The sequence below is a fragment of the Variovorax sp. 22077 genome, assembly GCF_052044195.1.
Lineage (GTDB): Bacteria > Pseudomonadota > Gammaproteobacteria > Burkholderiales > Burkholderiaceae_C > Variovorax > Variovorax atrisoli.
The window spans coordinates 1-111,485 of record NZ_JBQEQC010000016.1; the positions used below are offsets into that span (position 1 = coordinate 1).

Below are 111,485 nucleotides of genomic sequence, written 5' to 3' on the forward strand. Positions count from 1 at the left end.
CCCCCCCCCCCCCCCCCCCCCCCCCCCCCCCCCCCCCCCCCCCCCCCCCCCCCCCACGCCGGCATAGAGCATGCCGCGTCGGGTGGGCGAAGAAGTCATTCACTTGTCCTTTTCTCGTTCAATCAGTCGACGCAATGCAGGCAGATCGCCGCGCGGCACACGCCCCTGGGCATCGGGCTTGAGGGCGCCGCGCAGGTCGTCGAGGTCATACACCAGCAGGTGCACGCCGATCTCCTCTCCGAGCAGGCGGCTGGGTGCATGCACGCTCAGGGCCTCGACCTGCTCGCCGTGGAAGCCGGTCACCATGCGCGGCTCGTAGTCCACGTGATGATCGATCAGCGCTATCTCCGCCGATTTGGAATCATCGCAGAACAACTGGATGTAAATATCCGACAGCCGCGTCGCCGTTCCGTGCCACACCGCACCGCCCACATGGGGCCGGAAGACGGCCATCCGCTCCATCCATTCGAGCGCGAGCATGCGCAATGCATGCAATTCCTGCGGCTGGGTGTCGGCGCAGAAGAGTTCGATGTACTCGCGGACCTCGGCCTCGACCTCGTCGTTGTTCGGCAGCGCAGTGCGCGTCGAGAGGCCCAGGTCGCGCAATGCCCGGCGCTTGGCCGGGCCGTACTCGAGCCCCTCCTCCACGACGAGGCGGGCTGCTGCGGCGGCGATTTCGCGCTTGGACGTGTCCATCGGGGCATTTTGCCCGCAGTGGGCGCCCCTCACATGAACATCAGTACGGCGTGCGGGACAAACGCGCAGCCCGGCCGGGGGCCGCCTGCACCGCTTACCTAGAATCGACCGATGCACATTCATATCCTGGGTATCTGCGGCACTTTCATGGGCGGAGTGGCCGCCCTCGCGCGCGAAGCCGGCCATCGGGTTACGGGCTGCGACGCCGGCGTGTATCCCCCGATGAGCGACCAGTTGCGCGCCCTCGGCATCGACCTGATCGAAGGCTTCGGCGCCGACCAGCTCTCTCTCGCCCCCGACATGTTCGTGGTCGGCAACGTGGTGTCCCGCGCGCGGCTGGCTGACGGGAGCCCCAAGTTTCCGCTGATGGAGGCCATCCTCGACGCCGGCAAGCCCTACACCAGCGGCCCGCAGTGGCTGGCCGAGCATGTTCTGCTGGGCCGCCATGTGCTGGCGGTGGCCGGCACCCATGGCAAGACGACGACCACCTCGATGCTCGCCTGGATCCTTGAAAAAGGCGGCAAGGCCCCCGGCTTCCTGGTCGGCGGTGTGCCGCTGGACTTCGGCGTCTCGGCCCGGCTGGGCGACGGCCCCGCCTTCGTGATCGAGGCCGACGAGTACGACACGGCCTTCTTCGACAAGCGCAGCAAGTTCGTGCACTACCGGCCGCGCACCGCTGTGCTGAACAACCTGGAGTTCGATCACGCGGACATCTTCGACGACCTCGCCGCCATCGAACGCCAGTTTCACCACCTCGTGCGCACAGTGCCCGGCACGGGCCGGCTGGTGGTGAACGCCACCGAGGAAAGCCTGCAGCGCGTGCTGGCCCGGGGCTGCTGGAGCGAACTTGCGCGCTTCGGCTCCGGCGGCAAATGGCAGGCCCGCGGCACGCACGACGCCTTCGACGTGCTGCTGCGCGGCGAGACGGTCGGCCGAGTCGAATGGGAACTCTCCGGCCTGCACAACCAGATGAATGCGCTGGCAGCCATCGCCGCGGCCGAACATGTGGGCGTGGCGCCGGCCGATGCGGCGCGGGCGCTCGGCAGTTTCCGCAATGTGCGCCGGCGCATGGAACTGCGCGGCACGGTCGAACGCGACGGCGGCGCGATCACGGTCTACGACGACTTCGCCCACCACCCCACCGCGATCCGCACCACGCTCGACGGCCTGCGCAAGAAGCTGGACGACGCTGGCCGGCAAAGTGAGCGCATCCTCGCCGCCTTCGAGCCGCGCAGCAACACGATGAAGCTGGGCGTCATGGCGGCGCAGCTGCCGTGGAGCCTGGAATCGGCCGACCTGTCGTTCTGCCACACGGCCGGACTCGACTGGGACGTGGCCGCCGCGCTCGCGCCGATGGGTGAGCGCGCGCAGGTCGCCGGGGCCATCGAGCCGCTGGTGAAGCAGGTCGTCGCCGCGGTCCGGCCGGGCGATCACATCGTCTGCATGAGCAACGGCGGCTTCGGCGGCGTGCACGACAAACTGCTTGCCGCCCTGCGCGCGACGGCGGCATCATGACCGCCATGTCCGCCGCCCGTGCCCGCGAACTGATCGAGACGCTGAAGCTGCAGCCGCACCCCGAAGGCGGCTGGTACGGCGAGGTGTTCCGCTCCGCGTCGAGCGTCACCCCGGCCGACGGGCGTCCGCCGCGCAGCGCGCTGACCAGCATCTACTACCTGCTCGAGGCGGGCCAGCATTCGCGCTGGCACCGGGTGCTGTCCGACGAAGTCTGGGTGCACCTTGAAGGTGTGCCGCTCGCGCTGTGGACCTGCGACGCCGCGATGCGGACCGCGCCGGCCCACACGCGACTGGGCCCGGTCGACATCCACGGCACTCGCCCGCAGCACGTGGTGCCCGCCGGCCAGTGGCAGGCGGCGCAGCCGATCCAGAGCCACAGTTCGGGCGACTACACGCTGGTCGCCTGCATGGTCGGTCCGGGCTTCGATTTCGCCGATTTTTCCCTGGTGCCGCCCGACAGCGACGAGGCTGCGTCGATGCGGCACCACTGGCCCGACCTGGCCGGATTGCTCTAGCGCCTGCTCAGCCCCGGCGGCGCTTGACCGCTTGCGAGAGCGTGTCCAGCACCTGCACCGAGTCTTCCCAGCCCAGGCAGGCGTCGGTGATGCTCTTGCCGTATTCGAGGCCCGCGAGCTGGTCCTTGCCGGGCGTGAACTTCTGGGCGCCCGACTGCAGGTGGCTCTCGACCATCACGCCGAAGACGCGCTTGGAGCCGTCCGCGATCTGCGCGGCGATGTCCTTCGCCACGTCGATCTGCTTCTGGTGCTGCTTGGAGCTGTTGGCGTGGCTGCAGTCGACCATCAGCGTAGGCGGCAGCTTGGCGGCCTCCAGGTCCTTGCAGGCGGCCTCGACGCTGGCTGCGTCGTAGTTGGGCGCCTTGCCGCCGCGCAGGATCACGTGGCAGTCGCGGTTGCCGTTGGTCTGCACGATCGCGACCTGGCCGTTCTTGTGCACCGAGAGGAAGTGATGGCCGCGCGCAGCCGCCTGGATGGCGTCGGTGGCGATGCGGATGTTGCCGTCCGTGCCGTTCTTGAAGCCGATGGGCGCCGACAGGCCCGAGGCCAGTTCGCGGTGCACCTGGCTTTCGGTGGTGCGCGCGCCGATGGCGCCCCAGGAGATCAGGTCGCCAATGTACTGCGGCGAGATCACGTCGAGGAACTCGCTGCCCGCCGGCAGGCCCATGCGGTTGATGTCGATCAGCAGCTGGCGCGCGATGCGAAGACCCTCGTCGATGCGGAAGCTCTCGTCCAGATACGGGTCGTTGATGAGGCCCTTCCAGCCGACCGTGGTGCGCGGCTTCTCGAAATACACGCGCATCACGATCTCCAGCGTGCCGGCGTACTTCTCGCGCTCGGCCTTGAGGCGGCGGGCGTATTCGAGCGCTGCGGCCGGGTCGTGGATCGAGCACGGGCCCATGATCACCAGCAGCCGGTCGTCCTTGCCGGCCATGATGTTGTGGATGCGCTGGCGGGTGTCCTCGATCAGCGTCTCGACCGCGGTGCCGCGGATGGGGAAGAAGCGGATGAGGTGTTCGGGAGGCGGGAGCACGTTGATGTCCTTGATGCGTTCGTCGTCGGTCTTGCTGGTTTTTTCGACGCGCGCATACCAGCTCTCGCTGGCGGTGGGGATGTTCGTGCTCATGGTGCTTCTTCCTTTTGTGCTGGAGTGGGAATCGATAGGCCAAGAAAAAACCGCCGGGGCTTGGGGCCACCGGCGGTTCTGGGAGGGTATTCGTGTGTGCTTTTTACGCGCTCGCCTCTCGTCCGCCGGAAACCGGGAACCAAAAGTAGGCAAAAAAGTAGGCGCGGACAGCGGACATGGGTTGGCAATGTAGCACGGAAAAGCAAAACCCGGTCAAGCGACCGGGCCTGCTGTTGTTTACCGGTAGCCCGATTCGTTGGGGTTGTGGATGATCCAGATCAGGTTGCCGGAAGAGAAATCTCCCATGCCGCCGCCCGCGAAGATCAGGCGTCCCTGGCCCTTGTAGGTCATCTCGAAGCGATGGCGGTCGCTGCCGAAATAGAAGGGAATGAAGGCCTTGCCGGTTACATATGCGCCCTGGTCCGTCGGCGGTCCGGCGAGGTCGGTGACCTGTTTGGCGCTCATGCCGATCTGCAGCCGCGCGAACTTGCTGTTGCGGGCCGGGTTGCCGGTGATCTCGCCTTCGTAGCCGTTCAGGCCCTTCACGGTGCGGCCGCTGCCGGCCTCGACCTTGGACGAGTCGACCACGTTGCCCTGGGCGTCCATGCCCGGCTTGGCGCCGCCGCGCGCCGCGGGTGCCGGAGCAGCTGCGGCAGGTGCGGGCGCCGCCGCGGGCTGGCTACCCGACGATCCGCCGCGGGATGCGCAACCGGCAGTGGCCAGCGCCACCACGGCGGTCACGGCCCACAGAACGGCGGGCGAGTTGATCCTGTTCCCCATCGAGATGCTCCTTGATTCGTTGTCGGCAAAAGGAGCGCAGCTTAGCAACCGGAGGAAACAGCCGACAAGTGCCGAAAGTCCTAAGCCGTTCCACCTACAGTCAGGCCGTCGATGCGCAGGGTGGGCTGGCCCACGCCCACGGGCACGCTCTGGCCTTCCTTGCCGCAGGTGCCCACGCCCGAGTCGAGCGCCATGTCGTTGCCGATCATGGTCACGCGGGTGAGTGCGTCGGGGCCGTTGCCCACGATGGTCGCGCCCTTCACCGGGTACTGGATCTTGCCGTTCTCGACCCAGTAGGCCTCGCTGGCAGAGAACACGAACTTGCCGCTGGTGATGTCGACCTGGCCGCCGCCGAAGTTGGTGGCGTACAGGCCCTTCTTGATGCTGGCGACGATCTCGTCGGGTTCCTTGTCGCCGCCGAGCATGTAGGTGTTGGTCATGCGCGGCATCGGCACGTGGGCGTAGCTCTCGCGGCGGCCGTTGCCGGTAGGCTTGACCTTCATGAGGCGCGCGTTGAGCGCGTCCTGGATGTAGCCCTTGAGGATGCCGTCCTCGATCAGCACGTTGCGCTGGCTGGCGTTGCCCTCGTCGTCGACGTTGAGCGAGCCGCGGCGGTCGGCAATGGTGCCGTCGTCGAGCACCGTCACGCCCTTGGCCGCCACGCGCTGGCCGATACGGCCTGAGAACGCGCTCGAGCCCTTGCGGTTGAAGTCGCCCTCCAGCCCGTGGCCGATGGCTTCGTGCAGCAGGATGCCGGGCCAGCCGGAGCCGAGCACCACGGTCATTTCGCCGGCCGGGGCCGGGCGCGCCTCGAGGTTGGTCAGCGCCGCCTTCACGGCATGGTCGACATACTCGGCGATCTGCTCGTCGGAGAAGTACGCCAGGCCGAAGCGCCCGCCGCCGCCGCCGGAGCCGATCTCGCGGCGGCCGTTCTGCTCGGCGATCACCGTGACCGACAGGCGCACCAGCGGCCGCACGTCGGCGGCCAGCGTGCCGTCGGCGCGGGCCACGAGCACCACGTCGTATTCGCTGGCCAGCCCCGCCATCACCTGCGCCACGCGCGGATCGCGCGAGCGCGCGAGCTTCTCGACCTTCTCGAGCAGCTTCACCTTGGCGGTGCTGTCGAGCGTGGCGATGGGGTCGATGCCCTCGTAGAGCGAGCGGCTGGAGGCGATCTTGCGGGGCGCCGTCTTCACCTTGCCGGCGCGGCCTGCGGAAGAGATGGAGCGCACGGTGCGCGCCGCGTCGAGCAGCGAGGCCTCGGAAATGTCGTCGGAATAGGCGAAGGCGGTCTTCTCGCCGCTGACCGCGCGCACGCCGACGCCCTGGTCGATGCTGAAGCTGCCGGTCTTGACGATGCCCTCCTCGAGGCTCCAGCCTTCGCTGCGGGTGTACTGGAAGTACAGGTCGGCGTCGTCCACCCGGTGCGCGGTGATCTCGGCCAGGGCCTTGCCCAGGTGCGATTCGTCGAGGCCGAACGGCGCGAGAAGGAGCTGTTGCGCCGTGGCGAGGCGCTCGATGGTGGGTTCGCGGGAGATCATTTCGGGATTCTATGGCCCGCCCCCAGGCTGCGCGCACTTCGTGTCGCTTCGCCACGCCCCTGCCGGGGCCAACGCCAGGGGCCCGGCAAGGCCGGTTCCTGGGTGTTCCCGGCCTGGCTCAGTTCTGGGCCAGCTTCCTCGCCCTGGCGATCGACATCAGGATCCCCAGACCCAGCCCCAGCGTCACCATGGCCGTGCCGCCGTAGCTGATGAAGGGCAGCGGCACGCCCACCACCGGCAGGATGCCGCTGACCATGCCCATGTTCACGAACGCGTAGGTGAAGAAGATCATCGTCATGGCGCCCGCCAGCAGGCGCGAGAACAGCGTGCCCGCGTTGGCCGCGATCACCAGCCCCCGGAAGATCAGCAGGATGAAGGCCGAGATCAGCGCCAGGTTGCCCATGAGCCCGAATTCCTCGGAATAGGCAGCGAAGATGAAGTCGGTGGTGCGCTCGGGGATGAATTCGAGGTGCGTCTGCGTGCCCTGCATGAAGCCCTTGCCGCCCACGCCGCCCGAGCCGATGGCGATCATTCCCTGGATGATGTGGAAGCCCTTGCCCAGCGGGTCCTTGGTGGGGTCGAGCAGCGTGCACACGCGCTGCTTCTGGTAGTCGTGCAGCACGCGCCAGTCGACGCCGTCGGCGCACAGCCGCGACTCGAAGCTCACGATCAGCGTGATGGCCACTGCGCCGATCACCACGGGCGGCACGATCAGCTTCCAGGGCAGCCCGGCGAAGAAGATCACCGACAGCCCCGCCGCCAGCACCAGCAGCGAAGTGCCCAGGTCGGGCTGCTTCATGATGAGCCCCACCGGCACCGCCAGCAGCACCGTCGCCACCACGAAGTCGAGCGGCCGCAGCTGGCCCTCGCGCCGCTGGAACCACCAGGCCAGCATCAGCGGCATGGCGATCTTCAGGATCTCGCTGGGCTGGATCACCACGCCCACGTTGATCCAGCGCTGGGCGCCCTTCTTTGTGATGCCGAAGAGCGCCACCGCCACCAGCAGCGCCACGCCCATGGTGTAGAGCGGCACCGCCGCCAGCATCAGCCGCTGCGGCGGCACCTGCGCCACCACGAACATGATGAAGCCGGCCAGCAGCATGTTGCGGCCGTGGTCGACGAAGCGGGTTCCGTGGTCGTAGCCCGATGAATACATCGTGAGCAGCCCGGCGAAGGCGAGCAGCAGCACGGCAAAGGCCAGGAAGCCGTCGAAGCCCTGGAAGATGGGCGCAATTCGACGCGCCAGGGAGGGCTGATTGAACACGGCGGACATGAGGGCGGATTATCCCAGCCCCGCCCGGCCCCTCAATCGAATTCGAGCTGAACGACCGTGCGCCCCGGTCGGCTTTCGACCGTCAGGCGCGCGCCGATGGCACCGGAGCGCTCCGCCAGCGAGCGCGGCATGTGCTTGGCGGCGTCGAAACCCTTGCCGTTGTCGATCACCCGCAATTGCACCGTCTTGCCCTTCATGCCGGCCTCGAAGCGCAGCACGGTGGCCTCGGCGTGCCGCAGCACGTTGGAGATCGATTCGAACAGCAGGAACTGCAGCTGCCGCATGCCGTGCGCGTCCAGCCCGGCCACCGGCTCCACCTCGTCCACCGCCCATTCGAACTCGATGCCCGAGGACGCCAGCCTGGGCTCCAGCCGGTAGCGCGCCGCCGCGAGCAGCGCGCCCACGTCGCCCGGCGGCAGGTGGATGGAATCGATCTGCAGCTTGAGCTGGTCGAGCGAATCGCGCAGGGTGCGCAGCAGGTCGCCCGAGCTGCTCTGGCCCGACTGCAGCTGGCGGATGGCCGAGCTGATGTGCGAGCCCACGCCGTCGTGCATCTCGCGCAGGATGCGCTCGCGCTCGTGGGTGCGCGCCTGGACCTGCGCCGCGGCCTCCAGCTCGGCATAGGTGGCCGCCAGTTCGCGCTCGCGCTGCGCCACCCGCTCGGCCAGGGCGGCAACCGAGCCCCGCGCCTGCAGGGCCGCCGCGCGGAAGCGCCGCAGCACGATCAGGAGCAGCACCGCGCCGAAGAACACCGACGAATAGCTCACCCAAGTGGTCTCCCCATAGGCGTCGCTCAGGCGGACCACCAGCCAGTCGCGCGCGGCGAAGGCCAGCGTGAGCAGCGCAGCGCCGGCCATCAGCAGGCGGTCGTCGTTCGGGTGGCGCAGCGTGGCCAAGGCGAAGGCGCCGACGAAAGCGGCGACGAGCACCAGCTCCACCGCGAGCCAGGCGGTCAACCACGCAGGCTCGTCCCGCTGCAGAGACAGCGTGCTGAACAGCACCGTTCCCACCACCACGCCGGCCACCGGCCAGCGCACCCAGCGGTGGCGCTGCTCGTTCGCCCAGCCGGCGAGGTGGTAGACGAACATCATGGAGGCGGCCGCCCAGCCGGCATAGGAGGCGGCCATCAGCACGCCCCACGGCCCCCAGGACAGCGGCGGCTCGGCGACCAGCCCGTCGGCCATCCGCACGGCCCAGGAGAACTCGGCCAGCGCGGCCCAGAGATAGATGCCCACGCGCCGCGGCACGCCGCCCGCGTCGACGTCGACGTCGAGCTGCGTGAGCCACAGCGCCAGCGCGATGCCGCCCACGATCAGGCTGAAGGCCATCAGCAGCACCGAGCCGATGAAGCGCCACGCGTTGGCGCCCTCGAAGAGCTCGCTGCGCACCGTCGCGGCCGGCCCGATCACCACCTGCGACAGCCCCGCGAGGCGGGCGGTGTCGGCGTGCAGGCGGATCTGCAGAAGGTTGTCGCCCTTGCGCAGTAGCTTGCCGGGCACGGGGACGTAGATCGGCGCCTTGGCATAGTCGGCGTCGTTGCTGCGCTTCATGTCGCCGTAGGTCTGCAGCAGCGTGTCGTTGAGCTGCACCTCGAAGACGTTGCCCACGCGCGGGATGAAGATGCCCCACGGCACCTCGGGCTCGGCCTCGAGCGTGAATGGCAGGTCGAAGCTGGCGGTGCCGGGGCGGCCGTTGTGCTGCCGGTCCCAGTGGTAGGACAGCTCGACGGGCTCGGTGCGCGTGACGCCATCGATCGTGGTCGTCACCGTGCCCTGGCGCAGTTCGATCGGCACCTCGGCGGCGAACGCACCGGAAACGCCGAACAGGCCACAAACGCCTGCGATGCCCATCAGGAGCATCGCCAGCCACGACATCACCAGCGACACCCGGTTCGGCCGCATCTGCGCTCAGCCCGGATGAGACAGCAGGCCGAGACGCGTTGCCTCGAAGACCGCCTCGCTCTTGGAATGCACCGCGAGCTTTCCGTAGAGATTCTTGATGTGGGTCTGGACCGTGTGAACGCTCAGGCCCTTGAGACGGGCGATCTCGGCATAGGAGAAACCGCGCGCGATCAGCGTCAGAACCTCGTGCTCGCGCACCGAGAGCAGGCCGCGGTCGGCCTCCTCGGCCGCGGCCTCGGGCGCGGCGCCCGGCGCTGCGCTGGCGGGTGCGGCCGTCTGCAGGCTGCGGTACTTGGCAAGCACGCGCCGCGCGATCATGGGCGAGATCGGCGAGGCGCCGGCCTTCATCTCGACGATGGTCTGCGCGATGTCCTCGGGCGCGGCGTCCTTGTGGATGTAGCCCACGGCGCCGGCCTCGATGCTGGCGAGAACGTTTTCCTCGTCGCCGAAGACCGACACCACCAGCGGCTCGCAGCCCGGAAAGCGCGCGACGGCCTCGCGGATCACGTCGAGGCCGGTGCCGTCGGGCATGCCGAGGTCGACCAGCAACACATCGGGAATGGTGGTCGTGCGCGAGAGCCAGCCCAGCGCTTCCTGCACGGTACCCGCGCTGCCGAGCCAGAAAAGCCGCGGGCTGCGCTGCACGCTCGCCTCGAAAAAGGCGCGCGCGCGACTGTCGTCCTCGACCACGAGCACGCCCCAGCGGCGTAGCGACGTGTCGTCCTGAGCCTCAATGTTCATTCCTCCAAGCATAAGCCTCGGCGGGCACGGGGTATCCGCGCGTACCTCCCCCGTTCATGGGATATCTGCGAGAACAGGCTTTGTTCGACACTCGGGCCGCTTTTTTCCGGGCCTGCGGCCGGTGTACCGGACGGGCAAGTAAGCGGAACGTAGGCGATTTGCAGCAAAGCGAACTCGACCTGAGTACTTTCGAATTGCAGATGCGCAGCAAGTCCCAGGCGCAGGGAATTGCGGAACGCCGGTGCGCCCCGGGGGCACGGCAGGCTGCGGCCTGCCGAAGAACCCGACCAGCCGGTTTTTGTGTGCCGGAAGCGGCCTCGCGAGAACAGACCTCATGCAGAATTACCCGTTCCCGACAAGCGAGGCTCCACCGCCGCACTGCCCTCCCTTACCTCGCATGGATCCGCAAACAACCCACCTGCTCTATCTGCACGGCTTCCGCTCTTCGCCTCGTTCGACCAAGGCCCGGATCGTTGCGGACCGCGTCGCGCGGCGACATCCGAACCTGCAATGGTGGTGTCCGCAGCTGCCGCCGTCGCCGCACGACGCCATCGACATGGTGATGAAGGGCATCGCCCACTGGCCGCGCAAGTCGATGGCGGTGATCGGCTCGTCGCTGGGCGGCTACTACGCCACCTACGTCGCTGGCATGACGCGCTGCCGTGCGGTGCTGCTCAATCCGGCCGTGCACCCCGCCCGCGACCTGATGCGCTACATCGGCGACCAGACCGCCTGGCACGATCCGGCGGAGCATTTCTACTTCCGCCCGGAGTACATCCACGAGCTGCGCGCCATGGAAGTCGGCCCGCTGACGCGGCCCGAGCGCGTGTTCGCCATCATCGCCAAGGGCGACGAGGCGCTCGACTGGCACGAGATGTCCGCGCGCTACCCCGACAGCAACATCAAGCTGCTCGAGGGCGGCGACCACGCCCTGTCGGACTTCGAGAAGGCCCACCTCGACGACGTGATGGCCTTCATCAACCCGGTCTGAGCATTCCCCCAGGCTTCGCGCACTTCGTGTCGCTGCGCCAGCCCCCCTCTCCGGGGGGCGATGCCTGCGGCCCGGCAAAGCCGGTTCCGCGAGGCCTTGGTCTCCCCCCAGGCTCCGCGCACTTCGTGTCGCTACGCCAGCCCCCCCTCTCGGGGGGCGATGCCTGCGGCCCGGCAAGGCCGGTTCCGCGGCATCCCCGGAATGGGGGCGCCGGGTTCAGCGTGGGACAATCGAGGGATGTTTGTATTGTTTGAAGAAGCCGGCAAGTACCTCGGCGGCCGCGTGCTGTCGGAGGCCGAAGCATCGGCGCAGGTCGAGCTCGACACCGGCAAGCGCGTCAAGGTCAAGGGCGCCAACATCGTCCTGCGTTTCGAGAAGCCCTCGCCCGCCGACCTGATCGCCGAGGCTCGCGACCTCGCCGCCGGCATGGATCTCGACCTCGCCTGGGAATTCGCGCCCGAGGGCGAATTCGGCTTCGCCGAGCTGGCCGCCGAGTATTTCAGCGAGAAGCCCTCGCTGGCCCAGCAGGCGGCCGCCCTGTTCGCCCTCTTCGAGGCGCCGCACTACTTCCGCCGCGCCGGCAAGGGTCGCTTCAAGAAGGCGCCGGCCGAGATCGTCCAGCAGGCGCTGGCCGCCATCGAGAAGAAGAAGGCCATCCAGGCGCAGATCGCCGAGTGGGCGGCGCAGCTGGCCGAGGGCGTGTGCCCGGCCCCCGTGCGCGAGCAGCTCTACAAGATTCTTTTCCGTCCCGACAAGAACGCCCCCGAATACAAGGCCGTGGTCGAGGCCGCGCGCGCCACGCAGCGCCCGCCGCTCGACCTGCTGGAGCGTGCCGGCGCCATCGATTCGCCCTACCAGTTCCACTGGCGGCGCTTCCTGTTCGAGAACTTCCCCAAGGGCACCGGCTTCCCGGCCCTCGCGGCGCCGGCCATCGCCGACGACCTGCCGCGGGCCGAGGGCGTGCAGGCCTTCTCCATCGACGATTCGCAGACCACCGAGATCGACGACGCGCTCTCGGTGCAGGGCCTGGGCACCGGCGCCGTGACGGTCGGCATCCACATCGCCGCGCCGGCGCTGGCGCTGACGCCGGGCAGCCCGATCGACAACGTGGCGCGTGCGCGCATGTCCACGGTCTACATGCCGGGCTACAAGATCACGATGCTGCCCGACGAGGTGGTCGACACCTACACGCTGCTCGAAGGCGGCGACCGCCCGGCCGTGTCGCTCTATGCGCGCTTCGACGAGGCCACGCTGGAGCTGCAGGGGACCGAGACGAAGCTGGAGCGGGTGCCCATCGTGGCGAACCTGCGCCACGACCAGCTCGACACCGTCGTGACGCAGCAGTGGCTCGAAGACGCCACCTTCGACGCCGACGGCACGCCCGAGGCCGCGGCCCGCATGCGCGCGCCCCTGTCGTTCCTGTTCCGCCTCGCGAAGCAGCTGAAGGCGCAGCGCGAGGTGGTGCGCGGCAAGCCCGAGAGCTTCAACCGGCCCGACTACAACTTCCGCCTCGTCGGCAACGACGGCGCCGAGCCCACCGGCAGCGAGCAGGTTCAGATCAGCACCCGCCAGCGCGGCGCGCCGCTCGACCTGATCGTGTCCGAGGCGATGATCCTGGCCAACAGCAGCTGGGGCGGCTGGCTCGGCGAGCTCGGCGTGCCCGCGCTCTACCGCAGCCAGGCCAGCCTCGCGCCCGGCATCAAGGTGCGCATGGGCACGCGCGCGCTGCCGCACGCGGGCCTGGGTGTGAAGAGCTACGCCTGGAGCACCTCGCCGCTGCGCCGCTACACCGACCTGGTGAACCAGTGGCAGATCATCGCGGCCGCGCGCCACGGCAAGACGGCTGCGCTGGCCGCGCCGTTCAAGCCGAAGGACGCCGACCTGTTCTCCATCCTCTCGGGCTTCGACGCGGCCTACACCGCCTACAACGCCTACCAGGGCGGCATGGAGCGTTTCTGGACGCTGAAGTACCTGCAGCAGCAGGGCATCACCGAGTTGGAGGCCACCGTGATCAAGGACATGCCCAACGGCGCGCTGGTGCGTGCCGACACGCTGCCGCTGGTGTTCCCCGTGGCCGGGCAGCAGGAGCGCGGCGCGCGCCTGCGCGTGAAGCTCGGCGAGATCGACGAGATCGCCCTCGACGTGAGCGGTACCGTGCTGGAACGCCTCGACGCACCGAAGTCCGGCGAGGCTGCCGCCGAGGAGGAAGGCGACGACGGGGAAGAAGAAGTGGTTGCGGGCCCGATCGCCATCGCCGTCGACCTGAACGACAGCGAGGCCGCCCCCGAAGAAAAAACGCCAGCATGAACCCCGGCGGATCGTCCGGAGAAGTGCGGCCCCTGGAGGAGTCTAGAGAATGAACTTCAAGGACCTCAGCACGCTGCAGATCGCACTGGGCGTGTCGGTCGTTGTGCACGCCGCGCTGCTCACGGTGCGTTTCGTCGATCCCGAATCCTTCAACAAGGTCTTCAGCGACACGCCGCTGGAGGTCATCCTGGTCAACACCAAGACCAACGACAGGCCTGACCCCGCCGCCCGGCTGCGCGCGCAGACCTCGCTCGCGGGCGGCGGCGACCTCGACAAGGGCCGCGCCACCAGCCCGCTTCCGCCGTCGAGCTTCACCACCGTGGGCGACTCGTTCGAGGACGCGCAGCGCAAGGTCGACGCGATGCAGGCCGAGCAGATGCAGATGCTCACCCAGCTCAAGCGCGACCTGGCCGCGATGCCCGCGCCCGATCCGCGCAACGCCGGCGATCCGGCAGAGGCCAAGGCGCAGGAGGAAAAGCGCCGCCAGATGATCAACCTGCTGGCCGAGATCGAGCGCCGCGTGAACGAAGAGAACGCGCGCCCCAAGAAGCGCTACCTCAGCCCCTTCACGCGCGAGGCCGCCTTCGCCACCTACGTCGACTCGCTGCGCCGCCGCGTGGAGGCGCAGGGCACGGCCAACTTCCCGACGCTCGCCGGCAAGAAGCTCTACGGCGAACTCACGATGACCATCACCGTCAACTTCGACGGCCGCCTGCTCTCGACGGTGATCGACGAGAGCTCCGGCCAGCCCGTGCTGGACAAGCGCGCGCAAGCGATCGTCGCGAGCGTGGGCAGTTTCGGCAGCTTCACCGATGCGATGCGCAAGGAGCACGCGGACCAGATCGTGATCCGCCCGCACTTCCGCTTCGCGCACGACGGGTCGGTCGAACTCTCCTCGCAGCAGTAAGAACGGCGCAGCGACAGAACACCGGAACAGCCGCGCAAGACAGCAGGCGCAATCAAGGAAGACAGACACCATGGACCTGTACTGCGTCATGGGCAACCCCGTCGAGCACAGCCGCTCGCCTCGCATCCACGCGCGCTTCGCGCAGCTGTGCGGCCAGCAGATGGAATACGGCCGGCGGCTCGTTCCGCTCGGCGCATTCGCCGAAGGCATCGCGGCCTTCCGCAGCGAGGCCGCCGAGCGCGGCGACATCGCGCGCGGCTGCAACATCACCGTGCCGTTCAAGCTCGAGGCCGCGGCGCTCGCGCAGCACGCCAGCGAGCGCGCCCTGCTCGCGCAGGCGGTGAACACGCTGCGCTTCGAGGCCGACGGCAGCGTCCATGCGGACAACACCGACGGCATCGGCCTGGTCAACGACATCGTGCGCAATGCGGGCGTGCCGCTTCAGGGCAAGGCGCTGCTGCTGATCGGCGCGGGCGGGGCCGCGGCCGGCGTGCTGGGGCCGCTGCTCGATGCGGGCGCCACGCGCGTCGTGGTGGCGAACCGCACCGTCGAGAAGGCCGCGGAGCTGGTGCGCCGCCATGCGGCCATCGCGCTGCGGCACGGCGCCTCGCTGGAGGCCTGGGCGCTCGACGAGATACCGGGGGCCTTCGACGTGGTGGTCAACGCCACCGCTTCAAGCCTCGCGGGCGACGCGGTGCCGGTGAAGGCCAGCGTGCTGCGCGAAGGCGGGCTCGCGGTCGACATGATGTACGGCCCCGCCGCCGCCGGCTTCATGGCCTGGGCCGAGGCGCACGGCGCGGTGGCGCGCGACGGGCTCGGCATGCTGGTCGAGCAGGCGGCGGAGTCCTTCGAGATCTGGCGCGGCGTGCGGCCGCCGTCGGCGCAGGTGCTGGACGAGATCCGGGCCGAGCTGATCAGCAAATGAAGGCCGTACTGCGCCTCATCGCCTGCCTCGCGGTGGCCGGCGTTGCACTGCAGTTGTTCTTCCTGGTGCGCATCGCGGCGATGGCGGTGATCGATCCGCAGAGCACCGCCTTCCAGCGTTCCGAGGCTTTCCAGATCGCCGTTCATCAAGGCCGCGGCGGGGGCTGGCGCCAGGAGTGGGTGCCCTACGCGCAGATCAACGACACGCTCAAGCGCGCGGTGATCGCGAGCGAGGACTCGGGCTTCGTCGACCATAACGGCGTGGAATGGGAGGCCATCGAGCGGGCCCGCCAGCGCAACGCCAAGGCCGAGGAACTCGCCGCCAGGCGTGCCGCGCGTGCCGCCGCACGCGGCAAGCCGGTGCGGCCCGTGCAGCTGCGCGGCGGCTCCACCATCACGCAGCAGCTCGCGAAGAACCTGCTGCTGTCGGGCGAGCGCACCATGCTGCGCAAGGGGCAGGAGCTGGTGCTCGCCACGCTGCTCGAAGTGCTGCTCGACAAGCGGCGCATCCTCGAGATCTACCTCAACAGCGTGGAGTGGGGCGAAGGCGTGTTCGGCGCCGAGGCGGCATCGCAGTACTACTTCCGCAAGCCGGCCTCGCGCCTGAGCGCCAACGAGGCCGCACGGCTCGCGGTGATGCTGCCCAGCCCCAAGTTCTTCGAGCGGCGCCCCGGCTCACCCTACCTGAGCGGGCGCGCCGCCACCGTCATGGCGCGGATGCCCGCGGCCGAGCTGCCCTGACGGCTCCGCTGCGCAGGCCCTCGATGGCCAGCACGGCGGCGAAGCCGATGGCGTAGGCCAGCACGTCCCACCAGTCGGCCGTGCTGCCGAGCACGATGCGCAGTGCGCGGTTCGGAATGTGCAGGTGCCACGCCGCAGCGAGGTACTGCCCGAGCTCGACCGCGAGGCCCACGCCCAGCGCGGCCAGCGCCAGCGGCAGCACGCGCGCGCCGATCGCGGTCTTGAACACGAAGTACACCCACACCACTGCCAGCACGTCGCCGAAGAAGCTGCGCAGCCAGCCCCAGCGCGCGCCGACGGTGGCCAGCAGCAGCAGGACGAGAAACAGGGCCACCGCCCACGCCAGTGAAAGAGGATCGAAACGCCATCGCATGACCCGTATCATCGCGCCCATATGCTGGCAAAGCTCACGGGTTGGCTGCTGTTGGGAATCGTCCGACTGCTCACGGGCGCACAGGCGCGCTGGTACGGCTGTCCGCCCAAGGCCGAGCAGCGCATCTACTTCGCGAACCACCAGAGCCACGCCGACCTGGTGATGATCTGGGCGGCGCTGCCGGAGGAACTGCGCAGCATCACGCGGCCCATCGCGGCACGCGACTACTGGGCCAACACGCCGGTCAAGCGCTGGATCACCACCGAGGTGTTCAATGCGGTGTACGTGGAGCGGCAGGCCGCGACGGCACCCGCCGCGGCGCCCGCCGTGCCTCCGGCAGCGACAGCATCCGTCGTTGCCGAGCCCCCGCAACCGGCGCCTGCCACGCCATCCGTCGCACAACCGCCAGCCGAGCGCATCGAGCCCTCGATGGAGCCGCTGCTGCCCCTCGAGCCGCCAGCCGCTCCCGCCGAAACGGCACCCGGTGCGCAGGGCCAGCTCGACCTGCCCGAGCCCCCCGCACCGCCGCCGCCTCCGCCGCCGCCTCCGCCGCTGCCTCCCCCAACACCCGAACCCGCACCTGCTCCTGCAACGGCAGCAACCGCCTCCGATCCACTCGCTCCGCTGGTCGAAGCCCTGCGCAGCGGCGACTCGATCATCATCTTTCCCGAAGGCACGCGCGGCCACACCGGCGAGCCGCAGAAGTTCAAGTCGGGCCTCTACACGCTGGCCAGCATGTTCCCCGAGGTGGTGCTGGTGCCCGCATGGATCGACAACGTGCAGCGCGTCATGCCCAAGGGCGAGATCGTGCCGGTACCCATTCTTTGCTCCGTCACCTTCGGCGCGCCGATCCGCGTGGAGCCGGGCGAGGAGCGTCGCCCTTTTCTCGACCGGGCGCGCGCCGCCGTGATCGCCCTGCGCGACGTCTGACGACGACATGAACCAGTTCCTGCGCAGCCTCAGCCCGACCCAGCAGGTCGCGGCGCTCTTTCTCATCGTCTTCGGCGTGCTCGCGATCGTGAGCGCCACCGCGTTCTTCCTGAGCTTCAGGGAGAAGCGCAACCCCGTGCACGACGCGGCCTGGCAGGCCGAGCTGGCGCACTTCCGCAAGCTGCTCGGCACGAGCTGGTTCATGGCGCTGGTCTTCTGGATCGGCTGGGCGCTCGGCGAGACGGTGGCCACGGTGCTTTTCGCGCTCATCTCCTTCTTCGCGCTGCGCGAGTTCATCACGCTCTCGCCCACGCGGCGCGGCGACCACCGCAGCCTGATCCTGGCCTTCTTCGTGGTGCTGCCGATCCAGTTCTGGCTGGTGGCCACCGCGCGCTTCGACCTCTTCACCGTGTTCATCCCGGTGTACGTGTTCCTTGCGATCCCGGTGGCCAGCGCGCTGGCCAACGACCCGAGCCAGTTCCTGGAGCGCAACGCCAAGCTGCAGTGGGGCATCATGGTCTGCGTCTACGGCATGAGCCACGTGCCGGCGCTGCTGCTGCTGAGCTTTCCGGGCTACGAGGGCAAGAGCGCGTTCCTCGTGTTCTTCCTGGTGTTCGTGGTGCAGACCTCGGTGCTGGTGCAGCACCTGATCTCGCGGCGCATGCAGCGCGAACCCTTCGCGCCCAACGTGAGCCGCAGCTTCAACTGGACCAGCTGGGCCATCGGCATCGCGGTGGCGAGCCTGGTGGGCGCGCTGTTCTCGTTCATCACCCCTTTCAGGTTCGGCCAGGCGCTGGCGGTGTCGGTCATCGCATGCATCTCGGGCTCGATGGGGCACCTGGTGATGAAGGCGCTCAAGCGCGACCGGGGGATTCCGAACTGGGGCCGCAAGGATGCCGGCGTGACAGGGGCGAACGGGCTGCTGGATCGGGTCGATGCGCTGTGCTTCGCGGCGCCGATCTTCTTTCATTCCATCCGCTGGTACTTCAACGCATGAACTGGGCAAACCCCCAGGCTGCGCGCACTTCGTGTCGCTTCGCCAACCCCCTCGCAGGGGGCAATACCGGTGGCCCGGCAAAGCCGGCTCCACGGGGGACTGGCAAACCCCCAGGCTGCGCGCACTTCGTGTCGCTTCGCCAACCCCCTTGCAGGGGGCAATACCGGTGGCCCGGCAAAGCCGGCTCCACGGTATTCCTGGAAGACCCCCTGAGGCTGGTCGGGTCGGGGGAGGTTCAGGCCCTGCGCCGCACCACGCGGTCGAAGGCTTCCTTGGCCTTGCGGCCGAGGGCCCTGGCCTTCAGGGCCTGCAGTTCGCGCGCGAGGCGGGTGCGCTGATCGGTTGAGAGCGCGGTGCCGAAGCGGCCCAGTGCGGCTTCGAGGGCGGCGCGCTGCGCTTCAACGCGCCCCTGGCGGCCTTCGGCTTCCGCGAGCCACTCGCAGGCGTTGACGACGCGCTCGCGCAGCGCTGCATCGCCCGAATCGCCGAAGCGGGCGATGAGGGTGCGATAGGCCTTGATCTGCCCCGCCGCATCGCCGAGCTTGTCGAGCGCCCTGGCCTTGTTGATCATCGACTTGGCGGCCCAGAGCTGCAGCGTGCCTTCCCTTGCGCCGCTGGTGCGCGCGATGGCCTCGTCGTAGCAGGCCACGGCGGCTTCGAGCCGGCGCGCCTGGCGCAGCGTGGCGCCCTTGCGGAACAGCGCGCCCACCACGCGGCCACGCAGGTCGGGCAGTTCGGAGTTGCCCCAGCGAGCGACGATCTCGTCGTGCACGCGCATCTCTTCGTCGTGCCGGCCGAGGCGGTCGAGCGCGGTGCTCTTGTATTGCAGGCACAGCGCGACGGTCTCCTGCATCTCGGTGGACGGGTCGGCACCGTAGCGCGCGTCCATGGCGTCGGCGGCGGCGATCACCTCCTCGAAGCGCTCCAGAGCAACCAGGCAGAAGGCCTTGTGGACGAGCGCCCGCGCGCACTGGCGGCGCAGCTCCGGATGCGGCGAGGCCGCGTGCGCGGCCAGCACCTCGTCGAACAGCGCGATGGCCTCGTGCGACTCGCCGGCATCGCCATGCCTGCGGCCCTGCCTGACCTTGTCGCGCACCTCGTCGCGCACCTCTGTCGGAAGCTCCGGCAGGTTGCCTTCGGCATCGGCCTTGCGCAGCCGCTTCAGGCAGGCCTGGCGGCCGGCGGTGGCCTTGGCGAGCGTGTCCTGCAGCTCGGGCTCGGAGGCGCCCTGCAGCTGCCTCGCGAGCTGCTGGTAGACCTGCAGCGCCTCCTCCGCGCGGCCGAGCCGCTCGAGCAGCACGAAGCCCTTGTTGAGCAGCGCGCTCGCCACGGTGCGATGCACCACTGCGTCGGTGTCCGCGCCGAAGGTGGCGAGCAGCCGATCGCACGCGGCCAGCGCGGCCTCGCCGTCCTCTGATTCGCGCAGGCCCACCGACCAGTCGTAGGCGCGCCGCACAGCCATGCGCCGCACCTGCGGCGAGGCGTCGTGGCCATAGCGGTCGAGCAGCCAGCCGACCAGCTCGGCGCGGTTCGCATGCTCGTCGATGCCGAAGCCGTCGAAGAACAGCGTCAGCGCGCGCACGCCCTCGATGCGCAGCTCGGGCGCCGCGTGCGCCAGGCCGGCCTCGATCTGGTCGGCCACCGCCAGGCACATGACCTGTGCCTGCGCATGCTGCGCCAGCTCGCGCAGGTTGAGCACCGAAGCCAGGCGCGCACGCGCGACGCGCAGCACCACGCCAGGATCGGTGCTGCCGTCGAAGCGCTCGATGACGGCCTCCAGCGTGGCCAGCGCGTCCTGCGGCAGGCCGCGGTGATGCTCGATCTCGGCCTTGAGCAGCCGGGCTTCCACGCGCCAGGTGTCCAGCGCCGCATCGGGCTGGCTGTCGAGCAGCTCGCTCATGGCGTCGCAAGCCTCGCAGCGCGCGGCGGGATCGTCGATCCACCATGTGCGCTGGTAGAGCGCGTGGGCGATGTGCTCGCGGATCTCGGGCTCGGGGCGCTGGCCGTGCGCCGCGATCAGCCGCTCGAGCGTGGCGAGCGCATCGGCGGGGCGGTGCAGCTGCCGCAGCATGTGGGCCAGCAGGCGCAAGGTCTGGCAGCAGGGCACGACCACGCCGGCCTCGGGCTTCGCGGCGAACTCGTCGAGCAGCCTCACGCTCGCGGCCACCGCTTCCTTGCGGCGGCCCAGCTCGTCCAGCAGCTCGATGCGGCGGAAGCTGGCGGTCGCGCGTTCGGCAGGATGCATCTGCAGGCGTGCGATCAAGGCTTGCACCTCGTCCAGTTGCTGCTGCGCGGAGGACTCGACTACATTCACATTCGCTTCCTTGAATGGCGCGCCCCGCGCGGGGCGGGGCGGACGGTACGGACCGGGGCGCATTCTGCCCACGATCAGCCGGCTTTCAGCCCCCTCCTCGCAACTCTTTTGACAATCTTTTCCCAGGCTTAGGCCTTTACGTTTCCTTTCATGCGCATTCTCGGCATCGACCCCGGCTTGCAGACCACCGGCTTTGGCGTGGTCGATGCGGACGGCCATGCGCTGCGCTATGTGGCCAGCGGCACCATCAGCACCCGGCACCTCGGCACCGGCAACAACCTGCCGGCCCGGCTGAAGGTGCTGTTCGACGGCATCGCGGAGATCACCTCGCGCTACCAGCCCGATGCGTCGGCGGTGGAAATCATCTTCGTCAACGTGAACCCGCAGTCCACGCTGCTGCTCGGACAGGCGCGCGGCGCGTGCGTCACGGCGCTGGTCAGCAACAACCTCTCGGTGGCCGAGTACACGGCACTGCAGATGAAGAAGGCAGTGGCCGGCCACGGCCAGGCGGCCAAGGCGCAGGTGCAGGAGATGGTGCGGCGCCTGCTGGACCTGCCGGGCCTGCCCGGCGCCGACGCGGCGGACGCGCTGGGCATCGCCATCACTCACGCGCAGGTGGGACGCTCGATGGCGCGTCTGGCCGAAGCGGCCGAGGCGTCGAAGAGTTCTGCAGCGCTGCCCGCCGGCACCTACCGGCAGGGGCGCTCGCGCTGAGCCGAAGCGGCTGCCTGCGTCAGCGCACGATGTAGCGCAGTTCGCCGAGGTGCCTGCGGCGCTCCCGCACTTCAGCGGCCACCGAAGCCGTGTCGCCGTCGAGGGCGCGTGCGATCCAAGCCGCGAGCTGCGGCATGTCACCGGGCGTGAAACCCAGCCGCACGATCTCCGGAACGCCCAGGCGCAGGCCGTTGATGTCGCCTTCCACGGGCGCTATCGGCAGGCCGATGCCGCAGGCCAGCAGGCCGCCCTGCGCGAGCTTCTTCGCTGCGTGCTGGCCGCCGCCCCATCGCGCGGCCTCGAGCGCGAACTGGTGCGACTGAGTGAAGCCGCGCGCCTTCGCGAACACGGGCAGCCCGCGCGCATCGAGTTCGCTCGCCAGCGCCTGAGCGGTCTCGCGCATCGCAGCCGCGTAGGCGATGCCGTGCACCTTCCAGTCGAGCAGCCCGCGGGCCAGTGCGGCCGTGCGGCCCGCGTCGGAGTTGGCAGTGAGGCCGGGGTAGGCGATGGCGTCGATGCGCTCCATCAGCGCCGCGTCGTTCGACACGATCAGCCCGCCCGCCGGCCCGCCCAGGCTTTTGTAGGTGCTCATGGTGATCGCATGCGCGCCCTGCTCGAGCGGCTGCGGCCACGCCTTGCCGGCCACCATGCCCGAGAGATGCGCCGCGTCGAACAGCAGCTTCGCACCCACGCCGTCGGCGATCTCGCGGATCTCGGGCACCGGATGCGGGAACAGGTTCAGGCTGCCGCCGATGGTGATGAGCTTCGGCTTCGCCTCGCGCACCAGCTTCGCGAGCGCGTTCACGTCGACCGTGTAGCCGTCGGCATCCACCGGCGCGGAGACCGGCTTCAGGCCATAGAGGCCCGCGGCGCCGGCCGCATGGTGCGTGACGTGGCCGCCGATGCTGGGCGGCGGCACGACGATGGTGTCGCCGGGCTGGCAGGTCGCCATGAACACGTAGAGATTCGACAGCGCGCCCGAGCTCACGCGCACCTCGGCGAACTTCGAACCGAACACCTCGGCCGCCAGCTCGGCCGCGACCACCTCGATGCGCTCGATGGCCTCCAGCCCCATCTCGTACTTGTCGCCTGGATAGCCCAGCGAAGGACGCGAGCCCAGTCCGCGAGACAGCAGCGCCTCGGCCGCCGGGTTCATCACGTTGGTGGCGGGGTTGAGGTTCAGGCCGTCGACGTCGTGGATGCGATGGCTGTCGGCCACCAGCCTTTCGATCTCGGCGGCGACGCCTGCGGCATCGCGCGCGGCGGCATCGGAGGCGATGGAGAGCACGTGGTCCTCGCTGGCGGCGGGAACCCAGGGGCGGCGTTGCAGGGCGGCGGCAGGCATGCGTCGGATCTCGCTGTAAGTGGTGGATGGCCTCATCGTCGCCTGCCCCCGCCGATGGGGCAAACCGGATAATCTGGCCCCGAGCCATAGAAAAACTTGGCCTGAAGGACCTGTCCCATGCCGCTCGCACCGCCGCGTCCCCGCCTGCCGCCGCACACCGCCGTGCGCGCCTTCGAGGCGGCCGCGCGCCATGGCAGCTTCGCGCGCGCGGCCGAGGAGCTGTTCGTCACGCCGGCCGCCATCGCGCAGCAGATCAAGGCTCTGGAGACGTGGGCCGGCGGCGCGCTCTTCGAGCGCCACAGCCAGGGCATCCGCCTCAGCGCGCACGGGCGTCGCGCCTTGCCCGCCCTCAGCGCGGCCGTCGACCAGCTCGGCCTCGCTGTGCAGGCACTGCGGCACGAGACCCAGACCGCCGCGCGCCGCAGCACGCTCCAGGTGGCCGCGCTGCCGGCCGTGGCACAGCTGTGGCTGTCACCCCGCCTCTCGCGGCTGAAGGCCGAACTGCCGGGCGTGCAGGTGTCGGTGACCGCGCTGGAGCAGCCGCCGAACTTCCGCCGCGAGCCCTTCGACCTGGGCCTGTTCTATGCGCGCGCGGGCGAACACATCGAAAGCGCGGCGGGCGCACAGGCGATACCGCTGGTGCGCGACCGGCTGCTGCCGGTCTGCAGCCCGCGCCTTCGAGAGCCATTGCCCAGCGGCCGCCCACGCACGCTCGAAGACCTGGCCGACCTGCTGCAGCGCAGCGGCGGACTGCACGACACCGTCTGGCTCGACGACTGGCAGCGCTGGCTGCAGGCCGTGCGGCCCGCCACCACGGCGGCCGAGGCCGAGGCGCTCGCCGCAGGGCCCGACTTCTCGCTCTACAGCCTGGCACTCCAGGCCGCAGTGGATGGCGAAGGCGTGCTGATGGGCCGCGAGCATCTCGTCGCGCCGCTGCTGGCGCAAGGCAAGCTGCACGCGCCGTGGGGAAGGCCCAAAGCGCTGGGAGACACAGTTGTGCTGCTGGTGCCCGCGCACCGCAAGGGACCGCTGCTCACGCGCCAGGTGCAGGCCCTGCAAACCCTGTCGGTCTGAAAGCAAATTCGCGGAATACCGCGGAACTGGCTTCGCCGGGCCGCTGGTGTTGCCCCCGGAAGGGGGTTGGCGAAGCGACACGAAGTGCGCGCAGCCTGGGGGCGAACTTGGTCAGGCCACCCGCTCGGCGATCAGCACCGCGAAGAAGCCGAAGGCCGCCAGCAGCGTCCACTTCAGCACGATCCAGCCGATGCGGCGGTACTTGGCCTGTCCCGTGCCCGCATAGAACGCGAAGCACACGCCGGCCACCAGCAGGAGCAGCAGGATGGCCCAGCGGAACAGGAGCATGTGAGGAAGTGCGGAAGGCCTACCAGGCGCGCGCAACTTCGCCGAAGCCGCGCGGGGCGCGCTTCTCGTCCTCGAAGGTCACGACCTCGTAGGCGTCGCTGTGCGAGAGCAGTTCGCGCAGCAGCTTGTTGTTGAGCGCGTGGCCCGAGCGGAACGCCTTGTACGCGGCCAGCAATGGCTTGCCGATGATGTAGAGGTCGCCCATCGCGTCGAGGATCTTGTGCTTGACGAACTCGTCGTCGTAGCGAAGGCCGCCTTCGTTCAGCACCTTGGTGTCGTCCATCACGATGGCGTTGTCGAGGCCGCCGCCGAGCGCGAGGCCCTTGCTGCGCATGTACTCGACCTCCTTCGTGAAGCCGAAGGTGCGCGCGCGCGCGATGTCGCGGCTGTAGGAGCCAGTGCCGAGGTCGAACTCCACGCGCTGTCCGGTGGAGTTGACGACGCGGTGGTCGAAGTCGATCTCGAAGCTCAGCTTGTAGCCGTGGTAGGGCTCCAGGCTCGCCCACTTCTCATTGGCGCCCTCGCCTTCGCGCACCTCGACCTTGCGGGTCACGCGGATGAAGCGGCGCGGCGCCTTCTGCAGCGCGATGCCCGCACTTTGCAGCAGGAACACGAACGAGGAAGCCGATCCGTCGAGGATCGGCACTTCGTCGGCCGTGATGTCGATGTAGAGGTTGTCGATGCCCAGGCCCGCGCAGGCGGACATGATGTGCTCGACGGTCTGAACCTTGGCGCCGCCGGTGGAGACCGTGGAGGCCAGGCGCGTGTCCGTGACCGACTCGGCCGTCATGCGGATCTCGGCCGGCTCGGGCAGGTCGACGCGGCGGAACACGATCCCTGTGTCGGCCGGTGCCGGCCGCAGCGTCAGCTCCACGCGCTGGCCGCTGTGGAGCCCCACGCCCACGGCGCGGCTGATGGACTTGAGGGTTCGTTGTTGCAGCACGGCCGGGATTTTAGGCGCGCGGCGGGCATGGCGGCCTATGCCCCTCGCTATGGCACCGATAGACATGGGTTCTATGCAATTCCTGGGAATCGGCCCGAAATGGACGCAAAGGGCACGAGGCGAGCGCCGCGCGTAGAGCCAGCGGACGTCCCTTTCGGGTCGCCCCTGTGCCCCTTGCGCCCCCTCGTGCCCTCTGCGTCTCGTTGGGTCGTTTCGCGAAACACCGAGGAACCGGCTTTGCCGGGCCTCAGGTGTTGCCCCCCGGCAGGGGGTTGGCGAAGCGACACGAAGTGCGCGCAGCCTGGGGGGCGAGCGAGGTTCAATCAGCTTGACGGCGCAGGAACGCGGGGATCTCGAAGTCGTCCATGCCGCCCGAGGACAGCGCGTCGACCTTCGCGGCGGCCATCGTGCGGTTGGTGCGCCACACGCTGGGAACCGCCATGCCGTCGTAGTTGGGCTGGCTGCCGCCCGCACCCACGCCGCCGGCATGACCCACGCCACCGAGCGTCGGCACGGTGAACGGGATGTTGTCGGTGCCGGTGCGGATGACTTCCAGCGTCGGCTGCTGGCGGCGAGCGTCGGGACGCGAGAGGCCGGTGGCCACCACGGTCACGCGCATCTCGTCGCCCAGGCTGTCGTCGTAGGCGGCGCCGTAGATCACGTGCGCGTCCGGCGATGCGTAGGCGCGGATGGTGTTCATCGCGAGCTTCGACTCATTCAGCTTCAGCGAACCCTTCGAAGCCGTCACCAGCACCAGCACGCCCTTGGCGCCGGAGAGGTCGATGCCTTCGAGCAGCGGGCAGGCAACGGCCTGTTCGGCGGCGATGCGCGCGCGGTCGGGGCCCGCGGCCGCGGCCGTGCCCATCATGGCCTTGCCGGGCTCGCCCATCACGGTGCGCACGTCCTCGAAGTCGACGTTCACGCCGCCGTACTCGTTGATGATTTCCGAGATGCCGCCCACGGCGTTCTTGAGCACGTCGTTGGCCTGTGCGAAGGCTTCGTCCTGCGTGACGTCCTCGCCCAGCACGTCGAGCAGCTTCTCGTTGAGCACGACGATCAGCGAGTCGACGTTGGCTTCGAGCTCGGCCAGGCCGGAGTCGGCGTTGGTCATGCGGCGGCCGCCTTCCCAGTCGAAGGGCTTGGTCACCACGCCCACGGTGAGGATGCCCATCTCCTTCGCCACGCGCGCGATCACGGGAGCGGCGCCGGTGCCGGTGCCGCCGCCCATGCCGGCGGTGATGAACAGCATGTGCGCGCCGTCGATGGCCGCGCGGATGTCGTCCACCGCAGCCTCGGCCGCGTCACGGCCCTTCTCGGGCTTGCTGCCGGCGCCCAGGCCGCTGGTGCCCAGCTGGATGATCTTGTGTGCGTTGCTGCGCTGCAGGGCCTGCGCGTCGGTGTTCGCGCAGACGAACTGGACGCCCTGCACGCCGCGCTCGATCATGTGGGCGACCGCATTGCCGCCGCCACCGCCGACACCGATCACCTTGATCTGGGTGCCCTGGTTGAACTCTTCGACTTCGATCATTTCGATGGTCATTTTCTAGCTCCTTGAATCTTGCAGTTGCCGTTATGTGTCTGTGAATATTTCTTGTGTGTTGAGAGGCTCAACGATGAGCGCGCCGCGATGGTGGACCTGTGCGTCGCCATCGCTCGCTGAAATGCATCGGAGGGCTGCCGCGCGCGAGCCAGAGTGGGGACTTGATCATGGCTAGAAATTCCCCACGATGAAGTCCTTGAAACGTCCGAATGCAGTCTTTACCGACCCATTCTTCTGTGCGACCTTGAAGCCGCGCATGCGCGCGAAACGTGCTTCCTCGAGAAGGCCCATGACTGTAGCGGCGCGAGGCTGCGCAACCATGTCGGACAACGCGCTGGAGTACTTCGGAATGCCGCGTCGCACCGGCTTGAGGAAGATGTCCTCGCCGAGCTCGACCATGCCGGGCATCACGGCGCTGCCGCCCGTGAGCACCACGCCAGACGACAGCACTTCTTCATAGCCCGACTCGCGCACCACCTGCTGCACCAGCGAGAAGATCTCCTCGATGCGCGGCTCGATCACGCCGGCCAGCGCCTGCTTGCTCAGCATGCGCGGGCCGCGGTCCCCGAGGCCCGGCACTTCGACCTGCGTCTCGGGGTCGGCCAGCAATTGCTTGGCGAAGCCGTTCTCGACCTTGATGTCTTCCGCGTCCTTCGTGGGCGTGCGCAGCGCCATCGCGATGTCGCTGGTGATGAGGTCGCCCGCGATCGGGATCACCGCGGTGTGGCGGATCGCGCCGTTGGTGAAGATCGCCACGTCGGTCGTGCCCGCACCGATGTCCACCAGCACCACGCCCAGCTCGCGCTCGTCCTCGGTCAGCACCGCCTGGCTGGAGGCCAGCGGGTTCAGCATCAGCTGGTCGACCTCCAGGCCACAGCGGCGCACGCACTTGATGATGTTCTCGGCCGCGCTCTGCGCGCCGGTCACGATGTGCACCTTGGCCTCCAGCCGCATGCCGCTCATGCCGATCGGCTCCTTCACGTCCTGGCCGTCGATCACGAACTCCTGCGGCTCCACCAGCAAGAGGCGCTGGTCGCTGGAGATGTTGATGGCGCGCGCCGTCTCCACCACGCGGGCCACGTCGGCGGGCGTCACTTCCTTGTCCTTCACCGCCACCATGCCGCTCGAATTGATGCCGCGGATGTGGCTGCCGGTGATGCCGGTGTAGACGCGGCTGATCTTGCAGTCGGCCATCAGCTCGGCCTCCTTGAGCGCCTGCTGGATGCTCTGCACGGTGGCGTCGATGTTCACCACCACGCCGCGCTTGAGGCCATTGCTCGGCGCGATGCCCAGGCCGGCCAGCTTGAGCTCGCCGCCAGGCAGCACCTCGGCCACGACCACCATCACCTTGGAGGTGCCGATGTCGAGTCCTACGACCAGGTCTTTGTATTCTTTGGGCATTGGGATATGTCCTCGATTCCTCGGTATTCGCTACTTGATTTTTCTTGGGGCCTCGGGCGAGACCGTGGTGACGCCGCGCAGGCGCAGGGCATACGCGTCGTTGTGGCGCAGGTCCGCGCCTTCGACGTCGGCCATGCTGCGGCGGTACTGGCCCGCGACCTGGGTCACGGTCTTCAGGAAGCGCTGCAGGCGGGCCGTCACCTCTTCGCTCTGGCCGCGGCCGAGCTCGATCTCGGCGCCGCTGTCGAGCACCACCTTCCAGCTGCCGCGGCTCGACAGCGTGAGCTCGTCGATGCTCAGGTCGTAGGGCTGGAACTGCGGCTGCAGCACGCGGTACATGCCCAGCACCTGGCCGGCCTGCTCGATCGGGCCATCCAGGCGCGGCAGGCTGTCGTCCACCTCGGCCACGTTGGCCTCGAACACGTCGCCGAAGCCGTTGATCAGCTTCGAGCCGGCCTCGTCGCCCCAGGTGGCCACGGGAACCTGCTCGGTCAGCGTCACGCGCAGCTTGTTCGGGAACTCGCGGCGCACCACCGCGCTGCGCACCCACGGCACCGACTCGAAGGCCGCGCGTGCGCGCGCCAGGTCGATGGTGAAGAAGTTGCCCGACAGCTGCGGCGCCACGTTGGCGCGCAGCGTGACCGCGTTGTTGTGCGTGACCTCGCCGTCCACCTTGATGCCGGCGATCGGGAAGAAAGGCTGGCGCAGCACCCACCACGCGCCCGCGGCAAGCAGCATGAGCGCCACCGCCGCGAACGCAAGGTTGGCGACGATGTTCATGAGCTTGACGTCGAAAGGCGCTGGGATGCTGTCGGCCATGGCTATAGCGAGCCTCCCGTTGCGTCCAGGGTGGCGGAAGCCAGCACGCGCACGCACAGTTCCTCGTACGGAATGCCCGCGGCGCGCGCGGACATCGGCACCAGCGAGTGGCTGGTCATGCCGGGCGAGGTGTTCATCTCCAGCAGGAAGGGCTTGCGGTCGCTGGCGCGGATCATCACGTCGGCGCGGCCCCAGCCGCGGCAGCCGAGCGTGCGGTAGGCGGCCAGCGTGATGCGCTGGATCTCGTGCTCCTCGGCTTGCGGCAGGCCGCTCGGGCACTGGTACTTCACGTCGTCGGTGAAGTACTTGTTCTGATAGTCGTAGGCGCCCTCGGGCGCGGCGATGCGCACCACCGGAAGCGCGCGCGCATCGAGCCCGTGGCCGAGCACGGCGCAGGTCACTTCCTCGCCCTCGATGAATTCCTCGCACAGCACGTCGGCGTCGTACTTGGCCGACAGCGCCACCGCGTCCTGCATCTGCGAATAGCCCTGCACCTTGGTCACGCCGATCGACGAGCCTTCGCGCGGCGGCTTCACGATCAGCGGCAGGCCCAGCACGTCGGGCACCGCCATGACCTGCTCGCGGCTCTGCTGGTCGAAGGCCAGGCGCACGTACTTGGGCGTGGGCAGGCCGTCGGCCTGCCAGATGCGCTTGGTCATGACCTTGTCCATCGCCACGCTGGAGGCCATCACGCCCGAGCCGGTGTAGGGAATGCCGAGCAGCTCCAGCGCGCCCTGCACGGTGCCGTCCTCGCCGTGGCGGCCGTGCAGCGCGACGAAGCAGCGCGCGAAGCCGTCGCGCTTGAGTTCGGACAGGTCGCGCTGCGACGGGTCGAAGGCATGCGCATCCACGCCGCGCGAGCGCAGCGCCTCGAGCACGCCGGTGCCCGACATCAGCGAGATTTCGCGTTCGGCCGAACTGCCGCCGAACAGCACGGCGACCTTGCCGAAGAGCTTGGGGTCCTGGAGGCTCATGAGGCCCTCCCTTTGCGCGAGGCGCGCTCCGATGTTGAAGGGGCGGTGGCCGCACCGGCCGCCGCGCCGAGCTCGACCACCTTGGCCGGCACCGCGCCGATGGAGCCCGCGCCCATCGAGAGCACCACGTCGCCCGGACGGGCGTTGTCGAGGATGGCGCGCGGCATCGCGGCGATGTCGTCGACGAAGACCGGCTCGACCTTGCCCGCCACGCGCAGCGCGCGCGCCAGCGTGCGGCCGTCGGCTGCGACGATGGGCGCCTCGCCGGCGGCATAGACCTCGCCGAGCAGCACCGCGTCTGCCGTGCCGATGACCTTCACGAAGTCCTCGAAGCAGTCGCGCGTGCGGGTGTAGCGGTGCGGCTGGAAGGCCAGCACCAGGCGGCGGCCCGGGAACGCGCCGCGAGCGGCGGCGATGGTGGCGGCCATCTCCACGGGGTGATGGCCGTAGTCGTCGATCACGGTGAAGGTGCCCGAAGCGCCCTCACCCTGCACCGCGACCTCGCCATAGCTCTGGAAGCGGCGGCCCACGCCCTTGAAGCCGGCCAGCCCGCGCTGCACCGCTTCGTCGGAAATGCCGAGCTCGACCGCCACCGCGATCACCGACAGCGCATTGAGCACGTTGTGCTCGCCCGGCAGGTTCAGCACGATGGGCAGGTCGGGCAGCGTCACGCCGTTGCGGCGCTGCGCGGTGAAGTGCATCTGGCCGCCGACGGCGCGTACGTCGATGGCGCGCACCTGGGCGTCCTCGCCGAAGCCGTAGCTGGTGACCGGGCAGGTCACGTCGGCCACGATCTCGCGCACCGCCGGATCGTCGGTGCAGAGAATGGCGACGCCGTAGAACGGCATGCGGTGCAGGAAGTCGACAAAAGCCTTCTTGAGCTTCGCGAAATCGTGCCCGTAGGTCTCCATGTGGTCGGCGTCGATGTTCGTGACCACCGCCATCACCGGCAGCAGGTTCAGGAACGAGGCGTCCGACTCGTCGGCTTCCACCACGATGTAGTCGCCGGAGCCGAGCTGCGCGTTGGCGCCGGCGCTGTTGAGGCGCCCGCCGATCACGAAGGTCGGATCGAGCCCGGCGGCCGCGAGCACGCTCGCCACCAGGCTGGTGGTCGTAGTCTTGCCGTGCGTGCCGGCGATGGCGATGCCCTGCTTCAGGCGCATCAGCTCGGCCAGCATGAGTGCTCGCGGCACGACCGGAATGCGCTTCTCGCGCGCGGCCAGCACCTCGGGGTTGTTGGACTGCACAGCCGTCGAAGTGACGACCGCGTCCGCACCCTCGATGTGCGCGGCGGCATGGCCCACGAAGGTGCCGATGCCCAGGCCCGCGAGCCGGCGCAGCGTCGCGCTGTCGGCCAGGTCGGAACCGGAAATCCTGTAGCCCAGGTTCAGCAGCACCTCGGCGATGCCGCTCATGCCCGAGCCGCCGATGCCCACGAAGTGGATATGACGAATCGCGTGCTTCATCTTGCAAGCTCCTCGCAGGCTCTAACGACGGCTTCCACCGCCTCGGTCTTCTGCATGGTCTTGGCCTTCGCGGCCTTCTCTATCAGCGCATCGCGCCCGGTTTTCTGTAGCAAGTCAGCCAGCAATTCAGGAGTGAGGTCGGCCTGCTGCACCAGCCAGCCGCCGCCCGCGTCCACGAGGAAGCGCGCGTTGGTGGTCTGGTGGTCGTCGACCGCCGAGGGGAAAGGCACGAACAGCGCTGCTGCGCCGACGGCCGCGATTTCTGTGACGGTGCTGGCGCCCGCGCGCGCGACGATCATGTCGGCGTCGGCGTACGCCTGCGCGGTGTCCTCGATGAAGGGCGTGAGCTCGCCTTCGACGCCAGCGGCCTCGTAGTTGGCGCGCAGTTCGTCGATCTGCTTGGCGCCGCTCTGGTGCAGCACCTGCGGGCGCGAGGCTGGCTCGATGCGGGCCAGCGCCTGCGGCACCACGGTGTTGAGGCCGCGCGCGCCGAGGCTGCCGCCCACCACCAGCAATTTCAGCGGACCGGTGCGGCCCGCAAAGCGCTCGGCCGGTCCGGGCTTGGAGGTGAAGGCCGCGCGCAGCGGGTTGCCCACCCATTGCGCCTTCTTCAGCACGTTGGGGAAGGCGGTGAACACGCGGTCGGCCACGCCCGCCAGCACCTTGTTGGCGAGGCCTGCGACCGAGTTCTGCTCATGCAGCACCAGCGGCTTGCCGACCAGCACGCCCATCATTCCGCCGGGGAAGGTGATGTAGCCGCCCAGTCCCACCAGCACGTCGGGCTTCACGCGGCGCACCACGCCCAGGCTCTGCCAGAAGGCGCGCAGCAGCTTCAGCGGCAGCAGGAACAGCGTGAGCGGACCCTTGCCGCGCACGCCACCGAACTGCACGGGCTCGAAGGCGAAGCCGCGCGGCGGCACCAGCTTTTCTTCCATGCTGCCGGGCGCGCCGAGCCAGTGCACCTTCCAGCCGCGCTCGCGCAGGGCCTCGGCCACCGCGAGTCCGGGAAAGATGTGGCCGCCGGTGCCGCCGGCCATGACGAGTGCGGTGCGGCCGGTCATACGCGGCCTCCGCGCATGAGGACACGGTTTTCGTAGTCGATGCGCAGCACGATCGCCAGCGCCACCATGTTCATCAAAATGGCCGAGCCGCCGAAGCTCATCAGCGGCAGCGTCAGGCCCTTGGTCGGCAGTGCGCCGAGGTTCACGCCCATGTTGATGAAGGTCTGGAAGCCCAGCCACACGCCCACGCCCTGGGCCACGAGGCCCGAGAACACGCGGTCGAGCGCGATGGCCTGGCGGCCGATGTGCATGATGCGGCGCGTGAGCCAGAGGAACAGGCCGATGATCAGCAGCACGCCGACGAGGCCGAATTCCTCGCCGATCACGGCCAGCAGGAAGTCGGTGTGCGCCTCGGGCAGCCAGTGCAGCTTCTCGACGCTGCCGCCCAGGCCCACGCCGAAGATCTCGCCGCGGCCGATGGCGATCAGAGAGTGCGACAGCTGGTAGCCCTTGCCCAGCGCGTGCTCCTCGCTCCACGGATCGAGGTACGCGAAGATGCGCTCGCGGCGCCACGGGCTGCTCGCGACGATGGTGCCGAAGGCCACCACCACCAGCGCGGCGATCAGGAAGAACATGCGCGCGTTCACGCCGCCCAGGAACAGGATGCCCATGGCGATCACGGCGATCACCATGAAGGCGCCCATGTCGGGCTCGGCCATCACCAGCATGCCCACCACCACCACCGCCACGCCCATCGGCAGCACCGCGCGGAAGAAGCGCTCCTTGATCTCCATCTTGCGCACCATGTAGCTGGCGGCGTAGAGCACCATCGCGAGCTTGGCCAGCTCCGAGGGCTGAAAGCGCATGAAGCCCATCGGCAGCCAGCGGCGCGCGCCGTTCACGTTGATGCCGATGTGCGGAATGAGCACCGCCACCAGCAGCAGCAGCGAGGCCACGAAGAGCCAGGGCGCGGCGCGCTCCCAGGTCTTCATGGGGATCTGGAAGGTCAGCAGCGCGGCGACGAAGGCGAACACGATCGACGCCGCATGCCGCGTGAGGAAGTAGGAGGCACTGTAGCCGGCGCGCGCGAAGCGCGGGTTGTCGGGCAGCGCGATCGAGGCCGAATACACCATGATCAGGCCCCAGGTCAGCAGCGCCACCGTGACCCAGACCAGCGCCTGGTCGAAGCCCAGCACGCGCATCGGCGTGGCCTTGGTCTGCGCGATGCCTGCGCCGCCCAGCCGCACGGGCAGGTGCACGGGCAGCGAGTCGATCCCGCTGCGCGCGCGCCTGAACCAGCCCCCGAAACGGCTGGTGCGTGCGTTGGGCGTGGCGCCCGATGCGGCAGAGTTCAAAGCTGCTCCTCCGTCGTCGAATCGCCCAGTCCGCGCGGGCTGTCGGCGTAGGCCTGCACGGCCTCGCGGAACACCTCGGCGCGGTGCGCGTAGTCCTTGAACATGTCGAAGCTCGCACAGGCCGGTGACAGCAGCACGGCATCGCCCGGGTTGGCGCGCGCGGAGGCGAGCTTCACCGCCTCGTCCATCGAGGCGGCGTGCAGCAGCGAGACGCCGGTCGATGCCAGCGCGGCCTCGATGACCGGCGCGTCGCGGCCGATGAGCACCACGGCCCGCGCGTACTGGCGCACGGGCGCGGCGAGCGGCTCGAAGTCCTGACCCTTGCCTTCGCCGCCGAGGATGACGACCACGCGGCGCTCCTCGCCCAGCCCCGTCAGGGCCGCAGCGGTGGCGCCGACGTTGGTGCCCTTGCTGTCGTCGAAGTACTCGACCTCGTCGATGATCGAAACCGGCTCCACGCGGTGCGGCTCGCCCTGGTACTCGCGCAGGCCGTAGAGCATGGCGTTAAGCGGGCAGCCGGCGGCGCTGGCCACCACCAGGGCCGCGAGCGCATTCATGGCGTTGTGGCGGCCGCGGATGCGCAGCGCGTCGGCGGGCATCAGGCGCTGCAGGAAGATCTCTTCCTCGACCACGGCGCCGCGCTTGCGCTTCTGCGTTTCGTCGGCTTCCAGCGCGCGCACCAGCCACGACATGCCGTTGACGCGCTCGATGCCGTAGTCGCCCGGGCGCTGCGGCATCGCGGAGCCGAAGGTGATGTGCGCGCGCACCTGCGGACGCTGCAGCTTGACCTTGACGGGCGCGGGCAGCATGGCCATCACGCCTGCGTCGTCGCGGTTGAGGATCATCAGCCCGCGCGCGCCGAAGATGCGCGCCTTGGCTGCACCGTACGCGGCCATGTCGCCGTGCCAGTCGAGGTGGTCCTGCGTGAGGTTGAGCACCGTGGCGGCCGTGGGCTCGAAGCCCTGCACGCCGTCGAGCTGGAAGCTGGACAGCTCCAGCACCCACACGTCGGGCAGCGTGTCGGCATCCATGTGCGCCGCGAGCGTGTCGAGCAGCGTCGGTCCGATGTTGCCGGCCACGGCCACGGTCTTGCCCGCGCGCTCGACCAGCTGGCCGGTGAGCGAGGTGACGGTCGTCTTGCCGTTGGTGCCGGTGATGGCCAGCACGGCGGGCGTGTAGCCCTTGGGCGCCTCGGGCTCGACGGGCGGGGCCAGTTCGAGCTGCGGCGAGGGTTCTTCCTCCACGGCGGCGGAGGCCGGGTTGGTGGCGGCGAGCTCTGCGAGGCGTGCGACGAACTCCGCGGCTTCCCTGGCTGCGGTCGGGACGTAGGGCTTGCCGGTGGTGGGCAGGCGCGACACGGTGGCGGGCGCGGGAGCGGGGGCAGCTGCCGGAGCTTCGGGCGCTTCGGAGGCAGCGGATTCGGGGGCCAGTGGCGCTTCGGCCGTGGCGGCTGCGTCGGCAGCTTCCGGTGCAGGTTCTGTCGCCGGCTGCGCGACAGCTTCCGTGGCTTCCGTGGCTTCGGCAGGCGCGGGCGATTCTTCGGCCTGCGGCTGCGGCACGGCGACGCTCATCGACGGATCGCGCGGCATGGCTTCGGCCTGCGCGGGCACGGTCGGCTCGGGAGCGGGTTCGGCGACTGCCTCTGCGGCAGGCGCTTCGGTTTCGGCAGGAGCGGCAGGCGGCTGCACCGGCTCGGCTTCGACGGCTGCCTGCTCGACAGCTGCAGGTTCGTCCAGCGGCAGTTGCGCCTGAGGCTCGGGTTCTGAAACTTCGACAGGGGCTTCGGCCACGGGCTCGGCCGGCGTCTGCGTCCCGGGTGCGACCTCGGGTTCCGCCTCGGCTTCCACCACCTGCACTTCGACCGTGCGCAGATCCAGCAGCGCACGCGCGAAAAGATCCAGCTCGCCGCCGACCGGCAGGCCCACGGCACGCGCGGCATCGGCCACCGGCGCGATGGTCGCGGGCGACAGGCCCGGCGAGCGATACACGGCGCGGATCGGCGTGCCTTCGACCAGCGCGGCCGAGAACGGTCCGCCGACGAAGGTCACTTCGGGCAGTTCCTCGCGCAGCGTGGCCAGCAGCGCCGGCGCCTCGCGCGTGTCCGCCACGGTCACCACCGCGCCGTGGCGCGCGCACCAGCGCGCCATCGCCAGCCCGGACGCGCCGAGGCCGAGGATGAGGACGGGGAGGTCTTTCAGGTGCCGCATGCTTTTCTTCTTCTTTTCTCTTTCACCGCAGCTTCAGCGTCGAAAGGCCCACGAGGCACAGCAGCATCGTGATGATCCAGAAGCGAACCACGACCTGCGTCTCGCGCCAGCCGCTCTTCTCGAAGTGATGGTGCAGCGGCGCCATCTTCAGCACGCGACGGCCCTCGCCGAAGCGCTTCTTCGTGTACTTGAAGTAGGTGACCTGCGCCATCACCGAGATCGCCTCGACCACGAAGATGCCGCCCATGATGAAGAACACGATCTCCTGGCGCACGATGACCGCGATGGTGCCCAGCGCGCCGCCCAGCGCCAGCGCGCCCACGTCGCCCATGAACACCTGCGCCGGATGCGTGTTGAACCACAGGAACGCCAGGCCCGCGCCGGCCATGGCCGAGCAGAACACCAGCAGCTCGCCCGAGCCGGGGATGTTGGGGAACAGCAGGTACTTGGAATACACCGCGCTGCCCGTGACGTAGGCGAACACGCCCAGCGCCGAGCCCACCATCACCACCGGCATGATCGCCAGCCCGTCCAGGCCGTCGGTCAGGTTCACGGCGTTGCTCGCACCCACGATCACCAGGTAGGTGAGGATCACGAAGCCGATGCCGCCCAGCGGATAGCTCACTTCCTTGAAGAAGGGCACCAGCAGGTTGATCTTGGGCGGGAAGTCGAGGTCGAAGCCCGACTGCACCCACGCGAAGAACAGCTGCACCACGCGCCAGTTGGAGCTCTCCGAGATGCTGAAGAGCAGGTAGAAGGCCGCGATCAGCCCCACCACCGACTGCCAGAAATACTTCTCGCGCGAGCGCATGCCCTCCGGGTCCTTGCGCACCACCTTGCGCCAGTCGTCCACCCAGCCGATGGCGCCGAAGCCCATGGTGACCCACAGCACGATCCACACGAACCTGTTGGAGATGTCGAACCACAGCAGCGTGGCGAAGGCGATCGAGAACAGCACCAGCACGCCGCCCATGGTGGGCGTGCCGCTCTTGGTGAGGTGCGTCTCCATGCCGTAGCCGCGCACCGGCTGGCCGATCTTGAGCGCGGCGAGGCGGCGGATCACGTAGGGGCCGGCCACCAGGCCGACCACGAGCGCCGTCAGCGCGGCCATCAGCGCGCGGAAGGTGAGGTACTGGAAGATGCGCAGGAACCCGAACTCGGGCGACAGCGTCTGCAGCCATTGGGCCAGTGTCAGCAGCATGTGGTTTCGCGCGGCTCATGCGTCATGGCCGCCCTCCTCTTGTTGTTGTGGTTGTTGTTGCCGTGCCTGCTCGACGACCTGCACCACGCGCTCCATCTTCATGAAGCGCGATCCCTTGACGAGCACGCTGCCGGCCTGCGGCAGGCGTGCGAGCACGGCCGCGGCGAGCGCGTCGAACTCTTCGAAATGGCGCCCGTCGGCACCGCTGAAGGCGGCGACGGTGTGCGCCGTCGCGGCGCCCAGTGTGTAGACGGACTCGATGCCGCGCAGGCGGGCGTGCTCGCCCACCTCGGCGTGGAACTCGGGCGAGCGGTCGCCCACCTCGCCCATGTCGCCCAGCACCAGCAGGCGCGGGCCCGGCAGCGCGGCGAGCACGTCGATGGCGGCGATTACGGAATCGGGGTTGGCGTTGTAGCTGTCGTCGACCAGCGTGATCGCATGGCCGCCCGGCAGCGCGAGCTCGCTGGCACGCGAGCGGCCCTTGACCGGCTCGAAGGCCGACAGCCCGGCGCCGATGGTTTCCAGCGGCACGCCCGCCGCGAGCGCGCAAGCCGTGGCGGCGAGCGCGTTGACGACGTTGTGCCGGCCCGCGATGTGCAGCCGCGCATCGAAGGTGCCCACCGGCGTGCGGATGCTCACGGCCCAGGCGCCCTGCTTCCATTCGGCGCCCAGCAGGGAGATGTCTGCATCCTCGTGCTCGCCGAAGGTCAGGCAGCGGCACGGTCCGCCGGCGTGGGCCATGTCGGTCCACAGCGGGGTGAACTCGTCGCCGTACGGGAAGACGGCCGTGCCGTCTTCCGGCAGCACCGCGAACACGGCGGCGTTCTCGATGGCCACCGCCTCGACGGTGGCCATGAATTCCTGGTGCTCGCGCTGCGCGTTGTTGACCAGCGCGATGGTCGGGCGCGAGATGGCCGCCAGCCGCGCGATCTCGCCCGGATGGTTCATGCCCAGCTCGAGCACCGCGCGCTGGTGCTGCGCGCGCAGGCGCAGCAGCGTGAGCGGCACGCCGATCTCGTTGTTGAAGTTGCCTGCGGTGGCGAGCGAGCGCTCGGCCCGGAAGGCGAACAGCACGGCCGCGATCATCTGCGTGACCGTGGTCTTGCCGTTGCTGCCGGTCACGGCGATCAGCGGCAGGTCGAACTGCGCGCGCCAGCCGGCGCCGAGGGCACCCAGCGCGGCCAGCGAATCGGGCACTTCGAGACCGGCGAGGCCCGCGGCCTCCAGGCCGTGGTGCGCGATGGCGGCCACGGCGCCCTGCCCCTTGGCTTCCAGGAGGAAATCGTTGGCGTCGAAGCGCTCGCCCTTGAGCGCGACGAACAGGTCGCCGGGTGCGAGCGTGCGCGTGTCGGTGTGCACGCGGGCGATGACGATGTCGCCGCTGCCCACCAGGCGCGAACCCGGAATCCATTGCCGGATCCGGGCCAGGGTGATGTCCAGCGGTGTCGTGATGCCGGTCATGCCGCGGCCCCCCTCTTCGCCAGCGCCTGCAGCGCATGGGCCTTGTCCGAGAACTCGATGCGCTGGCCGGCGATTTCCTGCCAGGCCTCGTGGCCCTTGCCCGCGATCAGCACCACGTCCTGCGGCGCAGCCTGAGCGATCGCGTCGGCGATGGCGGCCGCGCGGTCGGGTTGCACCCGCGCCGCGTCGGGGCGCGAGAAACCGCGCAGCACCTGGCTGATGATCGCGTCGGGCTTCTCACTGCGCGGGTTGTCGCTGGTGACGATCACGCGATCGGCCTGGCGCTCGGCGACGGCGGCCATCATCGGGCGCTTGATCGGGTCGCGGTCGCCGCCGCAGCCGAACAGGCACCACAGCGCGCCGCCGCGCTGCTTCGCCAGCGGACGCAGGCCGATCAGCGCCTTGTCGAGCGCGTCGGGCGTGTGGGCGTAGTCGACCACGGCAAGCGGAGCGCCTTCGCCGGAGCCCGCGCGGTCCATGCGGCCGGGCACGCTGGTGAGGTTGGCGCAGGCGGCCACGGCCTGGGCCAGCGTGAGGCCCAGCGCGCGCAGCGTGCCGAGCACGCCCAGCAGGTTCGAGACGTTGTACTGGCCGATGAGCCCGGTCGACAGGCGCTCCACGGCAGCCGTGCCGTGCTCGGCCACCGAGAACTGCAGGCCCTGCGCGTCGTAGCCGATGTCGCGCGCCATGAGGCGGGCCGGCTTCCCGCCGGCCGAGACGGTCCAGACGTCGAGCGCGCCGATGCCCGCATCGATCAGGTTCGCGCAGAGGCTGGCGCCGTGGGTGTCGTCGATGTTGATCACCGCGGCGCGCAGGCCGGGCCAGCGGAACAGCTCTGCCTTGGCCTGCCAGTAGGCATCCATGCTGCCGTGGTAGTCGAGGTGGTCCTGCGTGAAGTTGGTGAACACGGCCACCGCGATCTGCGCGCCGTCGAGCCGGCGCTCGGCGATGCCGATGGACGAGGCCTCGATGGCGCAGGCGCCGAAGCCGCGCGTGACGAGCGAGCGCAGCTCGCGCTGCATCATCACCGGGTCGGGCGTTGTGAGGCCGGTGTAGGTCAGCTCGGGCGGCACGCCGATGCCCAGCGTGCCCATCACCGCGCAGGGCGACGGGGCGTCGCGCTGCATGGTGCCGTCGGGCTTCATCACGCGCACGCCGCCGGCCACGCGCAGCGTGGAAAGCGATTCGGCCAGCCACCAGGCGGTGGAGGTCTTGCCGTTGGTTCCCGTCACGGCCAGCAGCTCGAGCATGGCCGAGGGGTTGTCGTAGAAGGCCGAGGCGATCGGGCCGGTGGCGGCCTTCAGGCCGGGGTAGCTCACGATGCGCTCATCGCCGTCGAAGCCGAAGGGCTCGACGCCCTCGTGCTCCACCAGGCACACGGCGGCGCCCTGCGCGAGCGCGGACGCCACATGCTTGCGCCCGTCGGTGGCGGCGCCCGGCCAGGCGATGAACACGTCGCCCGCGCGCACGGCGCGGCTGTCGGCGTGCAGGTCAGCCTGCGGCGCACGCTCCTTCAGCCAGGCGGCGGCCAGTTGGGGGGAAGTGAAGGTCAGCATGTTCAGAAGCTCTCGTCGACGCCCTGCGTCATCACAAGCGGTTTGACCGCCAGGTCGGGCGGTACGTTCATCATGCGCAGCGTCTGCTGCACGACCTCGCTGAACACGGGAGCGGCCGCCAGGCCGCCGAAATACTGGCCGTCGCTGGGCTCGTCGATCATCACTGCGACGATGATGCGCGGCTTCTCGATGGGCGCCATGCCGGTGAACCACGCGCGGTACTTGTTGCTGGCGTAGCCCTTGCCGACCTGCTTGTGGGCCGTGCCCGACTTGCCGCCGACCGAATAGCCGACCGTCTGCGCACGCGTGCCGGTGCCGCCGGGGCCGGCGGCCATCTGCAGCATCTTGCGAACCGCCAGTGCATTGGACGGCGAGAACACGCGCACGCCGTTCGGCGGTTCGGCGTTCTTCAGGATCGTCACCGGGATGAGCGAGCCGTCGTGCGCGAAGGCGGTGTACGAATGCGCCATCTGGAACAGCGAAGCCGACAGGCCGTAGCCGTAGGCCATGGTGGCCTGCTCGACCGGCTTCCAGGTCTTCCAGGGACGCAGGCGGCCGGTGACGGCGCCGGGGAACTGGATCTGCGGCTTCTGGCCGTAGCCCAGCGCCGTGTAGGTGTCCCACATCTCGTGCGGGCTCATCTTCTGGGCGATCTTGAGCGCGCCGACGTTGCTCGACTTCTGGATGACGCCCTCGACCGTGAGCGTGCCGTAGTTGTGGGTGTCGCTGATGGTGAAGCCGCCGATCTGGTAGCGGCCGGGGCCGGTCTCGATCAGGGTCGAGGGCTTCACGCGGCCGGCTTCCAGCGCCATGGCCACCGTGATCGGCTTCATGGTCGAGCCGGGCTCGAAGGTGTCGGTGATGGCGCGGTTGCGAAGCTGCTCGCCGGTGAGGTTCTGGCGCTTGTCGGGCACGTAGCTCGGGTAGTTGGCCAGCGCCAGCACCTCGCCGGTAACCGAATCGAGCACCACCACGCTGCCGGCCTTGGCCTTGCGCGCGGTCACGGCGTCGCGCAGCTTCTGGTAGGCGAAGAACTGCACCTTGCTGTCGACGCTGAGCTGGATGTCCTTGCCGTCGACCGGGGGCACGGTCTCGCCCACACCCTCGACCACGCGGCCGAGGCGGTCCTTGATGACGCGGCGCGAGCCGGCCTTGCCCGCCAGGTCCTTGTTGAAGGCCAGCTCGATGCCTTCCTGGCCGCTGTCCTCCACGTTGGTGAAGCCCACCACGTGCGCGGCGGCCTCGCCCTCGGGGTACTGGCGCTTGTATTCCTTGCGCTGGTAGATGCCCTTGAGGTTCATCGCCGCGATCTGCTTGGCGATGGGCTCGTCGACCTGGCGCTTGATCCAGACGAAGGTCTTGTCCTCGTCCTCCAGCTTCTTGTCGAACTCCTTCTGCGGCATCTCCAGCAGCTTGGCCACCTGCTTGAGCTTGGCGCGCACCTCGGGGTCGTCGCGCTCGATGTCCTCCGGGATGGCCCAGATGCTGGGCGCCACCACGCTCGAGGCGAGGATGAGCCCGTTGCGGTCGAGGATGCGGCCGCGGTTGGCCGGCAGCTCCAGCGTGCGCGCGAAGCGCACCTCGCCCTGCCGCTGGAAGAAGCTGTTGCCGATCACCTGCACGTAGGCCGCACGCCCGGCCAGCACCAGGAAGCCGAAGGCGATGCCGGCGACGATGAGCTTGCTGCGCCACACCGGCGTCTTGCTTGCGAGCAGGGGGCTGGTGGTGTAGCGCACGCTGCGGTTGCCTCGGCTCATCGTGCGGCCCTCGCTGCGGCGGCCGGCTTGGCCGCCGGCCTGGTGGTGGCGGTCGCCGGTGCAGCCGGCGCCACGGGCGCGACCGCGGGAATCACCGAGCCGTCGGGGCGCACGTACTGCGTGATCGCCGGCGAGGTGGTGCGCATCTGCAGCTGCTCCTTGGCGAGCTTCTCCACGCGCAGCGGCGTGGCCTGCGCGCGCTTCTCGACCTGCAGGCGGTCGCGCTCGGTCTCGAGGCGGCGGGCGTCCTGCTGCGCGCGGTCGAGCTCGGTGTAGAGCTGGCGCGACAGGTACTGGGTGTGCACAAGGTACAAAGCCGTCGCGATGACGGCCAGCAGCAGGAGCAGGTTGATCCGGGCCATGTCAGCGTCCCTTTCTTTCAAGGGACACCGCGGAACCGGCTTTGCCGGGCCGCTGGTGCTGCCGCCGGAAGGCGGTCGACGATGCGACACGAAGCGCGCGAAGGCTGGAGACGGGCTTCATGCAGCCTCCGTGCGTTCGGCGACGCGAAGGATGGCGCTGCGCGCCCGCGGATTCCCGCTCACCTCGGCTTCGGAGGGCTTGATGCGCTCCAGCGCGCGCAGCTTCATGGCCTTGGGCGCGGCGAAAGGCGCGCGGCGGTCGTAGACCTCCTTCGAATGCTTCGCGATGAACTGCTTGACGATGCGGTCCTCCAGCGAATGGAAGCTGATGACCGCGAGCCGTCCGCCGGGCTTCAGCACCGAAAGGCTGGCTTCTAGCGCCTGTTGCAGCTCTTCAAGCTCGGCGTTGATGAAAATCCGAAAAGCCTGAAATGTGCGCGTTGCAGGGTTCTGGCCCGGCTCGCGGGTTTTGACCGTGCCAGCCACGAGCTCGGCCAGTTCGGTGGTGGTTGAAATTGGGCCCCGTTCTTGTCGGCGAGCAACAATCGCCTTTGCAATCTGAACAGCAAACCGTTCTTCGCCATAGTCACGGATCACCTCTGCAATCTGCTGTAGTTCGGCCGTCGCCAGCCACTCGGCCACGCTCTCCCCGCGCGTGGTGTCCATGCGCATGTCGAGCGGGCCATCGAAACGAAAACTGAAACCGCGCACCGGGTTGTCGATCTGCGGCGAGCTCACGCCCAGGTCCATGAGCAGGCCCGCGACGCTCGCCTCGGGCAGCTCGCCGATCGAACGGAATCCCTGGTGCCGGATGGAAAAACGCGCATCGGAGATGCGCGCTGCTTCGGCCACTGCTTCCGCATCCTTGTCGAACGCGATGAGCCTGCCTTCCGGCGCCAGCCGCGCGAGGATCGCGCGCGCGTGACCTCCTCTTCCGAAGGTGGCGTCCACGTAGGTGCCGGCAGCCGCGGAGCTGCCGGATAGAAGAGCTTCCACCGCCTCGCCGAGCAAGACGGTCGTGTGGGTCCAGGGCGTGTTCACGGTGCCCCTCAGAACGCGAAGTCCTGGAATACGTCCGGCATCTCGCCCTGGGTGGCCTCGGCCTCCTTGGCCTCGTAGGTGGCCTTGTCCCAGAGTTCGAAGTGGTTGCCCATGCCCAGCAGCAGCGTCTCGCGCGTGATGCCGGTGGCCGCGCGCAGCTCGGGGGAGACGAGGACGCGGCCGGTGCCGTCCATCTCGACGTCCATGGCATTGCCCAGGAAGACGCGCTTCCACCACTGCGCCGACATCGGCAGCGCGGCGATGCGCTCGCGGAACTTCTCCCATTCGGGACGGGGGAACACCATCAGGCATCCGTGCGGATGCTTGGTGATCGTGAGCTGGCCGCCTGCCGTCGCGCTCAGGACGTCACGATGCCGGGTCGGCACGGAGAGCCGCCCCTTGGCATCCAGACTGAGCGATGAAGCGCCTTGAAACACGACCACGAAACCCCTGTGTTGGGAGTGCTGCGGCACCCGGAAGGGGCACTAATCGCACTTTTTCCCACTTAACTGCACTTTTTTGCACTGTAGCAGGAAACACTTCGGAAGCAACTGGCCGTTTGGGCTATTTTTTGTAATGGAATCAACGACTTAGCGCCGATTCCAAATCCTTGGAACCGGCGAATTTCGTTGAAAATGAAGTACTTAGCTCACGCAATGAAAGTGATGCGTGAAGGATTCCCCCGTTACAGGGGGAAGAGAAGCGGCTTCAGAGGATGAAGCGCGAAAGGTCTTCGTCGTGACTTAGTGCCGCAAGGCGCTGGTCGACGTAGGCGGCATCGATGCGGATCGATTGCCCTTCGAGGCGGGTCGCGTCGAAGCTTACCTCATCCAGCAGGCGCTCCATCACGGTCGACAGGCGCCGTGCGCCGATGTTCTCGGTGCGCTCGTTCACCTCGAAGGCGATGGCGGCCAGCCGGTTCACGCCCTCGGGCGTGAATTCGAGCGTCACGCCCTCGGTGGCAAGCAGCGCCTGGTACTGCTTGACAAGCGATGCGCGCGTCTGCGTGAGGATGCTCTCGAAGTCCGCCACCGAGAGCGACTGCAGCTCCACGCGGATCGGAAAGCGCCCCTGCAGCTCCGGGATGAGGTCGCTGGGCTTGCTCAGGTGGAAGGCGCCGCTCGCGATGAACAGCATGTGGTCGGTGCGCACCACGCCGTACTTGGTGCTGACGGCAGTGCCCTCCACCAGCGGCAGCAGGTCGCGCTGCACGCCCTGGCGCGACACGTCGGAGCCCTGGGCTTCGCTGCGGGTGGCGACCTTGTCGATCTCGTCGATGAAGACGATGCCGTTCTGCTCGGCATTGGCGATCGCCTGCGTGCGGATCTCGTCCTCGTTGACCAGCTTGGTGGCCTCCTCGTCGGTCAGCAGGCGCATCGCCTCGGCGATCTTGAGCTTGCGCGTCTTGCGCTTGCCGCCGCCGAGCTGGCCGAACATGCCGCGCAGCTGCTCGGTCATTTCCTCCATGCCGGCCGGGCCCATGATCTCCAGCGGCGCGCGGGTCTCGGCGAGGTCGAGTTCGATCTCCTTGTCGTCGAGCTGGTGCTCGCGCAGCTTCTTGCGGAAGGCCTGGCGGGTGGCATTGCTGGTGTCGGTCGCGGTGGAGGTGCCGTCGGCGCTGCGCGCCTGGGGCAGGAGCACGTCGAGGATGCGCTCCTCGGCGGCATCCTCGGCGCGCGCGCGCACCTTGATGCTCTCGGCCTCGCGGGTCTGCTTGACGGCGATCTCGGCCAGGTCGCGGATGATCGAATCGACGTCCTTGCCCACGTAGCCCACTTCGGTGAACTTGGTGGCCTCGACCTTGATGAAGGGCGCGTCGGCCAGGCGCGCGAGGCGGCGGGCGATCTCGGTCTTGCCCACGCCCGTGGGGCCGATCATGAGGATGTTCTTCGGGGTGATCTCGTGGCGCAGCTTCTCGTCGACCTGCTGGCGGCGCCAGCGGTTGCGCAGCGCGATGGCCACCGCGCGCTTGGCGGCCGGCTGGCCGACGATGTGGTTGTCGAGCTCGGAGACGATCTCCTGGGGGGTCATGGACATGGTCAGAGCGCTTCCACCGTGTGGTTCATGTTCGTGTAAATGCAGATTTCTCCGGCGATCGCCAGCGATTTGCGCACGATCTGCTCGGCCGAAAGCTCGGTGTTCTCGATCAGCGCCTTGGCCGCCGACTGGGCATACGCGCCGCCCGAGCCGATGGCGATCACGCCGTCTTCGGGCTCCAGCACGTCGCCGTTGCCGGTGATGATGAGGGAGGTGGTGGCGTCGGCCACGGCGAGCATCGCTTCGAGCTTGCGCAGCACGCGGTCGGTGCGCCAGTCCTTGGTGAGCTCGACCGCGGCGCGGGTCAGGTGCCCCTGGTGCTTCTCGAGCTTGGCCTCGAAACGCTCGAAGAGCGTGAAGGCGTCCGCCGTGGCGCCCGCGAAGCCGGCAAGCACCTTGCCGTGATACAGGCGGCGCACCTTGCGCGCCGAGCCCTTGATGACGATGTTGCCGAGAGTGACCTGCCCGTCCCCGCCGATGGCGACCTGATCGCCCTGGGGGGTCTTGCGGCGCACGCTCACGATGGTGGTGCCGTGAAACTGTTCCATCGCAGCCATCTGGGGGTGCGCGACGGCAATGCAACCGCCGCAAGGCGGCGCGCTTTTTAGTTTTTCCTAACCGCCACGGTGGCGTGATCGGCTATGCCTACCAGGTTGAACAGCGCCGCGATGAGCCGGTGCGCATCGACGAACTGAACGCGCTCGCCGTTGGCGTCGCGCGCCCGAACCCAGCTCAGCAGCGTGCCCGCGGCGGCGAGGTCCATGCGCAGCAGCGCCGCGCACGAGATGACGGGCGCCGTGGTGTGGCGCAGGTCGTGGTCCAGCCGCTGCCAGCACGACAGCGACTCGCCGCGCAGATCGCCTGCCAGCGCGGCGAAGCCGCTGTCGGTGGAAGGAAAGCTCTCGGAATCGCCGCCGACCGACAGCAGCGACCAGACCGAGCTCGGCCGGCTCGCAGGCGGTGCAGCCGGCGTGGTGCATTCGCCCTTCGGGTCCTGCCAGGCGGGCGGCGACACCTCGTAGGTGATGCAGTAATTGAGCGCCACCAGCTCGAAGTCGTCGGGCAGGTGCATCAGGCGCAGCGCTGCCAGGTGCAGCTGCCACCAGACGTCGTCGGTGCTGCGCTCGTTGTTGGGCGCGGCTTCGGACAGCACCGCCAGCAATTGCGCCGAACCCATGAAGCGAAGCTGCACGGGCGAATCGGCCCAGTGATTGAACAGCACACGCAGCGGCGCGGCAGCCTCGGGCTCGATGGCCTGCAGGCCGCGCCAGTCGAGCGTCCACACGGGGCCCGCCTTCGACAGCGCGCGCGTCAGCTCGATGAGGCCCTCGCGCGCCAGGCGGGCCGGGCAGGTCCAGTCGGCGGAAGCGCCGCCTTCGGTGAGGCCGGCAGCCTCCTCGCTGGCGGTGACGGCCTTGACGCTGCGCGCCAGTTCCTCGAGCGAGACCCAGTCGGGCCCCATGCGGCGCATGCGCTGCGCATAGCGCATGCGCGCGGCGGCGAACTTGGCGGCATCGCCGGTGGCACGGTACAGGTCGAAGAGTGCGCGCCAGCGGTTGTCGTCGCGCTCGTTGGTTGCGTCGCTCGCGCTCTCGACGGGCGACACGCTATCGGGCGGGGAAGCCAGGGCCTGCAGCAGGATCGCCTCGGCGCCGGTGTCGTCGCCGTGGGCGAAGCGGATCACAGCCTCCTCGAGCGCGCCGTCATGGGCCAGGCGAGACGACATCAGCGGCACGCCGGGCGCCACGGCCGGCGCGGCATCGGGCTCGGCGCCACCCTGCGGCGCCTCCACCGCCAGGGATGGCGGCGCGGGCTCCGACAGCAGTTCGTCGGTGTCCACCGGCGGCAGGGTCTCGGCGCCGGCCTCGGGAGGCGGATTCACCAGCGTCTCGCCATTCGGCCCGCGCCCCTTCCACCACTGCTGCGACATCTGCTGCTCGATCTCGTCGATCTTCTTGAGCGTGAGCGCGCGGCCCTCCAGCCTCTCGGAGGAACTGTTGACGTTGAAGGAGGACGGCGTGACCGTCGCCTCGAAGGCATGCGCGGCGGCCTCGCGCTGGCGCAGCTTGCGCAGCATGTCGAACTCGCGCCGGCGCACGAAATCGTTGCGCTGGCGCCGCTCGATCATCTCCTTGAGCATCTCCCGGCTGTAGGTCTGCGCGGGCAGCGAGGAGTCCGAGGCCGCATTGGAGGAGGAAGGCGCGTCCAGCTCCGACCAATCCTTGAGGGGATTGCGGACAAACTTGGCCACCTTGGACAGAAGGCGGCCCGTATCTTCCTTTGGCATTCGGAAAAGGCTATCGAAGACGCTGGCTCTTATCTACCTTGGAGTGCTTCAGTCCCCGAACATCTTCTGCTTCAGCTCGCGGCGCTGCTGCGCCTCGAGCGACAGCGTCGCCGTCGGGCGGGCCAGCAGGCGGCCGACACCGATGGGCTCGCCGGTCTCGTCGCAGTAGCCGTAGTCGCCGGCGTCGATGCGCTGGATCGACTGCTCGATCTTCTTGAGCAGCTTGCGCTCGCGGTCGCGGGTGCGCAGTTCGAGGGCATGTTCCTCCTCGATGGTGGCGCGGTCGGCCGGATCGGGCACGACCACCGTGTCTTCACGCAGGTGCTCGGTGGTCTCGCCGGCGTTCTCGAGGATGCCGCGCTTGAGCGCTTCGAGCTTCAGGCGGAAGAACGCCATCTGCTTTTCGTTCATGTACTCGTCGTCCGGCATCGCGATGACTTCGGCATCGGTCAGTTCGGCGGGCGATTTGGTTTTCCAGTTGTTGGCCAGTTTCGGATCTTTCTTGATGGCGAGGGGCGGCGGAGGCACCAGCGCGTTGGAATGGGTCGGGGAGAAGGTGGACTTGGCGGCCGTCGACGCCACCGACTGCGGCATCGAGGGGACGGTCAGTTGCGACAGCCGGGACACGCGGCCGCCACGCGCGGCGGGAGCTGGCGTGGGGGTTTGGGCGGGCATCGAGGGTGTCGCCGGAGCGGAAGTGGAGGCGGCAGCCGTTTTTTTCATGGGGATCGGGGGAACAGAAGAAACAGCCGCAGGACGGCCGACAGGTTTGGATGACGATGCGCCCGCGTCCGCGCTCTTCGTGGCGGCAGTTGCAGGCTTGGCGGACTTCTTTGTCGCAGCGGTCGCGGCCTTGGCCGGCGGCGCTGCGGGCTTCTTGGACGGGGCGCTCTTCTCGCTCTTCTCCTTGGTCGCGGAACCGGAAGCCTTCGCGGCCGCAGGTACAGCCTGCTTCGCAGCCGGCGCCTTCTTGGCGGCGGGCTTGGTTGCTGGCGTGGCCTTGGCGGCGGGTTTCTTCACGGTGACTGGCTCCTTGGACGAACTGGAACGCGCTTTCACTGGGTGCCTCCTCCCATGGGCGCCCTTGCGGCCTCCGGCCGCACAGGCCCCCGTTGTCGGGGTGCCCGCCATGTGGCGAACCCCGGGGTTATACCCCCGAAAGCCCGCCAGAAACGTACGGCGCCCCATGCCGGAAGTCACATCTTGTCCCTGGGATCAGGACGTGGCTTGCGAAACAGGCGCGCGATTGTATAGAGAACTCGAAGGCGCGGGACATGTTCGGCGTGCCGTCCGACTCCGTTAGCATCGCGCGGCGCCGCCGGAGGGGGCGGCGCGCGGCTCCGGCGCCTTGTCCATATGGCGCCGGGGGCCTATCCGATCACTCCGATCGATCGCAAGACATACAAGAAAGCACGAGCCTTGAACAAGAAAGCAGTTTTGGGAGTCCTGGCCGCAGCCATCGCCGTCGCCTACGGCGGCAGCACCTGGTGGGCCGGTTCGCAGATCAAGTCGCGCTACGACGCCGCACTGGACGAGCTGCCGAAGCAGACCGCCCTGGTGCGCGTGACCGAGCGCAAGTACGAGCGCGGCTTCCTGGGCGCGGTCAGCACCGTCACGCTGGAGATCGGCTGCGCGGCCGATGCCGCGGCAAGCGCGCAGCAGCCCGCCGCCGACCCGGCCGAAGACGAAGAAGAGCAGGCCGAGGAAGACGGCGACTCCGCCATCAAGCCGCCGAAGCAGCTGCGCCTGACCATCCGCGACACCATCCACCACGGCCCGCTGGCCGGCGGCACGCTGGCGGCCGCCACCATCGACAGCGAACTGGTGCTCGACGACAAGGCCCGGGCCGCGGCGAAGAAGCTGTTCGGCGAGGCCAGGCCCCTGTCGGCGCGCACCAAGGTCGGCTTCGATGGCGCCTTCACCACCGACCTGACGGTCGCGCCCGCCAAGTTGGCCGAGGACGGCAAGGGCCGCCTCGACTGGCAGGGCGTGCAGGCCCGCGTGGAGGTGAACGCCGCGCGCACCCACGCCCGCTACGACCTGAGCATGCCCGGCCTCGACTTCAGCGACGCGAAGAGCGGCGTGACCATGAAGATGGGCAAGCTCGTCGCCAAGGCCGACCTGGACAGCAGCGCCGGCTGGTTCCTGGCCACCGGCAAAACCGAGGGCCGGCTCGACACCCTGGAATTCACCGTCTCGAAGAAGGCGGCCGAGGACGGCGCCGAACCGCCGAAGGCGCTGCCGCCCGTCGTTCTGCAGGGCATCGACCTGGTGGGCGACGCAAGCATCAAGGACGGCCTCTACGCCTCCACCGGCACGCTCAGGGGCACCGGCAAGATCGGCAATACGAAGATCGACAAGTTCGAACTGACCAGCGGCGCGCGCCGCATCCACGGCGCCGGCTACAGGAAGCTGGCCGACGCATGGATGCAGTCCAGCGCCGCCAACAGCTGCGGCAAGGGCGGCAGCAAGGCTTCCCAGGCGGCCATGCAGGCGCTGGTCGAGCAGCTCACGCCCGACCTCAAGGCCATGGCCAAGTACGCGCCCGAGGCCGGCATCGACAAGATGCTGGTCGAGATCGACGGCAAGCGCGCCGAGCTCGGCTACTCAGCCGGCATGGCCGGCGTGACGGACGAAGACCTGCAGCTGCCGGGCACGGCGCTGATGATGAAGCGCGGCGTGCTCAAGGCCCACGCGCGGCTGCCCATGAAGTGGCTCGAGAAGCTGGCCGAGACCGGCGCAGAGAGCGGCCAGACGCCCCCGCCCGAAATGGTGGCCGGCCTGGTCGAACAGGGCGAGCAAAGTGGCTTCGTGAAGCGCGACGGCGACGACGTCACCGCCCAGGTGGAGTTCAGCGAAGGCGCCCTGAAGGTCAACGGCAAGCCGCTGGGCGAGGCGCCCGGCATGAACGGCTCGGGCAAGTAGCCGGGTTCGTCGGGAAACACCGTGGAACCGGCTTTGCCGGGCCACCGGTGTTGCCCCCTGAAAGGGGGTTGGCGCAGCGACACGAAGTGCGCGCAGCCTGGGGGTCAGCCTAGACCAGGCACTGCTCCAGGCCCTGCTCCAGGATCTCGCGCGGCAGCTCGATGCCGATGAACACCATGCGGCTCTGGCGCGCCTCGTCCTTGCCCCATTCCGGGCCCAGGTCGCTGCCCATGAGCTGGTGCACGCCCTGGAAGATCACCTTGCGCTCGGTGCCCTTCATGTTCAGCACGCCCTTGTAGCGCAGCATGCGCGGGCCGTAGATGTTGACGATCGCGCCCAGGAAGTCTTCCAGCTTGGCAGGGTCGAAGGCGCGGTCGGCCTTGTAGACGAAGCTCTTCACGTCGTCGTCCACGTGGTGGTGGTGGCCATGGCCGTCGTGCTTGTGCGAGGGGTGGTCGCAGTGCTCGCCATGCGCGTGGTCATGGTGGTGATGGTCGTGGTCGTCTTCCTTGAGGAAGTCGGGGTCGATGTCGAGCTTGGCGTTCAGGTTGAAGCCGCGCAGGTCGAAGATGTCCTTGAGCGGCACTTCGCCGAAATGCGCCTTCTGCTGCGGCGCGCGCGGGTTCATGTGCTTCAGGCGGTGGATCAGCGCGTCGGTCTCCTCGGCCGAGACCAGGTCGCTCTTGCTGATGAAGATTTGGTCGGCGAAGCCCACCTGGCGGCGCGCTTCCTGGCGGTCGTTGAGCTGCTGCGGCGCGTGCTTGGCATCCACCAGCGTGAGGATCGAGTCGAGCAGGTAGCTCTCGGCGATCTCGTCGTCCATGAAGAAGGTCTGGGCCACGGGGCCGGGGTCGGCCAGGCCGGTGGTCTCGATCACCACGCGGTCGAAGTCGAGCAGGCCCTGGCGCTTCTTGGCGGCCAGCAGCTGCAGCGCCTCGCGCAGGTCTTCGCGGATGGTGCAGCAGACGCAGCCGTTGCTCATCTGCACGATCTGCTCCTTCGACTCGGTCACGAGGATGTCGCTGTCGATGTTCTCCTCGCCGAACTCGTTCTCGATGACCGCGATCTTCTGGCCGTGGGCCTCGGTCAGGATGCGTTTGAGCAGCGTGGTCTTGCCCGAGCCGAGAAAGCCGGTGAGGATGGTCGCGGGAATGAGGGCCATGGGGAAAGTGCTCCGGAAGCGGAAAACGGGAAATGGGGGCCGTGGAAGGCGCGGCCCGGCAGTTTAGCCAATGCCACTGAGTTGCGTTGCCGGCAGGGTCAAGCGTCGTTCAGGCAGGCTTCCTGACCACCACCAGCCCCTTCAGGTATTCGCCTTCCGGGAATTCGATGGTCATCGGATGGTCGGGCGCAGCACCCAGCCGCTCGGCGATGTAGCCGTCCACGCCCGCATCGAGCCCCGCCGAGGCCACGATCTTGTGGAACAGGTCGGCGCTGATGCCGCCCGAGCACGAGAAGGTCAGGAGCACCCCGCCCGGCTCCAGGATCTTCAGCGCCAGCCGGTTGATGTCCTTGTAGGCCCGCGAGGCCCGCTCGGCATGCGCCACGGTGGGCGCGAACTTGGGCGGATCGAGCACGATGGCGTCGAAGGTGCGGCCCTGGTCGATGAACTCGCGCAGCACCGTGTTGACGTTGGCGTCGAGGAACTCGGCCTCGATGCCCTGCCCGCCGGCGGCATCGAAGCCGTTGAGCGCCAGATGCCCCCTCGCCCGCTCCAGCGCCGGCAGCGACGAATCGACCGACACCAGCTGCGCGCCCTCGAGCGCGCCCGCGGCCTTCAGCCCCGCCAGTGCCGCCACGGTGAACCCGCCCGTGTAGCAGAAGCAGTTCAGCACGCGCCTGAAGCGCCGGTGCTGCGCCAGCTCGGCGAAGCGCTGGCGGCTGTCGCGCTGGTCGAGGTAGAAGCCGGTCTTGTGGCCGGTGGCGACGTCCAGCGACAGCTTCCAGCCGTGCTCGCGGATCACGATCTCGGTCGGCCCTTCGCCGCGCAGCCAGCCGGTGACCGGCTTCAGGCCCTCGCGCTCGCGGCCGCTCGCGTCGGAGCGCTCGTAGAGCTTCGAAAGACCCGTGGCCTTCAGCAGCGCATCGGCCAGCGCGCCCTTCCAGCGCTCCACGCCGGCCGAGAGGAACTGCGCCACCAGCGTGTCGCCGTAGCGGTCGACGATCAGCCCCGGCAGTCCGTCGGCCTCGCCGTGCACCAGCCGCACGCCGTCGCTCTGCAGGTCGAACAGGCCTCGCGCGGCCACTGCTCGGGCGCACAGCGAGGCGAGGAAGGCCGCATCGATGCGCTGCGCCTCGGTGAAGCTCCAGGCCCGCGCGCGGATCTTGGAAAGAGGGCTGAAGGCGGCCCATGCGAGAAAGGTGCCGTCGTGCGATTCGACGCGCACAGTCTCGCCGGAGTCGGCGCCGCCGCGCGCGATGGCGGATTCGAACACCCAGGGATGGCGGCGCTGCAGCGAGCGCTCCTTGCCGGGCTTGAGGCGAAGGGTTTTCATTGTTTCTTGTCGCTTACTTGTCTTTGTCTTCGCGGGCCTTGGCCCGCGGATGCGCCGCGTCGTAGACCTTGGCCAGGTGCTGGAAGTCCAGCCGCGTGTAGACCTGCGTGGTCGCGATGCTGGCGTGGCCCAGCAACTCCTGCACCGCGCGCAGGTCGCTGCTGGACTGCAGCACGTGGCTCGCGAAGGAATGGCGCAGCATGTGCGGATGCACCGGCGCCGAGAGGCCGGCCTTGAGGCTGCGCTCGCGCAGCAGCTTCCACACCGCCTGCGACGACATGCGCATGCCCTTGGCGCTGATGAAGAGCGCGGCCGCGGCCTGGGGGTCGCGCAGCCGGGCGGTGGTGAGCCCGGGGCAGTCGCCGCGCACCGCGAGCCAGTCGCGCAGCGCCTCGCCCGCCTTGCTGCCGATGGGCACGATGCGGCGCTTGCTGCCCTTGCCGAGCACGCTGGCCTCCATCGCATCGAGATCGACCCAGCCGCGCGCCGTGGCGCTGGCCTGCGCGTCGAGCCCAGTGAGCTCGCTCACGCGCAGGCCGCAGCCGTAGAGCACCTCGACGATGGCGCCGTCGCGCGTCTCGGTCCAGGGGTCGGCCTCGGGGTCGTAGAGCTCGGCGAGCCGGACCGCGTCGTCCACGCCCAGCGCCTTGGGCAGCGGCCGGCCGGCCTTGGGCGCGTGCACGTCCTGCACCGGGTTGAAGCCGACCAGCCCTTCGTGCCCCAGCCAGCGGTAGAAGCTGCGCCAGCACGACAGCACCAGCGCGATGCCGCGCGGCTCGCGCCCGGCGCTGTGCAGCTGCGCCATCCAGCGGCGGATGTGGGCCGTCTGCACGCGGTCCAGCGGCAGCTTCGCTTCGGCGGCGTGCTCGCGCAGGGACTGCAGGTGGAAGGCGTAGAGCTCGACCGTACGCGCCGCGAGCCGGCGCTCGACGCGCACGTGCTCCAGGTATTTCTCGATCCAGTCCATTTGCTCAGCGCAGGGCCAGGCTCAGGAATGCCGCGGAACCGGCTTTGCCGGGCCGCAGGTGTCGCCCCCGGCGAGGGGTTAGGCGGAGCGACACGAAGTGCGCGAAGCCTGGGGGCGCACTAGAAGAGGTAGCCATGGGCCGCATTGTTGATGATGGCCGCCGGCTCGCGCAACGCGCCCTTGGATAAGGGCCCGAGCGCCTGCCAGCAGGACGTGGGCGCTGCCGCGTACTGCACGTCGAAGCTCTTGTCGAAGCCGCTCATCTTCACGAGACGCTCGACGCGCCACAGATGGAAGGGCTCCGACACGATGACCACGCGGCGCACCCCCGCGGCCAGCAGCAGCGGGCGCGACAGCGACAGGTTCAGCCTCGTGGAGGTCGATGCGGGCTCCAGCACCATCGGCCCGGTGAAGCCCGAGGCGATGGCGTGCTCGCCCATCGTGATGGCCTCGATGCGGCTGTCCTCGGAATCCACGCCGCCCGAGAAGGCCAGCTGCCTCACGAGCCCGGCCTTCGCCAGCGCCAGGGCCGTATCGACACGACCGGTCAGGCACGGGTGCGGCTTGCCGTCGAGGTACGCGCGGCTGCCGAGCACCAGCGCCGCGTCGGCCTGGCGCCGGGGCGGATTCGCGAGCAGGTCTTCGGAATGCCGCCAGTTGAACGCCCCGATGGCCGCATACACCAGCAGCACGCCCGCCAGCCCGCAGGCCAGCACGACCTGCCAGGGCCAACGCAGCCAGCGCGGGCGTTTCAAGGACGCAGCCGCGAAAGCGCGCCCGAGGCCAGCTCGGCGATGCGCTCGAGGAAGTCGGTGCCCATCTCGGAGTTGAAGCGCTGGGCGTCGGGCGAGGCCAGCACCAGCAGCCCGAAGGCCGGCGCCTCGGGGCCGGGGCGCAGCGGAATCAGCGCGATCGACATCGCGGACTGCGGCTCCGGCAGCCAGCTGGAGGCCTCGAAGCCCGAGTTCAGCCCGCAGTACGGCGAGGTCAGCGAGGTGGCCAGCGCCTTCACGTCGTCGCTCACCCACTGGGCGTAGGCCTCGTTGAGGTACTCGCCGCTGCAGTCCCATACCTTGATGGCCGTCTGCGGCACCAGGAAGAGCGACTGCAGGTCGACCGCGATGCGGTACGGCAGGCTGCGCGGGTCGCGCGTGGTCAGCAGGCCCGTGGTCCAGCGCTGCAGGCGGTCGGCGATGACGACGTTCTCGGTGCCGTGGCGCATCATGTCCATCAGGCGATGCTCCAGCGCCTTGATCTTCTCGCGCAGCATCTCGGCCTGGCGCTCCTGCAGGCTCACGGCGCGGTTGCCGTGCGGGCTGGTGAGCTGCACCTGCGCCAGCAGCTGCGCATGGCGCTCGAAGAAGTCGGGCGTGTTCGCCAGGTAGTTGGCGATGTCGTCTTCGGTGATCGGATTCATGGCGTTGGCGTCGTTGTTGTTGCTCGTGAATTGGGTCATGGCAGCTCCGGCACCTCGATGTCTCCCTCGAAGACCGTGACGGCCGGCCCGGTCATCAGCACCGGCTGGCCCTCCCCCTGCCACTCGATCGTCAGCACGCCGCCGTGCGTCTGCACGTCCACGCGGCGCTCCAGCAGCCCCAGGCGGATGCCCGCAACCACCGCCGCGCAGGCGCCGGTGCCGCAGGCCAGCGTTTCGCCGGCGCCGCGCTCGAACACCCGCAGCCGGATGTTGGAACGATCGACCACCTGCATGAACCCGGCGTTCACCCGCTGCGGAAAGCGCGGGTGGTGCTCGATCCGCGGGCCCTGCTCGGCCACGGGCGCGGTGTCGACGTCGTCCACCACCTGCACCGCATGCGGGTTGCCCATCGAGAGCACAGCTACGGAAACGATAGCGCTGCCGGCGTGGGTGCCGAGGGCCAGGTGCCACTTGTGCCACCCGCCCTCGGGCTGGGGGTCGAGCCCGGCGGGGTCGAAGGGCACGCGGGCGGGTTCGAAGATGGGAGCGCCCATGTCGACAGTGACGCGGCCGTCGGCGCCCATGCGGGGCTCGATCACGCCGGAGAGCGTCTGCACGCGCACCTGCTTCTTCCCGGTCAGCTGGTGTTCGCTGACATAGCGCATGAAGCAGCGCGCGCCGTTGCCGCACTGCTCCACCTCGCCGCCGTCGGAGTTGTGGATCACGTACTGGAAGTCGATGCCTTCGCCCGGCGAGGGCCGCACCGTGAGGATCTGGTCGGCGCCGACGCCGAAGTGGCGGTCGGCCAGAAAGCGGTATTGCGCGGCGCTGAGGCCCAGCGTGCCGCGTGTTTCGTCCAGCACGACGAAATCGTTGCCGGCTCCCTGCATCTTGGTAAAGCGGATTCGCATCCGGGGATTATCGCCACGGGCATCGCCCCTGGCGACCGCAGGCCCAAGCCGTCCACTGCAGGGCCCGGAAGTGCCCCCGGCCTGGATGACCAGGCGCCGGCCGTCTCAGAGACCGAGCAGCGTGCGGCCCTCATCGGCCAGCAGGTCGTGGGTTTCGGGATGCGTGCGCATGTAGGCGGCGAACACGGGGCACTTCGGAACGACGCGCAGGCCGCGCTCGCGCGCGGAGGCCAGCCCCGCCAGCACCAGTTGCCTGGCAACGCCCTGGCCCTGCAGCGCCTCGGGCACCAGGGTGTGGACGAACGTGATGACGTCGCCCTCGAGGGAGTAGATCGCGACCGCGCGTTCGCCTTGCGACGCGAACTCGAAACGGTGCTTCGACGGATTGTCCTGAACGACGGGGGAAGAAGGCGTGGTCATGAAGAGAATCTCGGTTGGGAAGGGAGGCGTCCGTGGGCGCACGCGCCGCGGACGCCCCGGGTATCGGGCGAACGATCAGGCCGGGATGAACGCCGGCAGATCGGCGTTGACCTGATCGCCCGCGTCAAAGCGCCAGGAAGTGATGCACCTGCGGCTTCTCGGGCCCGATGTGGAATCGCAGCGCCTCGCTCTGCAGGTCCGCGTCGGCGTGCGACACGCGGTGGTGCTGGCGCAAATGCTCGGCCCACGATTCGACCAGGAACCACTCCATCACGCGCTCCGGGTCGGCCGTGTGCTCGTGCACGCCCCAGGCGTAGGCACCGTCGCGGCGGCGCTCCATCGACAGGCGCTTCATCGCCTGCAGGAAGGCCTCGCGGTCGTCCTTGCGGATGCGGTACTCGACCTGGATCATCACCGGCCCGCGGTCGTGCGCCACCGGCTCGGCCAGGAGCGGCTCGGGCCAGTGGTGCGAGGCCTGCAGGTCGGCCTCGCCCGCCGGCAGCCGCACGCGGTGGAAGACGAGGCCCGCCACCACCAGCCCGATGGCGCCGGCCACCAGCGTCATCGGCACGCCGATCTGCTGCGCCACCAGGCCCCAGCCCAGGCTGCCGGCGGCCATCGCGCCGTTGAACACCGTCAGGTACACCGCCAGGCCGCGACCGCGCACCCAGTTCGGCAGGATCGACTGGGCCACGCTGTTGAGCGTGGTCAGCGCCACGATCCAGCCCAGGCCCAGCACCAGCAGCAGCACGACAGCCAGCCACTTCGGCGGCGCGAAGACCAGGCTGCCCATCACGGCCGCCGTGAGCAGCGCGGCCAGCAGCAGCATGCCGTCGGCATCGAGCCGGGCACGCAGCCGCGGCATCACCAATGCACCGCCGATGGCGCCCGCACCCACCGCACCGAGCAGCACGCCGTAGAAGCCGGCCGAGCCGCCGAGCATCTGGCGCGCCACCAGCGGCAGCAGCGCCCACACCGAACTGGCGAACAGGAAGAACACCGCCGCGCGCAGCAGCACCACGTGCAGCTCCTTGCTGGCGCGGGTGTAGCGCAGGCCGGCACGGAAGGCACCCAGGAAGTTCTCCGACAGCGCGGTGTCTTCGGCGGGCGGACGCTTCCACCACAGCAGCGCCGCGATCACGAACACGTAGCTCAGCACGTCGACGCCATAGGTCGCCGCCGCGCCGAAGCTCGCGAGGATCAGCCCGCCCGCGGCCGGCCCGATGGAGCGCGCGATGTTGATGCCCAGCGAATTGAGCGCCACGGCGCCCTTCAGGTCGGACCTTGGCACCAGCTCGGGCACGATCGACTGCCAGGTCGGCCCCATCAGCGCCGCGCCGATGCCGCCCACGAAGGTCAGCGCGATCAGGTATTGCACCGTGAGCGCGCCGGTGTGCGAGAGCACCAGCAGCGTGCCGCTGACCGCCGCGAGCACAAGCTGCACGAAGATCAGGAAGCGCCTGCGGTCGAGGATGTCCGACAGCACGCCGGCCGGAATGGCCAGCAGGAAGATCGGCAGCGTGGCCGCCGTCTGGATCAGCGCCACCGCCGTCGGGCTGGCCGACAGGTCGGTCACCAGCCAGGAGCTGGCCACGTCGCGCATGAAGCTGCCGATGTTGCCCAGCACCGTGGCTGCCCAGAGCACCGCGAAGACCGGCTGGCGCAGCGGCGCGAAGGCGCCGGGCTGGTTCGGCTGAGGTGACGGATGCGGCGGCGTGGCCGCGCCGTGCGAGGTGTCAGACATGTGCACGCTCCTTCAGGTCGAGCCAGGCGACGAGCAGGAAGCCGCCGACAAGGCCCAGGTGCTCGAAGAAGGAGTTCGCCGCCATGAAGCGCTCCTGCCCCACGGGCATCTGCCAGAAGCGCAGCGCCACGAAGGTCGCCATCAGCGTGAATCCGGCCAGGGCCAGCGCACCGAGCCAGCGCAGCCGACCCGTGAGGATCATCGCGGCGGCGCCGAGCTCCAGCACGATCACGGCGATCGCCATCGGGCCGGCAGGCGACAGGCCGAAGTGGTTCATCTCGGCGACGGCCGCCGGGAAGTCGAAGGCCTTCTGCAGGCCGCCCTGCAGGTAGGCCGCGCACAGCAGCAGCAAGGCGACCCAGCGCAGCACGGTGGAAGTGGTCCAGCGCATGGTCATCCTCACACCGCCCAGCAGGCGCAGCCGAGGGCGCCCCAGAAGCTCTTCAGGTCGCCCACGGGCAGCTTGCTGCTCCAGGCCGTGGCGTGGCTGTGGCCGTGCACGTTGCAGTTGTTGGCGCAGCCGCAGGACATGGCTGCATTGCGCATGACCTTCTGCAGCGGCGCCCCCTCCTTCTTGTCGGCCCAGCCGGCATAGCCCCCGAAGGTGCGCGCGGGCGACCAGTCGGGCATGGCCGGGGGCACCGAGCCCTCGTCGTGCGAGGCGAAGGGGCCGGCGCCGTAGACCACCTTGCCGCCCACCATCGTCAGCAGCGCGGTGGTGTCGGCGATGTCCGACTCGGGGCAGGCGAAGAAGTCGCGGTCGGGCACCACGAGGTCGGCGAGCTGGCCGGCCTGGATGCGGCCCTTCTTGCCCTCCTCGTTCGAGAACCAGGTGACGTTCTCGGTCCACATGCGCAGCGCCTGTTCGCGGTCGAGCAGGTTGCGCTGCGGCGTGATCTGCAGGCCACCCACGGTCTTGCCCGTGACCAGCCACGACAGCGACACCCACGGGTTGTACGAGGCCACGCGGGTCGCGTCGGTGCCGGCCGAGACCTTCAGGCCGCGCTCCAGCATGCGCTTGACCGGCGGGGTGGCCTCTGCAGCGGCGGCGCCGTAGCGCTCCACGAAGTATTCGCCCTGGTAGGCCATGCGGTGCTGCACGGCCACGCCGCCACCGAGCGCGGCGATGCGGTCCATCGACTTCTCGGAGATGGTCTCGGCATGGTCGAAGAACCAGTTCAGGCCGGCCAGCGGCGTATCTTTGTTGACCTTCTCGAACACGTCGAGCGAACGGCTGATGGTCTCGTCGTAGGTGGCGTGCATGCGCCAGGGCCAGCGGTTCTGCGCCAGGATGCGCACCACGCCTTCGAGGTCGCCTTCCATCTCGGGCGCCATCTCGGGGCGCGGCTGGCGGAAGTCCTCGAAGTCGGCGGCGGAGAACACCAGCATCTCGCCGGCGCCGTTGTGGCGGAAGTAGTCGTCGCCCTGCTTGTACTTTGAGTTGGCGGTCCAGTTCAGGAAGTCTTCCTTCTCCTGCTTCGGCTTCTGCGTGAACAGGTTGTAGGCCAGGCGGATGGTGAGCTGGCCGTCGTCGGCAAGCTTGCGGATCACTTCGTAGTCGTCGGGATAGTTCTGGTTGCCGCCGCCCGCGTCGATGGCGCCGGTCACGCCCAGGCGGTTGAGCTCGCGCATGAAGTGGCGCGTGGAATTGAGCTGGTAGTCGAAGGGCAGCTTCGGGCCCTTGGCCAGCGTGGCGTAGAGGATGGCCGCGTTGGGCTTGGCCAGCAGCAGGCCGGTGGGGTTGCCGGCGCTGTCGCGCACGATCTCGCCACCGGGCGGCGCGGGCGTGTCCTTGGTGTAGCCCACTGCGCGCAGCGCGGCGCCGTTGAGCAGCGCGCGGTCGTACAGGTGCAGGATGAAGACCGGCGTGTCGGGCGCGACGGCGTTCAGTTCCTCGATGGTCGGCAGGCGCTTTTCCACGAACTGGTGCTCGGTGAAGCCGCCCACCACGCGCACCCACTGCGGCGCGGGTGTGATCGCCACCTGGCGCTTGAGCATGTTCATGGCGTCGGCCAGGCTCCTCACGCCGTCCCACCGCAACTCCATGTTGAAGTTCAGGCCGCCGCGGATGATGTGCAGGTGGTTGTCGATGAGCCCCGGCAGCACGCGCTTGCCCTGCAGGTCGATCACGCGGGTGGCGCCGCCGGCCAGCGGCAGCACGTCTTCGGCGCGGCCCACGCGGGTGAAGCGGCCGTCCTTGATGGCCACGGCGTCGGCCACCGGGTTGGCGCGGTCCAGGGTGGTGAAACGGCCGTTGTGCAGGATCAGGTCGGGGGTTTCGGTGTTGGTCATGTTGCTGGAAAGAGAGGCGACCGCGAGGCCGGGGGCTGCGAGGGTGGCGCCGAGCGCTCCGAGGGAGCCAAGGAGGCGGCGGCGGCTGGGGTCTGAGGACTGGTTCATGCGTCGTGCCTTTCGGAGGACGGGGCCTGTGCCTTGTTGGCCGCGGTGGATTCAGGCTGCGCGCACTGGGGCAGCTCGCCGAACACGTGCGGCTTGACCTGGTGGTGCAGCCACGAGGTGGCCACCGCTTCGGGCTTGATCACGCTCTTGATGAGCGGCGGGATCTGCTCGCCGAGCAGGATCCCCAGAAGCCCCACCAGGGCGATGACCGGCGGCGCCGGCGAGCGCACCTGGAAGAGTGCGTAGATCACGCCGACCAGGAGGCCGAGCGCGAGCGAGAGGACATAGGGCTTCATGGTCAGCTTGTCTTTGAGGAAAGTTGTCGAGAGCACGGCGCGAGGTGCGAAGAAACCGTAGCGAGCGCTCCGAGGTCGCGCCGAGGACCGCAGGTGCGAGATCGGGGCGCGCAGTAGGTTTGTTCCTGCCTCGATCAACCTTCGTGGGCGCTGAACATGGTCTTGGCGTAGGTCACGCCCAGGCCGTAGGCGCCGCCCACCTTCTTCGCGATGCCGGTGGTCAGCTCATAGGTCTCGCCGCGGGCCCAGTCGCGCTGCAGCTCGAGCAGGTATTGCAGCGAGGTCATCGGCTGCGCGCCGGCCTGCACCATGCGCTCCATCGCGCGGTTGTGCGCCTCGGTCGAGACGTCGCCGCAGGCGTCGGCGATCACGTACACCTCGAAACCCTGGTCCAGCGCCGACAGCGCCGGGCCCACGATGCAAACGCTGGTCCACAGGCCTGCCAGCACGATGCGCGGCTTGCCGATCTGGTTCACGCGCTCGATCACGGCGGCGTCTTCCCAGGTGTTCATCGAGGTGCGGTCCAGCATCTTCTCGCCCGGGAAGGCGTCGGTGATCTCGCTGAACATCGGGCCCGAGAAGCTCTTCTCGGCCACCGTCGTGAGGATGGTCGACACGCCGAAGCCGGCCGCCGCCTGCGCCACCAGCGCGGCGTTGTTGCGCAGGTTCACGGCGTCGATCGAGTGCGTGGCGAAGGCCATCTGCGACTGGAAGTCGATCATCACCAGCGTGTGATCGGTGGGCTTGAGCAGCTTGGAACCGGCGGTGGGGGTGGCTTTGAGGGACATGTGAAAAACTCCTGCGGGTTGGTTGAATGTTCGATCTGATTCACAATCGCTTCCGGAGAGGAATCTCCTTGGCATGGAACGAATCATCGGGGGCCTCGAGGCAGTCATCGACGAAACTTTTCATCCTCAATGATCGAATTTTTTGAACGTTGATTTCCAGCCCCCTTTCGGTCCACCTCCATCCCCTCCCAACCCCTCGGGCCACCGCATGCTCAAACTCAGCCTGGAAGCCATCGAGATCGTCGACGCCATCGCGCGCCATGGCTCCTTTGCCGCAGCCGCCTCGCATCTCAACAAGGTGCCCTCGACCATCTCCTATGCCGTCGGCAAGCTGGAGGAGCAGCTCGGCATGCTGCTTTTCGATCGCAACGGCCCGCGCGTGAGCCTCACCGCGGCCGGGGAAGAAATGCTCAAGGAGGGCCGCTGGCTGCTCGGCGCCGCGAGCGACCTCGAATCGCGCATGCGCCAGATCGCGACCGGCTACGAGTCGGAGATCCGGCTGGTGCACGACTCGCTCATTCCCACCCAGGCCCTCATCGGCGACATCCGCGCCTTCGAAGACCTGCGCTGCGGCACGCGGCTGCGCATCGGCTGCGAGGCGCTCACCGGCAGCTGGGAGGCGCTGCGCGAGGGCCGCGCCGACATCGTCATCGCCGCGGGCGACGGCCCCGCCGGCGGCGGCTACCAGGCCGTGACCGTGGGCAGCCTCGACTTCGCCTTCTGCGTGGCGCCCACGCACCCGCTCACGCGCCTGGGCCGCCCGCTGCAGCGCGGCGACCTGATCGAGTGCAACGCCATCGTGGTGGGCGACAGCGCCCGCACGCTCTCGGAGCGCACCGTCGGCCTGATGGCCGGCCAGCCGCGCATCACCGTGCCGTCGATGCCAGCGAAGATCGCCTGCCAGGTGGCCGGCCTGGGCCACGGCTTCCTGCCGCGCGCCTGCATCACGCAAGAGCTGAAGCGCGGCACGCTGGTCGAGCTGGCCACCGAGGAACCGCGCCCGCCCGAAGCCTTCTGGCTCGCCTGGAAGACCGGCGCGCAGGGGCAGGCGCTGCGCTGGTGGCGCGAGCGGATGAATCGAAAACTGATACCGGCGCTGCTGCCGCGGTCGAGCTGAGCCCCGACCGCCGCACAGAATCTCAAGCAGGAAAAGACACGCCCGCATGACCCACTGGAAAGCGCTGGAGCCTCTGATCGTCGAGGACGCCACCCGCGCGCTGCGCGCACTGCTCGACGAGAACCCTGGCGAGCAGTTCTACGCCGCCGCCTTCCACGGCATGTACCGCGAGCTCGACGGGCCGATCTACCTGCCCTCGCTCTGCGCGAACAGCGTGGGCGCCCGCGAAGGCGACGAGCCCTCGGGCGACTTCTGGTCAGCGGAATGGAACCCGGCCGACTGGCGTTGGGACGAGATCCAGTTCTCCAGCGCGGCCCTGGACGCGGCGGCAAACGCCGCATGCGAGATCACCCGCAACGACACCCGCGAAGGGTGGCTTCTCGCACAGCAGGAATGCATCGACATGCTCGTCTCGGCCGCACGAAAGGTCCGGGCCGCGCTGGGCGACGCGCCCCAGCTCACGCCGGACTTCGTGCTCTTCCTGCACGACGAGGAGAACAGCCTCGAACTGGCTTGCCGCTGCATCGGCGATGCCGCATTCCACTCGCTCTTTCCCAAGGAAGCGCTGGCGCAGCGGGAGCGCATGCGCGTCGCGGCCCTGCCCGCCGAAGAACGAGTGAGTTGGCTGGTCGGACGCCTCGGCCGCTTCGACGGCCAGCCGGTCGATGCCGAGGAGGCGGAGAAATGGCTCATCGACATGGGCGCACCCGCGGTGCCGGCACTGATCGAGCAGCTGGCCCGACCGCGAGGAAGGTTCGGCTGCGAAGCCGCCAGGATGCTCGGGCGCATCGGGCTTGCGACGCCCGAGGTGCTGGCCGCGCTGCGCAGCAAGCTGCTTGCGCCGGCAGACAAGCCCACGCATGCCTGGTGCGCAGCGACCCTGGCCTACCTCGACGACAGCGGATGGCTTTTCGAACGGCTCGCCGAGTGGCGCGGCGAGCCCGATCGAGCAGCGGTCGCCATCCGCGGGCTGTGCGCTCCGTACTCGTCCTTTCGCGACCCGACACCCGTGGCGCTCGACTATCGACCGCTGGAAACCCTGCTCTCGGGCCCCGCCACCGAAGTCGCCGTCGTGCATGAAAAGCTCAGGCCCGGCAGCGGCTACTGCACATTGCGCGCTGCAGAGATCGACGAGGCACTGCGCGGCCTGGCGTCGCCGCACGCCTTGGTTCGCCGGCATGCGGCCAGCCTGCTGGAGGAAAGAGGGCTCGGTGCCGAAGCCGGTGGGCGCATCCTGCCGGCGCTGGCCGATCGCCTTGCGCATGACGAGAACGCTGACGTGCGCTGGCAAGCCGTTCGCGGGCTCATGGCCTGGAAACGCGCGGCGCTGCCATGGCAGGCCGCTGTGCGGCACGCCGCACGGCACGATGCAGAAGAGCGCGTGCGTGAAGCCGCCCGCCAATGCCTCGGCGAGCAGGGCAGCGCCTGAGGGCAGGTACGCTCAGCCCGCTGCGCGCAGCTTGTCCAGCGCCCGGTCGAGGAACGCGAGCCGGTCCTGGCCCCAGAAGCGCTCGCCGTTCAGGATGAAGGTCGGCGCGCCGAACACGCCTGCTTCGACAGCCTCGGCGCTGTTGGCGCGGTACATCGCCAGCACTTCGGCCGACTGCTCCATCGCCTGCAGCGAGGCGCCGTCGTAGCCGTTCTCGTCGGCCACGGAGATGCGCACTTCGGCTTTCGACGTGTCGCGCTCCTCGGCCCACAGGGCACGCAGCAGCGCGTGCGACAGCGGCTGGGCGTCGAGGCCCTGCAGCTGCGCGGCGATCACCATCCAGCCGGGGTACTTGTTCCAGTTCGGGTCGGTGGGCGCGCCCTTGGGGTAGTGCGCAGGCTCCAGGTTGAGCGGCATGCCGAGGTAGTCGCGCCAGCGCGCAAGTTCGAGCGCGTGGTACGTGCGGCGCGGCTCGGGGCGCGTCTTCAGCGGGATGCCGCCGGTCTGCGGCACCACGGCCTGGAAGTCGTAGGGCTTGAGCGTGAGCCGCACGTGGTGGCGGCGCACGATGTCCTGGAGTTGCGGGCCGCCGAGGTAGGCCCAGGGGGAGGAGAGGCTGTAGTAGCAGTCGAGCGCGATCATGTTTCGATTATCTTCAGCGCATGCCCGCCCTCGCCGCGCCTCTCACCCTTCTCCCCTCGGGGTCAGCCGCGCGGGACACGACGGCGCGATGAAGTTCCCGGCCTTTCTTTTCTCGCTGTTCCTCTCCCGGCTCGCCGACCAGATCCTGCTGTTCCTGGTGCCGCTGGTGGTGTTCCAGGTGACGCAGGACGTGGCGTGGTCCGGCTACGCCTTCGCGGCCGAGACGCTTCCGCGCTTCCTGTCGTTTCCCGTATGCGGCGCGTTGTGCGACCGCGTGTCGCCGCTGAAGCTGTTGCGCGGCAGCCAGATTCTTCGCGCGCTGGTCTGCGTGTTCGGCGTGGCGGCCAACGAGGCGATGGGCGGCATCGGCTGGCTGGTGGGGCTGTCGGCGGTGTGCGGCGTGCTCACCACCCAGGGCGTGATGGCGCGCGAAGTGATGCTGCCGCAGATCGCCACCCACCACGGTTTCGACAAGGTGCTGGCCTATGCGCAGACCGCAGAACAGACCGGCACCGTGCTCGGCCCGCTCGTTGCCGCGGCGCTGTTCGCCTTGTGGCCGTGGCAGGCGGTGGTCGGCGCGGCTGCCGGCTTCTTCCTGCTGGCTGACGTCGCCACCTCGTACTGGCGCCGCGGCAACCCTGTGCAGCTGCACCAGCCGCAGGGCGCGCCGGGCCACTTCCTGCAGCCCATCGTGACGGCCCTCGGCCATGTGCTGCGCCTGCCGGGGCTGCTGCGCCTGACCATGCTCACCTCCGGCGTCAACCTGATGCTCGGCACCACCCTGGCATCCGCCGCCGCAATGGTCACCGGCCTGCACCAGCGCTCGGCCACCTACTACGCGGGGCTGCAGACACTCGGGGCCGTCGCCACCATCGCGATCCTGCTGGCGATCATCCGGGGGTCGATCCCGCTCAAGCGTATGGGCGTCACCGCCTACGCACTGATACTGGCCGGCGGCCTGCTCACCGCCGCGAGCACCAGCCACTGGGGTTATGCGGCCGGCTTCCTGCTGGTCATCGGCTTCGACAAGATGTTCAGCATCTACATCCGCATCCACCGCCAGCGGATCATTCCGGCGCAGGACTACGGCAAGACCACCGGCGTGATCGTGCTGCTGAACAACCTGACGCAACCGCTGGCCGGGCTGATCGTCGGCGCGTTCGCGGATGCGACGCAGACGCGCGGGGTGATCTTTGCGGTGTGCTTGCTGGTGGGGGCGATCGGTGTTGCTTCGGCTGTGGCCAGCAGAAAAGCCCCCGCTACATCACCTTGACCGCACGCCCGATGAACTGGATCGGCCCGGTCGGCCGGTCTATCGGCGAGCCGTTCTCCGGCTCCAGCGTGAGCTCGAACAGCTGGTTCGGCTCCAGCGGAGGCAGCTTGTCGATGGGAATGCGCAGCGCCTGCCCCTGCTTGACCAGGCCCAACGACACGGGCCCGCGCCACTGGTCGGCCTTGGTCCAGAACTGCAGCGTCTTCTGCGGCGGCACTTCGAAGGTGCCCAGCGGCACCAGGCTCAGCTGACGCGACGAGGAGGTCTGGATCACCCAGCCCGGCGACTTGTCCTGCGGCGCGACCAGCACCACCATGTACTGCGGCGTCGGCAGCGGACGCGTGACGAGCACGGCCACCATCAACGCGGCCGCGGCGAACCCGCCAGCAGCCAAGCCGCGCCACAACCTCAGGTCGTTCCACCAGCCCGAGAGGATCGATGGACGCGCGGGCGCGACCTTCTTCCTCTCCGGCTCCGCCGCGCTGCCAAGACTGCGTTCGATGCGCGGCCAGAGCGCCGGCGACGGCTCCTCCGGCAACGCGAGCACCGTGAGCGGCAGCAGCCGCGCTTCCCATGCCTGCACGGCATCGCGCAAGGCCGGTTCATCTTGCATGCGGGCCTCGACCGCCGCGCGCGCGCCGGCTGACAGCGTGCCGAGCACGTACTCGCCCGCCAGCGCATCGATGTCTTCGTCGCCGGCTGTTGTAGTCGTCGGGTTGCCGTTCATGCCATGCACTCCCGCAGCGCGCGCATGCCGCGCAGGATCCAGGCCTTCACCGTGCCCAGCGGCGTCTGCAGCCGCTCGGCGATCTCGCCATGCGAGCAGCCTTCGACATACGCGAAGAGGATGCAGTCGCGCCGCGCCGGCTCCAGCCCGTTCAGGCAGTTCTCGAGCCTGCCCAGGTCGGCGCGCAATTCGAACTGGTCGCCGGCCGCGGCGTATGCCGCCAGCGCGGCCTGGTCGTCGATGGCCTCTGCCGCGTCTTCGCTCACGTCCACCTGGCGTGCGCCGCTGCGCACCATGTTCAATGCGGCGTTGCGCACCACGCTGTAGATCCAGCCCCGGCCCTCGCCGCGCGCCGGGTTGAAGGTTTCCGCGCGCTGCCAGATGCTGATGAAGGCGTCGTGCAGCACGTCTTCGGCCTGCTGGCGCTGGCGCACGATGCGCAACGCCACACCCAGCAGGTACCGGCTTTCGCGCTGGTAGAGCTGCTGCAGGGCCTGACGGTCGCCGCGTGCGCAGGCCATGAGGGCGGCGTCGTAGTCGAAGGGCGGTGTGGGTGGCGGGTTCTGCACGGCCCGATGGTAGTGGAGCCCGCGGCCCCGCCGCCGAATCGCCCCCCGGTCAGGACGCCTTCCAGAAGATGTAGTCGGCCTGGTACTGCACGATCTGCTTCTGGCCCTTGTTGGCCGGCGTGCAGGCCACCGTCGTGGGTGCCACGCCGCCTTGCAGCGCCACGCGCTGGATGTAGGTGACGCCCGTCATCGCGCCGCTGCCCGTGGCCGGGTTGGCCTTCACCAGCTGGTACGGCAGGCTGGTCGGGCCCGAGGGCGCTACCGCCAGCTGCGTGGCCGTCAGCTTCGAACCGTCGTTCGATTCCCAGGTGGCCGGCGGGCCGTAGTACTTGCCGACCTGCTTGCCGCTGCGGTCCAGCAGCTTGGCGTCGGGGCCGACGAAAACCCACTCGGTCTGGCCCGGGGCGTTGGCCTTGTCGCGGCATTCATAGGTGATGTCGCCCTTGCCCACCGTTTCCATCGCAACCTTGTTGCCGGCCGGCACCTGGATGGTGGGGGGCAGGCTGGACTGGTTGAAGGCGGGAGTCATCGACATCGAGCCGCAGGCGGTGAGCACCGCAGCAGCGGCACTGACGGCGCCAAGGACGGCGAGCGAACGGGCGGGACGGGAGGTGTGCATGGAATTTCTCCTGGGTTGTAGAAGGTCAGCAGCTCCTCGCTGCTGAGGGGTCTACACGCCAGTGGCGGATTTGGATGCAGGGGGTGGAAGATTTTCTTGATGGGGGGCAGCGAGCCCGGGATCGCATGCGCTTCGCAGAAGCTGTCGGACGTCGATCCGGTGCCGACTCCCCGGGCTTCGGCAACCCGTCGCATCGCCCCCCCGCTGCGGCGCCAAGCAACCCGCTATCGCCGACCTGCCCTCACGCCCTGCGCCACCAACGTCAACACGGCAAACCCAAGAATCACCCACACTCCTGAATAGAGCATCCCCAGCTCCGTTCCGGGCGCAATCGCCGCGGTCAACACCGCCAATCCGCAAGCACCACCCACCTGCAGCGAACTGTTCAGCAACCCGGCCGCCAGCCCCTGCTCGTCGTCGGCCACGCCGTTCGTCCCCGCCACCATCAGCGCCGAGATGCTCAGCGCAAACCCGAGACCCCACAGCACCGAAGCCGGCAGCAGCACGCCCCACAGGTCGGGCTCGGGTCCGATTCGCAGCATCAGCAGGTAGCACGGCACGAAGGCCAGCAGGCCGACCATCAGCACGCGCGTCACGCCGAAGCGGCTGATGAGCGCGCCGATCTTCGGGCCGATGACCACCACCATCAGCCCCGCCGGCAGCAGCACCAGCGCCATCTGCCACGGCTTCCAGCCCTGGATGTTCTGCAGGTACAGAGCGATCAAGAATTGGAAGCCCATGGCACCGCCATACAGCAGCGCGGCGCTGATATTGGCGGCCACCAGGCCGCGATTGCGGAAGATGCCCAGCCGCACCAGCGGCTCCTTCACCGTGCGCTCGATGGCGACGAAAGCCATCAGCAGCGCCGCAGCCACCGCGAAGCCGATGACGGTTCGCGGCGAAGACCACCCCGCCTCTTCCACCGACACCACCGTGAAAACCATCAGCAGCATGCCCGCCACCAGCGTGACGGCGCCGGCGATGTCGAGCCGCTGCCGCTGCGCCCCTTTCACGCGCGGCGCATCGGGCGGCAGGTAGCGCAGCGCGGCCAGCAACAGCAGCACCGCGACCGGAATCGGCAGCACGAAGATGTAGCGCCAGTTCAGTGCCGCCAGCAGCCCGCCGATGAGCAGGCCCGACGAGTACCCCGAGGCCTCGAAGAGGTTGAAGATGCCGAAGGCCTTGTTGCGCGCCGGACCTTCGGCAAAGGTGGTGGTCAGCAGCGACATCGCAGCCGGCCCGGTGAGACCTGCCGCCATGCCCTTGACGAAGCGAGAGACGATCAGCAGCCCCGCGTCGGTGGCGAAGGCGCCGCCCACCGACACCAGCGCGAACACCGCCAGGCCCGCCACCAGCACACGCCTGCGGCCGAACAGGTCGGCACAGCGCCCGCCCAGCAGCAGGAAACCGCCGAAGGCCAGGATGTACGCGCTGACCAGCCACTGCGCCGTGGCCGCGCCGATGCCGAAGGCCTGCTGGATCTCGGGGATTGCCACCGCGATCATTGAGATGTCGAGCCCGTCGAGCAGAATCACGCCGCTGAAAATGAGCAGCGCGATCCACATGCGCGTGGGCCAATGCAGGGGATCGTGGTTGTTGCTGTTGCTGTTGCTCTCCGCGGTCACGGGGCAGGCCCCGCCCGGGTCGTTCATCTGGCTGGCAGACATCGTTGGTTCACTCGCTCGCTTGTTCTTTGGTTGATCGGCTGGTTCGGCCAATCCTCCCGCGCCGCTCGCGGCTTGGGAAACGAGTAGTTCTCAACGGAGCATCAAGCGAGACTTGAAGATCGAGTCGATCGATTGATCGTCGATCGATGGATGGATGCATCGCCAGATCGCTCGCCCATTCCCACGCACGCCAACGTCAACACCAACGCCACGACCATGACGACAAGCACCGCCCCCGCCACGAACCGTGGCATGCCCCTGCCCGGCACGCGCGCGCTGCGCACCTTCGAGGCGGCCGCGCGGCACCGCAACTTCACGCGCGCGGCCGACGAACTGGGGCTCACGCCCGCGGCCGTGAGCTACCAGATCAAGGAGATCGAAGACCAGCTCGGCCTTGCGCTCTTCACGCGCAACAGCCGCAGCATCCAGCTCACACCGGCCGGGGCCGTGCTCTTCGAGGCGACCGCCGATGCGCTCGACACCCTGCACCGCGCCACCGGCCGCGCCCGCCGACTGGCGCGCAGCGCGGCACAACTGCGCGTGTCGCTGAGCGCGCGCTTCGCCACCAACTGGCTGCTGCCAAGGCTGCCGAAGTTCAGGGCCGCCAACCCTGGGCTGGAGCTGAGCTTCGACATCACCGACGAGCTGCGCGACTTCGAAGCCGACGACATCGACATTGCCATCCGCTTCGGCACCGGCAGCTATGAAGGCGCGCACGCCGAGCGGCTCTTCGACACCCTCATCGTTCCCGTGTGCAGCCCCAGGCTCATCGAGAACGGTCCGCCGCTGAACGAGCCGCGCGACCTTCTGCGCCACAACCTCACGCTCTGCCATGTCGACTGGAAGACCGACACCATGACCTGGCCCGACTGGCGCATGTGGATGGCCGCGGCCGGCGTGGACGACGAAGACATCGACGACAGCCGTTTCGTGGGCTTTGCCGATTCGAGCTTCGTGGTGCAGGCCGTGCTCGAAAGCGGCGCCGTGGGGCTGGCCGACCTGGACCTGATCGCGGGTGACCTGGCGCAGGGGCGGCTGGTGCGGCTGTTCGACGTCGGCGTGCGCATGGCGCCGCCGTATGCGTACTACCTGGTGTATCCGCAGGAGAGCAGCGAAGACGCGCAGGTCGTGGCGTTTCGGGAGTGGATGCTGGGGGAGATGAAAGATCGGGGCGTGGGCCGGGCCGACGGATCGGCTGCCTGACAGTCCCGGCCGGCTCCAGGGCGACCTGCTCCAACGGAAGAATCGAACCGCATCAGCACGCGGCACATTCTCGAATTAGAAAACTCCAGCCAGCGTGAAAAATATGTAGCCGGTTGACGTTGGTCCACAGTGTCAACACGCACATCCTTCTACAACTCCCCGACTCAACAAGGGAGGTGTCAGGATGATGCGCAAGGTTGTCTTGGTCGGTGATCCGCCGGCCGCTGGTGGAAGGGTGCTGCCCTACGACGGACCGATGGTCGACTTCTTCGGGCATCGGCCCGCGTTGATTGGCGGCAGGGCGTACTGCGAGGGCTGCAATAGCGTCGGCATCATCGCCAAGACGGGAGGGCCGCGGCGGCCGCTGTTCATATCGGAGATTGCGCTGGAGGGGGATGTGGTGGTGTGCCACTGCCCGAGGCCGCAGCCGTTGCTGTCGGTGTTGCAGCAATCGGCGGATTGCGACGATGACGCCGCGCATTCAATTGGCGTGTTCCCGCTGACTTCGAAAACGGCCACGCTCTCGAGTCCTGAGATGGTCGCGCTCAAGAAAACGGTGGATGACAACGTCACACATCCGCCCGAGGCCGAACAAACCGAGAACATTTGCCCAAACATGACGAACAAGGAGTTCGCAGTCTTGGCAATGAGCCTGCGCGATATGGCGGTCGACTACATCACAAGGAAGCGGCTGCCCGAACTCGAGCGCTGGGACAAAAAGGCGCAAGCACGTGTGGAGGCATGGTTCGCCATAGCCGACCAAGACACGCGTGAATATCTCCAGAAGGGATTGGCTGCATGCGTTCGCGTTCTCAAAGGCCTGGAGCCAAAGAACTTTGTGCGCTTCATTGAAGGTGGAAAGCTGGCGACCTGTGTCATGGGAAGCGCACTGGGGACCGACGGTGCTGCCTGCAAGTCGGATGTCGCCACGCACACCATCGCAATTGCTCTTCCCTTTTGCGGGTACAGAGACCATGCATTCAACTTCGACACTGGCGAATCCACCAACGGCCCATCGAAGCTCATCGTTCTGATTCACGAAGTCACGCACTTCGACGACACCTTCAGCTCGAACGACACGTGGTACGGAGCAACCGAATCAAGAAAAAACGTCAGAAGCGAGAACCACGCCGCTCTGCTGGCGAACGCAGACAGTATCACCTCCTACGTCATCGGAATCGCATGAAAAGTCGCAACGCAGCCCTGTCCGTCCTGATGGCTATCCTCGCCGCGCTGGCGCCCCTGTCTTCGCATGCATGCTCACCGATCAAGGTCAGAGGGGTGTATTTCGAGCGCAATGGCTCGGATGTCTCCGCGTATCAAGTCTTGAGACTGGCGAGCTGGGTGACTGACCTTCGCCTGCGCTATCCAAACCACCAAACCTTCTACGTCACCGCATCCACTGAGCCTGGTGAGAAAGCCCCTGATCGTCTGGGAATGGACCGTGCACACAACATCGCTCGCGTTTTTCAAGAGACGCTGCAGATCGCTCCGGCGAAGATCGAGCTTCCGAAACGAAGCTATGTCGAAGCGCCTGTTTCCGCATATCTGAAGCAGCTCGAGAAAAGCGAGGGCGTCAGGGTGGATGTCAGTTTTCTACCGGCCTGCCCGCATGAGTGCCCTTGCCAATGGGGAGACCCTCTGTACAAGCCACAGGCTCCCAAGCGATGAAAGGCCGCCTCCTCGCCCTCGCCTGGGCACTTGCAGCGGGAGAAGCATCAGCATGCAGCTACATCACGCAGACCCAGCTGAGCTTCGAGGTCAACTCAGCGGCGCTGGATCGATCGCATGTCATCAAGCTTGCCAAATGGCTAGATCGCTCCTATGCAAAGTTTTCCATGTACAAGCGCGCCTCGATAGAGGTCGGGGCATCCGACGCGGTGCCCCACAAGGCAAAGGCATTGGCTGAACAGCGTGCAGCCAATGCAGCGAGAGCGCTGCGCATCTTGATGAAGACCGAGCTTCCGATTACCACCGTCGCTCGTGGGTATAGATCATCTTTGAATGGCCTGGGAGACAGCAACGATTTCGCCTCGCTCCAGCTCTATCCCGACGTCGAGGGCCTGAAACTGCCGGACTGCAATCCAGTCCCGATTCCCGGTCTCAAGCCATGCCAGCGAATCATTCAGATCACCTTGGCCTTTGCCGATGGCTCCGCCGAGCTCGACCGCGTCCAACTGAACCGGTTGGCGGAGTGGGTCGATCGTGCCGACGCGCTGTACGCAATCTACGAGAGCGCCGGCGTAGAAGCAGGTGCGACGGTCAAGGTGCCAGGCAGAACCTCGGAGGACGCAATGCGCCTCGCGAGAATGCGAGCGGACAACACGACGCACGCGTTGAAGGGCCTCTTTCCCGTGCCCATCGAAGTCGAGCAGTTTGCACATAGCTACCGAGAGAGAAAAAGTGCAGACCTTGTAGCCAACGACTTTGCGGCCATACAGCTATATCCGAACTTGAAGACCTCGAAACTACCGGGCTGCAATCCCGGCCGGCCCGATGGTTTGGAGCGTTGATGCGAGCGCAAGCCGACCTGCCGGTACATCGAGCACGGCGTCGAGCCGAGGCTTCGAAATGAAAGGCTGCTGGCAATCTTTTCCGAGATACCTTCTTGCATCTCTTGCTGTTCTGCTTGCGCCAGACGCATGGGCTTGCAGCCCGAGTAGAAGCATCGGCGTCGTGTTCGAGCGGAACTCGGCAACCGTTCCGGCCAAGGAGGTTCTCAAGCTCGCCAATTGGACGGCCATGCTCCGATTGCAGTATCCGAATCGCGAGTCGCTTTTTCTTTCGACGCAAGCGGCATTCGGCGAGCACGACGCGAGCAATCTAGGGTTGAAAAGCGCAAGGAACGTCGCAAGAGTCCCAGGGAAGACTTGCAATTCGAGGTGCGCGAAGTCGACTTGCCCACCAAAGGGTATGTCGCCGCCATCCCGGCCCCAGAGGGAAGCGACTTGGTGAAGCGCGTCGATATCGATTTCCTTCCGGCCTGCCCGCACGAATGCCCGTGTCAAAAGGGCGACCCTCTCTACCAGCCTCCGGCTCCACGATGACACGGATAAATTCGAGCACCCCTCGAATCTGGCAACGCATCGGCTATCTGGTTGCCTTTCTGCTGGGCATGTATCTGCTTGGAGCCGGCGCGCTATGGGTGACCTTCTGGTGCATGCTGATGATCCACGGCGCTTAGCGGCCGCAGATGCCAGAGCAGCACTGAGGAACGACTTCGAAGAGCCCTTGCACATCCAAGCCTCACCGCGCAGCCCGCGCGGGGACGATCAGCCGGCCAGACCGGCTGCCCGAATGAACAACGGACTCTTCGCCGCCAGCCACCTCACGCGAGGCCCGGCTTGCCCCTTTGCAGCGCTTCGCGCACCGCACCGGCCGCGAGGTTGATGGCGTCAATGCTCGCCGTCAGCGCGTCGTTGAGCACACCGAGCAAGGCGCTCAGTTCGGTGCGGCTGGGGGTGAGCTCCTCGCTGTCGTTCAGGGCGCTGGTGTCGACGAGCTTTCTGAGCGCGGCATAGGCGCGCATCACGTCGTTGAGGTTTTCGGCGTCGTCGCAGGCTTGCAGGGCGAGGTCGTCGAGGTTGGGGGGTGCGGGATCGGGGGAAGTGGATCGAGCGCTTGATCGCGCCGAGGCGGATGCAGATTCAGCCATGTGTGGCCTCCCAGAACTTCGGTTTTGCAACAACCGCCGCAACCGCTTCCAAACGATGGCGGCAGCTCGAACGGGTTGGAAGACCGGGAAGCTCTGACGAGAACCGGCAAGGCTCGCGCCTTCCCGTTCGAGCCGCCAAAACTGGAGGCGCAAACAGAAAAGCCGCAGACCAAGTGCGGTAGCTGCGGCTTTCGTCGCAGAACTTCGGCGGGCTTCCAAACCCGGTTGCACTTTTTGCGCGACAAGGCAGTATATCTGTGAGTGCAACTCGGGCCCCGCTATGCGAGAACCGCCAGCCTTGTCCAGTAGGGGCCGAATTTTTGAAGTGAGCCGCTTAGCCGTCAAAGGCTCACTTTTAGGAGGAAAACGCGAACAGCGTCCTTAGCCATACGGCACATAACAAATGCACAAGCCCAGACCCCTGAGCTACATTTGCAAAAAATACACGTTTGGAGGCGCTTCGTGATCTTCAGTTTCTCCGATCACTTCCGGATTGACCCAGAAGCGCTTGCCGCAACTGGGGCCCTGGATCCCATTTTGGGGATCGACACTCGGTTATTCATTGACCCTCGCCTTCTTCAAGAAACCTCTGCACCAGAACTATCTAGTAGTGCAGACAAAGTGCGAGTGCACTTTGAGTCGGTTCTTAAACTAGTTGCCAATATTGCTCAGCAAGACGATGTGTTTTGGCGGCAGGCGGACAAGATGCTGACCTTTCCTGAAGTTCGTGGCCTCTGCATTGGGTATTCCTCCGGAAGCACTGCGGGCCGAGGCATGGGGGTTCAGAAGCGAGCGCGACTCCTCGACACTACTATTCGGATAGTGCATGCGGGCGTGGCAGATCCCGACATATTTGAGCTTGCGGGAATCTTCGAAGAAGGCATCGACCCGGATCTGATCAGCGACATGGTCGCCAAGATCATCATGGAGGATTTGATCGCGTTCACGCAGCGTGTTTGCAGCGATCTGGGCATCCCTATGGAGCCCTTGAGCGTCTCTGCGCAGCATCCACAAGAAGACCTTCCTCGCAATCCGGTGAGTGGTCATCCCATCATCTTGGTACCCAGGGAGATACTCAGTCAGCTTCCTGTGGCGGACTCATTTCTTGATATCGGCTGGGTAGCTTCGTTCAACGAGCAGTTGCGCCAAGCCTTAAATCAAGTTCTCGGCTCAGATTGGCGAGAGCTCTCCATTCGAGACAAGAAACATGGTTTACGCGAGACATTCGTCGGAACACCAGATGGGCTGCGAGTTGTCTTGGACAAGTATCGGGAGGTACCTGCGGATCCCTACGATTTCGCTAGCGATCCTGCAGGAGAGGTTGGTTGGTATCCAGCAGCAAAGGCGGCGGTTGCTGACAACTCCCTTGCCCTGAGTCTGGGCGAGGCGGCAGGCATTGACGAAGTGTTTGAAGTGGTCAAGAAAATCTGCGAGCACTACGCCTTCCTCTTGGAAGATCGCCAGCTTTGCAAGCTGCTATACAACAAGGACCGGACACTAAAACACGAGTCAGCAGCGCAATTGCTGTTCGTAGGAATCGCATCTGCATACTGCGAAGCAAACAGCCTCGATCTTTCTCCTGAAAGTGATGCAGGACGTGGTCCTGTAGATTTCAAGATCAGCAGCGGTTTTGCAGGAAAAGTACTCGTAGAGGTTAAGCTCACCTCGAATCCACGACTTGCCCATGGATTTGAAAAGCAACTCCCGATCTATATGAATGCCGAGAAAGCATCCAAAGGCATTTATCTGGTCATCGATGTTGGAGAAATTAGCGAAGATCGTATGAATTCTTTTCGATCGATAGTGGCAAAAGCAGGCGCACAAGCACCTCAAGTCATGTATGCGAATGGAATTCCACAACCGAGTGCTTCAAAAGCAAGATAACAATGCCTTGAGGCCTCTCGATTATTGCTTCCAAAGCAACTATCTTCTGTCTCTCTACCCCTTAATCTGCAAAGGTAACCGCAAGACACTCCTCCCATCCAAGAAGGAGTGCCCTCATGCCCATCGCCCTACTGGCGCTAACCCTCAGCGCCTTCGCCATCGGAACGACAGAGTTCGTCATCGTTGGTCTCATCCCCACAGTCGCTGCCGACCTCCACATCGGCCTCCCCTCCGCCGGCCTGCTGGTCAGCCTCTATGCACTGGGCGTCGCCATCGGCGCGCCGGTGCTCACCGCGCTCACGGGCAAGCTGCCGCGCAAGGCGCTGCTGCTCGGGCTGATGGCGCTGTTCACGCTCGGCAATCTGCTGGCGTGGAAGGCGCCGAGTTATGAATCGCTGATTGCCGCCCGCGTGCTCACGGGGCTGGCGCACGGGGTGTTCTTCTCCATCGGCTCGACGATCGCCACCGGCCTGGTGCCGAAGGAAAAGGCGGCGAGTGCCATTGCGATCATGTTCACGGGCCTCACGGTGGCGCTGGTCACGGGCGTGCCACTGGGTACGTTCATCGGGCAGCACTTCGGCTGGCGTGAGACTTTCCTGGCCGTTTCTGCGCTGGGTGTGATCGCGTTCATCGGCAGCTGGGTCTTCGTGCCCGGCAACATCCGCCACACGCCGCCGGCCTCGCTGGCGCAGCAGGCCAAGGTGCTGGCCGAGCCGCGCCTGCTGCTGGTGTATGCGAAGACGGCCATCGGCTATGGCGGCTCGTTCATTCCGTTCACGTTCCTCGCGCCGATCCTCACGGAGGTGTCGGGCTTCAGCGCCGGCGCCGTGGGCTGGGTGATGCTGGTGTACGGCGTGTCGGTGGCGGTGGGCAACATCTGGGGCGGCAAGCTGGCCGACCGCAAGGGCCCGATTCCGGCGCTGAAGATCATCTTCGCGCTGCTGGCCGCGGTGCTGCTGCTGTTCAACTTCGCGGCGCCGCACAAGTGGCTGGCCCTGCTGGCGGTGCTGATGTGGGGTGCGGTGGCTTTCGGCAACGTGCCGGGGCTGCAGGTGTACGTGGTGAAGCAGGCCGAGCGCTTCACGCCGCAGGCGGTGGACGTGGCCTCGGGCCTGAACATCGCGGCGTTCAACCTGGGCATTGCCGGCGCGGCCTGGGCCGGTGGGCTGATCGTGACGCACCTGGGGCTGATGCATACGCCGTGGATCGGTGCGCTGGTGGTGCTGGTGTCGCTGGCCCTCACGCAATGGAGCGGAACGCTCGACCGCCGTGCCGGCATTCCGGTGCGAGCCTCGGGGCCGGTGCCTGCCGGCCACTGAGTTCTGCTCTTCCTCTTTCTTTCTCTTCTCATCTCTCTCTTCTTCTCTTTTCAACGCACAAGGACGACACCATGAACACGAACCCCATTCCCGCCTTCGGCCTCGGCACCTTCCGCCTGAAGGGCCAGGTGGTCATCGACTCGGTGAAGAACGGCCTCGACGTGGGCTACCGCGCCATCGACACGGCGCAGATCTATGGCAACGAAGCCGAGGTGGGCCAGGCCATCGCTGAAAGCGGCGTCGCCCGCGAAAGCCTCTTCATCACCACCAAGATCTGGACCGACAACTACGCTAAGGACAAGCTCGTGCCCAGCCTGAAGGAAAGCCTCGCGAAGCTGCGCACTGACCATGTGGACCTGACGCTGATCCACTGGCCCTCGCCCGGCAACGCGGTGCCGGTGGCCGAGTTCATGGGCGCACTGGCCGAGGCCAAGGCTCAAGGGCTCACCAGGCACATCGGCGTGTCGAACTTCAACATCGCGCTGATGAAGGAAGCCATCGCGGCCGTAGGCGCACAGAACATCGCCACCAACCAGATCGAGCTGCACCCCTACCTGCAGAACCGCAAGGTGGCCGAATTCGCCAAGAGCGCGGGCATCCACATCACGTCTTACATGACGCTGGCTTACGGCAAGGTCATCAACGATCCGGTGATCGAGGCGATTGCCAAGGCCCACGGCGCGACCACCGCGCAGGTGGTGCTGGCCTGGGCGATGCAGCTGGGCTACGCAGTGATTCCGTCGTCCACCAAGCGAGCGAACCTCGAGGGCAACCTGAAGGCGCTGCAATTGACGCTGACGGACGCCGAGATGGCGCAGATCGCGGCGCTCAACCGCAATGAGCGGCTGACGGACCCGGCCGGTCTTTCGCCGGCCTGGGACTGAGCTCCCTGAGCAATGCCCTTCAGCCCGCGTTGCCCACGGGCCTGAAGCCCCAGGCCTGCGCGCGGAACCCGCTGAAGCTGATGGGGCCGGCCACGGCGCCGGCCTCCGACTTGTTGTCCGTGAGCCCGATGACGAGCGGCGCATTCGAATTGCTCGCCCCGGACTTGCACTGGATGTACCAATAGCCGGGCTCCTCGGTGGACAGCAGGCTCCAGAGCTGCCTGTCGGCATCGGCCAGGCCGGGAGGCATCATCACGAGGGGCGTGGGCACGATCGTGGAATCGGGCTTCAGCGTGACGACGAACCCGGTGCCCATCTGCGTCTGCAGATACCACCAGCCCGGTGCATCGGGCGCGGGAATGAACAGCCATTGCTGGTTGCCGGCCTGCGGAAGCTTGAGCTTGTACCCGATGACCCCTGCACCCTTGACGGGGCTGTTGCCGTTCACGTCCAGCACGTAATGGCCGTCTGGCAGGTACTGGATGTTGTAGGGTCCGAGGTCCAGCTTCTCGATGGGAATCGCGGGTGTGGATGCGGGCGCCGGCGCTGCGGCACCTTGTGCGGTGATCGACATCGTCGTTTCTCCTTTCCTGGAATGCGTTTTCTTGCTTGCAGGTGGTTGATCGGTGCTCAGCCGAGCGCGTGTTCGACCCAGTACTGCCGCACCAGGCCCTCGGCGTACGTGGTGTCCGCGTTGGCGCCCTTGTCCTGCAGCAGCTGCAGGGCCTGCGGGTAGACCGTGTTCTCCGGCACGAAGAAGGGCAGCGTCGGGTTGAGGTTGGTATAGCGGTCGCCCAGCAGCATCTTCGCGAGCATCGGCATGAGCTCGGTCGAAGTGCCGTTCAGGCTCATGTCGAGCACCGGCGACGACTTCACCTGGTTCATGAGGAACGGCGGCGAATTGTTGAAGGGGTTCGCAACGCCGTTCATCCACTGGTCGGCGCCCCAGTCGTGGGTGTCGCTGGCGATCCAGTCGGGCATGTAGCCGGTACCGATGGTGATGGCCGCGATGTCCTCGAGCGCATGGCCCGCCTTCACCGCGAGCGCGATCGCCGCGACTGTCGGATCGTGGTTGAAGAAGCAGCCGTCGACGTTGCCGTCGAACGAGCCCAGCTGCCCCGGCATCGCGCCGCTGGACGTGGCCGCCTTGGCGATCTCCACGTCGCCATGGCCGGGGATCATGTTGGTGTACATGACCGGCTGCCACGGTATGGCCGTCTGCACCGAGTTCTTCACCTCGAGCCCGCCGACGTTGAAGGTGACGAAGAGCACCTTCCTCGTGACGATGTCCTGGACCTTGGTGTTGCCATGCAACGCGACCTGCGAGGCGTAGACCTCGTCGATGGGGTACGCGGGCCGCTTGGGGTCGGTGTTCATCTTTTCGTAGAACCCGATCTCGCCGTTCTGGCTGGTGAAGAGATCGATGAGGTCCTGCGGCGACTTGCCCGCCAACAGCTCGCTCGTGATGATCGAGCCCGTCGAGCAACCCGCGATGAGGTCGCTGTTGTCGATGATCTGGGGGTACTTCGCGTACAGCTTGTTCAGGACCGATACCGACATCAGCCCTCGTATGCCGCCACCGACGAACGAGAGGATGGTGAATTTCTGCGTTCCCGCCATAGCCAACTCCTTTCAAGAGAAATGACTTCCATGAAATGACTTCCCGGCCAGGGAAGCGGAGTCTGGGCGCCTCTGACGTTTGCCGCTACGAGTGGAATCCCGTTCAATCCAACTCTGTAATTCCGCAAGCCGCGCAAGCATTCGGAATGAAACCTGAATCGGCTGAAATTGCCGCGAAGGTTCTCTTCTTCACGCGACGCTCGCGCAAAAATCATCGAGCGCGTACCTAAGTTCGCGCTCCTCGTCCGAGCTCATCGCGAGCACAAGGTTGCGGAACTCGGCCTTGTAGCAAGGCAGCATCAATGCTGCGGTAAGTGCGTGAGTACTCTCGCGGTCGATTGCGATCTGCGCGTTGCACGCCATCACGCTGCGATGGATTTCGAGCGCACGGGCGACCTTGGCGGAAGGCCGCCTTGTCGCGCTGCCGCTGCTTCTGGTGATGAACATTGCCAACTCCTCTTGGCGCGCTTCGAATGGCGCCGTGTGGTCACTCTATTGAGCGGCTGGCAGAGTGGTGAGTAACAACATCGTCGTGAATCCGACGGCCGGTTTGGCGCCGGAGCAGATGGGTGCGATCATCGCGGCGGCCGGGTGCAATGCCCAGCTCATGGCGCGCAGGTGCCATCGCCAACAAACAGACGAGGAGATTCGCGTGGATCAAGTTCTCCGGAAGGTGTTCGTCGTATTTGCGCGTCCGTTGCGCGCCGCGTTGCCGGTCTGCCTGCTTGCGACCTCGGCGCTGCTCGCGGCTTGCGGTGGTGGGGGTGGCGGCGGAGGTGGTGGTGGAGGCGGAGCCGTCCTCCCGATCGTCGTGGCACCGCCGGCCAGCGGCGGCGGCGGCGGCAGTGGCAGCGGTGCCGGTGGCGATACAGGCACGGGCAGCGGCTATCCGCATGCGTCGGAGCCGATCGGCACGGTGCGCCAGACCTACGACGGCGCCCTGTCTCCGGAACTGGCCGTCAACACGTACCGCAACATCGACCGGCTCTTTCCCACGCGCACCATCGAGCCTGGCGGCACGCCCTATGCGCTTGCGATGGCTGCCATGCAGTTGACGCAGCTCAACTTCACTGTGGGCACTGCCACCTACAAGCTCGCGGACTTCATGTCGACCAACCGCGTCGCGGGCCTGCTGGTGCTGAAGGACGGCAAGATCGCCAACGAGACGTACCAGTACGGCAACACGCAGAAGACGCGCTGGATGTCGATGTCGGTGGCCAAGTCGATCACGTCGACGCTGATCGGCGCGGCGGTGAAGGACGGCTACATTGCCAGCATCGACGACCCGGTCGTCAAGTACGTTCCCCGGCTGGCCGGCAGCGCCTACGACGGCGCGACGGTGCGCCACGTGATGATGATGGCCTCGGGCGCCAAGTGGAACGAAACCTACACCGATCCAAACTCCGATCGCCGCCAGTTGCTTGAAGCACAGATCAGCCAGAAGCCGGGCTCGGCCATGGACCTGATGAGCAAGCTCCCCCGCGCGGCCACGCCGGGCGCCGTCTACAACTACAGCACCGGCGAAACACAGGTGGCCGGGGAGATCGTCCGCAACGCGGTGAAGAAGCCGCTGGCACAGTACCTTTCAGAAAAGATCTGGTCCAAGTTCGGCATGGAGGCACAGGCCAACTGGTGGCTCGACTCGCCCGACGGCGTGGAGATCGGCGGCAGCGGCATCAGCGCGACGCTGCGCGACTATGGCCGCTTCGGCATGTTCATCATGAACGAAGGCGTCGCGGCCGGGCAACCGGTGCTGCCCGCGGGCTGGGTGACGGAAGCGGGCACTTCCAAGGTGCTGAGCACCGGCACGAAGATCAACTATGGCTACCTCTGGTGGATACCGCCGAGCGGGCAATCAGCCACGGACGGTGCCTTCTACGCGACCGGCATCATGGGCCAGCAGATCTACATCAACCGCAAGGAAAAGGTCGTGATCGTGATCTGGGGCGCGCAGACGGACCCGATGGGCGGTGGCGTGTTTCCCGTGCTGCCATTCTTCGATGCGGTGGTGTCGGCGCTCAAGTAGCCGACGCGTGCGGGCAAGGCGCTCAGGGAGCCTTGCGCGTCGCAGCCCAGTCCGAAAGCACCTCCACCGCCTCCCGATCCATCTTCTGCTCCGCAGGCAGGCTTCGCTGCGCCAGTGTCGCCCCGGCCTCGGCCCGCAACGCCTCCACATCGATCGGATGCCGCGCCGCCACGGTCACCCCCTCGAACGCCTCGCCCGACTGCGCCAGCGAAGCCGCGTAGTAGAGCTTCGCGATGCCCGCGATGTGCATCGCCGCCACGCACATTGCGCAGGGCTCGCACGAGGTGTAGAGCTCACAGCCCTGCAGGTTGACGGTGCCCAGCTTGCGGCATGCATCGCGGATCGCCTCGACCTCACCGTGCGATGTCGGATCGTGATGCGCGACGGAGTGGTTGAAGCCTTCGCCGACGATGATTCCGTCTTTCACGACGACGGCGCCGAAGGGCTCGGTGCCGGGCTCGCCCAGCGCTTGTGCAGAGAGGGCGATCGCCCGCTGCATGAATTGTCCCTGGTACATGGTGTTCAGACCTTTCTGGTGGCCGCGCCGTCGAGCGCGGCAATGGATGGTGCACCGGCTCGGCCGCCCCGCGCATCGAAAAGACCTGCCGTGGCGTCGGCATAGCGGCGCGGATCGAATCGCAGCATGAGCGGCAGCAGCACCACGACGACCGTCGCGAGGTAGGCCCACGCGATCGTGAAGCCGCCGGTGTGTTCGCGCACCCAGCCGGTGACGAAGGGCGCGAGCGCGGCGATCATGAAGCCGACGCCCTGCATGAAGCCCGCGAGGGCTCCGGCCTGTGCGGGGTCGGGCAGGTGGTCGAGCGCAAGCACCATGCACAGCGAGAACGCGCCACCAAGGCCGAAGCCGAGCACGATGGCGATGGCGACTGCGGGAACGGGCGCGTCGAAGGTGAGCGCGCAGAAACCCGCGAGCTGGGCAGCGAGCGTGAGCAACAGCCAGGGCCGCAGGTCGCGCCCGCGGCTGCGCGCGATGGCGGGCATGGCGAGTGCGGAGACCACCTGCGCGGCGGTCATCAGCGCGAGCACCGATCCGCCCTGCTGCGCGGTCCAGCCCTGCTGCGCATAGAAGTGCGGCAGCCATGCGACGAGGCTGGTGTAGCCGCCGTTGATGAGGCCGAAGCATGCGGCCAGCAGCCATGCGCGGCGGCTCGTGAAGCAGCGCAGCCAAGAGAGGCTGCGAAGGCCCGGCCCCTCGGTGGCGGATGTGAATTCGATGCGTCGCATGTTGAGCCAGTACAGCAGCGCGAAGACGGCGAGCAGCGCCCAGATCGCGAGGCCCGCGTGCCAGTCGGGCTGCGCGCCGCCGAATGCGTGCGCCACCCACGGGCTGGCCATGGCGCCCAGGCCACCGCCGCCCATGATGGCGGCGGAGTAGAGCCCCGTCATCACACCGATGCGTGCCGGATAGGCCTGCTTCACCACGCCGGGCATCAGCGCCTGCACCAGGCCCACGCCCGCGCCGGCGAGCGCGGCGCTCCACAGCAGCGCCGCCGCGCCGCCGGCCACGTATCGACTGGCACAGGCGACGGCGATGGCCGCGAGCCCTAGCGCGACGCCGCCTCGCGGGCCGATGCGCTGGCCCACGGCCGCGCCGAAGAGCGAGGTGGCGCCCATCGCGAACATCGGCAGCACCGTCAGCAGCGCCACCGCATGGAAGCCGATGCCGGTCGCGATGCGGATGGGCTCGAGCAGCGGGCTGCTCGATGTGAGAAAGGCGCGCAGGTTCAGCGCCACCAGCACGATGACGATCGCGAAGGCGATGCCTCCGTCGCGGCCGTTCCGGCTTGCTTGCGCCGCCTTCACAGGAAGGTCAGGTCGGCTCGCAGCACGCCGTTGCGCGCCGCGACGCAGCCGCCCGCCACCACCAGCTTGCGCACGGGGCGCGAGACGACGGCGTGCGCGACGGTCTGCGCATCGACCAGCACGAGGTCGGCGCGGCAGCCCGCTTCGAGGCCATAGGCCTCGAAGCCGCAGCCGCGTGCGCCGGAGTGCGTGACGGTGTCGAGTGCCACTTCGATCTCGTCGTCGCGGCGCAGGTTGTAGCGCAGGCCGATGATCATGGCGCGCTCGAGCATGTCGGGGCTGCCGTAGGGCGACCAGGTGTCGCGGATGCCGTCGTTGCCGCCGAGCACGGTCACGCCGGCCTGCCTGCAGGCCATGAGCGGCGGCACGGTGCGCGAAGGCGGCGCGCTGGTGACGAGCACCACGCCCAGCTTCGCCATGCGTGCGAGCAGTGCCTCTCGCTCGCGTTCGGTCACGTCGCCCAGGCAGAAGCCGTGGCTGATGGCGACCTTGCCCTGCATGCCCAGCGCCTCGGTGCGCTGCAGGATCAGGTCGAGCGAGAAGGCGCCCATGGCGCCGGGCTCGTGCAGGTGGATGTCGACGGGGCGTTGGTGCTTGTGTGCGATGCCGAAGAGCACGTCGAGCGACTTCACCGGATCGCCGTCGATGGCGCAGGGGTCGAGGCCGCCGAGCACGTCGGCGCCCATCGCCAGCGACTGGTCGAGCAGCTCGGCCGTACCGGGCCGGCCCAGCAGGCCCGACTGCGGGAAGGCGACGACCTGGATCTGCTGCAGCGTGCGCAGCGCCTCGCGTGTGCGCAAGGTGCCTTCGAGATGGCGCAGGCCGGCCTGGGTGTCGACGTCGACGTGCGTGCGCAGCCGCGTGGTGCCGAGCGCGAGAAAGGCCTTGGCCAGCACCAGCGACTGGGTGGCGGCGTCATGCCCGCTGGCGTGGCGGAAGGCGCGCTCGTTCTCGATCTTGTCGATGAGGTTCACGCCGACTTCGTTGCGGTACCAGTCCATGCCCCACATGGTCTTGTCGAGGTGCGTGTGGCCTTCGACGAGGCCGGGCAGCAGCAAGGCGCCGTGGCCCTCTTCGATGGCGGCGCCAGCGGGAGCTGCGAGCTCCGGGCCGATCGCGGCGATGCGGTCGTCCTGCACCAGCACGTCGACGGGGGATGCGCCCATGGGGCGCACGTTGCGGATCAGGAGCGATGGCATGTGGGGCGTTCCGTTTCTCTGTCTTCAGGCGTCAGGCAGGCTGGGCGGCGATGGCGCGGCGGGTCGTGTTCGGGGTGAGCAGCGCCACCAGGACGAACACCAGCGCATTCGTCGCCAGCGCCACCAGGCCGGTGTTGAGCGACTTGAACATCACCGGGGCGGCCGGGAACAGCGTACCCAGGTTCGAGCCGGTGGTCATCATGAAGGCCAGCACCGCGCCGCCCGCCAGGATGCCCGCGAAGGCGGCGTGCCTGTTGCCGAAGGGCTTCTTCATGAGGCTGAAGAGCAGCGAAGGCAGCAGCTGCGTAAGCAGGCTGGAGGCGAAGATCGCCACCGACACGATGGTGGTGCCGCCGCGCAGCACGAAGTACACCGCCGTCAGCGCGAAGAGCGGGAGCACCCAGCGGGCGACGCGCGAAACCTGCCTGTCGGTGGCGTGGGGCGCGAAGCCTTCCTTGTAGACGTTCTTGCCGATCACGGTGGAGGCCGTGAGCAGGATCATCGAGCCCGGCACCAGCGCGGTGAGCACGCCCGTGCCGCCGATCACGCCGACGAACCACGGGTCGAAGGTGTGCTTCACGAGGCCGAAGAGGGCCAGGTCGACGTCGGAGCCCTTGAGCCCCGGCACCTGCAGGATGGCTGCGAAGCCGACCAGGAACAGGAAGGCGATGACCACCTGGTACAGCGGCATCAGGATGGTGTTGCGGCGCACCGCGCTCGCGCTCTTGGCCGCGTACACCGAGGTGAGGTTGAACGGGTAGAGGTAGTAGCCCAGCGCCGTCAGCAGGATGGTCGAGTTGTACCAGGTGAGGTTCAGGCCCTCCTTCGGGAACTCGAAGAAGCCGGGGTTGGCCGCGTGGATGGCGGTGAACATGGGCGCGACGCCGCCGTAGTAGTGCCACGGCAGGTAGATGCCGAGGAACACGGCGAGCGCGAGGATCAGGATGTCCTTCACGATGGCGATGCTGGCCGAGCCGTGGATGCCGGAGAACAGGATGTAGCTGACCATCACCAGCGTGCCGATCCAGATCGCCACTTGCGGTGCGATGGAACCGTACGAGGCCTCCGACACGATGATGCCGAGCCCGCGCAGCTGGATGGTGAGCAGCGCGACCATGCCCATGAGCGCCACGATGGACACCAGCACGCCCAGCGCGCGGCTGTCGTACTTGTGGGCGAAGAAGTCCGAGAACGACACCAGCTTGTTCGCCGTGGCGTAGCGCCAGATGGCCGGCAGCATCCAGAAGGCCATGAGGTAGGCGAGCCCGCCGTAGGCCAGGATGTAGAAGGCCGGCGAGCCCTTGCTGTACGACCAGCCGCTCGCGCCCAGGAAGGTGAAGGTCGAGAACGACTCGCCCGCCATCAGCAGGAACACCATGATGGTTCCCAGCCCGCGCCCGCCGAGCGCCCACTGCTCCAGGCTCATGGTGCGGCCGCGCCGTGCGAGCACGGCCAGGCCCAGCGCGCCGACGACGAACAGGGCGATGACTCCGAGCGCGGCGTTCATCGTGCGTCTCCGGTCGAGGAAGGCGCGTCGATGTCGCCCTCTGCGCGGTCGATGACCACCATGATGAGCGAGGTCAGCACCAGCCAGCTGACGTTCCACACCATCAGGAAGGGCATGCCGAGCACGAAGGTGGGCGCGACGGAGGACAGCCATCCCCCGCTGAAGAAGGCGGCGACCGGCAGTGCGGCAAGCCATTTGGCGGATTTCATCGGGGCCTCGATTCCTGTCTCTGGTTGGGATTCTCTGGTATTTTGGTTAACCATACAATTTAATTTGGTTAACCAAACGGAGGCGGATGGTACGGAGCGCCGGCGGCCGAGTCAATCCGGGGGCTTTCCCTGAGGCCGCGGTGCGCAGGCAATAATCCGCCTGCCTATGCCCTCCGCCGCCCGCAAGCCCCCAGCGACAACCCCCTCCCCCGAACCCTCGGAAGCCGACGACGCGAACGTGGACGAACGCGTCTACGCCGCCGTCTCCAAGGCCCTGCTCAGCGGCAAGCTGCGCCCCGGCACGCCGCTGCGCGAACGGGCGCTGGCCGAAGCGCTGGGCTGCACGCGCGGCGCGGTGCGCAAGGTGCTGGCGCGGCTGGGCATGGAAAAGCGGCTGGTGCTGGAGCACAACCGCGGCGCCTTCGTGCCCAACCCCTCCATCGAGGACATGCGCGGCATCTACCGCGCACGCCGCATCGTGGAGGCCGGCTTGGTGACCACGCTCTTCGGCAATCTCTCGCGCGACCAGGTGGCTGCGCTTCGCAAGCACGTGCAGGAGGAGCAGAAGGCCTTCAAGGAAGGCCGGCGCGAGGACGCGATCAAGCTGGCGGGCGACTTCCACCTGCTGCTGGCGCAGATGGCGAACAGCGAGGAACTGCTGTCGTACATCAGGCGGCTGATATCGAACACCGAGCTCTACAAGGCGCTGTACGACTCCGCCGAGGCAGCGAGCTGCGCGCCGCGCGAGCATGAGCAGATCATCGAGGCGCTGGCCACGGGCAAGTCGCTCGACAAGGCATTGGAGGTGGCGCTGGAGCACCTCGACGAACTGGAGCAGCGCGTGATCGCCGGGGCGGCCGCCGAGCAGGAGGTGGACCTGGCGACGCTGCTGAACGGCGGCAGCGGCAGCAGCGGCAAAGGCAGGCCGCACGCGCACGATCACTGAGGCATCCACGCTTCGCTCGCGGCCGAAGTGTGGCCGCGCCGGTGGGGGAATGATCGGCGCACCATGCACGCATCGACACCCTCTTCCATCGACAAGCCCCGCGCCGGCCTCGCCCTCGAATGGGCCCTGCTCGCGCTGCTCGCCACCTGCTGGGGCGCCTCGTACACCTTCATCAAGATCGGCGTCGCGACCATTCCGCCCGTCACGCTGATCGCCGCGCGCACGCTCATCGCCGGCGCGCTGCTGCTCGCGGTGCTGCGCATGCGCGGCGTGAAGCTGCCGACCGAACCCTCGATATGGCGCCGCTTCATGCTGCAGGCCTGTCTCAACAGCGTGCTGCCCTTCACGCTCATCGCATGGGCGGAGCGCAGTGTCGATGCCGGGCTCGCGACCATCCTCAACTCGACCTCGCCGATCTTCATCTTCCTGCTGGGGCTGGGCCTTGGCGGCGCGGATAAGCCGACGCTGCGCCGCCTGTTCGGCGTGGGCGCGGGCCTTGCGGGCATCTGCCTGATCGTGGGCTTCGAGGCACTGAACGGGCTCGGGCATTCGCTGATCGCGCAGCTCGCCCTGGTGGCGGCCGCCGTCTGCTACGGCTGCGCCGCGATGTTCGGCCGCGTGTTCAAGGGGCTGGACCCGATGGTGCCGGCCGCAGGTTCGCTGGTGAGCGGCACCGCGATGCTGGTGCCCGCGAGCCTGGTCGTCGACCGGCCGTGGACGCACTCGCCGTCTGCCGCGTCGATGTCGGCAGTGCTGGCGCTCGCGGTGCTGTCCACGGCGCTCGCATTCACGATCTACTTCCGCCTCATCAGGACGCTGGGGCCGATGTCCACCGCCGCCCAGGCCTACCTGCGCGTGCCCATCGGCGTGACGATCGGCATGATGTTCCTCGGCGAAGCGCTGGCACCCACGGCATGGATCGGACTGGCCTGCGTGGTGACTGGCGTGGTGGCGATGACGATGCCCGAGACGAAACTTTTGCGCCGCTGAGCGCAGTTTTTACGCGGCGTTTAGACGGGCGCCCATACGCTGCCGGCTCCTCCATTCGTCAGCGATTTCTTCGATGAAAAACCTTCTGCGCATCGCACTGCCGGTGCTCGTTCTTCCCACCCTCGGCGCGCTGCCGACGCTCGCGAGCGCACAGCTCAGCGGCAATGTGTCGCTCACCACCGACTACAAGTTCCGCGGCCAGGACCAGGACATGCTCGGCAAGAACGACTACGCCAAGACCAGCGCCTTCAAGCCGGCCATCCAGGGCGGCTTCGACTACGCCTTCGGCGACAGCGGCTTCTACCTGGGCAACTGGAATTCGAGCGTCAACTGGCTCAAGGGCAACAGCATCGAAAGCGACATCTACGGCGGCTACAGGTTCAAGGCCGGCCCCTTCGACATGGACGTGGGCGCGCTCACGTACATCTATCCGGGCAACTCCTCGGGCAACACCACGGAGCTCTACGGCAGCGCCGGCTACACCGACGAGACCATCGGCTCGTTCACGCTGAAGTACTCGCACACGGTGTCGAAGGACTACTTCGGCTACGCCGGCAACAAGGCGGGCTCGGGCCTCAAGGGCACCAACACCGGTTACCTGAATCTGGCCTACAGCAAGGAGATCCTGCCCAAGCTCACGCTGAAGGCGGCCGTGGGCTACACGAACATGTCGAGCGACATCCGCAGCCTGGGCTACAAGAGCTACGTCGACTACAACTTGGGCGCGAGCTACGACTTGGGCAACGGCCTCTCGCTGGCGGGCTCGGTGCAGGGGGCCAACAAGCAGAGCGCGTATCTGTCAGTGAGCAACCCGGGCATCGACCTGGGCTTCGGTCCGTTGGGCAGGCAGACCTACTCGCCTAACAAGGCGCGGTTCATCCTCACGCTGACGAAGACGCTGTAAGCCGCGTGGTCGCCGTGTTTCGGGGGTGCGATCACGCCGACGGGGACATTCGCGGAGGGGAGTACCCGGCGGCCTGTGCACACGCCCCGAACAAAGTTCAGTCGATGCTGATGTTCGCCGCCTTCGCGACCTCGGCCCACTTCACGCGGTTGTCGTGCACCGTCTTCTTGAACTGCGCCGGCGACTCGATGCGCACGGTGTTGCCCTGGCTCTCGAAGCGCTCGCGGATCTCGGGCGTCTCGAGCACCGCCTTGACCGCGGCGTTGAGCTTGTCGACGATCTGCGGGTCGGTGCCCTTGGGCGCGAAGATGCCGAACCAGATCGAGCTGTCGAAGCCCTTGGTGCCGGGCAGGCCGCTCGATGCGATGGTGGGCACCTCCTTCACCGCGGGCACGGCGGCCGCGGTGGTCACGCCCAGCAGGCGCACCTTGCCGGCCTTGTAGTGCGGCAGCACGGTCTGCACCTGGTTCATGATGCAGCAGGTCTCGCCGCGCACCACCGAGGTGATGGCCTCGGGGCCGCCCTTGTAGGGCACGTGCACCATGTTCAGGCCCAGGCGCGAATTGAACTCGGCAAAGGCCATGTGCGTACCGGCGCCGTTGCCTGTAGACGCATAGTTGTACTTGCCGGGGTTGGCCTTGACCAGCTCGACGAATTCCTTCAAGGTCTTGACGTTGATCACGTCGGGATTGATGGTGAGCACGTTCGACACGTCGAGCACCGGCGCCACCGGCACGAAGTCGGCCTCCACGTCGAAGGGCAGCTTCTTGTAGAGCGCCGCGTTGCTGCCGTGCGTGGCGGCTGTGCCGAACGAGAGCGTGTAGCCGTCGGGCTTGGAGTGGGCAACGTAGTCGCTGGCGATGTTGCCCGCGGCGCCCGACTTGTAGTCGATGATGACCGGCTTGCCCAGCTGCCTGGAAAGCGGCTCCTGGATGGCGCGGGCCACCACGTCCACGCCCGAGCCGGCCGGGAAGCCCATGATGAGCGTGACGGGTTGCTGCGGCCAGTCGTGCGCGGCGTGCTGGGCGAAGGCGGCGCCTGTCGCCAGCGAGGCAGCGGCCAGCAGCAAGGTGCGGCGGGCGGGGCGGGTGAATCCGGCAAGACGGGTGAATGGAGAATGAGCCATGGCAGTTTTTCGGTCGTTCAGTCTTTTGTCTTCAATGCAGACGGTGCAGCCGCGCATTGTGGCGCGCGGCTGATGCCCGATTCCATATGAGCTTATGCGCGACATGCAGGTATCGCGCCCGCTCCCGATAATCGACCCATGGTCCGTTCCACCCAACAACTACACGCCCCACGCGAGCCCGCGCCCCTGCGCCCGGCCGCCACGGTGCTGCTGCTGCGCGACAGCGCCGCCGGCATCGAAGTGCTCATGACCCGCCGCTCCGCCACCGCCAGCTTCGCGCCCGGCGCGTACGTGTTTCCCGGCGGGCACATCGACGAAGCCGACGGGGCCGCCAAGCGCATCGCCACGCGCCGCCCCACGCAGAGCCGCGTGCAGCGCACGCAGGCCATCGCGGCCATCCGCGAGGCCTTCGAGGAGCTGGGCATCCTGCTCGCGCACCGCCAGGCCGACGGCCAGCCCGTGAGCGCCAGCGAGGTCGCCTCGATGGACCGCAACGCCACAGCCGGCACCGCCTTCGCCGACCAGTGCGCCGCGCGCGGCCTGGTACTCGACACCGATCGCGTCTTCACCTTCGCGCACTGGATGACCGACCGCGACCTGCCCCGTCGCTTCGACGTGCCCTTCCTCGTCGCGCGCATGCCCGAGGGACAGGTGCCCACGGCCGACGAGAACGAGCAGTTCGAGCCCTGCTGGGTGCGCCCCGCCGACGCGCTCGCGCGCCACGAGGCCGGCAGCTTCTTCATGATCTTCCCGACCGTGCGCACGCTGCAGCGCATGGCCACCTATGCCACCGTCGACGCCCTGCTCGCGGCCTGCGCCAGCGAGGTGCCGCTGTGGACCAGCTGCCCGCGCGCCGGCCTGCTCAAGGGGGAGGACGCGCGCTACATGGAGCACGAGTCGCCCTACGGCGAACTCGCGCTGGTGTGCCCCGACGGCCAGGTGCTGCATGCGCTCGACTGGCAGAGCGAAACCCCGGTGCCGCTGCTGAGGAACGTGATGCGCCTGACCGCGCCCAACGCCAGCATCATGACCGGCCCCGGCACCAACAGCTACATCGTGGGCGACGCGGCCACCGGCTACATCGTGATCGACCCGGGCCCGAACGACTTCGACCACATCGGCCGGCTGTGGCGTGCCACGCATGGCGACATCCGCATGATCGTCTGCACCCACTCGCATGCCGACCACTCGCCGGGCGCGGCGCCGCTGCAGGCGTTGTGCACGAAGGGCGGCAAGCCGCCGATCCTCGGGCTGGCCTCGGAGCCGACGGCACGCTCCACCGCGCGCTTCACGCCGGAGTGCGAGCTGGAAGACGGCGAGCGCCTGGTGCTCTCGGGCACCACGGAAACCGGCGAGGCCGTCACGCACACGCTGCGCGTGATCCACACACCGGGTCACGCGGCCAACCACCTGTGTCTGGTGCTGGAGGAAGACGGCCTGCTCTTCTCGGGCGACCACATCCTCAACGGCAGCACCACGGTGATCGACCCGCCCGACGGCGACATGAGCGCGTACCTCGATTCGCTGGACGCGCTCGACAAGGCCTGCGAGGCCGGCGGCATCGAGTTCATCCTGCCCGCGCACGGCTACGTGATCGGCTTCGCGCGCACCGCCATCGGCATGCTGAAGGCGCACCGCCTGAAGCGCGAGGCCAAGATCGCCGCCGCGATGCAGAAGCTGCCCGAGGGCACGCCCGAGCAATGGCTGCCGCTGGCCTACGACGACGTGCCCGAGCGGATGTGGCCGGTGGCGGCGCGCTCGCTGGCCGCGCACGTGGCGCGCATCCGCCAGCTGGCCGCGCACGGATGAGCGCAATGGCCAACACGACGCCCGTCGACAGCGAAGGCATCCGCCTGGCCAAGCGCGTGGCCGCGCAGGCAGGCGTGTCGCGGCGCGATGCGGAACTGCTGATAGAGAACGGCGCGGTGCGCGTCGACGGTGTGCAGCAGACGCTGCCGCAGTCGCGCGTGCTGCCGCACCAGCGGGTGGAAATCGATGCCGGCGTGAAGCCGCAGCCGGTGGAGCCCGTCACGTTGCTGCTGTACAAGCCTGCGGGCATGCCCATCGACACCGCGCACGAACTGTTCGTTGCCGCCAACCACCACGAACCCGAGCGCGCCGGGCGGCGTTTCCTGCCGGCGCATGCGAGAGGGCAGCGCTGCATGACGCCGCTCGAAGCCGGCGCGAGCGGGCTGGTGGCGTACACGCAGGAATGGCGCGTGGAGCGCAAGCTGCACGAAGACGCCGCCTTCCTCGAGCACGAGGTGATGGTCGACGTGGCCGGCACAGTGAGCCCCGAGGCGCTCGCGCGGCTCGAACGCTCGCCCGCGCGCGTGAGCATCGGACGGCAGACCGCCGAACAGACAGGACTGCGCTTCGCGCTCAAGGGCGCGCGGCCCGGGCAGATCGCGCACATCTGCGACGGCGCGGACCTGCGGATCCTGGCGATGCGGCGCATCCGCATCGGCCGCGTGCAGCTGGCGGGGCTGCAGCCCGGGCAGTGGCGCTACCTTGCACCCCACGAACGCTTCTGACGACAACAGCAAGAACACAGAAGAGAAGACAAGAAGAGAACCGTCGAGAGAGAGAAGACAGAGGACGACAACGACGATGCACCGCATGTTCGCGGCCCGCAATTTCCAGACCGCGGCCTCCAGGGGCCGCAAGCCTCAGGGAGAGACTGAGTCATGAAGTTCGCAACACCGGGCACTGCCCTGGCCTGCACCGTGCCGCTGGCGCTGGCCACGGGCTGCTCGATCATCACGCCACCGCCGCCTCCGGCGCCGCCCGCTCCACCGCCGGCGATCGTCTCGAAGGACGGCCTCGCGCCCATCACCGACGAGCAGGTCGAGCGCATCCGCGAGGCCATTGCGAGCAAGCCGCCCAGCCCCGCGGTGGGCAAGGTGGTGCGCAGCGCCTCGCCGACCATCGAGTCTTTCGTGCGCACAGAGGGCTGCATCACCGCGCGCAATGGCGCGGTGCTCAACCCCTTCGCCGCGCCCGGGCGCCTGTTCGACGGCAGCGGCTTCCAGGGCGGGCCGATGTCGGAGATGCAGTACCACGACAAGACCGCCTGCGTGACCGTGAAGCGCATCCAGAACTGGAAGATGGTCTCGCCGAAGCTGCTGCGCTTCGAGGTGGTCTACGTGGGCGACGACGGCGAGGAGCGCGCCGTCAAGCGCCACGAGCTGATGCGCCAGCCCAAGGGCGGGTGGCTGTTCACGCGCTGAGCTTTGCTGCGGCAGCCGCCCGCTTCTGCGTGCGCAGCGCGACCGCGAACGACAGCTGCGCCACGATGCCCGCCCCCGCGAGCACGATGGCCGATGCCAGCGCCGGGTTCGCATGCCCCATGCCCGCGAGCGCGGTGCACAGCGCGCCCACCGCCATCTGCGTGAAGCCGTAGAGGCCCGAGGCCGAGCCGATGACCTGCGGGTTGACGCTGATCGCCTGCGTGAGCGCGGGCGGCGAGGCCATGCCCACGCCGACGGTGAAGAGGAACATGCACGCGACGATCAGCGGCACCGAGAGATGCTCGGTGAGCGCCGCGCCGAGCAGCACGAAGGCCGCCACCACGCTCAGCGCGTTGGAGCGGGTCATGAGGCGGTCGACGCGCACGCGCGAGATCAGGTGGCTGGTGAGGAAGCTGCCGAGCCACACGCCCGACACCAGGATCGCGAGGTAGATGCCCGCCTCGTGCGCCGGCCGATGCAGCTGGTCGACGAAGATGAAGGGCGCCGAGGCGATGAAGGCGTACATCGAGGTGGTGGCGCAGCCGCCGCCGATCGAGAAGCCCAGGAAGGCCGGCGATGCCAGCAGCTTGCGGTAGTTGCGCCCGAGCTCGCGCGCGTTCACGGCGGCGCCGGGCGCGCCGGTCTCGGGCAGCAGGCGCCAGGTGAAGAGGAAGCCGACCACGCCAAGGCCGAAGAGCGCATAGAAGATCGAGCGCCAGCCCAGCGCGGTGGCGAGCGCCCCGCCGACCAGCGGCGCAAGGCTGGGGCCGACGGTGACCATCAGGTTCATCAGCGCGAGGCGGCGCGTGGCCTCCTGCGGCTCGGCCGTGTCCCGCACGATGCTGCGCCCCAGCACGAGGCCGGCGCAGCCGCCCACCGCCTGGAACAGCCGCGCCGCGATGAGCGAATGCACCTCGGGCGCGAGCGCCGCGGCAAGGCCCGCCACGCAGTAGATGCCAAGCCCGCCAAGCAGCACCGGCCGCCGCCCGAAGCGGTCGGCCAGAGGGCCGTACACCAGCTGGCCCAGCGCGAGGCCGAGGATGTAGAGGCTCACCGTCATCTGCATCTGCCCGATGCCCGCGCCCAGGCCTTTCGCGGCGATGGGCAGCGCGGGCACGAAGATGTGCATGGCCAGCGTGCCGCTGAAGGTGACCAGCGCGAGCAGCCACAGCGGCGCGTGCGGACGACGCTGCTGCGGCTGCGCGGATGCGGCGGTCGGCGTCATTGCCCGGGGTTGGCCGGCGCAGCGCCCTGCGCGAGATGGGCGTCGTCGGGCTCCCACCCGCCGCCCAGCGCCATGAACAGCACCACCTGGTCGTCGGCCAGCTGCGCCTCGCTGGCGGCAAGCGCGGCTTCGCTGGCGGCAAGCGAGCGTTCGGCGTCGAGCGCGTCGAGGTAGCCGGTGCGGCCGTTCTGGTAGAGCTGGCGCGCCTGCGCGGCGACCTTGGCGCTCTCGTCGCGAGAGGCCTGCAGCGCGGCGCGGCGGTCGAGCTCGCGTGCGCAGGTGGCGAGCGCGGTCTCGGTCTCGCGCAGCGCGGTGAGCACGGTGCCGTCGAACTTCGCGAGTGCGGCGCGCGTGCCGGCCTCGGCCTGCGCGATGCGCGACTGCGCCACGCCGGTGTTCGGAATGGTCCAGGAGATCAGCGGACCGAGGCTCCAGGCGAAGGTGTCCTTGCGGCCGAAATCGTCGGCATGGCCTGCGGAAGAGCCCGAGAGGCCCAGCGTGACCTTCGGATAGAGCTCCGCAGTCGCCACGCCGATGCGTGCGGTCGATGCGGCCAGGCTGCGTTCGGCCTGGCGGATGTCGGGCCGGCGGCGCAGCAGCGCGGCGCCGTCGCCAACGGGCAGCACGCCGGCCACGCGCGGCGGCACGGTGCAGTCGGCCACCTCGCGCGGGAAGTCCTGCGGCAGCGCGCCGGTGAGCGTGGCGAGGCGATACAGCGCGCCCTGGCGCTCGGCCTTCAGCGGCGGCAGCGCGGCGTTGAGCTGCTGCAGCTGCGCGCGTGCGCGGTTCGCGTCGATGGCGCCGGCGCGGCCCGCGTGCTGCAGGCGGTCGGTGACGTTGACGGCGTCCTGCTGCAGCGCGACGGACTTCTGCGCGATCTGCAGCCGCAGGCCGGTGGAGCAGGCTTCGGCATACGCGCGCGCAGTGCCTGCCGCCACGTTCACGCGCACCAGGTCGAGCGCGGCTTCGGCGGCCTGCGTGCTGGCCTGCGAGGCCTCGATGGCGCGGCGGATCTGGCCGAACAGGTCGACCTGGTAGGAGAGCGACGCGCCCGCGCTGTAGTTGAAGGTGCTCGGCGGCTCGTAGCCCTTCTGCAGCAGCGACAGGCCCGAGACGTGGCCGAACGAGGGGCCGCCGCTCACGCCGATGGTGGGGTACTTGGCGCCGGCGGTCTCGTCCTCGATGGCGCGCTCGCGCTCGAGGTTCGCGACGGCCTGGCGCAGGTCGGTGTTGTGCGCGAGGGCCTGCTCGACCAGCTTGTCGAGCAGCGGGTCGTGGTACAGGCGCCACCAGTGCGCGGGCAGCGGCGCGGCATTCGCGGGCGCCTCGGCGAAGGGCTTGCCCGCGGCGGGCTGGCTGGCCAGCGCCTCGGGCGGCTGCTTGTAGTCGGGGCCGACCGCCGCGCAGGCCGCGAGCGCGGCGGCGGCGGCCAGCGATGCGATGCGGAAAGCGAAGCTGGTCATGTCGTTCATCCCTTCTGCGGCGTGGAAGCCGTTGCCGCCGTCTTCTGCACGGGCTTGTTCTCCAGCACCTGCACCGTGACCGTCTGGCCCGCGACGAGGCGCGCACCCTGCGGCAGCGGATCGAGCTTGACGCGCACCGGAATGCGCTGCGCGAGCCGCACCCAGTTGAAGGTCGGGTTCACGCTGGGCAGCAGGTTGGCGCTGGTGGAGCGGTCGTGGTCGGCGATGCCGGCAGCCACGCTCTCGACCGAGCCTTCGAGCACGGCGCCGCCGCCCATGGGCGTGACGCGCACGCGGTCGCCGAGGTGGATGCGCGGCAGCTTCGTCTCTTCGAAATAGCCTTCGACGTAGAACGACTGCGCATCGACCAGCGCGAGCACCGGCCGGCCCGCCGCGGCATAGCTGCCCTGGCGCAGGTCGAGGTTGGTGACCAGGCCGTCGGCCGGCGCGCGCACCTGGGCGCGCTGAAGGTTGAGGCGTGCCGAGTCGAGCGCCACTTCGGCCTGGGCGACCGCGGCCTGCATCTGCTCGACGCGCGAGCGGGTCTGTTCGCGCGACTCCTTCGACACCAGCTCGTCGAGGCCGGCATTGCGCGCGTTCTCGCGCTGGGCCTGCGCGCTCACGGCGCGCTGCGCGGCGAGCGCGGCCTGCGCCTGGCGCACGGCGAGGTCGTAGCGCGCACGGTCCACCTCGAAGAGCAGCGTGCCGGCGGCCACCGGCTGGTTGTCGTGGATGGGCACCGCGGTGACAAGGCCCGACACGTCGGGCGCGATCTGCACGACGTTGGCGCGCACGCGGCCGTCGCGCGTCCACGGCGCGAGTTCGTAGTGGTCCCACAGGCGCAGGCCGGCCCACACGGCGGCGGCCACCACGGCCAGGGTGATGAGGATGCGGCCCAGGCGCTGGGCCCACGGATTGCTGTCGGTTGGAGTTCGGGCGGCTTTCATTGGAATCTCGTTGTTGTCATTGAAGGTAGGCGCTGGCGCGGCTGAGCGCGTAGAGCAGCAGCAGGTAGAGCGCCATGTCGAAGAGGGCCGGATGCCACACCCAGCGATAGGCGCCGGTGGCCGCGAGCAGGCGGCGCACGCCCCACAGCACGAGCAGTGCCGCGAGCGCGAGCACCATGATCCAGGGCAGGTACAGGCCGTAGAAGCTGGCTTCGCCGATCATGCGGAAGCTCCTTGCGAAGTGAGGGACGTGCTCGCGAGCGAGGGCGGCGCGTCGGGAAAGAGATTGCGGCGCAGGCCCACCAGTGCGGTGACGGCCGAGCGCGAGGCGGAAGAAGACGCGCTGTCCGCTGCGTTCGCGGTGTCGCGCGCATCGAGCACGGCGCCGAGCGCTTCATCGATCTGCGGCAGCAGCCCTGGAGGGCGCGGATTCATGCGGCCCTCCGCACGCTGGCGGAAGAAGCCCGAGATGCCGCCCAGCAGCGCGGCCGAAGTGGCCAGCGGCAACTGGCCGCGCACGCGCTGCAGCACGGCGATGTCGGCGCCCATGCGCAGGTCGCGCAGCGCGTCGTTGGCCGCCACGCCCTCGACGGTGCCGCCGGCCTGCGCGATGCGCGGCGCGAGCAGGCCGATGCGGTCGAGCATGCGCACCGCATAGGCGTCGCTCTGCGCGTACTGCGGCTGCGAAGACGCGGCCATGTCGCCCAGCTCGCGCCAGGTGGCGCGCTGGATGCGCCGCGCGCTCCAGTCGGCGCCCACCGAGCGCACCAGACGCGTGACGCGCGCCGCGACGACCACGCCGACGATCTGGCCGATCATGCTGTTGAGAAAGCTCACCAGGTCGGAGCTGGCCGTGTCGTGCATCGCCAGCGTGCCGCACACGCCGAAGATCAGCGCCATCGCGGCCATGAAGTGCGTGGGGCGCGGCAGGTAGAAGCCCAGCAGCAGGAAGAGCGGCGCGCAGATGAGCACCAGCATGCCGAAGTCCTGCACCGTGGGCATGAGCACCAGCACGTAGACGGCCGAGATCGGGATCGACCACAGCGTCCACTTCAGGAAGCCGTGGATCGCCGGCACGGGGTCGTCCATCGTCGCGAAGAAGCAGCAGAAGACGGCGGCCATCATGGTGGCGGCCGAGCCCATGGGCCAGCCGGTGAGGATCCAGAAGGCGCCGCACAGGCAGATGGCGATGACGGCGGCCAGTGCCGACAGCAGCGCCATGCCGTAGTCGCGGTGCAGCACGCGGCTGCCGAGCGCGGCCGTGCGGCGCAGCGGCGCGGCGCCCTTCAGGCCTTCGTCGATGTCCTGGCGCAGCTGGGCGCAGGCGGTCCAGCCGTCGACGAGCTCTTCGAGGCGGCCTGCGAGGCCGATGCGAAGGGCGCGGCCCCAGCGGGTCTGCGGCCGTGCCTCGGGCGGCGTGGCGCCCAGAACCTCGATGGCACGGCGCAGCTCCTGCAGGCGCACGGCGCGGGCCGTCGCGTCGCCGGAGGCATCGGCCTCCTCGCGCAGCCACTGCGCGGCCTTGGCAAGCACGGCGGCCACGTCGGGCGCGATGACGCCTTCGGCCTGCTCCAGCGCCAGCAGGCGGTCTTCGACGGCCGAGAGCGCCGGCGTGAGCGCGGCGACGCGGTCCTGCATCGCACGGATGGCACCGGCCGTCCAGCGCAGGTGCGTGGTGTCGAAGGGAACGTGGGTGGAGAGCAGGCGCAGCTGCGTGATGTCGCCGGCAAGGCGGCGGCGGTCGTCGTCGAGGCGCCGGGGCTCGGCGCTGCCGCGGCCGGCAGGCTGGAAGAGATCGCCCAGCCACTTGCGCGCGTCCTGCAGCGTGCGGTCGAGCAGGCCCAGCACGGTCGGCGCGAGCCCTGCGGGCAGCACGAGGCTGTGGATGAGCGTGGCGCAGAAGATGCCCAGGCCGATCTCTTCGACGCGCGCCACGGCGGTGTCGAACAGCGCGAGCGGCGTCTGCACCGACGGGAAGCCGATCAGCGCCGCCGTGTAGCCCGCGAGCATGAAGACGTAGGAGCGCGGCGTGCGGTCGAAGAGCGAGATGCACAGGCACAGCCCCACCCACAGCGCGAGCACCAGCGTGAGCAGCTCCGGCGCGTTGGACAGCGCCGGCACCAGCAGCACGGTGGCGGTGCTGCCGATGAGCGTGCCGAGGAAACGGTAGACCGCCTTGGAGCGCACCGCGCCGGCCAGCGGATGGGCGACGACGTAGGTGGTCATGAGCGCCCAGAACGGGCGCGGCAGGCCGGCGCGGCTGGCGAGATACATCGCGAGCATGGCGGCGGCGAAGCTCTTGCTGGAAAAGAGGATCTCCGCGCGGCTGAAGCGCGGCAGGCTGAATGCGGCCATGGGACTACCCGCGCCCTTCCTGCGACGGCGGCGGCGGCAGGCTCTGCACGGCGCGAACGCCCATGCGCTCCTCGAGCACGGCGAACACCCGCAGGCAGGCCGCGACGTCCTCGTCGGACACGCCCTCGAACAGCGACACCCGCATCAGCGCCAGCGCCGCCTCGATGGGCTCGCAGACGGCCTTGCCGGCCTCGGTGAGGTGCAGGGTCTTGGCGCGCCGGTCGGCCGGGTCTTCGCGGCGCTCGACCAGGCCGGCTTCCACCAGCTGGTCGACCGAGCGCACCAGTGACGGCCCCTCGATGCCCAGCGCCTCGGCCAGCACGCCCTGGCGCACGTCGCCGTTCATGCGGCCGAGCATCACGATCGGATAGGCCAGCGTCTGCGACACGCCCACATGCGCCACCGCCTTGTCCGCCACGGCGCGATAGCCGCGCTGCAGCACCGCCAGCGAGGTGCCGATGCGCATCAGCGCCTGTTCGCGCGTCGGTCGGGGGGTGGATGGGGTGGTCAAGGTAGCCGCCTATTAATTAGCATGCTATCGATTATACGGGTAACTACCAATGCCTGCACGCGGCAAGGCTCGCGCCCACCTTCGGTCAGGGCCGAAGGGCGCGGAAAAACGCAAAGGGGAGAAAAGAAGAAAAGTGTGAAGCCCGCCGATAAGCCGGATTCTGTGCACCGCAGGCCCCTTGCGGAACCCGCGGCGTGACCGCCATTACTCTGGGCCGCCTGTCACCAGACGGCTCGATGCCACCTACCCGCCAGCTCAGCGGAACCACCTCGATACTGGCCTACTTGGTGTTGCTGCGCGCAGAGATTGCCCGTTTCACCCGAACTGAATCGGCTCGTCTCTGTTGCTCTGATCCTCACCTCACGGTGGAGAGTCGTTAACTCCTGCGCTGTCCTGTGCAGTCCGGACGTTCCTCCAGTGCGGCCTTTCGGCACTTGCACCAGCGGCGGTCTGGCGTGCTTCACGGGGTGGATTATCGCCCGGCCCCGGCGGCGCTACGGCGTGGCCGCCTGAAACACCTCGATCGCGATCAAGTTCGACACCGAGCGCCCCTGCTTCACCTCGCCCGGCACCACGAGGCGCGCGAAGCCGGTGGTGGTGAGGTCCGCACCATTCATCTGGTAGGCGACCATGGCCGCCTTGCCGCCGAAGTTCGGGTCGATCTCGCCCAGCGAGAGCGTGGCCCGATAGCCGTCGCTGCCGGTAACCACCGCGTACATGCCGAGCATCGCGTTCTTCGGCGTCGCGGGCAGCCCCAGCCCGTTCAGCAGCGTCCACAGGCTGACCCCGTGGTACACGTTGGCGCCGATGGTCAGGTCGGGCGCGGGCGTCAGTCCCTTGAGCGCGGCTGCGTCGAAGCTCATCGAGGTGCCGACCTTGCCCGAGACGGCGAACGTTGCCGAGGCGCCGCCGCCCACGCCGGCCGCCGTTGCCGGGGCAGCCATCACGTCGAGCCGCACGAGGTTCGACACGTAGCGCCCGCCCTTCACGTCGCCCGGCGCCGTCACACGGAAAGGGCCGTCGGCCGTGCCCAGCGGGGCCGAAGTGCCCGACGCGGTCTCGGCGTACGCGACCACGCTCGGCTTGTTGCCGAAATCGGGGCTCAGTTCGCCGAGCGCGAACACCACCTTGTAGCCGTCCGAGCCGGTGGCCAGCAGGTAACGGCTCAGCACATCGTTCTTGATCGCGCCATCGAGCTGGATGCCCGCGTCGCTCAGCAGCGGCCAGAGGCCGGCGCCCGTGTAGGTGTGCGTCTGCGGCCCGCTGCCGCTGGAGAAGCTGACGGTCTGCGTGATGGGCGTGCGCGCCGCGAGATCGGCCGCGGTGAGAGCGGCCGGGCGGTCGACGGCGCCGCCCAACCGGACCGCCGGCGCAGCAGCCGGGGCCGGCGGCGGCGCCGGCGGAGGTGGCGGTGGAGCCGGCGTCGGTGCAGGCGCGGGGGCCGGCACGATCGGAAAGAAAACACCGCCGTCATTGCCGCCCCCTCCGCCGCAACCCGCAAGCAACAGCGCGACCGCGCCCGCACCCGACACCCAGCCTCTGGACCCATCCATACCCAAGTCTCCATCCTCAATGTATTCAATCCGACATAGCGAAATGCGTTTTTCGGCTGTAACCCGGTGCCTGACCGGCCCGAACTAGAGGGAACAACGCCGCCGTCGGTCGTTCGACTGCCTCCTCGCATTCGACTGCCGAATGTACATCGTTGTATTCCGTAAAACATATCGCAAAACGATATCCCGCTCCACCAGCAGCCGAAAGCCAGACATGACGCAAGACACAGGACGCCGCTTCACCATCGCCGCCGGAACCTCCGCGCTGGGGCTGGCCATTGCCCAGTTCCTGGGCTGGGGCCCGCGCCCCGCGCAGGCGTCGGAGAACGAAAAATTCGAGGTCACGCGGACGGAGGCCGAATGGCGCAATCTGCTCACCGCCAACCAGTTCGCGGTGCTGCGCCAGGAAGGCACCGAGCGGCCTTACACCAGCCCGCTCAACGACGAGCATCGCGCCGGGCGCTTCAGCTGCGCGGGCTGCGCGCTCGACCTGTTCTCGTCGAAGACCAAGTTCGACAGCCACACCGGCTGGCCGAGCTTCTGGCAGCCGCTGGACAAGGCCGTGGGCGAAAGGCAGGACCGCTCTTTCGGCATGGCGCGCACAGAGGTGCACTGCCGCCGATGCGGCGGCCACCTGGGCCACGTGTTCGACGATGGACCCAGGCCGACCGGGCTGCGCTACTGCATGAACGGCGTGGCGATGAAGTTCACGCCCGGGCCGGCATAGGGGTGGCGGCCGAGGGGTCATGGGCAGGTCTCACAATGCGCGTTGTCCGTCCGACAAACGCATCGACCCAAGGAGATTGCATCCATGAAGGCCCAGAACATCCTCCAGACCATCGGCAACACGCCGCACATCCGCATCAACCGCCTGTTCGGCAATGCGAAGCAGCAGGTGTGGATCAAGTCCGAGCGCGCCAACCCCGGCGGCTCGATCAAGGACCGCATCGCGCTCGCGATGGTCGAAGACGCCGAGAGGAGCGGCGCGCTCAAGCCCGGCGGCACCATCGTCGAGCCCACTTCGGGCAACACCGGCATCGGCCTGGCGATGGTGGCGGCCGTCAAGGGCTACAAGCTGATCCTGGTGATGCCCGACAGCATGTCGGTGGAGCGCCGCCGCCTGATGCTGGCCTACGGCGCCACCTTCGACCTCACGCCGCGCGCCAACGGCATGAAGGGCTCCATCGCCCGCGCAGAAGAGATCGTGGCCGGCACGCCCGGCGCGTGGATGCCGCAGCAGTTCAACAACCCCGCCAACATCGACGTGCACGTGCGCACCACGGCCGAGGAGATCGCCGCCGACTTCCCCGACGGCATCGACGTGCTGATCACCGGCGTGGGCACCGGCGGCCACATCACCGGCGTGGCGAAGGTGCTGAAGAAGAAGTGGCCGAAGCTGCAGGTGTTCGCGGTGGAGCCGGTGGCCTCGCCGGTCATCTCGGGCGGCCAGCCTTCGCCGCACCCGATCCAGGGCATCGGCGCGGGCTTCATCCCGAAGAACCTCGACACCTCGCTGCTCGACGGCGTGCTGCAGGTGGACGCGGAACCCGCCCGCGAAATGGCCCGCCGCTGCGCACGCGAGGAAGGCATCCTGGTCGGCATCTCCTCGGGCGCCACGCTCGCGGCCATCGCGCAGAAGCTGCCGTCGCTGGCACCCGATGCGGTGGTGCTGGGCTTCAACTACGACACGGGCGAGCGCTATCTGTCCGTAGAAGGCTTCCTGCCGGCCTGAACTGGTTCACCCCCAGGCTGCGCGCACTTCGTGTCGCTGCGCCAACCCCCTTCCGGGGGCAACACCTGCGGCCCGGCAAAGCCGGTTCCGCGGTGTTCCACGAACAGCAAAGCTAAAATGGCCACCTGCTTGATAGTCACAAGCCCCACGCCATGCTGAGAATCTCCGAACTCAAACTCCCGCTCGACCACGCGCCAGAGGCGCTGGCCGCACTGATCGCCAGGACGCTCGGCGTCCCCGTCGAAGCGATCGTCTCCCACAACGTCTACAAGCGCAGCTTCGACGCCCGCAAGGTCGACCTGCTCACCGTCTACATCTGCGACGTGCAGCTCGCGGACGCGAAGCTCGAAGCCGCCCTGCTCGCGAAGCACGCGGGCCATCCGCACATCCAGAACGCGCCCGACATGCGCTACGTGCCGCCGGCCGGCGCGCCCGAAGGCCTGCAGACGCGGCCCGTGGTGATCGGCTTCGGCCCCTGCGGCATCTTCGCGGCGCTGATGCTCGCGAAGATGGGCTTCCGGCCCATCGTGCTCGAACGCGGCAAGACCGTGCGCCAGCGCACCCGCGACACCTGGGGCCTGTGGCGCAGGAGCGAGCTCAACCCCGAGTCGAACGTGCAGTTCGGCGAAGGCGGCGCCGGCACCTTCTCCGACGGCAAGCTCTACAGCCAGATCAAGGACCCGCGCTTCCTCGGCCGCAAGGTGATGGAAGAGTTCGTGAAGGCCGGCGCACCGCCCGAGATCCTCTACGTCGCGCATCCGCACATCGGCACCTTCAAGCTGGTGAAGGTGGTGGAGAACATCCGCGAGCAGATCGTGGCGCTGGGCGGCGAGATCCGCTTCGAGCAGCGCGTGACCGACGTGCACATCGAGGACGGCCACCTTCGAGGCCTCACCGTGCTCGACCAGTCCACCGGCCAGAGCAGCGAGCTGCGCGCCGACCACGTGGTGATGGCGCTGGGCCACAGCTCGCGCGACACCTTCGCGATGCTGCATGCGCGCGGCGTGCACATCGAGGCCAAGCCCTTTTCCATCGGCTTCCGCGTGGAGCATCCGCAGGGCCTCATCGACCGCGCACGCTGGGGCCGGCATGCGGGCCATCCGCTGCTGGGTGCGGCCGACTACAAGCTGGTGCACCACGCGAGCAACGGCCGCTCGGTCTACAGCTTCTGCATGTGCCCGGGCGGCACCGTGGTCGCGGCCACCAGCGAGCCGGGCCGCGTGGTCACCAACGGCATGAGCCAGTACTCGCGCAACGAGCGCAACGCCAATGCGGGCATCGTGGTGGGCATCGACCCGCGCGATTTCCCGGGATGGGAATCCAATTCCCCCGGCGACGCGCTCGCCGGCATCGCGCTGCAGCGCGAACTGGAAAGCAACGCCTTCGTGCTCGGCGGCGGCGACTACCGCGCGCCCGGCCAGCTGGTGGGCGACTTCATCGCGGGCAAGCCTTCCACCGCGCTCGGCAGCGTGATCCCCTCGTACAAGCCGGGCGTGACGCCCACCGACCTGCACAAGGCCCTGCCCGCCTACGCCATCGAGGCGATGCGCGAGGCGTTCCCCGCCTTCGGCCGCAAGATCAAAGGCTTCGACACCCACGACGCGGTGCTCACCGGCGTCGAGACGCGCACTTCGTCGCCCATCAAGATCACGCGCGGCGACGACTTCCAGAGCCTCAACGTGCGCGGCCTGTACCCCGCGGGCGAAGGCGCGAGCTATGCCGGCGGCATCCTGTCGGCCGGCGTGGACGGCATCAAGGTGGCCGAAGCCGTGGCACGCAGCCTGGTGACCGAGACGGAGCGCGAACGCACCGCGAGCGTCTGATGCAGCAGCCCTCCTCCGTCCGCTTCGAGCGCCCGGCCGCGGGCCACCTGGTCGTCGCCACGCTGGCGATGGCGGCCGTGGTGCTCGCCTCCAACGTCCTCGTGCAGTTCGCCATCAACGACTGGCTGACCTGGGGCGCCTTCACCTATCCGGTGGCCTACCTCGTGAGCGACCTCGTCAACCGGCGCTTCGGCCCCGGCATGGCGCGGCGCGTGGCGTGGGTGGGCTTCGCGGTGGCGGTGGGCGTGTCGCTGCTGCTGGCGCCGGTGCGCATCGCGGCGGCCTCGGGGCTGGCCTTCATCGCCTCGCAGCTGCTCGACATCGGCGTCTTCGACCGCCTGCGCCGCGGCCTCTGGTGGCGCGCGCCGCTGGTGGCCACGGTGATCGCCGCGGTGCTCGACAGCATCGTGTTCTGGGGCATCGCCTTCGCGGGCACCGAGGGCCCGTGGCTCACCTGGGCGCTCGGCGACCTCGCGGTGAAGCTGGCCGTCGGCGTGCTGATGCTGCTGCCCTTCAGGCTGCTGATCGGCCGGCAGGCCGCGTGCCTCGGCCGCCATGGGCTGACGGGACGACCGACCACGCAAACGACAATGCACCGAGCGCCCCATCCACTGCACCGCGCCGAACGCGCGAGCGCATTCCACTGAACCACTTCCTGCTTTCTTCGCGCCTTCGCGCCGGATTTCCAGAATGACCGAAGCAACCACCGCCAACCCGAACAACAAGTCGCGCCGCCCCCGTGGCGAGCGCCTGGACATGGCGCAGCAGCTGCAGGCCCTGCGGGCCGGCACGGACGGCTCGACGACGGCTTCCGAAGCCGCGGCCGGCACGCCCTCCGCTCCCGCGCAGGCGAAGCGGCCGCAGCAACAGCATCATCAGCGCAAGCCGAAGAGGCCGCAGCAGGCGCAGTCTCCGCAGCAGCAACCGCAGCAGAAACAACCCCAGCAGCCGGCGCGCCCGCAACGCAAGGTGCACCCGGCGCTCGAGCGCCTGTTCGAGCTGTACCCGAACCTGTTCGGCGCGCGCTTCCTGCCGCTGAAGCTGGGCGTGTACGAGGAACTGCTGGCCCGCCACCCCGACGACTTCAAGGCCGAAGACCTGAAGGTGGCGATGGGCCTGCACGCGCGCTCCACGCGCTACCTCGAGAGCGTGGCCGCCGGCCATCCGCGTCATGACCTCGACGGCAACGTCGCCGAGCCGGTGGCCCCCGAGCACGTGCACCACGCCATCCTCGAGCTGCACCGCCGCCGCTCGCAGCGCACCGGCGAAGACCTGCGCCCGCAACTCGTCGCACGCCTGGCCCGCGCCGTCGAAGCCTCGGGCCTCGACCGCGAGGCCTACGCCGTGCTGGTGCGCTCGCGCGACGCGAACAACAACGCCGTGCTCGACGAAGCCCTGGCCCTGCTCGCGGAACAGGCCGCCAAGCGCGAGGCCCTGCTGCGCGCCTTCGAGGCCAGCGGGCGCAGCGAGAAGGAATTTGCGGACATGTACGGCATGACGCAGGGCGAGGTCGCACGCACGCTGCAACGTGCGCGGACCGACCGGACGGCAGCTGCCGCCGCCGTGCAGGAAGCTCCGGCAACGCCCGAAGCGACGGAAACCCCGGCCGCTCCCGAAGCTCCGGCTGCCGACTGACCCGGAAAGCCCCGCGTCGCAATTACGAGCCCACGAGCCTGCGAGCCCACGAGCCTGCGAGCGCCCAAATGAAAAAGCCGCCACGGTGACGTGGCGGCTTTTTTCCTTATCGAGTCACGGGCCGGATGGCCGGCCCGTCCCGCTCAGCGCTGCGCGTTCTGCAGCGCGGCGATGCGCTCTTCGATCGGCGGGTGCGTGGCGAACAGCTTGCCGATGCTGCCGGTGATGCCCATGGCTTCCACCGCCTTCGGCAGTTCGCCGGCGGGCAGGCCGCCCAGGCGGGCCAGCGCGTTGATCATCGGCTGCTTCTGGCCCATCAGCGCGGCGGCGCCGGCGTCGGCGCGGAACTCGCGCTGGCGCGAGAACCAGGCCACCACCATCGCGGCGGCGAAGCCGAGCACGATGTCGAGCACGATGGTGCTCACGTAGTAGCCGATGCCGGGGCCCGAGCTGCGGTCGTCGCCGCGGCGCAGGAAGCTGTCGACCGCATAGCCGATCACGCGCGACAGGAACACGACGAAGGTGTTCATCACGCCCTGGATCAGCGTCATGGTGACCATGTCGCCGTTGGCGATGTGCGCCACCTCGTGGCCGATGACGGCCTCGACCTCTTCGCGCGTCATGTTCTGCAGCAGTCCGGTGGACACCGCCACCAGCGACGAGTTCTTGAACGCGCCCGTCGCGAAGGCGTTGGGCTCGCCTTCGAAGATGCCGACCTCGGGCATGCCGATGCCGGCCTTGTCGGCGAACTTGCGCACCGTGCCGACGATCCAGGCCTCGTCGGGCGTCTGGGGGTTGTCGATCATGTGCAGGCCGGTGGTCCACTTGGCCATCGGCTTGCTGATGAGCAGCGAGATGATCGCGCCGCCGAAGCCCATCACTAGGGCGAAGCCGAGCAGCGCGGTCAGGTTGAGCCCGTTGGCCGTGAGAAAGCGATTGACGCCGAGCAGGCTGGCGACCACGCCGAGCACCGCGACGACCATCACGTTGGTCAGGACAAACAGAAGGATACGTTTCAAGTTGAATTCTCCGTGGGGAAATCTGCCACCCAGATGAGGGCCCCGGGGCCCTCTTCAAGCCGTTCTCGAGCAGTTCGCGGCCTGGAAGCCCTGGATGTTCGAGGTGTTCTGGGCGCTCCGGTCGGCGGCAGCCGGTGGAGCCATGATAGGAGCAAAAGTTCTAGGCCCCCGGTATTCCCCGACCGGTCAAGGGCCTGAAGACCTGCGGATCGTCATAGAACTGTGCTGCCTCGTTGTCGCGGCACCAGCCGGGCACGCCGAGCACCGGCAGCGGCACGAAGGGCTTGCGCCCGAGCCGCAGCGGGTCGAGCGCGGCGGCCACTTGGGCGTCGTCGAGCGCCGCCGGCCCGGTTTCGCCATGCAACGGCAGCAGCACGTGCGCGGTGATGGGCTTGCGCGGCGTGACGAGCTTCTCCAGCAGCGCATGGCCGAACAGCACCAGCCTGGCCTCGCTCCACAGCCGGCGCTCGCCGACGAAGAGCGTGTGCCAGTCGCGCGCGGCCAGCGCCCGCCACAGGGCCGGCGGCGCGTCGAGCAAGGCGCCGTTCTCGTCGAACAGCGTGAGCGCGTCGCGCAGCGGCCCGCGCGTGGCGCCAACGCCGTCGCGCGCGATCTCGCCGGCCTGCAGCTCGTTGAGGCGGCGCTTCACCTGCGGAAATGCGAGCCACACCAGGCCGTTGAAGAAATCGTGCAGGTTGTCGCGTGTCGGGACCGTACGGGTGCGGAAGACGTGGGCCTCGTAGGCCTGGCCGGCGGGCAGCGCGTCCTGGCCCACGAAGTCGGGCGCCCACACCTGCCCTGATGCGTGCCTGATGTGCTGGAGCGCGGCTGCCACGCTGCCTTCGCCGTGCGCAATGGCCTGCATCGCCGCCTCGCCGCCGGCGCGATAGGGCGCGAGCCACGGCTGCGCCCAGTCGATCGCCGGCAGGGTCAAGGCGCAGGGGCGCCGGTCCAGCGGATGCGGTCCGGGTGCTGCATCAGCGCGAACTCGGCCGTGAGCTTCTCGAAGAGCTTGAGCGAGCTGCTGTTCTTGCCGAGCAGGCCCGCGGTGCGCAGGGCCTTGGCGACGTCGTTGAGCGGCACGTCCTTGCCGCTGCGCAGGGCCGGGGCGGCCTGCAGGATGAATTCGGCGGCTTCCGAAGGTTGCGGCTGCTGCTGTGCCTGCTGCTGCGGCTCGGGCTTGGGCTCGGGCCTGCTGGCGGACTTCGCCGCCGTCTTGCGCGCCGCCGTCTTCGTCGCGGTCTTCTTCGCGGCGGGCGCGGCCTTGGCGCGCGTGGTCTTTGCGGCTGCGGTCTTCTTCGCGGGTGCCGTGCGCGCGGCCGGCTTGGCGACGGCGTTGTGCGCGATGTCGGTGAAGGCGTCGTAGATGCCGACGGTTTCCTCGCCCGTCTTGCCCTGCTGGCCGATGCCGCACACGCGGCAGCCCTTCTCGCGCAGGCGGATCACCAGCGGCGCGAAGTCGGAGTCGGAGGACACCAGCACCACCACATCGGGCCGCTCGGCGATGGCGAGGTCGATGGCATCGACCGACAGCGCGATGTCGGTGCTGTTCTTGCCGGCCGACAGGTTCACCATCGGCCGCACCGAGAGGCGCTTGAAGAGCGCCTGCCGGTTCACCGCCATCTCGGCGTTGCAGTACGCGCGGCGAACGTGGATGGCGCCGTATTCGTCCATGGTGCGCTGCACGGCCTGCTCGATCACGTCCGCCGAGACGTTGTCGGCGTCGATCAGCAGCATCACGCGCAGCGATGAGACCGTCATGCCAGCTTCCAGTTGACCGTCTCGCCGCCGCGCAGCGGCTTGAGCGTGGCGTCGCCGTAGGGCACGGTCTCGGGCACTGCCCAACTCTCGCGCCTGAGCGTGATGGTGTCGGTGTGGCGCGGCAGGCCGTAGAAGTCGGGCCCGTGGAAGCTCGCGAAGCCCTCGAGCTTGTCGAGCGCGCCCGCGTTGTCGAAGGCCTCGGCGTACAGCTCGATGGCGGTGAGCGCGGTGTAGCAGCCGGCGCAGCCCAGCGCGTGCTCCTTCAGGTGTGCAGGGTGCGGCGCGCTGTCGGTGCCCAGGAAGAAGCGGTCGCTGCCGCTGGTGGCCGCCTCGACCAGCGCCACGCGGTGTGTCTCGCGCTTGAGCACGGGCAGGCAGTAGTAGTGCGGGCGGATGCCGCCGGTGAAGATGGCGTTGCGGTTGTAGAGCAGGTGGTGCGCCGTGATGGTGGCGGCCGTGAAGCGGCCGGCGTCGCGCACGTAGTGGGCGCCTTCCTTCGTGGTGAGGTGCTCGAACACCACCTTCAGTTCGGGGAAGTCGCGGCGCAGCGGGATCATCACGCGGTCGACGAAAACGGCCTCGCGGTCGAACAGGTCGATGGCCGGGTCGGTCACCTCGCCGTGCACCAGCAGCAGCAGGCCGTGCTTCTGCATGGCTTCGAGCGTCTTGTAGGTCTTGCGGATGTCGGTCACGCCGGCATCGCTGTTGGTGGTGGCGCCGGCCGGGTAGAGCTTGAGCGCGCGCACGCCTGCTTCGGCAGCCAGCGCGATTTCCTCGGGCGGCAGGTTGTCGGTGAGATAGAGCGACATCACCGGCTCGAAGCCGGTGCCTTCGGGCACGGCGGCGCGGATGCGGTCGCGATAGGCCACGGCCTGTGCGGCGGTGGTCACGGGGGGGCGGAGGTTCGGCATGATCAGCGCGCGGCCGAACTGGCGGGCGCTGTGGGGAACGACGGCTTCGAGTGCGGCGCCGTCGCGCACGTGCAGGTGCCAGTCGTCGGGGCGGATGATCGTGAGGGTGTCTGTCATGGCCGGGGGATTGTCGCACCGGCCCCTTTCGGCCACGGGCCGGCTAGGTGCTGAACACCCGGCAGGTGCGCGAGCCGGCGCCCTGCAGCCACCTGAAGAA

The 111,485-nt window shown here is 68.4% G+C and carries 104 protein-coding genes and 1 other RNA gene (1 of these 105 running past the window's edge); 34 read left to right on the plus strand and 71 right to left on the minus strand.

From position 1 onward, the window contains the following. Positions 1 to 99: 99 nt before the first annotated feature. Positions 100 to 696: a hypothetical protein gene (locus tag ACTJLF_RS21870; RefSeq protein WP_019656787.1), complete on the minus strand. Its 597-nt coding sequence runs from the start codon at positions 694 to 696 to the stop codon at positions 100 to 102. 111 nt (positions 697 to 807) lie between these two features. Between ACTJLF_RS21870 and mpl the strand changes: the two genes are divergently transcribed. Both mpl and ACTJLF_RS21880 read left to right on the plus strand, forming a co-directional pair. Next, positions 808 to 2,211, plus strand: coding sequence for a UDP-N-acetylmuramate:L-alanyl-gamma-D-glutamyl-meso-diaminopimelate ligase (mpl, locus tag ACTJLF_RS21875; RefSeq protein ID WP_126182543.1), 1,404 nt, complete (start codon positions 808 to 810; stop codon positions 2,209 to 2,211). 5 nt (positions 2,212 to 2,216) lie between these two features. Beyond that, positions 2,217 to 2,726, plus strand: a complete 510-nt coding sequence (locus ACTJLF_RS21880; protein ID WP_126182875.1) for a cupin domain-containing protein — start codon at positions 2,217 to 2,219, stop codon at positions 2,724 to 2,726. 7 nt (positions 2,727 to 2,733) lie between these two features. On the opposite strand, the gene ACTJLF_RS21885 is transcribed toward ACTJLF_RS21880, so the two are convergent. The 6 genes from ACTJLF_RS21885 to ACTJLF_RS21910 form a co-directional block, all read right to left on the minus strand. Beyond that, the gene (locus ACTJLF_RS21885) at positions 2,734 to 3,852 is read right to left on the minus strand and encodes a 3-deoxy-7-phosphoheptulonate synthase (protein WP_019656784.1); all 1,119 of its coding nucleotides are present in this window, start codon (positions 3,850 to 3,852) and stop codon (positions 2,734 to 2,736) included. 237 nt (positions 3,853 to 4,089) lie between these two features. Continuing rightward, positions 4,090 to 4,632: a hypothetical protein gene (locus tag ACTJLF_RS21890; RefSeq protein WP_019656783.1), complete on the minus strand. Its 543-nt coding sequence runs from the start codon at positions 4,630 to 4,632 to the stop codon at positions 4,090 to 4,092. Positions 4,633 to 4,712: 80 nt separating this feature from the next. Beyond that, positions 4,713 to 6,173, minus strand: coding sequence for a metalloprotease TldD (gene tldD, locus ACTJLF_RS21895; protein WP_019656782.1), 1,461 nt, complete (start codon positions 6,171 to 6,173; stop codon positions 4,713 to 4,715). 118 nt (positions 6,174 to 6,291) lie between these two features. Continuing rightward, positions 6,292 to 7,446, minus strand: coding sequence for a rod shape-determining protein RodA (gene rodA / locus ACTJLF_RS21900; protein WP_019656781.1), 1,155 nt, complete (start codon positions 7,444 to 7,446; stop codon positions 6,292 to 6,294). Between the two features lie 32 nt (positions 7,447 to 7,478). Beyond that, positions 7,479 to 9,347: a sensor histidine kinase gene (locus ACTJLF_RS21905; protein ID WP_440883906.1), complete on the minus strand. Its 1,869-nt coding sequence runs from the start codon at positions 9,345 to 9,347 to the stop codon at positions 7,479 to 7,481. Between the two features lie 6 nt (positions 9,348 to 9,353). Then, entirely contained in the window at positions 9,354 to 10,100 is a 747-nt protein-coding gene (locus ACTJLF_RS21910; protein WP_126182541.1) for a response regulator transcription factor, read from the minus strand. Between the two features lie 385 nt (positions 10,101 to 10,485). Here ACTJLF_RS21910 and ACTJLF_RS21915 point away from each other — a divergent pair, with 385 nt between their 5' ends. The 5 genes from ACTJLF_RS21915 (at position 10,486) to ACTJLF_RS21935 (ending at position 15,958) form a co-directional block, all read left to right on the plus strand. Continuing rightward, positions 10,486 to 11,079 carry a YqiA/YcfP family alpha/beta fold hydrolase gene (locus tag ACTJLF_RS21915; RefSeq protein WP_019656778.1) on the plus strand — a complete coding sequence of 198 codons (594 nt, stop codon included), beginning with the start codon at positions 10,486 to 10,488 and terminating at the stop codon, positions 11,077 to 11,079. A 237-nt stretch (positions 11,080 to 11,316) separates the two neighbouring features. Then, positions 11,317 to 13,386 (plus strand): ribonuclease catalytic domain-containing protein, encoded by a 2,070-nt coding sequence (locus ACTJLF_RS21920; RefSeq protein ID WP_126182540.1) that lies wholly within the window; start codon positions 11,317 to 11,319, stop codon positions 13,384 to 13,386. A gap of 49 nt (positions 13,387 to 13,435) precedes the next feature. Further along, on the plus strand, positions 13,436 to 14,293 hold the full coding sequence (locus tag ACTJLF_RS21925; protein ID WP_126182539.1) for an energy transducer TonB: 858 nt from the start codon (positions 13,436 to 13,438) through the stop codon (positions 14,291 to 14,293). Positions 14,294 to 14,363: 70 nt separating this feature from the next. Next, the gene (gene aroE / locus ACTJLF_RS21930) at positions 14,364 to 15,218 is read left to right on the plus strand and encodes a shikimate dehydrogenase (RefSeq protein ID WP_126182538.1); all 855 of its coding nucleotides are present in this window, start codon (positions 14,364 to 14,366) and stop codon (positions 15,216 to 15,218) included. Next, complete coding sequence (locus ACTJLF_RS21935; protein ID WP_019656774.1) at positions 15,215 to 15,958, plus strand: transglycosylase domain-containing protein; 744 nt, start codon at positions 15,215 to 15,217, stop codon at positions 15,956 to 15,958. The genes aroE and ACTJLF_RS21935 overlap by 4 nt, the downstream gene beginning before the upstream one ends. Here ACTJLF_RS21935 and ACTJLF_RS21940 read toward each other — a convergent pair. Beyond that, positions 15,924 to 16,352 (minus strand): DUF2809 domain-containing protein, encoded by a 429-nt coding sequence (locus tag ACTJLF_RS21940; protein WP_440870515.1) that lies wholly within the window; start codon positions 16,350 to 16,352, stop codon positions 15,924 to 15,926. The two genes, ACTJLF_RS21935 and ACTJLF_RS21940, sit on opposite strands and share 35 nt — an antisense overlap. On the opposite strand from ACTJLF_RS21940, the gene ACTJLF_RS21945 reads away from it, so the two are divergent. Beyond that, positions 16,353 to 17,261, plus strand: a complete 909-nt coding sequence (locus ACTJLF_RS21945) for a 1-acyl-sn-glycerol-3-phosphate acyltransferase (RefSeq protein ID WP_206169113.1) — start codon at positions 16,353 to 16,355, stop codon at positions 17,259 to 17,261. 7 nt (positions 17,262 to 17,268) lie between these two features. Then, positions 17,269 to 18,258, plus strand: a complete 990-nt coding sequence (locus tag ACTJLF_RS21950; protein ID WP_019656771.1) for a phosphatidate cytidylyltransferase — start codon at positions 17,269 to 17,271, stop codon at positions 18,256 to 18,258. A 235-nt stretch (positions 18,259 to 18,493) separates the two neighbouring features. Here ACTJLF_RS21950 and ACTJLF_RS21955 read toward each other — a convergent pair whose 3' ends face one another. Then, positions 18,494 to 20,572, minus strand: coding sequence for a tetratricopeptide repeat protein (locus ACTJLF_RS21955; RefSeq protein WP_126182536.1), 2,079 nt, complete (start codon positions 20,570 to 20,572; stop codon positions 18,494 to 18,496). A 150-nt stretch (positions 20,573 to 20,722) separates the two neighbouring features. On the opposite strand from ACTJLF_RS21955, the gene ruvC reads away from it, so the two are divergent. Then, the gene (gene ruvC / locus ACTJLF_RS21960) at positions 20,723 to 21,286 is read left to right on the plus strand and encodes a crossover junction endodeoxyribonuclease RuvC (protein WP_019656769.1); all 564 of its coding nucleotides are present in this window, start codon (positions 20,723 to 20,725) and stop codon (positions 21,284 to 21,286) included. Between the two features lie 19 nt (positions 21,287 to 21,305). On the opposite strand, the gene glyA is transcribed toward ruvC, so the two are convergent. Next, positions 21,306 to 22,631 carry a serine hydroxymethyltransferase gene (gene glyA / locus ACTJLF_RS21965; RefSeq protein ID WP_126182535.1) on the minus strand — a complete coding sequence of 442 codons (1,326 nt, stop codon included), beginning with the start codon at positions 22,629 to 22,631 and terminating at the stop codon, positions 21,306 to 21,308. A 117-nt stretch (positions 22,632 to 22,748) separates the two neighbouring features. Here glyA and ACTJLF_RS21970 point away from each other — a divergent pair, with 117 nt between their 5' ends. Next, positions 22,749 to 23,705, plus strand: a complete 957-nt coding sequence (locus ACTJLF_RS21970) for a LysR family transcriptional regulator (RefSeq protein WP_126182534.1) — start codon at positions 22,749 to 22,751, stop codon at positions 23,703 to 23,705. Positions 23,706 to 23,816: 111 nt separating this feature from the next. Here ACTJLF_RS21970 and ACTJLF_RS21975 read toward each other — a convergent pair whose 3' ends face one another. The 21 genes from ACTJLF_RS21975 to dksA all read right to left on the minus strand — a co-directional run bounded on the left by ACTJLF_RS21975 (position 23,817) and on the right by dksA (position 48,601). Next, positions 23,817 to 23,993 (minus strand): hypothetical protein, encoded by a 177-nt coding sequence (locus ACTJLF_RS21975; RefSeq protein WP_164713437.1) that lies wholly within the window; start codon positions 23,991 to 23,993, stop codon positions 23,817 to 23,819. A gap of 19 nt (positions 23,994 to 24,012) precedes the next feature. Continuing rightward, on the minus strand, positions 24,013 to 24,936 hold the full coding sequence (gene lpxC / locus ACTJLF_RS21980) for a UDP-3-O-acyl-N-acetylglucosamine deacetylase (RefSeq protein WP_164713436.1): 924 nt from the start codon (positions 24,934 to 24,936) through the stop codon (positions 24,013 to 24,015). Positions 24,937 to 25,255: 319 nt separating this feature from the next. Continuing rightward, on the minus strand, positions 25,256 to 26,476 hold the full coding sequence (gene ftsZ, locus ACTJLF_RS21985; protein WP_019656764.1) for a cell division protein FtsZ: 1,221 nt from the start codon (positions 26,474 to 26,476) through the stop codon (positions 25,256 to 25,258). Between the two features lie 171 nt (positions 26,477 to 26,647). Continuing rightward, entirely contained in the window at positions 26,648 to 27,877 is a 1,230-nt protein-coding gene (gene ftsA, locus ACTJLF_RS21990; protein ID WP_019656763.1) for a cell division protein FtsA, read from the minus strand. A gap of 30 nt (positions 27,878 to 27,907) precedes the next feature. Further along, a complete protein-coding gene (locus ACTJLF_RS21995; RefSeq protein WP_019656762.1) occupies positions 27,908 to 28,696 on the minus strand; it encodes a cell division protein FtsQ/DivIB in 789 nt (262 codons plus the stop codon). A 2-nt stretch (positions 28,697 to 28,698) separates the two neighbouring features. Next, positions 28,699 to 29,670 carry a D-alanine--D-alanine ligase gene (locus ACTJLF_RS22000; RefSeq protein ID WP_126182532.1) on the minus strand — a complete coding sequence of 324 codons (972 nt, stop codon included), beginning with the start codon at positions 29,668 to 29,670 and terminating at the stop codon, positions 28,699 to 28,701. Further along, positions 29,667 to 31,136: a UDP-N-acetylmuramate--L-alanine ligase gene (gene murC / locus ACTJLF_RS22005; RefSeq protein ID WP_126182531.1), complete on the minus strand. Its 1,470-nt coding sequence runs from the start codon at positions 31,134 to 31,136 to the stop codon at positions 29,667 to 29,669. The genes ACTJLF_RS22000 and murC overlap by 4 nt, the downstream gene beginning before the upstream one ends. Further along, complete coding sequence (murG, locus tag ACTJLF_RS22010) at positions 31,133 to 32,197, minus strand: undecaprenyldiphospho-muramoylpentapeptide beta-N-acetylglucosaminyltransferase (RefSeq protein WP_019656759.1); 1,065 nt, start codon at positions 32,195 to 32,197, stop codon at positions 31,133 to 31,135. Before murG ends, murC begins: the two co-directional genes overlap by 4 nt. Further along, positions 32,194 to 33,492 (minus strand): putative lipid II flippase FtsW, encoded by a 1,299-nt coding sequence (gene ftsW / locus ACTJLF_RS22015; protein WP_019656758.1) that lies wholly within the window; start codon positions 33,490 to 33,492, stop codon positions 32,194 to 32,196. Before ftsW ends, murG begins: the two co-directional genes overlap by 4 nt. Next, positions 33,489 to 35,699: a UDP-N-acetylmuramoyl-L-alanine--D-glutamate ligase gene (gene murD, locus ACTJLF_RS22020; protein ID WP_440883907.1), complete on the minus strand. Its 2,211-nt coding sequence runs from the start codon at positions 35,697 to 35,699 to the stop codon at positions 33,489 to 33,491. Before murD ends, ftsW begins: the two co-directional genes overlap by 4 nt. Before the next feature lie 22 nt (positions 35,700 to 35,721). Next, positions 35,722 to 36,900 (minus strand): phospho-N-acetylmuramoyl-pentapeptide-transferase, encoded by a 1,179-nt coding sequence (mraY, locus tag ACTJLF_RS22025; protein WP_019656756.1) that lies wholly within the window; start codon positions 36,898 to 36,900, stop codon positions 35,722 to 35,724. Between the two features lie 15 nt (positions 36,901 to 36,915). Continuing rightward, positions 36,916 to 38,361, minus strand: coding sequence for a UDP-N-acetylmuramoyl-tripeptide--D-alanyl-D-alanine ligase (locus ACTJLF_RS22030; protein WP_440883908.1), 1,446 nt, complete (start codon positions 38,359 to 38,361; stop codon positions 36,916 to 36,918). Continuing rightward, entirely contained in the window at positions 38,358 to 39,917 is a 1,560-nt protein-coding gene (locus tag ACTJLF_RS22035) for a UDP-N-acetylmuramoyl-L-alanyl-D-glutamate--2,6-diaminopimelate ligase (protein WP_126182527.1), read from the minus strand. Before ACTJLF_RS22035 ends, ACTJLF_RS22030 begins: the two co-directional genes overlap by 4 nt. A gap of 2 nt (positions 39,918 to 39,919) precedes the next feature. Next, positions 39,920 to 41,674, minus strand: a complete 1,755-nt coding sequence (locus tag ACTJLF_RS22040; protein WP_019656753.1) for a peptidoglycan D,D-transpeptidase FtsI family protein — start codon at positions 41,672 to 41,674, stop codon at positions 39,920 to 39,922. Then, a complete protein-coding gene (gene ftsL, locus ACTJLF_RS22045; RefSeq protein WP_126182526.1) occupies positions 41,671 to 42,036 on the minus strand; it encodes a cell division protein FtsL in 366 nt (121 codons plus the stop codon). Before ftsL ends, ACTJLF_RS22040 begins: the two co-directional genes overlap by 4 nt. Before the next feature lie 117 nt (positions 42,037 to 42,153). After that, positions 42,154 to 43,077 carry a 16S rRNA (cytosine(1402)-N(4))-methyltransferase RsmH gene (gene rsmH / locus ACTJLF_RS22050; RefSeq protein WP_126182525.1) on the minus strand — a complete coding sequence of 308 codons (924 nt, stop codon included), beginning with the start codon at positions 43,075 to 43,077 and terminating at the stop codon, positions 42,154 to 42,156. 8 nt (positions 43,078 to 43,085) lie between these two features. Continuing rightward, on the minus strand, positions 43,086 to 43,514 hold the full coding sequence (mraZ, locus tag ACTJLF_RS22055) for a division/cell wall cluster transcriptional repressor MraZ (RefSeq protein WP_026346603.1): 429 nt from the start codon (positions 43,512 to 43,514) through the stop codon (positions 43,086 to 43,088). Positions 43,515 to 43,785: 271 nt separating this feature from the next. Beyond that, positions 43,786 to 45,114, minus strand: coding sequence for an ATP-dependent protease ATPase subunit HslU (gene hslU / locus ACTJLF_RS22060; RefSeq protein WP_126182524.1), 1,329 nt, complete (start codon positions 45,112 to 45,114; stop codon positions 43,786 to 43,788). 2 nt (positions 45,115 to 45,116) lie between these two features. After that, entirely contained in the window at positions 45,117 to 45,662 is a 546-nt protein-coding gene (gene hslV / locus ACTJLF_RS22065) for an ATP-dependent protease subunit HslV (protein WP_019656748.1), read from the minus strand. A gap of 56 nt (positions 45,663 to 45,718) precedes the next feature. Next, positions 45,719 to 47,401: an STAS domain-containing protein gene (locus ACTJLF_RS22070; RefSeq protein ID WP_126182523.1), complete on the minus strand. Its 1,683-nt coding sequence runs from the start codon at positions 47,399 to 47,401 to the stop codon at positions 45,719 to 45,721. Between the two features lie 48 nt (positions 47,402 to 47,449). Beyond that, positions 47,450 to 48,601, minus strand: coding sequence for an RNA polymerase-binding protein DksA (gene dksA / locus ACTJLF_RS22075; RefSeq protein ID WP_405054268.1), 1,152 nt, complete (start codon positions 48,599 to 48,601; stop codon positions 47,450 to 47,452). A 219-nt stretch (positions 48,602 to 48,820) separates the two neighbouring features. On the opposite strand from dksA, the gene ACTJLF_RS22080 reads away from it, so the two are divergent. After that, positions 48,821 to 50,326, plus strand: coding sequence for a YdgA family protein (locus tag ACTJLF_RS22080; protein WP_440883909.1), 1,506 nt, complete (start codon positions 48,821 to 48,823; stop codon positions 50,324 to 50,326). A gap of 109 nt (positions 50,327 to 50,435) precedes the next feature. Here the strand turns inward: ACTJLF_RS22080 and ACTJLF_RS22085 are convergent, their stop codons facing one another. The 12 genes from ACTJLF_RS22085 to ACTJLF_RS22140 form a co-directional block, all read right to left on the minus strand. Further along, positions 50,436 to 51,488, minus strand: a complete 1,053-nt coding sequence (locus tag ACTJLF_RS22085; RefSeq protein ID WP_126182522.1) for a CobW family GTP-binding protein — start codon at positions 51,486 to 51,488, stop codon at positions 50,436 to 50,438. 109 nt (positions 51,489 to 51,597) lie between these two features. Next, positions 51,598 to 52,821: a class I SAM-dependent rRNA methyltransferase gene (locus ACTJLF_RS22090; RefSeq protein WP_019656742.1), complete on the minus strand. Its 1,224-nt coding sequence runs from the start codon at positions 52,819 to 52,821 to the stop codon at positions 51,598 to 51,600. Positions 52,822 to 52,834: 13 nt separating this feature from the next. Further along, entirely contained in the window at positions 52,835 to 53,788 is a 954-nt protein-coding gene (locus tag ACTJLF_RS22095) for a tyrosine recombinase XerC (protein ID WP_126182521.1), read from the minus strand. A gap of 119 nt (positions 53,789 to 53,907) precedes the next feature. After that, positions 53,908 to 54,543: a YdcF family protein gene (locus ACTJLF_RS22100; RefSeq protein WP_126182520.1), complete on the minus strand. Its 636-nt coding sequence runs from the start codon at positions 54,541 to 54,543 to the stop codon at positions 53,908 to 53,910. Continuing rightward, a complete protein-coding gene (locus tag ACTJLF_RS22105) occupies positions 54,540 to 55,244 on the minus strand; it encodes a DUF484 family protein (RefSeq protein ID WP_019656739.1) in 705 nt (234 codons plus the stop codon). The genes ACTJLF_RS22100 and ACTJLF_RS22105 overlap by 4 nt, the downstream gene beginning before the upstream one ends. Continuing rightward, entirely contained in the window at positions 55,241 to 56,116 is an 876-nt protein-coding gene (gene dapF, locus ACTJLF_RS22110; RefSeq protein ID WP_126182519.1) for a diaminopimelate epimerase, read from the minus strand. The genes ACTJLF_RS22105 and dapF overlap by 4 nt, the downstream gene beginning before the upstream one ends. A 105-nt stretch (positions 56,117 to 56,221) precedes the next feature. Beyond that, on the minus strand, positions 56,222 to 56,536 hold the full coding sequence (locus ACTJLF_RS22115) for a GNAT family N-acetyltransferase (protein WP_019656737.1): 315 nt from the start codon (positions 56,534 to 56,536) through the stop codon (positions 56,222 to 56,224). 124 nt (positions 56,537 to 56,660) lie between these two features. After that, positions 56,661 to 58,280, minus strand: coding sequence for an MFS transporter (locus ACTJLF_RS22120; protein ID WP_240649899.1), 1,620 nt, complete (start codon positions 58,278 to 58,280; stop codon positions 56,661 to 56,663). Next, positions 58,273 to 58,671 (minus strand): DoxX family protein, encoded by a 399-nt coding sequence (locus ACTJLF_RS22125; protein ID WP_126182872.1) that lies wholly within the window; start codon positions 58,669 to 58,671, stop codon positions 58,273 to 58,275. The genes ACTJLF_RS22120 and ACTJLF_RS22125 overlap by 8 nt, the downstream gene beginning before the upstream one ends. A gap of 8 nt (positions 58,672 to 58,679) precedes the next feature. Next, positions 58,680 to 60,572 carry an amidohydrolase gene (locus tag ACTJLF_RS22130; RefSeq protein ID WP_206169122.1) on the minus strand — a complete coding sequence of 631 codons (1,893 nt, stop codon included), beginning with the start codon at positions 60,570 to 60,572 and terminating at the stop codon, positions 58,680 to 58,682. A gap of 104 nt (positions 60,573 to 60,676) precedes the next feature. After that, positions 60,677 to 60,976, minus strand: coding sequence for a DUF1427 family protein (locus tag ACTJLF_RS22135; RefSeq protein ID WP_126182517.1), 300 nt, complete (start codon positions 60,974 to 60,976; stop codon positions 60,677 to 60,679). 134 nt (positions 60,977 to 61,110) lie between these two features. Next, positions 61,111 to 61,764 (minus strand): hydrolase, encoded by a 654-nt coding sequence (locus ACTJLF_RS22140; RefSeq protein ID WP_440883910.1) that lies wholly within the window; start codon positions 61,762 to 61,764, stop codon positions 61,111 to 61,113. Between the two features lie 208 nt (positions 61,765 to 61,972). Here ACTJLF_RS22140 and ACTJLF_RS22145 point away from each other — a divergent pair, with 208 nt between their 5' ends. Further along, positions 61,973 to 62,881, plus strand: coding sequence for a LysR family transcriptional regulator (locus tag ACTJLF_RS22145; RefSeq protein WP_026346599.1), 909 nt, complete (start codon positions 61,973 to 61,975; stop codon positions 62,879 to 62,881). Between the two features lie 46 nt (positions 62,882 to 62,927). Next, complete coding sequence (locus ACTJLF_RS22150) at positions 62,928 to 64,310, plus strand: DUF4303 domain-containing protein (RefSeq protein ID WP_126182516.1); 1,383 nt, start codon at positions 62,928 to 62,930, stop codon at positions 64,308 to 64,310. 12 nt (positions 64,311 to 64,322) lie between these two features. On the opposite strand, the gene ACTJLF_RS22155 is transcribed toward ACTJLF_RS22150, so the two are convergent. Further along, a complete protein-coding gene (locus ACTJLF_RS22155) occupies positions 64,323 to 64,952 on the minus strand; it encodes a 2-hydroxychromene-2-carboxylate isomerase (protein WP_126182515.1) in 630 nt (209 codons plus the stop codon). Positions 64,953 to 65,040: 88 nt separating this feature from the next. On the opposite strand from ACTJLF_RS22155, the gene ACTJLF_RS22160 reads away from it, so the two are divergent. Then, positions 65,041 to 66,225, plus strand: coding sequence for an MFS transporter (locus ACTJLF_RS22160; RefSeq protein WP_126182514.1), 1,185 nt, complete (start codon positions 65,041 to 65,043; stop codon positions 66,223 to 66,225). On the opposite strand, the gene ACTJLF_RS22165 is transcribed toward ACTJLF_RS22160, so the two are convergent. From ACTJLF_RS22165 to ACTJLF_RS22180, 4 genes are all read right to left on the minus strand, one after another. Beyond that, positions 66,212 to 66,952 carry an anti-sigma factor gene (locus tag ACTJLF_RS22165; RefSeq protein WP_126182513.1) on the minus strand — a complete coding sequence of 247 codons (741 nt, stop codon included), beginning with the start codon at positions 66,950 to 66,952 and terminating at the stop codon, positions 66,212 to 66,214. The genes ACTJLF_RS22160 and ACTJLF_RS22165 overlap by 14 nt on opposite strands. Next, the gene (locus tag ACTJLF_RS22170; RefSeq protein WP_221404223.1) at positions 66,949 to 67,473 is read right to left on the minus strand and encodes a sigma-70 family RNA polymerase sigma factor; all 525 of its coding nucleotides are present in this window, start codon (positions 67,471 to 67,473) and stop codon (positions 66,949 to 66,951) included. The genes ACTJLF_RS22165 and ACTJLF_RS22170 overlap by 4 nt, the downstream gene beginning before the upstream one ends. Before the next feature lie 97 nt (positions 67,474 to 67,570). Further along, positions 67,571 to 68,140: a DUF3455 domain-containing protein gene (locus tag ACTJLF_RS22175; RefSeq protein ID WP_019656726.1), complete on the minus strand. Its 570-nt coding sequence runs from the start codon at positions 68,138 to 68,140 to the stop codon at positions 67,571 to 67,573. A 224-nt stretch (positions 68,141 to 68,364) separates the two neighbouring features. Next, positions 68,365 to 69,807 (minus strand): MFS transporter, encoded by a 1,443-nt coding sequence (locus ACTJLF_RS22180; protein WP_440883911.1) that lies wholly within the window; start codon positions 69,805 to 69,807, stop codon positions 68,365 to 68,367. A 252-nt stretch (positions 69,808 to 70,059) separates the two neighbouring features. Between ACTJLF_RS22180 and ACTJLF_RS22185 the strand changes: the two genes are divergently transcribed. The 4 genes from ACTJLF_RS22185 (at position 70,060) to ACTJLF_RS22200 (ending at position 73,523) form a co-directional block, all read left to right on the plus strand. Next, positions 70,060 to 71,010 carry a LysR substrate-binding domain-containing protein gene (locus ACTJLF_RS22185; RefSeq protein ID WP_126182870.1) on the plus strand — a complete coding sequence of 317 codons (951 nt, stop codon included), beginning with the start codon at positions 70,060 to 70,062 and terminating at the stop codon, positions 71,008 to 71,010. Between the two features lie 184 nt (positions 71,011 to 71,194). Next, complete coding sequence (locus ACTJLF_RS22190) at positions 71,195 to 72,196, plus strand: M35 family metallo-endopeptidase (RefSeq protein WP_126182510.1); 1,002 nt, start codon at positions 71,195 to 71,197, stop codon at positions 72,194 to 72,196. Beyond that, positions 72,193 to 72,681, plus strand: a complete 489-nt coding sequence (locus ACTJLF_RS22195; protein WP_126182509.1) for a hypothetical protein — start codon at positions 72,193 to 72,195, stop codon at positions 72,679 to 72,681. The genes ACTJLF_RS22190 and ACTJLF_RS22195 overlap by 4 nt, the downstream gene beginning before the upstream one ends. Continuing rightward, positions 72,678 to 73,523 carry a hypothetical protein gene (locus ACTJLF_RS22200; protein WP_126182508.1) on the plus strand — a complete coding sequence of 282 codons (846 nt, stop codon included), beginning with the start codon at positions 72,678 to 72,680 and terminating at the stop codon, positions 73,521 to 73,523. The genes ACTJLF_RS22195 and ACTJLF_RS22200 overlap by 4 nt, the downstream gene beginning before the upstream one ends. 815 nt (positions 73,524 to 74,338) lie before the next feature. Here the strand turns inward: ACTJLF_RS22200 and ACTJLF_RS22205 are convergent. Continuing rightward, a complete protein-coding gene (locus ACTJLF_RS22205) occupies positions 74,339 to 74,665 on the minus strand; it encodes a hypothetical protein (protein ID WP_126182507.1) in 327 nt (108 codons plus the stop codon). Between the two features lie 462 nt (positions 74,666 to 75,127). Here ACTJLF_RS22205 and ACTJLF_RS22210 point away from each other — a divergent pair, with 462 nt between their 5' ends. The 3 genes from ACTJLF_RS22210 to dkgB all read left to right on the plus strand — a co-directional run bounded on the left by ACTJLF_RS22210 (position 75,128) and on the right by dkgB (position 78,752). Next, a complete protein-coding gene (locus tag ACTJLF_RS22210) occupies positions 75,128 to 76,549 on the plus strand; it encodes a hypothetical protein (protein ID WP_440883912.1) in 1,422 nt (473 codons plus the stop codon). Between the two features lie 116 nt (positions 76,550 to 76,665). Continuing rightward, the gene (locus ACTJLF_RS22215) at positions 76,666 to 77,868 is read left to right on the plus strand and encodes an MFS transporter (protein ID WP_126182505.1); all 1,203 of its coding nucleotides are present in this window, start codon (positions 76,666 to 76,668) and stop codon (positions 77,866 to 77,868) included. 71 nt (positions 77,869 to 77,939) lie between these two features. Further along, positions 77,940 to 78,752 carry a 2,5-didehydrogluconate reductase DkgB gene (gene dkgB / locus ACTJLF_RS22220; RefSeq protein WP_126182504.1) on the plus strand — a complete coding sequence of 271 codons (813 nt, stop codon included), beginning with the start codon at positions 77,940 to 77,942 and terminating at the stop codon, positions 78,750 to 78,752. A gap of 19 nt (positions 78,753 to 78,771) precedes the next feature. Here the strand turns inward: dkgB and ACTJLF_RS22225 are convergent, their stop codons facing one another. The 3 genes from ACTJLF_RS22225 to ACTJLF_RS22235 all read right to left on the minus strand — a co-directional run bounded on the left by ACTJLF_RS22225 (position 78,772) and on the right by ACTJLF_RS22235 (position 80,819). Beyond that, positions 78,772 to 79,326 (minus strand): RICIN domain-containing protein, encoded by a 555-nt coding sequence (locus tag ACTJLF_RS22225; RefSeq protein WP_019658348.1) that lies wholly within the window; start codon positions 79,324 to 79,326, stop codon positions 78,772 to 78,774. A 56-nt stretch (positions 79,327 to 79,382) separates the two neighbouring features. After that, a complete protein-coding gene (locus ACTJLF_RS22230) occupies positions 79,383 to 80,372 on the minus strand; it encodes a patatin-like phospholipase family protein (protein ID WP_126182503.1) in 990 nt (329 codons plus the stop codon). A gap of 189 nt (positions 80,373 to 80,561) precedes the next feature. Next, positions 80,562 to 80,819, minus strand: a complete 258-nt coding sequence (locus ACTJLF_RS22235; protein WP_126182502.1) for a hypothetical protein — start codon at positions 80,817 to 80,819, stop codon at positions 80,562 to 80,564. 205 nt (positions 80,820 to 81,024) lie between these two features. On the opposite strand from ACTJLF_RS22235, the gene ACTJLF_RS22240 reads away from it, so the two are divergent. Further along, positions 81,025 to 82,398 carry a serine hydrolase domain-containing protein gene (locus ACTJLF_RS22240; RefSeq protein ID WP_440883913.1) on the plus strand — a complete coding sequence of 458 codons (1,374 nt, stop codon included), beginning with the start codon at positions 81,025 to 81,027 and terminating at the stop codon, positions 82,396 to 82,398. Positions 82,399 to 82,420: 22 nt separating this feature from the next. Here ACTJLF_RS22240 and ACTJLF_RS22245 read toward each other — a convergent pair whose 3' ends face one another. Genes ACTJLF_RS22245 through ACTJLF_RS22265 form a run of 5 tightly spaced genes read right to left on the minus strand, consistent with a single transcriptional unit; the run spans position 82,421 to position 87,137 of the window. Beyond that, positions 82,421 to 82,897, minus strand: coding sequence for a nucleoside deaminase (locus ACTJLF_RS22245; protein WP_240649897.1), 477 nt, complete (start codon positions 82,895 to 82,897; stop codon positions 82,421 to 82,423). 23 nt (positions 82,898 to 82,920) lie between these two features. Next, positions 82,921 to 84,222 carry a cyanate transporter gene (locus ACTJLF_RS22250; protein WP_126182500.1) on the minus strand — a complete coding sequence of 434 codons (1,302 nt, stop codon included), beginning with the start codon at positions 84,220 to 84,222 and terminating at the stop codon, positions 82,921 to 82,923. Continuing rightward, a complete protein-coding gene (locus ACTJLF_RS22255; RefSeq protein ID WP_126182499.1) occupies positions 84,219 to 85,421 on the minus strand; it encodes an amidohydrolase family protein in 1,203 nt (400 codons plus the stop codon). Before ACTJLF_RS22255 ends, ACTJLF_RS22250 begins: the two co-directional genes overlap by 4 nt. 31 nt (positions 85,422 to 85,452) lie before the next feature. Beyond that, a complete protein-coding gene (locus ACTJLF_RS22260; RefSeq protein WP_019658355.1) occupies positions 85,453 to 86,928 on the minus strand; it encodes a sodium:solute symporter family protein in 1,476 nt (491 codons plus the stop codon). Continuing rightward, complete coding sequence (locus ACTJLF_RS22265) at positions 86,925 to 87,137, minus strand: DUF3311 domain-containing protein (protein WP_019658356.1); 213 nt, start codon at positions 87,135 to 87,137, stop codon at positions 86,925 to 86,927. Before ACTJLF_RS22265 ends, ACTJLF_RS22260 begins: the two co-directional genes overlap by 4 nt. A gap of 166 nt (positions 87,138 to 87,303) precedes the next feature. Here ACTJLF_RS22265 and ACTJLF_RS22270 point away from each other — a divergent pair, with 166 nt between their 5' ends. From ACTJLF_RS22270 to ACTJLF_RS22280, 3 genes are all read left to right on the plus strand, one after another. Next, positions 87,304 to 88,083 carry a GntR family transcriptional regulator gene (locus tag ACTJLF_RS22270; RefSeq protein WP_126182498.1) on the plus strand — a complete coding sequence of 260 codons (780 nt, stop codon included), beginning with the start codon at positions 87,304 to 87,306 and terminating at the stop codon, positions 88,081 to 88,083. Positions 88,084 to 88,146: 63 nt separating this feature from the next. Further along, positions 88,147 to 89,073 carry a DMT family transporter gene (locus ACTJLF_RS22275; RefSeq protein ID WP_440883914.1) on the plus strand — a complete coding sequence of 309 codons (927 nt, stop codon included), beginning with the start codon at positions 88,147 to 88,149 and terminating at the stop codon, positions 89,071 to 89,073. Between the two features lie 73 nt (positions 89,074 to 89,146). Beyond that, a complete protein-coding gene (locus ACTJLF_RS22280; RefSeq protein ID WP_440883915.1) occupies positions 89,147 to 89,977 on the plus strand; it encodes a TorF family putative porin in 831 nt (276 codons plus the stop codon). 97 nt (positions 89,978 to 90,074) lie between these two features. Here the strand turns inward: ACTJLF_RS22280 and ACTJLF_RS22285 are convergent, their stop codons facing one another. Continuing rightward, positions 90,075 to 91,103 carry a Bug family tripartite tricarboxylate transporter substrate binding protein gene (locus ACTJLF_RS22285; RefSeq protein ID WP_126182495.1) on the minus strand — a complete coding sequence of 343 codons (1,029 nt, stop codon included), beginning with the start codon at positions 91,101 to 91,103 and terminating at the stop codon, positions 90,075 to 90,077. A 138-nt stretch (positions 91,104 to 91,241) separates the two neighbouring features. On the opposite strand from ACTJLF_RS22285, the gene ACTJLF_RS22290 reads away from it, so the two are divergent. From ACTJLF_RS22290 to ACTJLF_RS22300, 3 genes are all read left to right on the plus strand, one after another. Then, the gene (locus ACTJLF_RS22290; protein ID WP_440883916.1) at positions 91,242 to 92,912 is read left to right on the plus strand and encodes an MBL fold metallo-hydrolase; all 1,671 of its coding nucleotides are present in this window, start codon (positions 91,242 to 91,244) and stop codon (positions 92,910 to 92,912) included. 5 nt (positions 92,913 to 92,917) lie between these two features. After that, positions 92,918 to 93,637 carry an RNA pseudouridine synthase gene (locus tag ACTJLF_RS22295; protein ID WP_440883917.1) on the plus strand — a complete coding sequence of 240 codons (720 nt, stop codon included), beginning with the start codon at positions 92,918 to 92,920 and terminating at the stop codon, positions 93,635 to 93,637. Between the two features lie 153 nt (positions 93,638 to 93,790). Beyond that, positions 93,791 to 94,333 (plus strand): hypothetical protein, encoded by a 543-nt coding sequence (locus ACTJLF_RS22300; RefSeq protein WP_019658363.1) that lies wholly within the window; start codon positions 93,791 to 93,793, stop codon positions 94,331 to 94,333. On the opposite strand, the gene ACTJLF_RS22305 is transcribed toward ACTJLF_RS22300, so the two are convergent. From ACTJLF_RS22305 to ACTJLF_RS22340, 8 genes are all read right to left on the minus strand, one after another. After that, a complete protein-coding gene (locus tag ACTJLF_RS22305) occupies positions 94,323 to 95,558 on the minus strand; it encodes a multidrug effflux MFS transporter (protein ID WP_132796594.1) in 1,236 nt (411 codons plus the stop codon). The two genes, ACTJLF_RS22300 and ACTJLF_RS22305, sit on opposite strands and share 11 nt — an antisense overlap. Further along, the gene (locus ACTJLF_RS22310; protein ID WP_440883918.1) at positions 95,555 to 97,030 is read right to left on the minus strand and encodes an efflux transporter outer membrane subunit; all 1,476 of its coding nucleotides are present in this window, start codon (positions 97,028 to 97,030) and stop codon (positions 95,555 to 95,557) included. Before ACTJLF_RS22310 ends, ACTJLF_RS22305 begins: the two co-directional genes overlap by 4 nt. Next, positions 97,027 to 97,968, minus strand: a complete 942-nt coding sequence (locus ACTJLF_RS22315; RefSeq protein ID WP_019658366.1) for an efflux RND transporter periplasmic adaptor subunit — start codon at positions 97,966 to 97,968, stop codon at positions 97,027 to 97,029. The genes ACTJLF_RS22310 and ACTJLF_RS22315 overlap by 4 nt, the downstream gene beginning before the upstream one ends. 16 nt (positions 97,969 to 97,984) lie before the next feature. Then, on the minus strand, positions 97,985 to 98,191 hold the full coding sequence (locus tag ACTJLF_RS22320) for a DUF1656 domain-containing protein (RefSeq protein WP_019658367.1): 207 nt from the start codon (positions 98,189 to 98,191) through the stop codon (positions 97,985 to 97,987). Continuing rightward, entirely contained in the window at positions 98,188 to 100,323 is a 2,136-nt protein-coding gene (locus ACTJLF_RS22325) for an FUSC family protein (RefSeq protein ID WP_440883919.1), read from the minus strand. Before ACTJLF_RS22325 ends, ACTJLF_RS22320 begins: the two co-directional genes overlap by 4 nt. Positions 100,324 to 100,327: 4 nt before the next feature. After that, positions 100,328 to 100,789, minus strand: a complete 462-nt coding sequence (locus ACTJLF_RS22330; RefSeq protein WP_020723432.1) for a MarR family winged helix-turn-helix transcriptional regulator — start codon at positions 100,787 to 100,789, stop codon at positions 100,328 to 100,330. A 178-nt stretch (positions 100,790 to 100,967) separates the two neighbouring features. Beyond that, positions 100,968 to 101,296: RNase P RNA component class A (rnpB, locus tag ACTJLF_RS22335), an RNA gene on the minus strand. Between the two features lie 32 nt (positions 101,297 to 101,328). Beyond that, positions 101,329 to 102,387, minus strand: a complete 1,059-nt coding sequence (locus ACTJLF_RS22340) for a molybdopterin-dependent oxidoreductase (RefSeq protein ID WP_440883920.1) — start codon at positions 102,385 to 102,387, stop codon at positions 101,329 to 101,331. A 214-nt stretch (positions 102,388 to 102,601) separates the two neighbouring features. Between ACTJLF_RS22340 and msrB the strand changes: the two genes are divergently transcribed. The 5 genes from msrB (at position 102,602) to ACTJLF_RS22365 (ending at position 107,577) form a co-directional block, all read left to right on the plus strand. Beyond that, positions 102,602 to 103,114: a peptide-methionine (R)-S-oxide reductase MsrB gene (gene msrB / locus ACTJLF_RS22345; protein WP_440883921.1), complete on the plus strand. Its 513-nt coding sequence runs from the start codon at positions 102,602 to 102,604 to the stop codon at positions 103,112 to 103,114. A gap of 84 nt (positions 103,115 to 103,198) precedes the next feature. Further along, the gene (cysK, locus tag ACTJLF_RS22350) at positions 103,199 to 104,119 is read left to right on the plus strand and encodes a cysteine synthase A (protein WP_440883922.1); all 921 of its coding nucleotides are present in this window, start codon (positions 103,199 to 103,201) and stop codon (positions 104,117 to 104,119) included. A gap of 152 nt (positions 104,120 to 104,271) precedes the next feature. After that, positions 104,272 to 105,942 carry an NAD(P)/FAD-dependent oxidoreductase gene (locus ACTJLF_RS22355; protein WP_354326617.1) on the plus strand — a complete coding sequence of 557 codons (1,671 nt, stop codon included), beginning with the start codon at positions 104,272 to 104,274 and terminating at the stop codon, positions 105,940 to 105,942. Continuing rightward, positions 105,942 to 106,589: a VUT family protein gene (locus tag ACTJLF_RS22360; RefSeq protein ID WP_440883923.1), complete on the plus strand. Its 648-nt coding sequence runs from the start codon at positions 105,942 to 105,944 to the stop codon at positions 106,587 to 106,589. The genes ACTJLF_RS22355 and ACTJLF_RS22360 overlap by 1 nt, the downstream gene beginning before the upstream one ends. Before the next feature lie 43 nt (positions 106,590 to 106,632). After that, entirely contained in the window at positions 106,633 to 107,577 is a 945-nt protein-coding gene (locus tag ACTJLF_RS22365) for a ProQ/FINO family protein (protein WP_440883924.1), read from the plus strand. Positions 107,578 to 107,720: 143 nt separating this feature from the next. Here the strand turns inward: ACTJLF_RS22365 and htpX are convergent, their stop codons facing one another. The 5 genes from htpX to ACTJLF_RS22390 form a co-directional block, all read right to left on the minus strand. After that, a complete protein-coding gene (gene htpX, locus ACTJLF_RS22370; RefSeq protein WP_019658374.1) occupies positions 107,721 to 108,596 on the minus strand; it encodes a protease HtpX in 876 nt (291 codons plus the stop codon). A gap of 160 nt (positions 108,597 to 108,756) precedes the next feature. Then, positions 108,757 to 109,530, minus strand: coding sequence for a DUF3025 domain-containing protein (locus tag ACTJLF_RS22375; RefSeq protein WP_440883925.1), 774 nt, complete (start codon positions 109,528 to 109,530; stop codon positions 108,757 to 108,759). Then, positions 109,527 to 110,357 carry an NYN domain-containing protein gene (locus tag ACTJLF_RS22380; RefSeq protein ID WP_354411230.1) on the minus strand — a complete coding sequence of 277 codons (831 nt, stop codon included), beginning with the start codon at positions 110,355 to 110,357 and terminating at the stop codon, positions 109,527 to 109,529. Before ACTJLF_RS22380 ends, ACTJLF_RS22375 begins: the two co-directional genes overlap by 4 nt. Next, positions 110,354 to 111,385, minus strand: a complete 1,032-nt coding sequence (gene pyrC / locus ACTJLF_RS22385) for a dihydroorotase (RefSeq protein WP_440883926.1) — start codon at positions 111,383 to 111,385, stop codon at positions 110,354 to 110,356. Before pyrC ends, ACTJLF_RS22380 begins: the two co-directional genes overlap by 4 nt. Positions 111,386 to 111,428: 43 nt before the next feature. Beyond that, a protein-coding gene (locus ACTJLF_RS22390) for a papain-like cysteine protease family protein (protein WP_440883927.1) crosses the window boundary here: on the minus strand, positions 111,429 to 111,485 show its final stretch. The gene runs 684 nt beyond the window's last position; 57 of the gene's 741 nt are visible here — the last part of the coding sequence; the start codon falls outside the window, past its right edge; its stop codon occupies positions 111,429 to 111,431.

Bases quoted from the DNA above. Each gene is read 5' to 3' on its own strand.
- ACTJLF_RS22215 (WP_126182505.1), top strand. From the start codon at position 76,666: ATGCCCATCGCCCTACTGGCGCTAACCCTCAGCGCCTTCGCCATCGGA.
- ACTJLF_RS22330 (WP_020723432.1), bottom strand. From the start codon at position 100,789: ATGCGCATCGGCACCTCGCTGGCGGTGCTGCAGCGCGGCTATCGCGCC.
- ACTJLF_RS22170 (WP_221404223.1), bottom strand. From the start codon at position 67,473: ATGGCCTGCGCACGCGGCGACCGTCAGGCCCTGCAGCAGCTCTACCAG.
- ACTJLF_RS21920 (WP_126182540.1), top strand. From the start codon at position 11,317: ATGTTTGTATTGTTTGAAGAAGCCGGCAAGTACCTCGGCGGCCGCGTG.
- ACTJLF_RS21915 (WP_019656778.1), top strand. From the start codon at position 10,486: ATGGATCCGCAAACAACCCACCTGCTCTATCTGCACGGCTTCCGCTCT.
- ACTJLF_RS22175 (WP_019656726.1), bottom strand. From the start codon at position 68,140: ATGCACACCTCCCGTCCCGCCCGTTCGCTCGCCGTCCTTGGCGCCGTC.
- ACTJLF_RS21975 (WP_164713437.1), bottom strand. From the start codon at position 23,993: ATGCTCCTGTTCCGCTGGGCCATCCTGCTGCTCCTGCTGGTGGCCGGC.
- ACTJLF_RS22290 (WP_440883916.1), top strand. From the start codon at position 91,242: ATGGTCCGTTCCACCCAACAACTACACGCCCCACGCGAGCCCGCGCCC.
- ACTJLF_RS22040 (WP_019656753.1), bottom strand. From the start codon at position 41,674: ATGAGCCGAGGCAACCGCAGCGTGCGCTACACCACCAGCCCCCTGCTC.
- ACTJLF_RS22355 (WP_354326617.1), top strand. From the start codon at position 104,272: ATGCTGAGAATCTCCGAACTCAAACTCCCGCTCGACCACGCGCCAGAG.
- ftsL (WP_126182526.1), bottom strand. From the start codon at position 42,036: ATGGCCCGGATCAACCTGCTCCTGCTGCTGGCCGTCATCGCGACGGCT.
- ACTJLF_RS22105 (WP_019656739.1), bottom strand. From the start codon at position 55,244: ATGACCCAATTCACGAGCAACAACAACGACGCCAACGCCATGAATCCG.
- ACTJLF_RS22270 (WP_126182498.1), top strand. From the start codon at position 87,304: ATGCCCTCCGCCGCCCGCAAGCCCCCAGCGACAACCCCCTCCCCCGAA.
- ACTJLF_RS22380 (WP_354411230.1), bottom strand. From the start codon at position 110,357: ATGACGGTCTCATCGCTGCGCGTGATGCTGCTGATCGACGCCGACAAC.
- ACTJLF_RS22245 (WP_240649897.1), bottom strand. From the start codon at position 82,897: ATGCAGCGGGCGATCGCCCTCTCTGCACAAGCGCTGGGCGAGCCCGGC.
- ACTJLF_RS22205 (WP_126182507.1), bottom strand. From the start codon at position 74,665: ATGGCTGAATCTGCATCCGCCTCGGCGCGATCAAGCGCTCGATCCACT.
- ACTJLF_RS22135 (WP_126182517.1), bottom strand. From the start codon at position 60,976: ATGAAGCCCTATGTCCTCTCGCTCGCGCTCGGCCTCCTGGTCGGCGTG.
- ACTJLF_RS22090 (WP_019656742.1), bottom strand. From the start codon at position 52,821: ATGAAAACCCTTCGCCTCAAGCCCGGCAAGGAGCGCTCGCTGCAGCGC.
- ACTJLF_RS22280 (WP_440883915.1), top strand. From the start codon at position 89,147: ATGAAAAACCTTCTGCGCATCGCACTGCCGGTGCTCGTTCTTCCCACC.
- tldD (WP_019656782.1), bottom strand. From the start codon at position 6,173: ATGATCTCCCGCGAACCCACCATCGAGCGCCTCGCCACGGCGCAACAG.
- hslU (WP_126182524.1), bottom strand. From the start codon at position 45,114: ATGTCCATGACCCCCCAGGAGATCGTCTCCGAGCTCGACAACCACATC.
- ACTJLF_RS22255 (WP_126182499.1), bottom strand. From the start codon at position 85,421: ATGCCATCGCTCCTGATCCGCAACGTGCGCCCCATGGGCGCATCCCCC.
- ACTJLF_RS22305 (WP_132796594.1), bottom strand. From the start codon at position 95,558: ATGACGCCGACCGCCGCATCCGCGCAGCCGCAGCAGCGTCGTCCGCAC.
- ACTJLF_RS22235 (WP_126182502.1), bottom strand. From the start codon at position 80,819: ATGTTCATCACCAGAAGCAGCGGCAGCGCGACAAGGCGGCCTTCCGCC.
- ACTJLF_RS22125 (WP_126182872.1), bottom strand. From the start codon at position 58,671: ATGCGCTGGACCACTTCCACCGTGCTGCGCTGGGTCGCCTTGCTGCTG.
- murG (WP_019656759.1), bottom strand. From the start codon at position 32,197: ATGACCGGCCGCACCGCACTCGTCATGGCCGGCGGCACCGGCGGCCAC.
- mpl (WP_126182543.1), top strand. From the start codon at position 808: ATGCACATTCATATCCTGGGTATCTGCGGCACTTTCATGGGCGGAGTG.
- ACTJLF_RS22200 (WP_126182508.1), top strand. From the start codon at position 72,678: ATGAAAGGCCGCCTCCTCGCCCTCGCCTGGGCACTTGCAGCGGGAGAA.
- ACTJLF_RS22115 (WP_019656737.1), bottom strand. From the start codon at position 56,536: ATGACCACGCCTTCTTCCCCCGTCGTTCAGGACAATCCGTCGAAGCAC.
- ACTJLF_RS22085 (WP_126182522.1), bottom strand. From the start codon at position 51,488: ATGGCCCTCATTCCCGCGACCATCCTCACCGGCTTTCTCGGCTCGGGC.
- ACTJLF_RS22275 (WP_440883914.1), top strand. From the start codon at position 88,147: ATGCACGCATCGACACCCTCTTCCATCGACAAGCCCCGCGCCGGCCTC.
- ACTJLF_RS22185 (WP_126182870.1), top strand. From the start codon at position 70,060: ATGCCCCTGCCCGGCACGCGCGCGCTGCGCACCTTCGAGGCGGCCGCG.
- ACTJLF_RS22120 (WP_240649899.1), bottom strand. From the start codon at position 58,280: ATGTCTGACACCTCGCACGGCGCGGCCACGCCGCCGCATCCGTCACCT.
- ACTJLF_RS21910 (WP_126182541.1), bottom strand. From the start codon at position 10,100: ATGCTTGGAGGAATGAACATTGAGGCTCAGGACGACACGTCGCTACGC.
- glyA (WP_126182535.1), bottom strand. From the start codon at position 22,631: ATGCCTGCCGCCGCCCTGCAACGCCGCCCCTGGGTTCCCGCCGCCAGC.
- ACTJLF_RS22130 (WP_206169122.1), bottom strand. From the start codon at position 60,572: ATGACCAACACCGAAACCCCCGACCTGATCCTGCACAACGGCCGTTTC.
- murC (WP_126182531.1), bottom strand. From the start codon at position 31,136: ATGAAGCACGCGATTCGTCATATCCACTTCGTGGGCATCGGCGGCTCG.
- pyrC (WP_440883926.1), bottom strand. From the start codon at position 111,385: ATGACAGACACCCTCACGATCATCCGCCCCGACGACTGGCACCTGCAC.
- ACTJLF_RS21935 (WP_019656774.1), top strand. From the start codon at position 15,215: ATGAAGGCCGTACTGCGCCTCATCGCCTGCCTCGCGGTGGCCGGCGTT.
- cysK (WP_440883922.1), top strand. From the start codon at position 103,199: ATGAAGGCCCAGAACATCCTCCAGACCATCGGCAACACGCCGCACATC.
- ACTJLF_RS22195 (WP_126182509.1), top strand. From the start codon at position 72,193: ATGAAAAGTCGCAACGCAGCCCTGTCCGTCCTGATGGCTATCCTCGCC.
- ACTJLF_RS22225 (WP_019658348.1), bottom strand. From the start codon at position 79,326: ATGTCGATCACCGCACAAGGTGCCGCAGCGCCGGCGCCCGCATCCACA.
- ACTJLF_RS22360 (WP_440883923.1), top strand. From the start codon at position 105,942: ATGCAGCAGCCCTCCTCCGTCCGCTTCGAGCGCCCGGCCGCGGGCCAC.
- ftsA (WP_019656763.1), bottom strand. From the start codon at position 27,877: ATGCCCAAAGAATACAAAGACCTGGTCGTAGGACTCGACATCGGCACC.
- ACTJLF_RS21870 (WP_019656787.1), bottom strand. From the start codon at position 696: ATGGACACGTCCAAGCGCGAAATCGCCGCCGCAGCAGCCCGCCTCGTC.
- ACTJLF_RS21945 (WP_206169113.1), top strand. From the start codon at position 16,353: ATGCTGGCAAAGCTCACGGGTTGGCTGCTGTTGGGAATCGTCCGACTG.
- ACTJLF_RS22230 (WP_126182503.1), bottom strand. From the start codon at position 80,372: ATGGCGGGAACGCAGAAATTCACCATCCTCTCGTTCGTCGGTGGCGGC.
- ACTJLF_RS22190 (WP_126182510.1), top strand. From the start codon at position 71,195: ATGATGCGCAAGGTTGTCTTGGTCGGTGATCCGCCGGCCGCTGGTGGA.
- ACTJLF_RS21940 (WP_440870515.1), bottom strand. From the start codon at position 16,352: ATGGGCGCGATGATACGGGTCATGCGATGGCGTTTCGATCCTCTTTCA.
- msrB (WP_440883921.1), top strand. From the start codon at position 102,602: ATGACGCAAGACACAGGACGCCGCTTCACCATCGCCGCCGGAACCTCC.
- ACTJLF_RS22180 (WP_440883911.1), bottom strand. From the start codon at position 69,807: ATGTCTGCCAGCCAGATGAACGACCCGGGCGGGGCCTGCCCCGTGACC.
- ACTJLF_RS21995 (WP_019656762.1), bottom strand. From the start codon at position 28,696: ATGGCCGACAGCATCCCAGCGCCTTTCGACGTCAAGCTCATGAACATC.
- ACTJLF_RS21885 (WP_019656784.1), bottom strand. From the start codon at position 3,852: ATGAGCACGAACATCCCCACCGCCAGCGAGAGCTGGTATGCGCGCGTC.
- ACTJLF_RS22300 (WP_019658363.1), top strand. From the start codon at position 93,791: ATGAAGTTCGCAACACCGGGCACTGCCCTGGCCTGCACCGTGCCGCTG.
- ACTJLF_RS21970 (WP_126182534.1), top strand. From the start codon at position 22,749: ATGCCGCTCGCACCGCCGCGTCCCCGCCTGCCGCCGCACACCGCCGTG.
- ACTJLF_RS22160 (WP_126182514.1), top strand. From the start codon at position 65,041: ATGAAGTTCCCGGCCTTTCTTTTCTCGCTGTTCCTCTCCCGGCTCGCC.
- ACTJLF_RS22285 (WP_126182495.1), bottom strand. From the start codon at position 91,103: ATGGCTCATTCTCCATTCACCCGTCTTGCCGGATTCACCCGCCCCGCC.
- rodA (WP_019656781.1), bottom strand. From the start codon at position 7,446: ATGTCCGCCGTGTTCAATCAGCCCTCCCTGGCGCGTCGAATTGCGCCC.
- ACTJLF_RS22165 (WP_126182513.1), bottom strand. From the start codon at position 66,952: ATGAACGGCAACCCGACGACTACAACAGCCGGCGACGAAGACATCGAT.
- ACTJLF_RS22265 (WP_019658356.1), bottom strand. From the start codon at position 87,137: ATGAAATCCGCCAAATGGCTTGCCGCACTGCCGGTCGCCGCCTTCTTC.
- ACTJLF_RS22070 (WP_126182523.1), bottom strand. From the start codon at position 47,401: ATGCCAAAGGAAGATACGGGCCGCCTTCTGTCCAAGGTGGCCAAGTTT.
- hslV (WP_019656748.1), bottom strand. From the start codon at position 45,662: ATGGAACAGTTTCACGGCACCACCATCGTGAGCGTGCGCCGCAAGACC.
- ACTJLF_RS22340 (WP_440883920.1), bottom strand. From the start codon at position 102,387: ATGGATGGGTCCAGAGGCTGGGTGTCGGGTGCGGGCGCGGTCGCGCTG.
- ACTJLF_RS22095 (WP_126182521.1), bottom strand. From the start codon at position 53,788: ATGGACTGGATCGAGAAATACCTGGAGCACGTGCGCGTCGAGCGCCGG.
- murD (WP_440883907.1), bottom strand. From the start codon at position 35,699: ATGCGGCACCTGAAAGACCTCCCCGTCCTCATCCTCGGCCTCGGCGCG.
- ACTJLF_RS22145 (WP_026346599.1), top strand. From the start codon at position 61,973: ATGCTCAAACTCAGCCTGGAAGCCATCGAGATCGTCGACGCCATCGCG.
- ACTJLF_RS22365 (WP_440883924.1), top strand. From the start codon at position 106,633: ATGACCGAAGCAACCACCGCCAACCCGAACAACAAGTCGCGCCGCCCC.
- ACTJLF_RS22295 (WP_440883917.1), top strand. From the start codon at position 92,918: ATGGCCAACACGACGCCCGTCGACAGCGAAGGCATCCGCCTGGCCAAG.
- dapF (WP_126182519.1), bottom strand. From the start codon at position 56,116: ATGCGAATCCGCTTTACCAAGATGCAGGGAGCCGGCAACGATTTCGTC.
- ACTJLF_RS22150 (WP_126182516.1), top strand. From the start codon at position 62,928: ATGACCCACTGGAAAGCGCTGGAGCCTCTGATCGTCGAGGACGCCACC.
- ruvC (WP_019656769.1), top strand. From the start codon at position 20,723: ATGCGCATTCTCGGCATCGACCCCGGCTTGCAGACCACCGGCTTTGGC.
- ACTJLF_RS22000 (WP_126182532.1), bottom strand. From the start codon at position 29,670: ATGAGCCTCCAGGACCCCAAGCTCTTCGGCAAGGTCGCCGTGCTGTTC.
- aroE (WP_126182538.1), top strand. From the start codon at position 14,364: ATGGACCTGTACTGCGTCATGGGCAACCCCGTCGAGCACAGCCGCTCG.
- ACTJLF_RS21925 (WP_126182539.1), top strand. From the start codon at position 13,436: ATGAACTTCAAGGACCTCAGCACGCTGCAGATCGCACTGGGCGTGTCG.
- dkgB (WP_126182504.1), top strand. From the start codon at position 77,940: ATGAACACGAACCCCATTCCCGCCTTCGGCCTCGGCACCTTCCGCCTG.
- ACTJLF_RS22155 (WP_126182515.1), bottom strand. From the start codon at position 64,952: ATGATCGCGCTCGACTGCTACTACAGCCTCTCCTCCCCCTGGGCCTAC.
- ACTJLF_RS22310 (WP_440883918.1), bottom strand. From the start codon at position 97,030: ATGAACGACATGACCAGCTTCGCTTTCCGCATCGCATCGCTGGCCGCC.
- ACTJLF_RS22320 (WP_019658367.1), bottom strand. From the start codon at position 98,191: ATGATCGGCGAAGCCAGCTTCTACGGCCTGTACCTGCCCTGGATCATG.
- ACTJLF_RS22315 (WP_019658366.1), bottom strand. From the start codon at position 97,968: ATGAAAGCCGCCCGAACTCCAACCGACAGCAATCCGTGGGCCCAGCGC.
- ftsZ (WP_019656764.1), bottom strand. From the start codon at position 26,476: ATGACCATCGAAATGATCGAAGTCGAAGAGTTCAACCAGGGCACCCAG.
- ACTJLF_RS21890 (WP_019656783.1), bottom strand. From the start codon at position 4,632: ATGGGGAACAGGATCAACTCGCCCGCCGTTCTGTGGGCCGTGACCGCC.
- ACTJLF_RS22140 (WP_440883910.1), bottom strand. From the start codon at position 61,764: ATGTCCCTCAAAGCCACCCCCACCGCCGGTTCCAAGCTGCTCAAGCCC.
- ACTJLF_RS22035 (WP_126182527.1), bottom strand. From the start codon at position 39,917: ATGCTGACCTTCACTTCCCCCCAACTGGCCGCCGCCTGGCTGAAGGAG.
- ACTJLF_RS22030 (WP_440883908.1), bottom strand. From the start codon at position 38,361: ATGACCGGCATCACGACACCGCTGGACATCACCCTGGCCCGGATCCGG.
- ACTJLF_RS21880 (WP_126182875.1), top strand. From the start codon at position 2,217: ATGTCCGCCGCCCGTGCCCGCGAACTGATCGAGACGCTGAAGCTGCAG.
- mraY (WP_019656756.1), bottom strand. From the start codon at position 36,900: ATGCTGCTGACACTGGCCCAATGGCTGCAGACGCTGTCGCCCGAGTTC.
- ACTJLF_RS21950 (WP_019656771.1), top strand. From the start codon at position 17,269: ATGAACCAGTTCCTGCGCAGCCTCAGCCCGACCCAGCAGGTCGCGGCG.
- ACTJLF_RS22260 (WP_019658355.1), bottom strand. From the start codon at position 86,928: ATGAACGCCGCGCTCGGAGTCATCGCCCTGTTCGTCGTCGGCGCGCTG.
- ACTJLF_RS22325 (WP_440883919.1), bottom strand. From the start codon at position 100,323: ATGGCCGCATTCAGCCTGCCGCGCTTCAGCCGCGCGGAGATCCTCTTT.
- ACTJLF_RS21905 (WP_440883906.1), bottom strand. From the start codon at position 9,347: ATGCGGCCGAACCGGGTGTCGCTGGTGATGTCGTGGCTGGCGATGCTC.